91 protein-coding genes, 1 other RNA gene and 1 pseudogene (2 of these 93 cut by a window edge) are annotated in these 115,343 nt (G+C 65.7%); 38 read left to right on the top strand and 55 right to left on the bottom strand.

Annotated features, from left to right (window positions below; genetic code table 11):
* The 4 genes from rsmH to ACOOHB_RS04810 form a co-directional block, all read right to left on the bottom strand.
* Window positions 1-337: the beginning of a 16S rRNA (cytosine(1402)-N(4))-methyltransferase RsmH gene (rsmH, locus tag ACOOHB_RS04825; RefSeq protein ID WP_420443677.1), read on the bottom strand. Its footprint begins 620 nt before the window's first position; 337 of the gene's 957 nt are visible here — the first part of the coding sequence; its start codon is at window positions 335-337; its stop codon lies beyond the left edge, outside the window.
* Window positions 334-780 (bottom strand): division/cell wall cluster transcriptional repressor MraZ, encoded by a 447-nt coding sequence (locus ACOOHB_RS04820; RefSeq protein WP_420443676.1) that lies wholly within the window; start codon window positions 778-780, stop codon window positions 334-336. Before ACOOHB_RS04820 ends, rsmH begins: the two co-directional genes overlap by 4 nt.
* Window positions 781-991: 211 nt before the next feature.
* Window positions 992-1,645, bottom strand: coding sequence for a lipoyl protein ligase domain-containing protein (locus ACOOHB_RS04815; protein WP_420443675.1), 654 nt, complete (start codon window positions 1,643-1,645; stop codon window positions 992-994).
* Between the two features lie 111 nt (window positions 1,646-1,756).
* The gene (locus ACOOHB_RS04810) at window positions 1,757-2,392 is read right to left on the bottom strand and encodes an HNH endonuclease (protein ID WP_420443674.1); all 636 of its coding nucleotides are present in this window, start codon (window positions 2,390-2,392) and stop codon (window positions 1,757-1,759) included.
* Window positions 2,393-2,783: 391 nt separating this feature from the next.
* On the opposite strand from ACOOHB_RS04810, the gene ACOOHB_RS04805 reads away from it, so the two are divergent.
* The 3 genes from ACOOHB_RS04805 (at window position 2,784) to ACOOHB_RS04795 (ending at window position 7,346) form a co-directional block, all read left to right on the top strand.
* Entirely contained in the window at window positions 2,784-3,764 is a 981-nt protein-coding gene (locus ACOOHB_RS04805) for an AAA family ATPase (protein ID WP_420443673.1), read from the top strand.
* 130 nt (window positions 3,765-3,894) lie between these two features.
* Complete coding sequence (locus ACOOHB_RS04800; RefSeq protein WP_420443672.1) at window positions 3,895-5,073, top strand: DUF58 domain-containing protein; 1,179 nt, start codon at window positions 3,895-3,897, stop codon at window positions 5,071-5,073.
* A complete protein-coding gene (locus ACOOHB_RS04795; RefSeq protein ID WP_420443671.1) occupies window positions 5,070-7,346 on the top strand; it encodes a transglutaminase TgpA family protein in 2,277 nt (758 codons plus the stop codon). Before ACOOHB_RS04800 ends, ACOOHB_RS04795 begins: the two co-directional genes overlap by 4 nt.
* Window positions 7,347-7,389: 43 nt before the next feature.
* On the opposite strand, the gene ACOOHB_RS04790 is transcribed toward ACOOHB_RS04795, so the two are convergent.
* From ACOOHB_RS04790 to ACOOHB_RS04780, 3 genes are all read right to left on the bottom strand, one after another.
* Window positions 7,390-7,767 (bottom strand): DUF3040 domain-containing protein, encoded by a 378-nt coding sequence (locus tag ACOOHB_RS04790; RefSeq protein WP_420443670.1) that lies wholly within the window; start codon window positions 7,765-7,767, stop codon window positions 7,390-7,392.
* 117 nt (window positions 7,768-7,884) lie between these two features.
* Window positions 7,885-9,264, bottom strand: a complete 1,380-nt coding sequence (gene dinB, locus ACOOHB_RS04785; protein WP_420443669.1) for a DNA polymerase IV — start codon at window positions 9,262-9,264, stop codon at window positions 7,885-7,887.
* Window positions 9,265-9,335: 71 nt separating this feature from the next.
* Complete coding sequence (locus tag ACOOHB_RS04780; RefSeq protein ID WP_420443668.1) at window positions 9,336-9,842, bottom strand: NUDIX hydrolase; 507 nt, start codon at window positions 9,840-9,842, stop codon at window positions 9,336-9,338.
* A gap of 127 nt (window positions 9,843-9,969) precedes the next feature.
* Here ACOOHB_RS04780 and ACOOHB_RS04775 point away from each other — a divergent pair, with 127 nt between their 5' ends.
* The 4 genes from ACOOHB_RS04775 to ACOOHB_RS04760 are packed head-to-tail and all read left to right on the top strand — an operon-like array spanning window position 9,970 to window position 13,153.
* Entirely contained in the window at window positions 9,970-10,374 is a 405-nt protein-coding gene (locus ACOOHB_RS04775; protein ID WP_420443667.1) for a hypothetical protein, read from the top strand.
* Complete coding sequence (locus tag ACOOHB_RS04770; RefSeq protein WP_420443666.1) at window positions 10,371-11,051, top strand: response regulator; 681 nt, start codon at window positions 10,371-10,373, stop codon at window positions 11,049-11,051. Before ACOOHB_RS04775 ends, ACOOHB_RS04770 begins: the two co-directional genes overlap by 4 nt.
* The gene (locus ACOOHB_RS04765; RefSeq protein WP_420443665.1) at window positions 11,052-12,512 is read left to right on the top strand and encodes a sensor histidine kinase; all 1,461 of its coding nucleotides are present in this window, start codon (window positions 11,052-11,054) and stop codon (window positions 12,510-12,512) included.
* Entirely contained in the window at window positions 12,509-13,153 is a 645-nt protein-coding gene (locus ACOOHB_RS04760) for a GerMN domain-containing protein (protein WP_420443664.1), read from the top strand. Before ACOOHB_RS04765 ends, ACOOHB_RS04760 begins: the two co-directional genes overlap by 4 nt.
* 9 nt (window positions 13,154-13,162) lie before the next feature.
* Here the strand turns inward: ACOOHB_RS04760 and ACOOHB_RS04755 are convergent, their stop codons facing one another.
* The 3 genes from ACOOHB_RS04755 to trkA are packed head-to-tail and all read right to left on the bottom strand — an operon-like array spanning window position 13,163 to window position 17,678.
* Entirely contained in the window at window positions 13,163-14,710 is a 1,548-nt protein-coding gene (locus ACOOHB_RS04755) for a TrkH family potassium uptake protein (protein ID WP_420443663.1), read from the bottom strand.
* The gene (locus ACOOHB_RS04750; RefSeq protein WP_420443662.1) at window positions 14,707-16,338 is read right to left on the bottom strand and encodes a TrkH family potassium uptake protein; all 1,632 of its coding nucleotides are present in this window, start codon (window positions 16,336-16,338) and stop codon (window positions 14,707-14,709) included. The genes ACOOHB_RS04755 and ACOOHB_RS04750 overlap by 4 nt, the downstream gene beginning before the upstream one ends.
* A complete protein-coding gene (trkA, locus tag ACOOHB_RS04745; RefSeq protein ID WP_420443661.1) occupies window positions 16,335-17,678 on the bottom strand; it encodes a Trk system potassium transporter TrkA in 1,344 nt (447 codons plus the stop codon). The genes ACOOHB_RS04750 and trkA overlap by 4 nt, the downstream gene beginning before the upstream one ends.
* 74 nt (window positions 17,679-17,752) lie before the next feature.
* On the opposite strand from trkA, the gene ACOOHB_RS04740 reads away from it, so the two are divergent.
* The gene (locus ACOOHB_RS04740) at window positions 17,753-19,258 is read left to right on the top strand and encodes an FGGY family carbohydrate kinase (protein WP_420443660.1); all 1,506 of its coding nucleotides are present in this window, start codon (window positions 17,753-17,755) and stop codon (window positions 19,256-19,258) included.
* Window positions 19,259-19,315: 57 nt separating this feature from the next.
* Here ACOOHB_RS04740 and ACOOHB_RS04735 read toward each other — a convergent pair whose 3' ends face one another.
* The 4 genes from ACOOHB_RS04735 to queG all read right to left on the bottom strand — a co-directional run bounded on the left by ACOOHB_RS04735 (window position 19,316) and on the right by queG (window position 23,388).
* Window positions 19,316-20,500 (bottom strand): aminotransferase class I/II-fold pyridoxal phosphate-dependent enzyme, encoded by a 1,185-nt coding sequence (locus ACOOHB_RS04735; protein WP_420443659.1) that lies wholly within the window; start codon window positions 20,498-20,500, stop codon window positions 19,316-19,318.
* Window positions 20,501-20,525: 25 nt separating this feature from the next.
* Window positions 20,526-20,978 (bottom strand): SRPBCC family protein, encoded by a 453-nt coding sequence (locus ACOOHB_RS04730; RefSeq protein ID WP_420443658.1) that lies wholly within the window; start codon window positions 20,976-20,978, stop codon window positions 20,526-20,528.
* Between the two features lie 110 nt (window positions 20,979-21,088).
* Window positions 21,089-22,201 (bottom strand): glycosyltransferase family 4 protein, encoded by a 1,113-nt coding sequence (locus ACOOHB_RS04725; RefSeq protein ID WP_420443657.1) that lies wholly within the window; start codon window positions 22,199-22,201, stop codon window positions 21,089-21,091.
* Window positions 22,201-23,388: a tRNA epoxyqueuosine(34) reductase QueG gene (gene queG, locus ACOOHB_RS04720; RefSeq protein ID WP_420443656.1), complete on the bottom strand. Its 1,188-nt coding sequence runs from the start codon at window positions 23,386-23,388 to the stop codon at window positions 22,201-22,203. Before queG ends, ACOOHB_RS04725 begins: the two co-directional genes overlap by 1 nt.
* Window positions 23,389-23,497: 109 nt before the next feature.
* Between queG and ACOOHB_RS04715 the strand changes: the two genes are divergently transcribed.
* Complete coding sequence (locus ACOOHB_RS04715) at window positions 23,498-24,388, top strand: serine/threonine-protein kinase (protein ID WP_420443655.1); 891 nt, start codon at window positions 23,498-23,500, stop codon at window positions 24,386-24,388.
* A 113-nt stretch (window positions 24,389-24,501) separates the two neighbouring features.
* Here ACOOHB_RS04715 and ACOOHB_RS04710 read toward each other — a convergent pair whose 3' ends face one another.
* The 3 genes from ACOOHB_RS04710 to ACOOHB_RS04700 form a co-directional block, all read right to left on the bottom strand.
* Window positions 24,502-24,690 (bottom strand): hypothetical protein, encoded by a 189-nt coding sequence (locus ACOOHB_RS04710; protein WP_420443654.1) that lies wholly within the window; start codon window positions 24,688-24,690, stop codon window positions 24,502-24,504.
* A 49-nt stretch (window positions 24,691-24,739) separates the two neighbouring features.
* Entirely contained in the window at window positions 24,740-25,864 is a 1,125-nt protein-coding gene (gene trpD / locus ACOOHB_RS04705; RefSeq protein WP_420443653.1) for an anthranilate phosphoribosyltransferase, read from the bottom strand.
* 87 nt (window positions 25,865-25,951) lie between these two features.
* Complete coding sequence (locus tag ACOOHB_RS04700; protein WP_420443652.1) at window positions 25,952-26,266, bottom strand: WhiB family transcriptional regulator; 315 nt, start codon at window positions 26,264-26,266, stop codon at window positions 25,952-25,954.
* A gap of 254 nt (window positions 26,267-26,520) precedes the next feature.
* Here ACOOHB_RS04700 and ACOOHB_RS04695 point away from each other — a divergent pair, with 254 nt between their 5' ends.
* Together ACOOHB_RS04695 and rnpB are read left to right on the top strand one after the other, a co-directional pair.
* Window positions 26,521-26,964, top strand: a complete 444-nt coding sequence (locus tag ACOOHB_RS04695; RefSeq protein ID WP_420443651.1) for a hypothetical protein — start codon at window positions 26,521-26,523, stop codon at window positions 26,962-26,964.
* A gap of 83 nt (window positions 26,965-27,047) precedes the next feature.
* An RNA gene (gene rnpB / locus ACOOHB_RS04690) (RNase P RNA component class A) lies at window positions 27,048-27,414 on the top strand.
* A 29-nt stretch (window positions 27,415-27,443) separates the two neighbouring features.
* Here rnpB and ACOOHB_RS04685 read toward each other — a convergent pair.
* The 4 genes from ACOOHB_RS04685 to ACOOHB_RS04670 are packed head-to-tail and all read right to left on the bottom strand — an operon-like array spanning window position 27,444 to window position 31,717.
* Window positions 27,444-28,061: a histidine phosphatase family protein gene (locus ACOOHB_RS04685; RefSeq protein ID WP_420443650.1), complete on the bottom strand. Its 618-nt coding sequence runs from the start codon at window positions 28,059-28,061 to the stop codon at window positions 27,444-27,446.
* A gap of 22 nt (window positions 28,062-28,083) precedes the next feature.
* Window positions 28,084-28,602 (bottom strand): hypothetical protein, encoded by a 519-nt coding sequence (locus ACOOHB_RS04680; RefSeq protein ID WP_420443649.1) that lies wholly within the window; start codon window positions 28,600-28,602, stop codon window positions 28,084-28,086.
* Between the two features lie 42 nt (window positions 28,603-28,644).
* Entirely contained in the window at window positions 28,645-29,415 is a 771-nt protein-coding gene (locus ACOOHB_RS04675) for a zinc ribbon domain-containing protein (protein ID WP_420443648.1), read from the bottom strand.
* A gap of 34 nt (window positions 29,416-29,449) precedes the next feature.
* Window positions 29,450-31,717, bottom strand: coding sequence for a transglycosylase domain-containing protein (locus ACOOHB_RS04670; RefSeq protein ID WP_420443647.1), 2,268 nt, complete (start codon window positions 31,715-31,717; stop codon window positions 29,450-29,452).
* A 77-nt stretch (window positions 31,718-31,794) separates the two neighbouring features.
* Between ACOOHB_RS04670 and ACOOHB_RS04665 the strand changes: the two genes are divergently transcribed.
* Both ACOOHB_RS04665 and ACOOHB_RS04660 read left to right on the top strand, forming a co-directional pair.
* Window positions 31,795-32,499 carry a thiamine diphosphokinase gene (locus tag ACOOHB_RS04665; RefSeq protein WP_420443646.1) on the top strand — a complete coding sequence of 235 codons (705 nt, stop codon included), beginning with the start codon at window positions 31,795-31,797 and terminating at the stop codon, window positions 32,497-32,499.
* Complete coding sequence (locus tag ACOOHB_RS04660) at window positions 32,480-33,730, top strand: hypothetical protein (RefSeq protein WP_420443645.1); 1,251 nt, start codon at window positions 32,480-32,482, stop codon at window positions 33,728-33,730. Before ACOOHB_RS04665 ends, ACOOHB_RS04660 begins: the two co-directional genes overlap by 20 nt.
* A 19-nt stretch (window positions 33,731-33,749) precedes the next feature.
* Here ACOOHB_RS04660 and ACOOHB_RS04655 read toward each other — a convergent pair whose 3' ends face one another.
* The 12 genes and pseudogenes from ACOOHB_RS04655 to ACOOHB_RS04600 all read right to left on the bottom strand — a co-directional run bounded on the left by ACOOHB_RS04655 (window position 33,750) and on the right by ACOOHB_RS04600 (window position 58,980).
* A complete protein-coding gene (locus tag ACOOHB_RS04655; RefSeq protein ID WP_420443644.1) occupies window positions 33,750-41,153 on the bottom strand; it encodes a cadherin domain-containing protein in 7,404 nt (2,467 codons plus the stop codon).
* Window positions 41,154-41,173: 20 nt separating this feature from the next.
* Window positions 41,174-41,716, bottom strand: a complete 543-nt coding sequence (locus tag ACOOHB_RS04650; RefSeq protein WP_420443643.1) for a hypothetical protein — start codon at window positions 41,714-41,716, stop codon at window positions 41,174-41,176.
* 543 nt (window positions 41,717-42,259) lie between these two features.
* The gene (locus tag ACOOHB_RS04645; RefSeq protein ID WP_420444659.1) at window positions 42,260-43,555 is read right to left on the bottom strand and encodes a cell wall-binding repeat-containing protein; all 1,296 of its coding nucleotides are present in this window, start codon (window positions 43,553-43,555) and stop codon (window positions 42,260-42,262) included.
* Entirely contained in the window at window positions 43,504-43,719 is a 216-nt protein-coding gene (locus ACOOHB_RS04640) for a leucine-rich repeat domain-containing protein (protein WP_420443642.1), read from the bottom strand. The genes ACOOHB_RS04645 and ACOOHB_RS04640 overlap by 52 nt, the downstream gene beginning before the upstream one ends.
* A 41-nt stretch (window positions 43,720-43,760) precedes the next feature.
* A pseudogene (locus ACOOHB_RS04635) lies at window positions 43,761-44,135 on the bottom strand (hypothetical protein); the annotation flags it as partial.
* A gap of 433 nt (window positions 44,136-44,568) precedes the next feature.
* Window positions 44,569-52,095, bottom strand: a complete 7,527-nt coding sequence (locus ACOOHB_RS04630; RefSeq protein ID WP_420443641.1) for a S8 family serine peptidase — start codon at window positions 52,093-52,095, stop codon at window positions 44,569-44,571.
* The gene (locus tag ACOOHB_RS04625) at window positions 52,092-52,976 is read right to left on the bottom strand and encodes a hypothetical protein (protein ID WP_420443640.1); all 885 of its coding nucleotides are present in this window, start codon (window positions 52,974-52,976) and stop codon (window positions 52,092-52,094) included. The genes ACOOHB_RS04630 and ACOOHB_RS04625 overlap by 4 nt, the downstream gene beginning before the upstream one ends.
* Before the next feature lie 64 nt (window positions 52,977-53,040).
* On the bottom strand, window positions 53,041-54,558 hold the full coding sequence (locus ACOOHB_RS04620) for a glycoside hydrolase family 3 protein (protein ID WP_420443639.1): 1,518 nt from the start codon (window positions 54,556-54,558) through the stop codon (window positions 53,041-53,043).
* Between the two features lie 68 nt (window positions 54,559-54,626).
* Window positions 54,627-56,840, bottom strand: coding sequence for a thioredoxin-like domain-containing protein (locus ACOOHB_RS04615; RefSeq protein ID WP_420443638.1), 2,214 nt, complete (start codon window positions 56,838-56,840; stop codon window positions 54,627-54,629).
* Window positions 56,841-56,857: 17 nt separating this feature from the next.
* Window positions 56,858-57,367, bottom strand: a complete 510-nt coding sequence (locus ACOOHB_RS04610) for a CoA-binding protein (protein WP_420443637.1) — start codon at window positions 57,365-57,367, stop codon at window positions 56,858-56,860.
* Window positions 57,364-58,653 (bottom strand): O-acetylhomoserine aminocarboxypropyltransferase/cysteine synthase family protein, encoded by a 1,290-nt coding sequence (locus tag ACOOHB_RS04605; protein ID WP_420443636.1) that lies wholly within the window; start codon window positions 58,651-58,653, stop codon window positions 57,364-57,366. The genes ACOOHB_RS04610 and ACOOHB_RS04605 overlap by 4 nt, the downstream gene beginning before the upstream one ends.
* 72 nt (window positions 58,654-58,725) lie before the next feature.
* Window positions 58,726-58,980, bottom strand: coding sequence for a DUF6457 domain-containing protein (locus ACOOHB_RS04600; protein WP_420443635.1), 255 nt, complete (start codon window positions 58,978-58,980; stop codon window positions 58,726-58,728).
* Window positions 58,981-59,158: 178 nt separating this feature from the next.
* Between ACOOHB_RS04600 and ACOOHB_RS04595 the strand changes: the two genes are divergently transcribed.
* Window positions 59,159-59,848: a TIGR02453 family protein gene (locus ACOOHB_RS04595; RefSeq protein WP_420443634.1), complete on the top strand. Its 690-nt coding sequence runs from the start codon at window positions 59,159-59,161 to the stop codon at window positions 59,846-59,848.
* 66 nt (window positions 59,849-59,914) lie between these two features.
* Here ACOOHB_RS04595 and ACOOHB_RS04590 read toward each other — a convergent pair whose 3' ends face one another.
* The 8 genes from ACOOHB_RS04590 to ACOOHB_RS04555 all read right to left on the bottom strand — a co-directional run bounded on the left by ACOOHB_RS04590 (window position 59,915) and on the right by ACOOHB_RS04555 (window position 71,028).
* A complete protein-coding gene (locus tag ACOOHB_RS04590; protein WP_420443633.1) occupies window positions 59,915-62,302 on the bottom strand; it encodes a molybdopterin-dependent oxidoreductase in 2,388 nt (795 codons plus the stop codon).
* Entirely contained in the window at window positions 62,299-63,435 is a 1,137-nt protein-coding gene (locus tag ACOOHB_RS04585) for an LLM class flavin-dependent oxidoreductase (RefSeq protein WP_420443632.1), read from the bottom strand. Before ACOOHB_RS04585 ends, ACOOHB_RS04590 begins: the two co-directional genes overlap by 4 nt.
* 212 nt (window positions 63,436-63,647) lie before the next feature.
* Window positions 63,648-64,328, bottom strand: coding sequence for an HNH endonuclease signature motif containing protein (locus ACOOHB_RS04580; RefSeq protein WP_420443631.1), 681 nt, complete (start codon window positions 64,326-64,328; stop codon window positions 63,648-63,650).
* Window positions 64,258-65,244: a hypothetical protein gene (locus ACOOHB_RS04575; protein WP_420443630.1), complete on the bottom strand. Its 987-nt coding sequence runs from the start codon at window positions 65,242-65,244 to the stop codon at window positions 64,258-64,260. The genes ACOOHB_RS04580 and ACOOHB_RS04575 overlap by 71 nt, the downstream gene beginning before the upstream one ends.
* A 1,072-nt stretch (window positions 65,245-66,316) precedes the next feature.
* A complete protein-coding gene (locus ACOOHB_RS04570; RefSeq protein ID WP_420443629.1) occupies window positions 66,317-67,660 on the bottom strand; it encodes a hypothetical protein in 1,344 nt (447 codons plus the stop codon).
* A 222-nt stretch (window positions 67,661-67,882) separates the two neighbouring features.
* Entirely contained in the window at window positions 67,883-70,498 is a 2,616-nt protein-coding gene (locus ACOOHB_RS04565; protein WP_420443628.1) for a CoA transferase, read from the bottom strand.
* Between the two features lie 88 nt (window positions 70,499-70,586).
* On the bottom strand, window positions 70,587-70,805 hold the full coding sequence (locus ACOOHB_RS04560) for a type II toxin-antitoxin system HicA family toxin (protein ID WP_420444658.1): 219 nt from the start codon (window positions 70,803-70,805) through the stop codon (window positions 70,587-70,589).
* A gap of 1 nt (window position 70,806) precedes the next feature.
* A complete protein-coding gene (locus ACOOHB_RS04555; RefSeq protein ID WP_420443627.1) occupies window positions 70,807-71,028 on the bottom strand; it encodes a type II toxin-antitoxin system HicB family antitoxin in 222 nt (73 codons plus the stop codon).
* Between the two features lie 80 nt (window positions 71,029-71,108).
* Between ACOOHB_RS04555 and ACOOHB_RS04550 the strand changes: the two genes are divergently transcribed.
* On the top strand, window positions 71,109-72,275 hold the full coding sequence (locus tag ACOOHB_RS04550) for a hypothetical protein (protein WP_420443626.1): 1,167 nt from the start codon (window positions 71,109-71,111) through the stop codon (window positions 72,273-72,275).
* A 90-nt stretch (window positions 72,276-72,365) separates the two neighbouring features.
* Here ACOOHB_RS04550 and ACOOHB_RS04545 read toward each other — a convergent pair whose 3' ends face one another.
* Window positions 72,366-73,802, bottom strand: a complete 1,437-nt coding sequence (locus ACOOHB_RS04545) for a HipA domain-containing protein (RefSeq protein ID WP_420443625.1) — start codon at window positions 73,800-73,802, stop codon at window positions 72,366-72,368.
* Window positions 73,799-74,029 carry a helix-turn-helix transcriptional regulator gene (locus ACOOHB_RS04540; RefSeq protein ID WP_420443624.1) on the bottom strand — a complete coding sequence of 77 codons (231 nt, stop codon included), beginning with the start codon at window positions 74,027-74,029 and terminating at the stop codon, window positions 73,799-73,801. The genes ACOOHB_RS04545 and ACOOHB_RS04540 overlap by 4 nt, the downstream gene beginning before the upstream one ends.
* A 476-nt stretch (window positions 74,030-74,505) precedes the next feature.
* On the opposite strand from ACOOHB_RS04540, the gene ACOOHB_RS04535 reads away from it, so the two are divergent.
* From ACOOHB_RS04535 to ACOOHB_RS04525, 3 genes are read left to right on the top strand one after another with little or no spacing between them, the layout of a single operon-like run.
* On the top strand, window positions 74,506-74,874 hold the full coding sequence (locus ACOOHB_RS04535; RefSeq protein ID WP_420443623.1) for a PIN domain-containing protein: 369 nt from the start codon (window positions 74,506-74,508) through the stop codon (window positions 74,872-74,874).
* 23 nt (window positions 74,875-74,897) lie between these two features.
* The gene (locus ACOOHB_RS04530) at window positions 74,898-76,520 is read left to right on the top strand and encodes a carboxyl transferase domain-containing protein (protein ID WP_420443622.1); all 1,623 of its coding nucleotides are present in this window, start codon (window positions 74,898-74,900) and stop codon (window positions 76,518-76,520) included.
* 33 nt (window positions 76,521-76,553) lie between these two features.
* On the top strand, window positions 76,554-78,440 hold the full coding sequence (locus ACOOHB_RS04525) for an acetyl/propionyl/methylcrotonyl-CoA carboxylase subunit alpha (protein WP_420443621.1): 1,887 nt from the start codon (window positions 76,554-76,556) through the stop codon (window positions 78,438-78,440).
* On the opposite strand, the gene ACOOHB_RS04520 is transcribed toward ACOOHB_RS04525, so the two are convergent.
* The gene (locus tag ACOOHB_RS04520; protein WP_420443620.1) at window positions 78,431-79,159 is read right to left on the bottom strand and encodes an aminopeptidase P family N-terminal domain-containing protein; all 729 of its coding nucleotides are present in this window, start codon (window positions 79,157-79,159) and stop codon (window positions 78,431-78,433) included. The genes ACOOHB_RS04525 and ACOOHB_RS04520 overlap by 10 nt on opposite strands.
* A 67-nt stretch (window positions 79,160-79,226) precedes the next feature.
* On the opposite strand from ACOOHB_RS04520, the gene ACOOHB_RS04515 reads away from it, so the two are divergent.
* The 5 genes from ACOOHB_RS04515 (at window position 79,227) to ACOOHB_RS04495 (ending at window position 81,811) form a co-directional block, all read left to right on the top strand.
* Entirely contained in the window at window positions 79,227-80,138 is a 912-nt protein-coding gene (locus ACOOHB_RS04515) for an MOSC domain-containing protein (RefSeq protein WP_420443619.1), read from the top strand.
* A 99-nt stretch (window positions 80,139-80,237) separates the two neighbouring features.
* The gene (locus tag ACOOHB_RS04510; RefSeq protein WP_420443618.1) at window positions 80,238-80,495 is read left to right on the top strand and encodes a hypothetical protein; all 258 of its coding nucleotides are present in this window, start codon (window positions 80,238-80,240) and stop codon (window positions 80,493-80,495) included.
* Between the two features lie 111 nt (window positions 80,496-80,606).
* The gene (locus ACOOHB_RS04505; RefSeq protein WP_420443617.1) at window positions 80,607-80,903 is read left to right on the top strand and encodes a hypothetical protein; all 297 of its coding nucleotides are present in this window, start codon (window positions 80,607-80,609) and stop codon (window positions 80,901-80,903) included.
* Window positions 80,904-81,164: 261 nt separating this feature from the next.
* Window positions 81,165-81,392: a ribbon-helix-helix protein, CopG family gene (locus ACOOHB_RS04500; protein WP_420443616.1), complete on the top strand. Its 228-nt coding sequence runs from the start codon at window positions 81,165-81,167 to the stop codon at window positions 81,390-81,392.
* A complete protein-coding gene (locus ACOOHB_RS04495) occupies window positions 81,389-81,811 on the top strand; it encodes a type II toxin-antitoxin system VapC family toxin (protein WP_420443615.1) in 423 nt (140 codons plus the stop codon). Before ACOOHB_RS04500 ends, ACOOHB_RS04495 begins: the two co-directional genes overlap by 4 nt.
* A gap of 28 nt (window positions 81,812-81,839) precedes the next feature.
* Here the strand turns inward: ACOOHB_RS04495 and ACOOHB_RS04490 are convergent, their stop codons facing one another.
* Both ACOOHB_RS04490 and ACOOHB_RS04485 read right to left on the bottom strand, forming a co-directional pair.
* Window positions 81,840-83,105: a CaiB/BaiF CoA transferase family protein gene (locus ACOOHB_RS04490; RefSeq protein WP_420443614.1), complete on the bottom strand. Its 1,266-nt coding sequence runs from the start codon at window positions 83,103-83,105 to the stop codon at window positions 81,840-81,842.
* An 18-nt stretch (window positions 83,106-83,123) separates the two neighbouring features.
* Window positions 83,124-83,876: an enoyl-CoA hydratase/isomerase family protein gene (locus ACOOHB_RS04485; RefSeq protein WP_420443613.1), complete on the bottom strand. Its 753-nt coding sequence runs from the start codon at window positions 83,874-83,876 to the stop codon at window positions 83,124-83,126.
* A gap of 615 nt (window positions 83,877-84,491) precedes the next feature.
* On the opposite strand from ACOOHB_RS04485, the gene ACOOHB_RS04480 reads away from it, so the two are divergent.
* Window positions 84,492-86,456 carry an HNH endonuclease gene (locus ACOOHB_RS04480; protein ID WP_420443612.1) on the top strand — a complete coding sequence of 655 codons (1,965 nt, stop codon included), beginning with the start codon at window positions 84,492-84,494 and terminating at the stop codon, window positions 86,454-86,456.
* A gap of 250 nt (window positions 86,457-86,706) precedes the next feature.
* Window positions 86,707-87,030 (top strand): hypothetical protein, encoded by a 324-nt coding sequence (locus tag ACOOHB_RS04475; RefSeq protein ID WP_420443611.1) that lies wholly within the window; start codon window positions 86,707-86,709, stop codon window positions 87,028-87,030.
* On the opposite strand, the gene ACOOHB_RS04470 is transcribed toward ACOOHB_RS04475, so the two are convergent.
* Window positions 86,958-87,527 (bottom strand): hypothetical protein, encoded by a 570-nt coding sequence (locus tag ACOOHB_RS04470; protein WP_420443610.1) that lies wholly within the window; start codon window positions 87,525-87,527, stop codon window positions 86,958-86,960. The two genes, ACOOHB_RS04475 and ACOOHB_RS04470, sit on opposite strands and share 73 nt — an antisense overlap.
* Between ACOOHB_RS04470 and ACOOHB_RS04465 the strand changes: the two genes are divergently transcribed.
* Window positions 87,517-88,089 carry an integrase core domain-containing protein gene (locus tag ACOOHB_RS04465; protein WP_420443609.1) on the top strand — a complete coding sequence of 191 codons (573 nt, stop codon included), beginning with the start codon at window positions 87,517-87,519 and terminating at the stop codon, window positions 88,087-88,089. The two genes, ACOOHB_RS04470 and ACOOHB_RS04465, sit on opposite strands and share 11 nt — an antisense overlap.
* Before the next feature lie 133 nt (window positions 88,090-88,222).
* Here ACOOHB_RS04465 and ACOOHB_RS04460 read toward each other — a convergent pair whose 3' ends face one another.
* Window positions 88,223-89,461 (bottom strand): CaiB/BaiF CoA transferase family protein, encoded by a 1,239-nt coding sequence (locus ACOOHB_RS04460; RefSeq protein WP_420443608.1) that lies wholly within the window; start codon window positions 89,459-89,461, stop codon window positions 88,223-88,225.
* Window positions 89,458-90,885: a CaiB/BaiF CoA transferase family protein gene (locus tag ACOOHB_RS04455; protein ID WP_420443607.1), complete on the bottom strand. Its 1,428-nt coding sequence runs from the start codon at window positions 90,883-90,885 to the stop codon at window positions 89,458-89,460. Before ACOOHB_RS04455 ends, ACOOHB_RS04460 begins: the two co-directional genes overlap by 4 nt.
* Window positions 90,886-91,048: 163 nt before the next feature.
* Between ACOOHB_RS04455 and ACOOHB_RS04450 the strand changes: the two genes are divergently transcribed.
* The 3 genes from ACOOHB_RS04450 (at window position 91,049) to ACOOHB_RS04440 (ending at window position 94,174) form a co-directional block, all read left to right on the top strand.
* Window positions 91,049-91,441: a limonene-1,2-epoxide hydrolase family protein gene (locus ACOOHB_RS04450; protein ID WP_420443606.1), complete on the top strand. Its 393-nt coding sequence runs from the start codon at window positions 91,049-91,051 to the stop codon at window positions 91,439-91,441.
* Between the two features lie 7 nt (window positions 91,442-91,448).
* Entirely contained in the window at window positions 91,449-92,228 is a 780-nt protein-coding gene (locus tag ACOOHB_RS04445; protein WP_420443605.1) for an SDR family NAD(P)-dependent oxidoreductase, read from the top strand.
* Between the two features lie 197 nt (window positions 92,229-92,425).
* Window positions 92,426-94,174, top strand: coding sequence for an N-acyl-D-amino-acid deacylase family protein (locus tag ACOOHB_RS04440; protein ID WP_420443604.1), 1,749 nt, complete (start codon window positions 92,426-92,428; stop codon window positions 94,172-94,174).
* 162 nt (window positions 94,175-94,336) lie between these two features.
* Here ACOOHB_RS04440 and ACOOHB_RS04435 read toward each other — a convergent pair whose 3' ends face one another.
* Entirely contained in the window at window positions 94,337-95,551 is a 1,215-nt protein-coding gene (locus tag ACOOHB_RS04435; protein WP_420443603.1) for a PLP-dependent aminotransferase family protein, read from the bottom strand.
* A 56-nt stretch (window positions 95,552-95,607) separates the two neighbouring features.
* Window positions 95,608-96,030 (bottom strand): nuclear transport factor 2 family protein, encoded by a 423-nt coding sequence (locus ACOOHB_RS04430; protein WP_420443602.1) that lies wholly within the window; start codon window positions 96,028-96,030, stop codon window positions 95,608-95,610.
* A 174-nt stretch (window positions 96,031-96,204) separates the two neighbouring features.
* On the opposite strand from ACOOHB_RS04430, the gene ACOOHB_RS04425 reads away from it, so the two are divergent.
* On the top strand, window positions 96,205-97,530 hold the full coding sequence (locus tag ACOOHB_RS04425) for an ABC transporter ATP-binding protein (RefSeq protein ID WP_420443601.1): 1,326 nt from the start codon (window positions 96,205-96,207) through the stop codon (window positions 97,528-97,530).
* Between the two features lie 45 nt (window positions 97,531-97,575).
* Here the strand turns inward: ACOOHB_RS04425 and ACOOHB_RS04420 are convergent, their stop codons facing one another.
* Window positions 97,576-98,490, bottom strand: coding sequence for an LLM class flavin-dependent oxidoreductase (locus ACOOHB_RS04420; protein ID WP_420443600.1), 915 nt, complete (start codon window positions 98,488-98,490; stop codon window positions 97,576-97,578).
* Window positions 98,491-98,596: 106 nt separating this feature from the next.
* A complete protein-coding gene (locus ACOOHB_RS04415; RefSeq protein ID WP_420443599.1) occupies window positions 98,597-99,325 on the bottom strand; it encodes a M48 family metallopeptidase in 729 nt (242 codons plus the stop codon).
* A gap of 161 nt (window positions 99,326-99,486) precedes the next feature.
* On the opposite strand from ACOOHB_RS04415, the gene ACOOHB_RS04410 reads away from it, so the two are divergent.
* Entirely contained in the window at window positions 99,487-99,681 is a 195-nt protein-coding gene (locus tag ACOOHB_RS04410) for a type II toxin-antitoxin system VapB family antitoxin (RefSeq protein ID WP_420443598.1), read from the top strand.
* Entirely contained in the window at window positions 99,678-100,067 is a 390-nt protein-coding gene (gene vapC, locus ACOOHB_RS04405) for a type II toxin-antitoxin system VapC family toxin (protein ID WP_420443597.1), read from the top strand. The genes ACOOHB_RS04410 and vapC overlap by 4 nt, the downstream gene beginning before the upstream one ends.
* A gap of 104 nt (window positions 100,068-100,171) precedes the next feature.
* On the opposite strand, the gene ACOOHB_RS04400 is transcribed toward vapC, so the two are convergent.
* Both ACOOHB_RS04400 and ACOOHB_RS04395 read right to left on the bottom strand, forming a co-directional pair.
* The gene (locus ACOOHB_RS04400) at window positions 100,172-101,776 is read right to left on the bottom strand and encodes an acyl-CoA carboxylase subunit beta (RefSeq protein WP_420443596.1); all 1,605 of its coding nucleotides are present in this window, start codon (window positions 101,774-101,776) and stop codon (window positions 100,172-100,174) included.
* 268 nt (window positions 101,777-102,044) lie between these two features.
* On the bottom strand, window positions 102,045-108,410 hold the full coding sequence (locus ACOOHB_RS04395; protein ID WP_420443595.1) for a cadherin domain-containing protein: 6,366 nt from the start codon (window positions 108,408-108,410) through the stop codon (window positions 102,045-102,047).
* 265 nt (window positions 108,411-108,675) lie between these two features.
* On the opposite strand from ACOOHB_RS04395, the gene ACOOHB_RS04390 reads away from it, so the two are divergent.
* The 6 genes from ACOOHB_RS04390 to ACOOHB_RS04365 all read left to right on the top strand — a co-directional run.
* Window positions 108,676-109,776 (top strand): LLM class flavin-dependent oxidoreductase, encoded by a 1,101-nt coding sequence (locus ACOOHB_RS04390; protein WP_420443594.1) that lies wholly within the window; start codon window positions 108,676-108,678, stop codon window positions 109,774-109,776.
* A gap of 7 nt (window positions 109,777-109,783) precedes the next feature.
* Window positions 109,784-110,956 carry a Rieske 2Fe-2S domain-containing protein gene (locus ACOOHB_RS04385; RefSeq protein ID WP_420443593.1) on the top strand — a complete coding sequence of 391 codons (1,173 nt, stop codon included), beginning with the start codon at window positions 109,784-109,786 and terminating at the stop codon, window positions 110,954-110,956.
* A 134-nt stretch (window positions 110,957-111,090) separates the two neighbouring features.
* On the top strand, window positions 111,091-111,549 hold the full coding sequence (locus ACOOHB_RS04380) for a cupin domain-containing protein (protein WP_420444657.1): 459 nt from the start codon (window positions 111,091-111,093) through the stop codon (window positions 111,547-111,549).
* Window positions 111,550-111,573: 24 nt separating this feature from the next.
* Complete coding sequence (locus ACOOHB_RS04375; protein WP_420443592.1) at window positions 111,574-112,323, top strand: 3-oxoacyl-ACP reductase family protein; 750 nt, start codon at window positions 111,574-111,576, stop codon at window positions 112,321-112,323.
* 28 nt (window positions 112,324-112,351) lie between these two features.
* Window positions 112,352-114,082 carry a thiamine pyrophosphate-binding protein gene (locus ACOOHB_RS04370; RefSeq protein ID WP_420443591.1) on the top strand — a complete coding sequence of 577 codons (1,731 nt, stop codon included), beginning with the start codon at window positions 112,352-112,354 and terminating at the stop codon, window positions 114,080-114,082.
* A gap of 25 nt (window positions 114,083-114,107) precedes the next feature.
* A protein-coding gene (locus ACOOHB_RS04365) for a 2Fe-2S iron-sulfur cluster-binding protein (protein ID WP_420443590.1) crosses the window boundary here: on the top strand, window positions 114,108-115,343 show its 5' portion. Its footprint extends 225 nt past the window's final position; the window shows 1,236 of its 1,461 coding nt (coding positions 1-1,236); the start codon lies at window positions 114,108-114,110; its stop codon lies beyond the right edge, outside the window.

Here is a 115,343-nt window from a genome sequence, read left to right as displayed (position 1 = left end):
GGTGGCTGCTGACGCCGAAGTCGAACAATGCGCCGACGAGAGGACCTTCCTTGCTGGCATCGACCAGCTCGCCGAGGCGATCGAAGGGCTCGCAGCAGTAGGTGACGCGATCACCGAAGGGCTCGAGCCGTTGCCGTGCGGCCGAGATCGCCGCGGGATCGCGATCGATGCCGAGCAGTCGCCGTTCGGGGTGCTGCGCCAGAAGTATCTCCGCGTGGCCGCCGCCGCCCAGGGTCGCGTCGACGAACAACCCGCCGCCAAGCGGCGCGAACACCTCGGCGATCTCGGAGACCATGACCGGTTGGTGAAACGACCTGGTGCCCTCCGCAGCGCTCACGACTGCTCCGATGCTGTGCCGCCGCTCTCGGGCGCAGCCAGGAGCGATTCGCCTTGGGCGTTCATCTCCTGCCAGTGACCGGCATCCCAAATCTCGACCTCGTCGATGGCGCCGATCACCACGCATTCGCGCTGCAGGCCTGCAAAACGTCGGAGTTCCTCGGGAATGGCGATCCGACCCTGCTTGTCAGGCAGGACCCGCGCCGCCCCCGCGCCGAATGATCGCTTGGCGGCACGTCCATAGGGCCCGCCTGAATGTGAACGCTCGGACATCTGTGCTGCGATCTCGCCGAATCGGTCTGGTGTCATCAGTGCGAGACAGCCTTCGCTGTGCTTGATGAGGAAGCCCGATGGCTCGAACGCGCCGCGGAAACCCGCCGGGAGCACGATGCGGCCCTTGGCATCGAGCGAGTGCTCATGCTGGCCGACGAAAAGACTGTCCACCGCAGGGCCTCCGCAGCGTCCGATTGGGAACCTGGATTGTATGGGCATTTGTGCCCCTGCAAACCACTTCGCACCACTTTATGGGTAAAGCACCCACAATGTCCACCCCGTGTGTGTCAGATCACCCAAGCCGGCTGCTAGCACCGTCCCGGAAACCAGGTCCCGGCACAGATCCCGGCATCGGGGTTGTCGGGCAGGCCCGGTGAAGTGCTCAGGCGTCGTGCGCGGTAATGAAGCTCACGACCAGCTCGGCCATCCCCGACGGCGTGACGTCGACGCCGAGGTCTGCCCAGCCAACGGCCCGGCCGCGGACCCGTGCGGCACCGTCTGCGTCCAGCAGATGCGCCAACGGCCCAAGATCGAACCGTTGGTAGGCGGCGCACTGGAAACGGCTGCCCTCGCGGGTACGGCGCTGGGAGATGCCGACCAGTTTCCGGCCGTCCACTGCCACTTCGCCTGGGCCAAGCGAGGCGAAGCACACCAGGCCGCCCGACGGGCCAGCCTCGTAGGGGCCACGATGCACGCTGGCCGCCACGCCGACCGAGGAGAACGCCGCAGCCAATCGGCGGCCCAGCCAATCGAAGGCCTCGCCGACGTCTGCACGCCAGAGCGGATCATCGGCCGGTACGAACACATCCACCCATGTGCACTCATCGGGATCCAGCCACACGAGTCCCCCACCGCTGCGACGCCGCACGACATCGGTGCGCGTGCCGCTGAAGGGGTCAACAGTCGCAGATCCCAGGATCAGTGCTGGCTTCGTCGGGCGCAGCCATGAGACGCGCCGTCGGCGGTCCTGCGGCATTGGGCGGGCGTGCAGCAGTTCGGCGCTCGCCTGCCATTTCTCGCGTATCCACTCGCTCACCGGTCCACGATGGCAGACCGCCGCCGACGTTGGTCACCAGTGACCGGGCGCGGGGCTGATCAGACGGACTGGTCAGACGATCCCCTCAGACGATCCCCTCAGACGATCCCCTCAGACGAGCTGAGGACGCAATACGGGCAGGTAGTCGGTCCACTCCGTTGGAGCGTCGACTCGCATGGCGGCCACGACGGCGAGCGGCTCGGGAGCGTACGGCGTCCGGTGCAGCCGGTATCGGCCTTCCGACAGGAGCGAGTCTCCCTTGCCCACGTTGCAGGACCGGCAGCAAGCCACCACGTTTTCCCACGTGTGTTCCCCGCCACGGCTTCGCGGGTGGATATGGTCGATGCACTCCGCCCGGCTCCCGCAGTACTGGCACCGGTATGCATCGCGTGCAAAGACTGCTCGCCGGTGAAGCGGAGCTCGGCGGCGGTACGGAGCCCGGGCGTGGTACCTCAGCCGGACGATCGAGGGCACCGACATCGACATACGCGGTGAGCGAATGCTCCCGGGCCGGGTGTGGATGACGTCTGCCTTGCCCGCCAGCACCAGCAGAAGAGCTCGTCGCACGGTCGTGATGGACAACGGCTGGTAGGTGACGTTGAGCACCAGCGTCCGTTCGGACAGTACCGAGCGGGTCCGCGAGACCTTGCCGTGGGGACGAACCGGGTGGCCGTTGACGCCAGCGCGGCCGTTCACCGGATCGGCGACAGATCGCGGCGCATGCGCGACGGCTCCTGGGGAGGTCATGTCACCGTGATGCCGCTGCGGCGGCCGGCCAGCGTCGGCACCATTCCAGCCATTGGATCAGATCTTCGGGTTCAGCGGACGCACTTGTGTCGTCACCGAGGGCAGTCAACAGTCGGAATCGCACGTAGTCGCGGTGAGGAACCGGCAGGAACGGCGGCCGGGTCCACCAGCGCATTGGCACCAGCCGCCTCATGGCGCCGGCAGTCGCAACCCACAGACGCGGGCGCGCCGCCACCCCAGACAGGACCCCAAGCAAGCGGAGGCGGCGCAGTGTCCGATGTCGGCGCACCGGGCCACTCTAGAAGCGAACGTGCCTCCCGACGGTGACGGCCGACAGACGCTGAGTAGCCTCACAGCGTTCGGGAGGCTGGGATACCGGAGAGTTGACGCTGTGCGCAATCACACACCCCCACAAACGCACCCGGCCGATGCTGAGACGTTCCGCCGCACATTCGAACGCATCACTGCGAACGTGGAGCGTGTCATTCGCGGCAAATCCGACGCCGTCGGCCTCTCACTGCTGTGCTTGCTGTGCGATGGGCACCTGCTGATCGAGGACGTGCCAGGCGTCGGCAAGACGAGCCTCGCGAAATCGTTGGCGTCTTCGATTGATGCACCGTTCGGCCGTATCCAGTTCACCCCTGACGTGCTGCCGTCCGACGTCATCGGCGTGAATGTGTGGGACGAGCGCGAGCGCACATTCGACTTCCGGCCCGGTGCACTCTTCGCAAGCATCGTGCTGATCGACGAGATCAACCGGGCTTCGCCCAAGACGCAAGCGGCGCTGCTCGAGGCGATGCAGGAACGGCAGGTCACCACTGACCGCACCACGCGCCCGCTCGGCCAGCCGTTCATGGTCATTGCTACGCAGAACCCAATCGAGCACGAGGGCACCTACCCGTTGCCTGAGTCGCAACTCGACCGTTTTCTCATGCGCATCAGCATCGGCTACCCCGATGCCGACTCGGCAGTCGAGGTGCTCGACCTCCACGACGGCACAACGGAGATCACGCTCGAAGCGGTCGCGACGGCCGGCGAAGTGCTGGCAATGGCACGCACTGTCACCGAGGTACACGTCGCACCGGTATTGCGCCGTTACATCGTGTCGGTGGCCGATGCATCACGGCGGCGCGGCACGATCACGTTAGGTATCAGTCCGCGAGCCACGCTCGATCTGCAGCGCGTGGCACAGGCGCGTGCGCTCGCCGCCGGTCGGAACTACGTGGTGCCCGACGATGTGAAGGCTGTGGCCGAACCGGTACTCGGCCACAGAATCCGACTGAGTCCCGACGCGCAACTGCAGGGACTGACCCCGCAATCAGCGCTGCGCGACGTCTTCGAGGCCGTCGCGGTCCCCACCGCTACCGGTTGAGAGGCGAAGCCGTGGCCCGAGCGGCCCGTGAGCGCAGCGAACAAGAGCGGGAGATAACAAGTGTTGCGCGAGAAGGCTCACCAATCCGCCTAGGCACTAGGACCCTCGCTGCGATGCCCCGAGGGTCCGCATGCTGACTCGGCGGGGCTGGACCGTCGGGATCGGTTCATTCGTCGCCGCTGGCGCCGGACGCCTTTTCGGCATCGGGGAACTCTTCGTGCTTGCAGTTGCGGGGATCGCGTTGGTGTCGGGGGCCACCATCTGGACCCGAACGCGAAGGATCCGCCTCAGGATCCAGCGTTCGGTCCAGCCTGTACGCGTTCACGCCGGCGGGCAAGCGCGGGTGGAGCTCGCTGTCACCAACCTCGGCGGACCGGCCCCGGTACTTCAGCTCACCGACCCCGTCACCGGCACGCTCGGCGCGCGCTTGGGAGTGGGCCCGCTGATTGGGGCTGAGCGCGTGAATGCCGCGTACTTGCTGCCCACCGAGCGCCGGGGTCGGCTGACTATCGGTCCCGCTGACGTCGCTGTCGTCGATCCGCTGGGCCTGTCGCGCACGCACATCGGTTCCGGGCCGCTGACGACGCTCGTCGTCTATCCCGCCACGCAGACACTCGTGCCGCCTCGACTGGCCCGTGGTCCCGAACCGCTGGGAATTGCGGCTGACGTTCACACGTTGCAGCGCATTGGCGAGGATTTCTACGCCCTGCGCGACTACGCGGCTGGCGACGACGTCCGCCGGATCCACTGGCCGTCGACGGCGCGCCTGGGTCGTCCCATGGTGCGAGAAGACGAGGTTCCCCGCCGGAGCCGGGTGACGGTGGTTCTCGACACTCGCAGCACAGCATTCGATACAGAGCGCTTCGAGCTCGCGGTGTCCGCTGCCGCCAGCGTCGTCCTCGCCAGCGTCTCACGACATGATCCGCTGCGGCTGTTGACGGTGGCCGGAGCAGACACCGGTTTCGTTACCTCTGGGGAAGGCCTGGCGCAACTGTTCGATCACCTCGCCGAGGTGTCCACGTCAGGCACGGGCTCGCTGCGTGGCGTGGTGGCAGCGGCGACAGCCTCCGTGGTGGGTGCAGTGGTCGTGGTACTCGGGGGCACAGCTCTTGACGCACCTCGGGACATCGAAACGATTACGGCGGCGGGTTCGCGCAGCTCGTCGCTGACGGTCATCCGAGTGTGCGGAACCGGCGATGCGCTCCCATCGGCCGGTTCGAGATGTGTCGACATCACTACTGCGGCCGAGCTGGCGCCCAAGTGGGCTGCGGCCCAGACGGCCCAAGAGTCGGGGGTGATGCGCGCATGACGCGGCGAAGCCTGTGGCAGGTCGAGATCTCGCTGTGGCTGCTCACGCTGCTGGCCGTGCTGATGGCTCGTCGCCTGTTCGACTCGTGGGACTACGCGCCCTTGTGGCTCATCTTGGCCATGGGAGGTCATGCAACAGCGACGGTGACGAGACGGCAGCGCTGGCCGCTGACAGTTGCCGCTACGGCATCCGTCGTGCTGCTGATCGTCGTCGAGGGGCTGGCGCTGTACTCCGACACGTTGTGGCTGCGGCTGCTTCCCAGCACCGAGACACTGCGGCAAGCGTCGACCGATGTGGCTGCCGCATGGGAGGCGTTCGGCATCGTGGAAGCGCCGACGCCTGCCACTGCAGGCTTTCTGCTGGTCGGCGGCGCGGCAATCTGGCTCACGGCCTTCATCGCAGACGCAGCGGCGTTGCGTGCGAAAGCGATCGGCGAAGCGCTGCTTCCAGCCTTGGTCGTGCTGGCCTTCATCGGGGCATTGGGCACCGATGCATGGCGTGTCCGAAGTGCTGCGGCGATGGTCGTGTGCGCGGTGGCGTTCGTGGCCGCGCACGGCATCCACCACACCGGGAACCGGATGCCGGTCGGCGCGTCGGAGCGGCGTCGGGCAACCGTGCCCATGCGTACCGCACTGCGGTTGGGAATTGCTGCCGCCGTGGGCGCGGCGCTGCTCGTACCGTTGCTGCCCGGCAGCGACGCCCGGGCGATCGTCTCGTGGAAGGACCTCGACGGAACCGCGCCCGCATCGAGGGTGACGATCAGCCCGCTCGTCAATGCTCAAGGCCGTCTAGTGGGCACTTCGGGTGCCGAGTTGTTCCGTGTCAGAGCGGACGCCCCCGCGTACTGGCGAGTCTCGGGTCTCGGGGAGTTCGACGGAACCTTCTGGGGATCCGAGCGGCTGTATGGCGATGCGTCTGAACACTTGGACGGGCGCTCGTCCTCAGAGCTGCTCACCCAACACTTCACGATCGGGGCGCTCGACAGCATCTGGCTGCCCGCTGCATACGAGCCGGTCACCTTTGACGGTCCCGATGCGCTCTACGACCCCGAGTCCGGCACCTTGGTCACCGAGCACAGCAGCGTGCTCGAGCCGGGGTTGACCTACACCGTCAGCTCGAACGTCGACATTCCATCAGTTGCAGGGCTCGTGGCTGCAACCGGCGACGTTCCGCCCGACATTGCAGAGAAGTATCTGGCCCTGCCGGAGGGATTCAACCAACGTGTGGCAGACCTCGCTGCTGAGGTCACGGCGGATGCCACGGGCCCCTACGCAAAGGCCCTGGTTCTGCAGAATTTCTTCCTCAAGAACTTCGTATACGCGTTGAGGGTGCCAAGCGGGCATGACACCGATCGCATGGAGCAATTCCTGTTCTCCGAGCGGCGCGGCTATTGCGAGCAGTTCTCAGGCACCTATGCAGCGATGGCCCGGGCGATCGGGTTGCCTTCGCGTGTTGCCGTGGGCTTCACCCCAGGGGAATTGGTCGAAGGCGAATACGTGGTCAGGGGCGAGCATTACCACGCGTGGCCTGAGATCTGGATGAGCGGCCGCTGGGTGTACTTCGAGCCGACGCCAGGGCGGGGTGCCCCTGGGGCCGTCGTCTACACAGGAGTGCTTGCCCAGCAAGTCGTGCCCGGAGATCCGACCGCAGCGGGCGACGAAGGCTCAGGCTTCATCGGCGCGCTGGGTCTCGAAGATCTCGAGGGACTGTCGGGCGACCTCGAAGGCTTCGTGGACGTGCTCGACTTCGAAGGCTCGACAGCGCCCACCGGGAGTTGGTCGGAGTGGCTCGTCGTCCCCTTCTATGCGGTGCTGGCGGTCGGCATGCTGTGGCTTATCACGGTGCCGTCGGCTGTACGAATCCGCCGAGCGTTGCACCATCGCCGCGCACGTCACGATGCGCGCTCTGCGGTCGGCGCTGCCTGGGACGACGTTGCAGAGACACTCTTCAACCTCGGCATCGACCAGCGAGCCACCGAGACGCATACCGAATTCGCCGGTCGTGTCGACCGCCGGCTGCGGATCGATTCAGGGGAGCTGCACTCACTGGCCACTGCTACCCAGGAGGCCGCCTACGCGCCGCAGCCTCCGTCACCGCAGACTGTCGTGGGGGCGAGGCTGAACGCTCAGCACCTTGAAATGCGCATCCGGGCTGCGCGCAGCAGGTGGGATCGCATCGGCACCGCATGTCGTCCTGCTGCCCTGGTGGCAGGACCTCGCTCGCGCCGCCGCAACGGGGCAGACCGCAATGGCGCGGAGGCGGTCAGCCGCTGACGGCACGCGCTGGCTCAGCGCGGCAGCGTCGGTCGAAGGTGGTCTAGCTCGAGTCGTCGCGGAAGCGGCGCCGCATGCGATCGCCGAACGAGTCGGCGCTGTTCGGTCGAGAGCGCTTCGCGATGGAATCCGAGACTTTCTCGAGACCCAGCTTGCCCATCTTGCGAACATTGCGCTCGATCACGACGGCGCTCGCGAAGACCACCAGAAACGCAACAAACGACAACGCGAAATGGATTTGCAGACCCAAGCCGATGCCGACCAAGCCCAAGACTCCGCCGAGCACTGCCCATCGGATGTTGCGCAGGGCATGTCGAGTCAGCGTCGTCTCCGAGACCTCCCGCGCGAATTGCGGGTCAGTATCGTAGAAGTCCTTCTCGATCTCGAGGAGGATGCGTTGTTCGTCGTCCGAAAGCGGCACGCACAGGCTCCAAACTCTGTATTGCCGATGTTGCTGCCAGTGTAGGACCGCGCTCGGTACGAGTTCTACGCACCCCTGATGCATTGCGCCTCCAGCGCGCTTCGGGGCGCGGTGTGGTCAGCGGCCCCAGCGGCGTTCGCCTGGCGCACTGTCACGCAGGGCCGCCGAGCCATGAGCGATCACAGCTCGGCCGAAGCGGCCGCGAATGGTGTCGAGAGCTTCGGCCAGCTTGCGGTCGAGTTCGGAATCACCAGTCGGGCCATGGTGCGTGTCGCCGCCGGGCTCACTCCCACCCTCAGGCGGCAGACCCAAATCGAAGGCAAGCTGGAGCGGCCCTGGCGACTCAGCCAAGTTCTCCCCCCGAAGCCCCGCCCCGGCCGCCGAATCAGCAGATGCCGTCTCGGACAGATTCGACACTGCGACCCCCAGCAGACGAATCCCCCTGCTGGTGTCCAACGTGCCGACCAGCCGGTGCGCCACGTGGGCGAGCGCCCGGCCAGTCTGGAACGGCTCTGGGAGCGTGTGCGCCCGCGTTCTCATCGCAAAATTGGGGTGCCTGATCTTGACCGTCACCGTCCGCCCGGACAGCCCGTTGGCCCGGAGTCGAGATGCGACGGCATCGGCGAGGCGAACCGTTTCGCCCCGTATGAGATCGGGATCGTCGAGGTCGGTCTCGAATGTTTCCTCGTGACTGACTGAACGCGGGATCCCGCCTGGGTGCACAGGCCGGTCGTCGATTCCCTGTGACAGCGCGGCGAGGTGCGCGCCGTGCGCAGCGCCCACGGCCGCGACGAGCTGTTCCACCGGCTTGTCCGCCAAGTCGCCGACCGTGAACACGTCGATCTCGTTGAGCCGACGGAGCGACACTGGGCCCACGCCCCAGAGCGCCTCCACACGGTGAGCCCACAGGAAATCCAGCTGGTCGGAAACACCGACCACACGAACGCCGAGTCCCGGCTTCGGTCCGGTCGATCGCACGGTCGGTTTCGCCGCAACCGAGGCAAGCTTCGCCAAGGTCTTGTTCGACGCGACGCCGACAGAGCAGTCGAGTCCCACGGCTTCGCGCACCGCATCGCGGAGAAGCCACGCAATCTCCGGAGATGTGCCGAACAGCCGGTGAGCTCCGGAGACATCCAGAAAGGCCTCGTCCAGCGCGATTGGTTCCACGTGGGGTGTGACCGATTCGAAGACCTCTGCGATGGCCGACGAGGCCTCGATGTAGCCGGAGAAGTCAGAAGTGACTATGACGGCGGTGGGGCACAGACGGCGCGCCTGGGCGGTCGGCATAGCGGCGTGCACGCCCGACGCGCGCGCTTCATAGCTGGCCGAGGCCACGACGCCGCGCCTGCCGGATCCTCCGACGATCACCGGGCGTCGGTTCAGCGACGGGTCACGCTTGCGTTCGACCTCCACGTAGAACGCGTCCATATCGACATGCAGGATCGGAAGCTCGTCAGAATCCGAATCGCCGGTGAGATCATGGCGTGGTCGGCTCATGGACTGCGCAATCGGATTGATCTGGGCGAGTCCGCCTTCGGAGACCGATATCCAAGTCGCATCGGCCGCTCTCAGGGCGTCTTGGGCGTTACCACCAGACCGCTCCGGTGGTCGCCAGTCACGGTGTACCGGAACTCATGGCCTCGTGGAGCACCTCCGCCCAGGTAGGCCAGCAGCGGCTCAGCCATCCACGCGTACTGACCGGTGAGCAGGTCTTCGATTTCACCGACTTGTACCCATCGGGCATCGAACACGATGCCGTCGGGATCTGCGAGATCCAGTTCGCCGCTCCACTGCTGAGCCTCGTGAACCTCCACCTTCAGCAACCAACCAGGTCCATCTTGACCATCAGCTTCGACGGTGTACAGCGGGCCATCCCAGGCCGAGACCTGCAAGCCAGTTTCTTCTACGACCTCACGCGTCAGCGCTCCGAGCACCGTCTCACCTGGATCCACCACCCCGCCCGGCGTGCTCCAGTCAGTGCTGCCATTGCGCCGCCGGTTGTTGACCATGAGCACCGCGCCATCGCGCGCGAGGATCCCCCCGGCAACTGCCCATCGGTGCACATCGGTCGGCACTCAGGAAGTCTGCCACGGAGGTGTTGACTCCTGGGTGGTCTGGGAGCCATCTGGCGGTCCGTCGTCTTGGGGCAGGCAGTCTCGGGGGTTGACAGCCCGTCACCTGTGCGGCCGTACCATGGCGCGCGTGAGCACGCAGGGCGACGACGAGCGGCACAGTCGTGCGAGTACGCCAGTCACCGCTCTGGGTGCCGACGATGCTCTGCTCACCGCGGCGCCGACCGCTCTGCCGTCGGTACTGGCCCGCGCTGTCGCCTTCGGTGCGACCGTCATTGCCGCAGTGTGCGGAGGCTTTGCGGGCTATGCGACGGGCATCATTGAATGCAGTGGAGCCTGTGGTGACTTGGCGCTCGGCGCTGCCGCCATCGGTGCTCTGGCTGCTGGGGCAGGCGTCGCTGCTCTCGCGGCCTTGGTGCTGCGCTCGATGAGCGAGTGGGCTGACCAAGCCTCGGTGAGGATCCGCCGGCACGATTCGCGAACGCGGCGGGGTCCGAGCGACTCGCAGTCCGACGACAAGGCGGTACGGCATTGACGACCAACGTTCTCGCAGTCGAAGACGACGAGCGGATCCGAACGGCGCTGCGCCTTGCGCTGGAGGACGAGGGCTGGCGAGTCAGCGAGGCGGAGTCCTGCGAGGAGGCCTTGGAGCGCTTTACGCCCGACGGCACTGATGTCGTGCTTGTCGACATCATGCTGCCCGGTCTCGACGGGTTCGAGCTGTGCCGGGCCATCCGGCGGATCAGTCATGTGCCGATCATCATGGTCACCGCCCGTGATGACACCCATGACGTCGTGGCTGGGCTCGAGGCGGGCGCGGACGACTATCTCACGAAGCCTTTCGCTCCCAAAGAGCTGTCCGCGCGCATCAGAGCCCTGTTGCGGCGGAGCCGGACCGTCGACGGCAGCGGACTGCCCCGAACTGTCGGGGACCTTGAGATCTATCCAGACGAGGGCGTCGTCCGCAAGGGCGGTGAAGAGTTGCACCTGACCAAGACCGAGTTCCACCTGCTCTGCGAGCTGTCGGAAAATCCCGGCAAGGTGATGAGCCGCGAGCAGCTGCTCGAGCGAGTCTGGGGGTACGACTACTTCGGGGACGGCCGTCTCGTCGATGTGCACGTGCGCAGGCTGCGCCTCAAGATCGAGGATGACCCGGCCAACCCCCGTTACGTAGCGACAGCACGCGGCATGGGCTACAAGCTGCGAGCCTGAATGAGGCCTCGCTGGCCGCGCCCGCTGCGCCGTCTGCCGCTTCGCGCCCGAGTTGTCGGTGCTTTCACGCTCGGTGCGATGCTGGCGGCGTTTCTGCTCGTCGTGATGACGTACAGCCTGTCCCGGGGTTCGATGCTGGGTCTGCGTCAGGATTCCTCTGAGGCGCAGTTCTTCGCGAACGCGACGCAGGTGCAGAGTTCGCTGCGTGCGGAGAGTCCCGACTTCGCCGTGTCGCTCGAGTCGCTGCCAAGCCTCAGCGGCAGCCGTTCCATCGTCCGCACCGGACCGGACACCTGGCGATCCCCGTCGCTCGTTCCCAGCGATCTTCCCGATGAGCTGGTGGCTGCGGTGGAGCGATCCGACCAGGCCCACGCGATGCGGTACCGGCTCGACGGCGTCCCACAGCTCGCGCTCGGTCTGCGGTTGCGTCCCTCAACGGTTTCCCAGCTCAGCGAGACGCTGTATTTCGAAGTTGTCCCGCTCTCGGAGATCGAGGCCACCCTCGCAAGCCTGCGCCTGATCCTGGGTGTCGGAGCAGCGCTGGTAGTTCTGATCGGCGTGGCAGTTGGGGCATGGGCTGGCGGGCGGCTGCTGCGACCGCTGGCGACCGTCTCCGATGCTGCGAATTCGATCGCTCACGGCCGTTTCGACACACGCGTCGAACGCAGCGACGATCCCGACCTCGCCGTGATCGTGGAGTCGTTCAACGACATGGCCGATGCCATGGAGCGCCGCATTGCTCGTGATGCCCGATTCGCATCCGATGTGAGCCACGAACTGAGATCACCCTTGCAGACGCTGCGAAGTTCGATCGACTATCTGAGCGGACATCGCGACGAGTTGTCGGCGCAGGGGGCCACGGCGCTGGATCTGCTCGCTTCAGAAGTTGACAGGTTCCAGCAGCTGGTGCAGGACCTCTTGGAGATCTCCCGGCCCGATGCCGAAGGGTCGGTCTTCGAGCGAGGGCTCGTCAACGTCACCGAATTGGTGCAGCTTCGTGTCGGCGAGCACCGCTCCGGCGAGCACCGCTCCGGCGAGCACCGCTCCGGCGAGCTGGGCCCGGAGGTGGAGCTCGCCATCAGCCCTGCCGCGACAGATGCAGTCGTGATCGGCGACAAGCGAGGTCTCGCACAGGTCTTCGACAACTTGCTGCGCAATGCCGAGAAGCACGGTGGCGGTGTCACCCGGGTGGAAATCTCCCGGCCGGGCTTTTTCGTGCGGGTTGCCGTGGAGGACGACGGTCCGGGTGTCGCACCTTCGGAGCGCGAGTTGGTCTTTGAACGCTTCACTCGCGGCGCCGCGGCGCGCAAGCGAGGCGCCGGTTCCGGCGCGGGTCTCGGGCTGGCGCTGGTGTACGAGCACACCCGGCGCCATGGGGGCTCGGTGCACGTCGAATCCCGCATCGACGGCCAGCGTGGTGCACGTTTCGTCGTCGAGCTGCCGATTGCGGGGCACCGGTGAGGTTTCTGACCGGCGCGCTGGGGTGCCTGGGTGTGTCACTGGTATGGGCCATCGCGCTGGCGGGTTGCGGCCTGCCGACCGACGAGACCCCGAGGGGGGTCGAAGTGCCAGCGGGTGTCTTCCCCGTACGTGACCTCCAGCCGGTCGTGGGTGCGGCAGCCGACACACCCACGACATCGCTGCATGCCGTGTATTTCCTGCGAGACGGTCTTCTGGTGGAGCTGCAGCGGCCGCTCGCCGCACCGGTCTTCCTCGATGCGCCGCTCAACAATCTGCTGGCCGGCCCGTCGCCGACTGAAGCCGAGAACGGCCTTGAATCCGCAATCCCGGCAGGCACCGAAGTGGTGGACGTGCAGCTGCTGCGCAACAACGTCCTGTCGATCCACCTCAACGAGGTGTTCTTCGAGGTGGAGGGCGCACAGCGAGTCCGTGCCGTGGCACAGCTTGTGCTCACCGCTTCTGCGCTGGCACGTGACAGTCAGGGCGTGCTGTTCTACCTCGACGGCGTGCCACAGTCACTGCCCGACGGAGCGGGGACCATCGCCCAGGAACGACCTGGTCAGTTGCCGGGTGTGCTGCAGGTCGAGGACTTCAGCGAATTGATGCCGCTCACTCCGTTACGCGCAATATCGCGGGCGTGACTCGGCCGTTCAACCGAGGCGCCGATGCATGCGCCGGGATCCGCGATGGGCGGCCAGCCTCCCGTAGCGCGAGCGGGTTCCCGCTCGCATCAGCGCCACGAACATCAGCATCGTCGGGAACACCTCGAGCCTGCCGAAGAGCATGAGTGCCATCAGCACGGGCCGCGAGTGGCGCTCGAACTCCAGTGCCGTATCAGTCGGACCTGCTGCGCCCATGGCAGGGCCGACGTTGCCGATAGCCGACAGTGCGCCGGAGAACCCCGTTTCGAGGTCATTGCCCAACGCCGTCATCGTCATCCCGCCGACCACGGCGAGCCCCAGATACAGCAGCACGAAGCCCAGCGCCCGAGCCGCCACCTCCTCGGCCACGAACGTGTCGCCGATGCGCATCGGCAGCACCGCTCGGGGGTGGCGCGCCCGGATCACCTCACGCACGGCGTAGCGGGTCACGATCTGGAGGCGGAGCACCTTCATCCCGCCTGCGGTCGAACCGCTCATACCCCCGACCACCATCAGCACCAGCAGCACGACCTGCGCTGACGGCGCCCAGATGGCCTCGCTGGTGTAGTCGCCGGCGGCGTATCCCGTATTCGACCCCAGCGACACCGCGTAGAAGACCGAATCGCGCACGTTGGCCCCAAATCCATTCCGCGTGATGTTGAGCGCGGTCAGCACGACAGCGGACCCGACGATCAGACCCAGGTACCAACGCAGCTCCGAATAGCCCCGCAGCATCGATCTGCTTCGCATGATCGTGTGCCAGTGCAACGAGAAGCTCGCTCCGCCGATGATCATCGCCGCGAAGAGCACAAGCTCGACCGAGATCGAGTCGAAGTACGCAATCGAGGCCGAATGTGTGGAGTAGCCGCCTGTCGCGACAGAGGTGAAGGCGTGAGCGACGGCATCGAACAGGCTCATCCCGGCGATCACGAGCGCCACTGCAACGGCAAGTGTGAGCCCCCCATAGAGCATCCACAACCGCCGGGCGGTGGCTGCGATGCGGGGCGTGAACCGATCCGCCGTCGGGCCAGGGGCCTCGTTGGCGATCAGCTCCAGACCGCCGATCTTCAGCGCGGGCAGCACCCCTACCGCCAGCACGATGAGGCCCATGCCGCCGAACCACTGGGTCATGGAACGGAAGAACAGAATCCCGTGGGTGACGCCGTCGATGTCGGCGAAGATGGTGGCGCCGGTGCAGGTGAAGCCCGAGATCGACTCGAACAGCGCATTATCGGCCTCACTCCACGGGATCACCCCGCTGAGCAAGTACGGCAGCGCTCCCGCCACCGACATCGCGAGCCACGCCCACGCCACCGAAGCGAAGGCAAGCGGTGAATCCGCTCGCGACGATTCGGTGGCGCTGCCCATCATCGCGCCGCCCACGCCGGTGGTGACCGCTGCGGAGACCAGCAGCGCCATCGCGCCGCCGCCCCCGTCGATGAATGCGACGCCTGCCGAGATCACCATGCCGATGGCGACGAAGATCAGCGCGGCTCCGCTCACCCGCACTGGGGTGGACTCGATGCGTCTCCCCAACCCGCCGACGGCGCTGCTCATCGCATCGGGGCCCGCAAGGGGTGACGCCGCACCCAGTAGCCGTGACGCACGGCTGCAGTCACCGGGTAGGCGGCGACGCTAAGTGCCACGAGCGCCGCTGTGACCGACATTCTCCCCAGCAGCATGAGCAGGCCAGCGGTGAGGTGGCCGAGCCAGCCCAGGGCGGCGAGGTGACCCACTGAGCCGACGTCCCCCGCAGCGGGGCCGACGTTCGACAGCGCAGATACGGCGTACGTCAGTGCATCGACGAGGTCCAGGCCGCTGGCGCTGAGTGCGACCGCGGCGGGGATCACCACGAGGGCGGCGAGCAGCGTCTCTCCCACGATGCGACTCATGGTGGTCTCCGAGATGGAAGAGCGGCCCAGGTGCAGTCGCCGGACGAGCGACGGCTGGGTCGCGCGGCGCAGCTCGCGGCCGATGTAGGACGCAAGGGTCAGTACGCGCACCATCTTGAAACCGCCCGCCATCGAGGCGCTCATGCCGCCCACCACCATGAGCATCAACAGCATCGACTGGCTGCCAGCCGACAGCTCGACCATCGGGACCACTTCGAAGCCCGTCGTGGAGATCGACGAAGTGACGGAGAACAGCGACCTGCGCAGGTGATCGGGACCGAAGTCGCCGCCGCTCCACAGCGCGACCGCAACTGCTGCGAAGACGATCAAGGTGACGTACAGGCGGAACTCGTAGCTGCGCAGGAATCGAGCCGGGTCACGACGCCGGAGTGCCACAAACATCAGCGGCAGGCTCACGCCTCCCGCAGCCATGCCGAAGATCGCCACCCACTCGACGGCGCCAGAATCGTAGATCCCGAGCGAATCGGCGTGCGTGGAGAAGCCTCCGGTCGAGGCGGTGGTCAGTGCATGCAGGCCACTGTCCAGCAGTGGCATACCGGCAGCGGCGTACCCGATCGCAATTGCCGCCGTGAGCGCCGCGTACAGCAGCAGCAGTCGGCCCACGGTGCCCGCGCTTCGGGGCGCCAGACGTCGAGCGGCGCGAGTTGCCACTCCCCCGTCGGCGTCGAGTCCGCCGACGCCCAAATGCGGAAGCACGTGCACCAGCACGACGATGAAGGCGGCGCCGCCGAGCCATTGCACTGCCATTCGCAACGCGAGCATCCCGCCGCCCAGCTCGTCGGGGACGATCGAGGTGCTGTTGGTCCCGGTCACCGCAGCTGCTGCCTCGGCAAATGCGGTGGCCAGCGCGGTGGGTTCGACAGCGCCCGTTGCTATGTGAGCCACTGCGACGACCCCAACCGCGGCGAACGACGCCAGTACCAGCGCTGTGAGGGTCTGGCGCTCGGTGATGCGTCGCTCAATGCGGCACAGCCGCAGCAGTCCCACAGCGATAACAGCGATGATGCAGCCAGCGATCAGCAGTGCCAGCGCGTCTGAGCCTGACTTCCCGCTGCCCGCGACCCGCCCGCCGACCAACCAGTCGAACACTGCACACGCCGCGAAGACGGGCAAAGCAGAGGCCAAGACCACCAAGGCCGTCACAGCAAGCGTCGATTCGTAGGGACCCCTCGCCCACGAGTGCAGCGCGCTTTGCGCTGCCCGCACCGCGCGCACCGCGAGACGGCGAATTCGCTGGCGCTGCGGGGCCCGGCGAGCCGGACGCGGTGTCACCGAAAGGCCTGCTTGACCTCGTCCACGCAATCGGGTGTCACGAAGGCGACCACGTGGTCCCGCGCCCTGAGCTCGCTGTGGCCGCGGGCAATGCGAGCCTTGCCGTCGCGCAGGATGGCCGCCAGCAGCATCTGGCCAGGAAGATGAAGATCGCGCACCAGCGAGCCATCGGCCCGCGAGCCCGCACTCACTTCGAACTCCAGTATCTCCACGTTGCCCTCAAGGAAAGTGGCGACCGCGGTCACGCCGCCGCGGACCATGCGCAGCACCATGTTGGCGCTGGCGGTACGGGGCGACAGCGCCGCGTCGATGCCGACCTGTTTCAGCAACGGCAGCAGCGACAGGCGATGCACTACGGCGATGGTCTCGGCGGCGCCCTCGGACGTGGCGTAGAGGCAGGCCAGCACATTGGCATCGTCCTCTCCGGTGGCTGCGACGACGGCGTCAAAGCTGCCGATGTCCTGACGAGCCAGGACGTCGATGTCTGTGATGTCGCCGTGCAGCACCAGCGCACCGGCATAGCGCTCGCTCAATTCCAAGCATCGATCATGGAGGATCTCGATGATGACCACATCGATGTGCCGCTCGAGCAACCGACCGGCCAGCAGCCCGGCGGTGCGACCGCCGCCCAGGATCATGACCCGGCGCAGGTCGGAGTGGCTCAGTCCCATGATCTGCACGAGTTCGCGGCGACCCTGGCGGCGGCAGACAACCCGCACGAGGTCGTTCGGCTGCAGCGTGGTCTCTCGTCGCATCACAGTGACCTCACCGTCACGTGCCAGAGCGCCGAAGATGAAGTCCCATTCCGGCTCGTAATAGGCGCCGATCTCGGCCATGGTCTTGCCGACCAGGGGGGCATCGGGGGCCAGGCGAGCACCGACCACCAGCACCTCGCCGTTCGCGAGCTCATTGATGTCGGACGCTCCGTGAAAGACGAGCAAATCCATGATCGCGTCCGCCGTCTGCTCGTCGGGATCGAGCACCAGGTCGACGCCGATGGCGTCTCGCAGCTCGCGGCCCGGAGCGCCGCGTAGATCGCTGTCCTGCAGGCGCGCCACGGTGGCAGGCACGCCCTGCTGCTTCGCCTGCATGCACGCGAGCAGATTGACCTCATCGGAATCGGTGACCGCCACCACCACGTCGGCTCTGTCCAGCCCGGCCTCGGCGAGCACCTTGGGGTTCGTGCCGCTCCCGTTCACCGTGAACAGGTCGAACTCCGATGCGAGCGCATCGAGCCGACCTGAATCCTGGTCGACGACGACGACGTCATTTCCCTCTCGACTCAGGCGCTCCGCGATGTAGCTCCCGACCTCGCCGGCCCCCACCACGAGAATCCTCACAATTGGCGACCCTACTTCGGGGCATGCTGAGGGGCGTTCATCTCGGGCAGGGACATCACGGGCAGGAGAACTACATGGCACTCGTGGTAGCGATCGATGCCGGCACGACCGGTGTGCGCTCCATGGCAGTAGGTGAATCCGGAGACCAAGTGGCCTACGCCTACCGGTCGTTCCCGCAGCATTATCCCGGGCCGGGTCTGGTCGAGCACGACCCGAATGAGATCTGGGAAGCCACGGTTGCCACTCTCGATGAGCTGTGCACGCGGCTTCGAGCGCTTGGTGAAGGGCAGATGCCCGCAGTTGCCACTATCGGCATCGCCAACCAGCGTGAGACAGTCGTTGCATGGGATCGTCGAACCTCCGAACCGCTTGCCCGTGCCCTCGTCTGGCAGGACGTCCGCACAGCGGCGCGCTGCGCTGAGCTGGAGGCTGCTGGGCACCTCGCCGAGGTCCGGCGCCGCACTGGTCTCGTGCTCAGCCCGTATTTCAGCGGCACCAAGATCGAATGGCTGCTGCGCCACGGCGGCGTATCGGCAAGCGGTGACCTTGCCATCGGAACTGTGGACAGCTGGCTGATATGGAAGCTGAGCGGCGGAACTGAGTTCACGACAGACGTCACGAATGCCTCGCGCACCCTGCTGTACGACATCGCCGCCAACGGATGGTCACCTCCGATGTGCGATCTGCTGTCCGTTCCCATTGCCGCTCTGGCGCAGGTGCGCCCATCGGTAGGTCGGTTCTGCCGGACTGCGGACACCACTCCGCTCGGCCCGGGCATTCCGGTGAGCGGCGTCGCCGGCGACCAGCAGTCGGCACTCTTCGGCCAAGGCTGCCATGAGGTCGGTATGGCCAAGAACACCTACGGCACAGGATCGTTCGTGCTGATGAACATCGGCGACGCGTGCCCGGAACCGATCGAGGGGATCCTGACCACCGTGGCCTGGGACCTCGGCGCGGGTCCCACGTATGCACTGGAAGGCTCGATCTTCGCCACCGGAGCCGCGGTGGGCTGGCTCACCGAGATCCTCGCCGGAGCGGTCGATCCGGCGGGGGCCGAATTGCTGGCCCGCAGCGTGCCCGACAGTGCTGGCGTCGTGGTAGTGCCAGCCTTCACCGGCCTCGGCAGTCCTTGGTGGGATCCGACCGCACGAGGAGCGATCATGGGCCTCACCTTCGCAGCCAAACCGGCTCACATCGCACGCGCCACGATTGAGTCCATGGCGTTGCAGACCCGAGATGTCATCGAAGCCATGAGCGCGGGTGCCGGCCGGGAAATCGCCGAGCTGAGAATCGACGGCGGGGCAGCTATCAACGATCTTCTGTGCAGTGTCCAAGCCGATCAGCTCGGCGTCCCCGTCAGCCGACCAGTGGTGACCGAGACCACCGCCTTGGGGGCGGCAATGCTGGCCGGGCTGGCAGAAGGGGTCTGGTCCTCGCCCGATGAGGCTGCATCGTTGTGGCGACTCGACCAACGCTTCGAGCCTTCGGGCGACCGGGTGGCCGCCGACAGACTTCATGGGTTGTGGCGCCAGGCACTCCAACGATCACTGCTCTGGTCGCCCGGCGAGGAATCCTCATAAGCGGCACGGTAGGTGGCGGAGGCCGCAACGTCCCCGGAGGTACTCAGCCGGCGGGAGTCAACTGGCGGGAGTCAGCTTGTCCAAGGCGACGCGTAGCTGGCTGGTTGCCTGCCGAATGCGGTGCTCATTCTCAACGAGTGCGAACCGTACGTGGCCCTCGCCCCCCGGTCCGAAGCCCACACCCGGCGACAGAGCGACGTTGGCTTCCGACACCAGCAGCTTGCAGAAATCGACCGACCCGAGATGGCGATACGGCTCAGGAATCTTGGCCCAGGCGAACATTGTTCCCTTTGGCGGTGCAATGTCCCAGCCGATGCGGCCGAGGCCGCGCACGAGAACGTCTCGCCGTTCGCGGTACGTCTCGCGCACCTGTGAGGGAAAGTCCTGCTCCTCGTTCATGACGACCGTGGCGGCAATCTGGATCGGCTGGAAGGTGCCGTAGTCGAGATAGCTCTTGAGCTTGGCGAGCGCAGCGATCATGTCGGCGTTTCCCAGGCAGAACGCCACTCGCCAGCCGGCCATCGAGAACGACTTCGTCAAGCTGTAGAACTCGACTGCGACCTCCTTCGCGCCTTGCGCCTGCAGGATCGAGGGTGGCTCGTAGCCATCGAAGCCCAATTCGGCGTATGCGAAATCGTGCACGAGCAGCACCTCGCGCTCACGAGCGAAATCCACGATCCGCTGCATGAACTCGAGATCGACGCACGCCGTTGTGGGATTGTGCGGAAACGACAGCACGATCACCCGTGGCCGAGGCCATGAGTACTCGAAGCGCTCCACCAGGCGTTCGAAAAAGGTCTCGCCGACGTCGAGTGGGACCTCCCGCACGTTGGCCCCGGTGAAGAGCGGCCCGAAGATGTGAATCGGGTACGAGGGTGCTGGTACCAGGCAGGCGTCGCCAGGCGCCAGCAGTGTCCACATGAGGTGAGAGAAACCCTCCTTGGCACCGATCGTGTTGATGACCTCGGTGTCAGGGTCGAGTTCGACTCCCCACTTGCGCTGGTACATGTCGGCAGCCGCAGCGCGCAGCTTGGGAATGCCGCGGCTGGCCGAGTAGCGGTGGTTGCGTGCATTGAGCGCGGCCTCCGCCAGCTTCTTCACGGCGCGCTCTGGTGACGGCAGATCAGGGTTGCCGAAGCCCAGGTCGATGACATCGGCACCTGCGCGCCGACGCTCGACCTTCAGCGTGTCGATGATCGTAAAGACGTACGGCGGCAGGCCACCGATGCGGCGAAACTCCATGGTGCGTGTGACGACCTTCGGCCCTTTAGGCCCCGGGGCCGGTCTCGAGCCGCGCCGCGAAGTCAGCCAGCGCGGTGTGGGCGATACGGCGCTCCGCACGTCGCTTGACGAAGCCGGGCAGGGGAACCGCCAGTTCCAGGGCGAGTTGGTACAGCACCTCGGTACGACCGGGTTCGGTCATGGAGTTGAACTCGTACCTGCCGTCGAGCTGCTTGACGACATCGCCGTCGACGAGCTTCCACGAGATCTGGTGGGGAGCCCCGCCGTGGTCGTAGGCCAGCGTGTACCTGGCCGTCCGCCCCAGCGCCTCGACGCGGAACGCGGCTTGCGCGACTCGGCCGGCCGGATCGCTCTCGATGACGGTCGCGGAAGAAATGTCGGTAGCCCACTCGGGGTAGCGCTCGATGTCGGTGATCAGCGCGTAGCAGGCTTCGGGGGATGCGGCCACAACCGTGGTCATTGTCATCTCATCGATCATCTGTGCGTCCCTGGTCTCGCGCGCTGTCGGGGGCCATTGTTTCAGGGTCCAACCCGACCGTGGCTCATTCTCGCAGGATGACGTGGCCGCTGACACTCGCAGCACGGCACTCACCGCAGGGTCGCCTCGAGTTCTGCTGCCAAACGTTCATAGGAGAATCGCTGTTCGGCCTCCGCACGCGCGGCGGTGCCCATTTCTGCTCTGCGAGCCGGAGACGACAGCAACTCGTCGATAGCGGCGGTCACCTCGTCGATGTTCGCAGGCCGATCAACGACGAGTCCCGTCCGGCCGTGAGCGACCGCCTCGTGGCTGCCACCCGAACGACCGGCGACGGCTGCCACGCCGCACGCGGCCGCCTCGACGAACACGATGCCGAACCCTTCCTGCTCCAGTCCCGCCCACCTGCTGCGGCACGGTGCAGCAAAGACGTCTCCCATCGCCATGAACTGCGGCACGGCATCGGCGCTGATGCGACCCAGGAACGTGACCGGAGCTGCGAGGCGGTGCCCGAGCCGTTCCAGCCGCGGTCGATCTCGCCCCGCGCCCGCAATCGCCAACTGGAGTCCGGGATGCTTCGAGCCCAAGCGTGACACCGCTTCGATGACTGCATCGAAGCCCTTGCGCGGCACCAGCCTGCTCAGACCCACCACGAGTGGCCCCGAGCCCAGACCGAAGCTGCGGCGAGCGGCCCGGTGCTCATCGGGCCCGAGCGGCACGAACCGATTCGTATCGACTCCGGGGGGAATCTCGGTAACGGGCAGTTCTCGAGACGCGCACCGCTGTGCCTCCGCTGCTGCATATCCGCCGGCTGAAATCACCATCGAGGCCGATCGCAGCACGCGGGCCAGCACGCCAGACAGGCCGGGCAGTCGTGCCGGCACTGTGACCTCGGCACCATGGAGCACCACGCCATAGGGCATGCCGAGACGCGGGCCCAGCGCGCCGAGGGGCAAGGCGGGGTCAAGCAGCACGATCTCGGCGCCGACCTCTTCGGCCAAGGCGCGGATCCGCTTCCCAAGGCCCGGATGCGGAAGCAGGACAGGATCGGGGGTACGCACGATCCGCATGGGCTGGGCAGCATCAAATGGGGCCGCGTTGCGGTGGGGTGTCGTGAGCACCGTCGTGGCGTCCGCCGGAAGGCGGCGCCACAGCTCCCACAGGTAGTTCTGTATCCCTCCGATCTTGGGCGGAAAATCGTTCGTGACCAGCAGATGAGGTCGCATCAGCCGCCAACGCGCCGTGGCTGCACCACCGAGGCAAGCTCCCCAGCCACCAGCCCGTCTGGATCATGCTCGCCGAGGCCCTCAGCTCGTGCACGGTCGACGAGATCTTCCCGCCCGAGCCGGCGGGCAGCCCACACTGCATGGCCGGCGACGACAGCCGACGGTGACGCCAGAGATCGGCACAACACCTCTTGGGTGGCCGCCGAGTCTGGATCGCCCACGTTTCCGAGTACCAGCAGCGCATTGCGACGCAGGTACTCGGGACGCCGGCGCGGTATATACCAGTGCCCGAACTCTGCCATCAGGGCATCGTCAGTCATCCGGAGTACTTCGACGACATCGACGTAGCTGCTGCGCGCCGTCCGGGCGCTTCCGAGCGACACCGACTGGGGCCGTGACTGCGATGTACCCGTCGCCGGATCGTTGAACGGGCAGACAACCTGGCAGTCATCGCAGCCGTACAGGCGGTCCCCCAGGGCAACGCGGAACTCAGTCGGGAACGCACCGGGGGCCTGGATCAGCCATGCCAGGCAGCGGTTCGCATCGAGCACCCCGGCAGTGTCAAGCGCACCGGTGGGGCACGCCACCTGACAGCGACGGCAGGCACCACAGCCGTCGGGCTCGACTTCACGCGGGGTTTCGAACTCGGCAGTCGTGACCACCGAGCCGAGCACGGTCCACGAGCCGAGCTCGCGCGATAGCAGCATCGTGTTGCGGCCCAGCCATCCCAAACCCGCGCGGGCTGCCGCAGCTCTATCCACCAAGCGGTTGTCGTCGTAGACCACAACCGCCTCGAATCCACTGCTCTGCAGGACTTCGCTCACCCGCTCAAGACCTTCACGCAGCGCGCCGTAGGCATCGGTCGCCACGTAAGCAGCCACCGATCCGCGGCCGCCCGCCGAGGGTGCGTCATCTGGCGCGACGCGCTCGTCGGGTGGCCTGTAGGAGCGTGCGCACACGACCACACTGCGTGCACCCGCCAAGATGGCCGCCGGCGTGGTGGAACGCTCGGGGCGTCCGTAGGTGAACCACATGCCTGCATGCAGGCCGGCCGCCTTGCGCTCGGAGATTGCATGCCGCTCCTCGACGAACGGCGACACATCGGTCACGCCGAGTGCATCGAGGCCGGCGTCGGCAGCAGCCCTTTGAAGCTGCGCCAGCAAGGTTCGGTCGGCGGCTGCAGCCATCTCTCAAGTGTGCCGTGAGCTTCACGCCGTACGCCGCCGGTCAGGGTCGCGGCTCGGCTCAGACCGGTTCTCTTATGCTGGAAGCGGCGCTCAAGCCGCGGCCGGTGCGATGTACGAAGACCAAATTGACGTCTGGGTTGGCCGCCAGTACGGCCCATACAAGATCACCGGGTTGCTGGGTCGCGGCACTGTGGCGCACTGCTACCGGGCTACGACGCTGCGAGGAGACGAGGTCGGTCTCAAGGTGTTGACGCCCTTTGCTGAGGCCCGGGCGGAAATTCGATCGCTGTTCGAGCAGGAATACGAGCTGATGGCCCGTTTGGACCATCCGCACGTACTCGCCGTCCATGGTGCCGGGGTGATCGGCGGCGCTCACTTCATGGAAATGGAGATTGTGGACGGCGAGACCCTCCAGGACCGCTGCGGCAGCCGCCACCCGCCGACCTTGACCGAGAGCATCGCCGTGATCCAGCAGATCTGCGCGGCCCTCGACCACGTCCACGAACACCGGATCGTTCATCGCGATGTCAAGCCGTCGAACATCATGCTCGAGACCCGGCCCGAGGGCAGCGACCGTGCAGTGCTTTTCGACTTCGGGCTGGCGCACGACCTTGACGGGCCTCCGTCGCCACCGGGCCGGGTGTATGGCTCGCCGATGTACCTCTCCCCCGAGCAGGCGTTGGCACAGCCTGTGGATGCTCGCACTGACATCTACGGCCTCGGGTCGACGCTGTATGTCCTGGCTGTGGGATCGGCGCCGTTCTACGGCGAACGGAACGACCTTCTGCACGCACACGTGCGCACACCGCCGCCCGATCCCGCCGAACGCGGCGTGTCAGCCGCGCTCTCGGAGATCATCCTGGCCGCCATGGCGAAGTCGCCCGAGGATCGCTTCGCGAGCGGCGCCGACCTCGCCGCTGCGCTGGCAGCGGTAGAAATCCCCGAGCCCGAAGGCGAGCGCCGCCGGGGGCTCTTGCGCCGGCTGACAAGCCGGGCATGAGACACAGCGCCGGCTGACAAGCCGGGCATGAGACACAGCGCCGGCTGACAAGCCGGGCATGAGACACAGCGCCGGCTGACAAGCCGGGCATGAGACACAGCGAGACGCTGTTTTCAGCTGACCCCGTGGCGGTAGCGCTCGACGAGTTCCGCCTCGTCGACGCCGTACACCAAGACCGTCTGCGGCGGTCCGCCGTCGAATGCGACGATCGCCATCACCCGACGGTCCCCCGGTCGTACACCGACCACGGTGCCGGTCCATCCGACCATGCAGGCACGGCGCTCGTCGGATGTCTCCGCCAAGCGAACAACGTCACCGACGCCGAACGGGAGCGAGAGGCCGACAACCACGCTAGGTGCCCTCTGCTGCCAGTCGCGTCGTGAGCTCGATCGCCGCTTCGAGCTTCGCGGCTGCACGCCCGTCAGCCACAGCGTTGCAGGCCAACTCGAAACCTTCCGCGAAATCATCAACTAGCCCCGCGACGACCAATCCCGCACCGGCGTTGAGCGCCACGATCTGAGCTCTGGGTCCGGTCTCTTCACCTGCAACGATCGCACGCAGGATGTCTGCGTTCTGCTGCGGGGTGCCGCCCCATAGTGCGGCTCGATTGACGCGTTCGAGGCCGATCGACGTCGGATCGAATTGGAACTCGTCGGTGATCTCTCCCTCACGCACCTCGTAAATGCGCGTGAGGTCCGTCAACGTGATCTCATCGAGGCGGTCTGCGCCATGGACAATCAGCGCCAGTTCCGCACCCCGGGCTGCGAGCACCCCGGCGACGCGTGGCGCCATGACCGGATCGCTGACCCCGAGCACCTGACGTTTCACGCGGGCGGGGTTTGCCAGCGGTCCGAGGAAGTTGAACGTGGTGGGCACACCGAGCTCGGTGCGCACCGGCCCTGCGAAGCGCATTGCCGGATGAAATTTCTTGGCGAACGCGAATCCCAATCCGATCTCCGAGATGCATCGCTCGACAGCCGGTCCGTCCAGATCGATCGCAAGGCCCAGTGCTTCGAGGGTGTCGAACGAACCCGACGACGACGTGGCTGCCACCGAGCCGTGCTTGCAGATCACCGCGCCGGCGGCCGCCGCAACGAACGCCGCCATGGTGGACACGCTGAGCGCGTGTTGCTGCCGTACCGGGGCTCCGCCACTGCCGACGATGTCGATCGCGCCGTCGGGAGCCGTCAGCGGGACCGCCGCATCGTGCATGGCGTCCACGAGACCTGTGAGCTCGGGGACCGAACCGCCCTTCATTCCCAAAGCGATGATGAAGCCGGCCAGCTGGGCGTCGGTGGCGTTCTCGCTCAGGATGCTGCCGAGCGCTGCGCGCGCCACTTCCGGGCTCAGGTCTATACCTGCCACCAGATCTGTGAGGACGGCCTTCCAGCCGCCGAAGTGTGCCAGTGGATGTGTAGGGACCCCGTCGGGACCATCGATGTCCGAGGCGCCAGTCTCTGTGGTGACAGTGTTCACGAATCGGAGACTAGCGATGTGCCCAAAAGCGCCCGGTCGCACCTCTCTCCGGGCGCTGTGCGGGAGCGGCGGTCTGGATCAAGCCGTTCAGTTCGAGCTGGCAGCCGCCTGCGCATTGCGAGCGCGCGCTGCGGCGCGGCGCCTTCGGCGAATGATGCGTACACGCTCGGCGGCCGTCTGCCCGCCCCAGACGCCCTCCTTCTCCCGAACCGCAAGCGCGTACTCGAGGCACTCGCCCGATACCGCGCACGCCGCGCAGACCGCTTTCGCCTCGAAGGCGCCCTCTTCGTCGCCCGTCCCGTCGCTGTCAGAGGGGTAGAAGATCTCGGCTTCGAGGCCTCGACAGGCAGCGTGATGCTGCCATGCGAGCAAATCGGTGACGAGGTCTCCGTGCTGATCCACGACGACCCGGATGGGGTCCGTGCTCGCGGGTTGTGATCTCGCGGTCCGTGGGCTGACGTGAGCTGTTGCTGTGACAGTAGGCATCTGACGCGCAATCTTGTCGATGCGTCGCGTCTTGTCAAGGGCTTATTGAGCGTTCAGTAGCCATCAAGGATCCTGATGCATGAGGCTTGCGCTGAGGGCGCAGACTGATCCTCAACGCCCTTGCCCCTTCGACAACCCGATATCTCACGCCGCAGGCGGAAAGCCACACCATGCGCAGTTTCTTGCAAGTCTTCGGTCAAAACGTCGAGCGCCGAGCGATCGTGCCTGGCGCGCTCGTTTCCGCTGGTAGCGCGCTTGTGGTGGGCGTCGCCCTCGGGAGCCTGGTGCCGGAGCGGACTGCTGCGGCGTACGCCGTCAACGGCCTGTTGTTCGTCGGACTGATCGCCGGGGGCGCTGTCGCTGCAGCCAAGGCTCGAGAAAATCACCTGCTGTCGGCAATTCTGACCTCGGGTCCCGTGATGATCCTGGCAGTGGTCGTACAACTGATCCGTCGCTTCGGTTCCGGCGAAGCGGTTGCGCCCCTCGGTCTCCCGCTCGTGATGCTGCTGGCGGCATCGCTGGCGACCTTGGGCGGCGTGCTCGCCGGCATCGTGCGACAGCGTCGACGTTCGTTGCTGGATCCTGAGGAGCCACGCCGCTCACGCAAGCGCTGACCGGCCCCAAGGTGCTCCGTTGCCCGCTTTCGTTCGCTGCGCTCACGGGCCGCTCGGGTCCTGACTACCCTTGTGGGCTGCGGTGAGTCGGCCGGGTGGCCGCGGTCCGGCATCGCGTCATTGACCCGAAGCTGGCCCGAGGAAGGTCGGGACTCCACAGGGCAGGGAGCTGGCTCGCAACCAGGCGCCGCGAGGCGACGGAAAGTGCAACAGAGAGCAGACCGCCGATGGACTGGACAACCCGTCTGGTCACAGGCAAGGGTGAAACGGTGCGGTAAGAGCGCACCATCGCCGGGGGCGACTCCGGCGGATCGGCAAACCCCTCCCGGAGCAAGGCCAAGCAGGAATCGGACGGCCCGTCCCATGATTCCGGGTAGGCCGCTCAGATGGATGGCCACCCCGACGGCATCAGCCGACGGACAGAATCCCGCCTACAGGCCGGCTCACCGCCCCTACTGGCCAGCGGAGTGTTACGACGCTCAGCTGCTGGTCCGAGGCCTGCCGGGTTCCAAGTGCGACGTGTCGTTGAACGTACTGAGCACTGGCGCACCTGACCGGAAGCCGATCCGAGTGATCTGGGCCTGGGCGACATGCATGCGCCAGCCGATCTCTTCGGCGGTGCCGAGGGCCCATCGAACCGCCGATTTGATCGGTGAGACGTGCGTGAAGACCGCGATGTGCCGCGATGCCGCCTCTCGTGCCAAGTCGTCGCAGGCTGCGCCGACGCGATCATTGAGTGCCACCAAGGATTCACCGCCGGGCAGGGTGAATTCCGGGTCGGCACGCCATTGCCCCCACATCTCGGCTCGCACCTCCGAGATTGGGATCCCGTCCCACTCGCCGTAGTCCAGCTCTGACCAACGCTCGTCAATGGACATCTCGATCCCCAGCAGCTCACTGGTGGCCTCCGCGGTCTGACGCGCGCGCAGCAGTGGCGAGGACACGATCCTGACGGGCCGGTGATCGCCCCGTGACAGCGCAGCAGCGATCTGGGTCGCCTGCTGGACGCCGACCTCGTCGAGCTCGTTGTCGACTCGCCCCTGCAGCAATCCGGCCGCGTTGGCACTCGTGCGCCCGTGGCGTACGAGGATCAGCATGGGCGCCCGTGGCGTACGAGGATCAGCATGGGCCACCTCCACCTCTCCGGTACTGCGGCCCCGCACGGTAGGTCAAACGACCAGATCGCCAGAAGTCAGCCCGGGCCGTCGAGCTGTGCGCCAAGCCGGCGGCGCGCCAGATCCACCAGCAGCCGGCGAGCCCCACGAGTTCCATGATGCCGATCAGCCAGACGCTCCGAGCGGCCAGCGGCAGCGTTGCGCCTGCCGTGTCGCCTCCCACGGGCCACCAGAACAGTGCGGGCTGGATCCACGCTCCTTCGAACACCTGGTGCCAGAAGACACCGATCGGCAGCGCCAGCCAGCGGCGACGCGCCCGCCGACGCCCGACGGTCGCCAGCATCACCGCCACGAGTCCGCCGACCGGCAGCGCCAATGAGTGAATGAATGGCGCTCCGCCAGTTGCAGCGTGCATGACGGCGGGCAGCAGCGCTCCCGCCACGATGAGGCGATGGTCGATAACAGGGTCGCCGAAGAACCAGCGCATTGCCGCCAGCGATGTCGCCACGAACCACAGCAACATCAGTCCGTTCCCCTGCGTGGCTGGATCGGTTGATCCACCGGCTCAGCGCACGAGCAGTGCCCCACATTGGGGACACTCGACTAACTCGTCGGGTTCGAGGTGCATGATGCGCTCGAAGTCGACCGAGGAGACCTCGAGGTGGCACGCGCTGCAGGTGGTGCCGACGAGCCGGCCGACGACAGGAGCGCCCCGGGCAATCGCCCGGCGCTCCTCATATATCGACACCAGGGCGGGATCGGCTGAGCCGACGAGCGCTTCGCGCTCGGCGATCGCGTCGTTGTGCTGAGTGCTTGCCTCGCTCTCTGCGTCGGCGATTGCAGCGTCCACTGCTGCCATGTGTTCGGTCGCCGCTGCGTGACGTCCCTCCAGATCGGCTCGGGCGCTGCTGAGCGGCTCAAGCTGCTCCATCAATTCGAGGATCTGGTCCTCGATCTCCATCTGACGCCGTTTGAGTGACACTGCTTCGGCCGTGAGCGCTTCTGCCTCCTTCGGCGACGTCAGGTGGCTCTCGTACAGTCGCTCGGAGTTGTGCGCGCGCTTGGCCTCGATGCGTGCGACTTCATCTTCCTGTTTGCGCTGTTGGCGCTCCAGGTCCCCGATCTGAGCGGCAAGCATCCTTGTCTCAGCTGCCAGCTTGGCAAGCTCGGCCGCGATACCGGTGCGGGTCTCGCGCTCAGGCAGGTGCTCGACGTGATGATCGATCTGTTCCAGCCGAACGTCGAGGTCCGCGAGCTGGCCGAGTGCTGCCAGCCCGCTCGACTGGGAGCCGGGCTCACCGGTGGGAGCACCTGGCTCGGAAGCGTCTGGCGTCATCGGTGTCCAGTGGTCGAGTGAACGTGCATCGGGCTCAGGCCTGGTCGTCTTCAGTTCCGTCCCCGCCGAGATCTGCACCAGTTTGATCTGTGCTGTCCTGCGGGCTGGATTCGTCAGTATCGCCCACGGGTTCGGTCGTTCGCGCCGCGAGCTCGGCTGCGATCTGGGTGCAGCGGATCCACTCGAACCTCGTCTCGCCATCGGTTGCTGGTACAGCAACCTTGCAGAGCGCATCAGGCAGAGGCTCGAATTCGTTGTTCTCGGTTGGGCGAACCATGCTGCATGGCAGGTCGAATTCGAGTGGAGGCTCCGACTGGGCCACCGCTACGGCGATCGAGCAAGTATCCCCGGACAGGAACAGGTACTGGCTGGCTCGAGGCGGAGGTGGCGCCGGCGGGAACCCTCGCAGTCGCGTGCCCTCCAGAGCCCTCTCCATGTAGGCGGACCAGATGCGCGCCGGGATCCAGCCCCCGGTGGCCCGCCGACCCTGGATTTCGCCCATCGGGATCTGCTCGTCGGGGTGGCCCATCCACACCGCGGTCGACATGTGCGGCGTGAAACCCACGAACCAGGCGTCATGAAATGACTGCGTCGTGCCAGTCTTGCCCGCAGCAATCTGCCCGCTTGCTAGCTGGGCCCGCGTCCCGGTACCAGATCTCACATTTTCCTGGAGAACCGATGTCACCCAGTCAGCAGTCGCAGACGACACCACTCGCCGACCGTGCGGCGCATGCTCGTAGAGCACCTCGCCGAAATTGTTCTCTATGCGGGTCACATAGAACGGCTCCATCCGAACTCCGCCGTTGACGAACGTGCCGAACGCCACGGACTGCTCCAGCGGCGTGACCTCCTGCGCGCCCAGCGAGATCGACGGATACGGCAGGAAGCTGTCCTCGCCCGACCGACCGACGAGGCGATTCGCCATCGCGACGACCTCATCTAGGCCGGTGACCAGGCCCAGTCGGACGAACGCGCAGTTCGAGCTGGCGGTTGTCTGCTGCTCCAGTGTGGCCACCCGGCCTGGGCTGCTGGCGAAGTTGCTCACCTCGTAGTCGTCGAGCGGCGGGTTGGGAAAGACACATGGTCCCTGCCCGCTGATCGTGTCGAACGGATAGAGGCCGGCGCGCTCGATCGCGGACGCAATGACGTAGGGCTTGAACGACGATCCGGGTTGGCGCCGGCCTTGGGTGGCGAGGTTGAACTCCGAATCGCTGAAGGCTGGGCCGCCGATGAACGCGAGCACCGCTCCGGTCGACGGATCGACGCTGACGATGGACACCTCGAATTCGCCCGTGCCCTCCGGCAGGACCTCCGCCACGGAGGTGCGCATGTTCCTCTGCAGCTCGGGACGCAGCGTCGTCCACACTCTCAGACCACCGCCGAATACCTGGCTGAAGCGGGCCTGGTAGGTGTCTCCGAGAGCTGGGTTGGCGAGCAGGGCCCGCCGCACTTCGACCAAGAAGTAATCGCGCCGAAGAGCCACGTCGGTGCGACGTGGCGACAGGTTGCGACTTGGCAGCGGCCGCCGTTCGAATGCGTCCCGCTGGGCCTCAGTGATGATCTGCGCATCGACGGCTTGCTGCAGCGACCTGCTGCGGCGCCGGGCCATCGTGGAGATGTTCTGATCGAATCCGTCGAACAGGCCGGGGCTGCGAATGAGACTTGCGAGGAATGCTGCATCGCCCACGTCGAGCGCCGAGACGTCCTTGCCGAAGTAGGTCTCGGCCCCGGCTTGCAGTCCGTACGCACCGTTTCCGAGATACACCTCGTTGACGTAGAACTCGAGGATCTGTTCCTTGGAGAATTCTTCCTCGAGCCGCGCCGCAATCACCGCCTCACGGATCTTGCGGTTGAAGCTGCGCTCGCTGCCCACCACACGGAGCTTGACGATCTGCTGGGTGATTGTGGAGCCGCCCGACGCAATCCCGCCAGCGGACACGTTCGACACCAGTGCTCGTGCAGTCGCCCGCAGATCCACGCCGTTGTGGAGCCAGAACTTGCTGTCCTCCACCGCCACGATCGTGGCGACAACTTCGTCGGGCACTTGGTCCAGCGTGATGATCTCGCGGTCGATGTCGTTCACCAGGATGCCGATCGGACCGCCGTCAGAGTCAAATACCTGGGTCCGCTGAGCCCCGGGCCGCAAGTCGATCGTGATGTGATCGCGGTCGCGTTCGACGGCGTCGAAGGTGCGTTCGACATGGGGCGCGGAGGCGCGGGCGCCGATCGTGACGACGGCTGCGCAGACCGCGATCATCACGGCGAGCAGGGGCAGCCGGGCGAGCCGGCGGGCGACATCCACGTTGAACTGCAAGGTACCGGGCCGACATCGCGCACCCTGCGCGCCACAAACCGGCCGCTGGGCATCACACTGGTGCCATGAGTCCGGCTGCATCTGGCGAGTGGTCCCTCGACGGGGCACACCTCGATGCCCGCTGCGTCTGGATTATCGACGGCGGCCCCAGCGCGCCTCGCCGACTCCCGCCCGGCGAGCCCACCTGCGTCATTGCCGTGGATCGTGGCTTGGCCCACACGCTGCGGCTGGGCTTGCGACCCCACGTTGCCGTCGGAGACTTCGACTCGGTCGATGCCGGAATGCTGGCGCGGACGCGTGACGAGTGGCCTGACCTCCTCATCCAGCGACACCATCGGCACAAGGCGCACAGCGATCTGGACTTGGCCCTGAGCTTCGCGTGGGGGCTGGATCCCGCCGAGATCGCACTGGCGAGCGGTGCCGGCGGCAGGCTCGACCACATGATGATCTCGGTGACGATGCTCGCACGGCCTCGCTATGCCGCGCTGCCGCTCGTGGCCTACGTCGGCGCAAGTGTCGTACGCGCTGCAACCACCGGCATGACCATTGCATTGCCATCGGACGACGGGAATCTGCTGACACTGCTTGCCGTGGGCGGAGCCGCCCGTGTGAGTACGACTGGGCTGCGATGGAACCTGACTGGATCGACGCGGCTCCCCAGTGCGGCGTCGCTCGGACTGAGCAATGAACTCACTGCACCCTCGGCCCGCCTCGGAGTACACGCAGGCACCGTTCTTGCGATACAGACACATGGCAAGCCGCTTCCGTGAGCGACTCGCCGGGCGTGGGGCCCGGCGAGTTCGGATCTTCGCCGCCTTCACGTGCGCAGCGGTCGTCCTTGCCGCTGGCTGCGCGGACACGGACCGGGGATCCGCCGCGGTGCGCGTCCTGACGTATCGCGATTTCCACCTGCCCGCCGACGCCCTCGAAGCGTTCACCGCCGAGACGGGCATCGAGATCGTGGTGTTCCGGGAGGACACGCCCGCCGATGTCATCGAGTTGCTGGAGCGCAGCCGTGCCCATCCCGTGGCCGACGTTGTGGTGGGCATTGACACGCTTGACCTGCAGTACGTCATCGACAGCGGCCTCACCGTGCCCTATGCGCCACTGGCGCCAGGTCCGCTGGTGGAGGACCTCGCTGTCGAGGCCCACGCACTGACGCCGATCAGCTACCTCGATGCCTGCCTGAACTATCTGCCGTCGTTCTACGTCACGCCCGAGCGTCGCATTGACGAATTGCCCGACGCTGAATTCGGGCCGCCTCCGGTGCCGCGCGGCCTCGAAGCCCTCCACGATCCGGCACATGCCGGAACGGCAGTGATCCCGGACGCGGCGACGAGCCGCATGGGCATATATCTGCTGGTTGCACTCGAGCGGCTGTATCCCGAGCGCGGCGGTGACGAGGTGACACCGTGGCCTCAGATTCTTGACCAGATGCTGCGTTGGGGAGTTGAGCTCGCACCGACCTGGGAGATCGCGACCTTCGAGCGCTTTGCCGGTGGGGAGCCTCCGCTGCTGCGGCCGATCAGCCAGGATGATCCCGATCCTGTGACGTTGGAGTCGCTGCGGGGTCGCCTGCCGATGACATGGGGCACCACTGGACTGCCGTCGGTCTATGCCCAGTACCAACCCGGTTTGCCCGAAGCGCTCGACATTGCGGTGGTGACCGACGACTGCGTTCGCATCGGGTTCTATGCCGGAGTCGTCGCTGGAGCGCAGAACCAGTCCCTCGGAGGGCGCCTGATCGACGCCATGGGGGAACCACTCTTCCAATTCGGCGTGAGCGATCGGTTCGGTTCGCGCCCAGCGCGCAGCGACATCCTGAGTACACCGGAATGGCAGGAATTCGGGGTGAGAGTGCACCCGTATCGGCCCGATCCTGCCTATGTGGGCGCCAACTGGAAGGTATGGCAGCTCACCTGGAGCCAGGTCGTGCGGAACTTCCAGACCGGTCCTCCCCCACCCGAGCCCGAGGTGACTGTGACACTGCCCGGAAACTAGAGCGTCCCGGGGCGGCCTATCAGAGATTGGCGAGGATGCGCCGGGCGGCGCGGGCGGCCGTATCGGTGCGCGTGCTGCCGGTGATCCGCCGGACATCGGTGCTGCTGGATACGGTTTCGGTGATTGCTGACCGCACGTCGTTGGCGACTGCTGCGCGGCCGCCCACGATGATGACCTGAGTGGGCCGGTAGTCCCGGATCAGCGCTGCGGTCGCTTCGGGCAGTGTTCCCTGATTGGTGTAGGCAACGGCCGCATTTTCGGTAGCCGCCGCCAGGGCTGCCGCCACGCCGACATCGGGCGCGGACCAACCGTTGGCGATCACCAGGGTGACGCCGTCGGGTGCGGCGGCGGGATTGCCCAGCACCCGCCGTGCCGTCTGTGCGGCGGTGTCGATGCGATCAGCGCCGGTCAGACGAGAGACGCTGGCATCGCCCGCCGCCGTGACGATCGCGTCGTGCACCTCGACGCTGATCGCCGCGGTGCCCCCGATGAGGATCACCCGCGCAACCCCGTAGTCGCCAAGCACCGCCGCTGAGGCATCGGGCAGCCGGTCCCGTTGGGTGTAGAGCACCGCCGAGCGGCCGCTGCGCGCAGCCAGTGCCGCCGCTGCGCCGATATCAGGAGGCGACCAGCCATTCGCCACGATCACCGTGACCCGGCCCGCCCCTGAGGGCCCACCCAAGATCCGGCGAGCCGTGCCCGCCGCCGTGTCGGCACGATCCGCGCCCGACACACGAGAGATCCCAGATTCAGACGATGCAGCCCGGATCTGAGTGCGCACATCACGAGACACCGCAGCATTGCCACCCACAATGATCACCTCAGCGGGCAAGGCTTCTCTCAACAGCTCTCTGGTCTCCTCCGACAACTCGTCGCCTGCGGTGTACACCACCACCGCACCGGAGCTACGCGCCGCCAACACCGACGCAACACCCACATCAGCCGCACTCCACCCGTTGGCTACCACGAACGTCGCCACACCGACATCAAAATCACCGCCGCCGCCGCCACCACCACCACCGCCGGGACCGCTGGGACCAGTCGGACCAGTGGGACCAATCGGACCGACCGGGCGTGTCGGACCGGCTTTCACCTGCACTGAGTTGACCGATTCGGCAAAGAGAATCTGGGAGTCGAAGGCGTCGATGTACTTGACACGGACTCTCAGCCAGTTGCCCAGATCGTCAGCGACAGGCCGGTAACTCGACGACATGGCGCTGTGGATCAGCTCCCAGCTGCTCGGGTCGTTGCGGTCATCGGAACGCCACCACATCCACTCGTGATCGGTCACCGGGACATCGGGCTCAGTCAGGGCCGCTCGTAGCGTCGAGCCCACCCCAGGCAACGTCGCCGAGAGCTCCAACATCCCGAGCTCGTCTTCGTTCTCGACCGTCACCGTCACCGGAAGCGTGCCGTAGTGGGTGCCGTCGAAGGCACGCACGGTGATTTCGTAGTCATTGCGGCGGTTCGAATCGGCGGGTTGCTCGTAATCGGGCGGCTGGGCGAACTTCAACTCGCCGGAGTCGTCGATCTCGAAATCGCCACGGTCGGCTCCCGCGAGCGACCACGTCGCAGTCACACCTTCGGGGTCGCTCGCCGAGTAGAGGTCGATAGTCGCCTCTCGGTTCTCGGGCCACGAGATATCCGTCTGGCCGCTCACCGCGGGCGGCTCGTTCACATCAGTGACTTGAACTGTTACATCCAGCGTCCCGTGCTGCGGCTGGGTTCCGTCATCGGCACGGATGGTGATGTCGTACACGTTGTCGGACGCAATGTCGTAGTCGGGCTGGTTCACGAAGCTCAGGACGCCAGAGTCCTCGTCGATATCGAAGTCATTGCTGTCGGGTCCGCTCAGCGACCACGTGACGTCCTCGCCTTCGGGGTCGTCGGCGGTGTATCGCCCGACGGCATCGAGGCGGTTCTCGGCGTAGGCGGGCGTCGCAGGACCCGAGACGACCGGCGGCTCGTCCACGTCGTCAACTGTGATCGTCACGAGCTGTGTCGCTGTAGAGCCTGACGGGTCACGCGCAGTCACCAAAACGCGGTAACTCGACTTGCGCTCGTGGTCCAGCGGGGCCTTGGTGCGCAACTGACCGGTCCGGGCATTGATGCTCAAGGAGGATCTGTCTGTGCCGCCGAGCGAGTAGGTCAGGTCGCCTTGATCGTCAACATCGTCATCGTCGGCCTCCACCGGATCACCGATGAGCGTCCCCTCTGCTGAGTCTTCTGCGATGTTGCGTTCACCCGTCTCGCTCGCCGGGAACGTGGGCGCGTGATTGTCCCGGTCGTTGAGACGTACCGGATTGGCCGACTCCGCCTGCGCCGTTCGATCCTCGGATGGCCCCAGTCCTCTGCTCTCGCGATCCGTGTACGTCGCCGTCGCCCGCAGGTAGTCGCCGATGTCGCTGGTTGAAGGTGTGTACGACGAGGTCGTCGTGCCATTTGTCGCGCCGCTCACCGAGGTCCAGTTCGACTGATCCGAAGATCGCTCCCAAGACCAAGTCGTGCTAGCGATTCCTCCATCGGGATCGCTCAGCGTTGCCGTGAGCTGAGCGCCGTCCTGCGGCTGGCTCGACGACAACGACGCCGCCCCGCTCTCGTCCACGTTGGTGACCGTCACCGTGAGCCTCTGAGTTGCCTTCTTGTTCCCGTCAGAGGCCTCCACCGTCACGATGTAGGAGTTGTTCCGCCCACTGTCAACCGGCGCTTCAAAGTCCGGTGCAGCGGCGAATTCGACGATGCCGTCATCGTGTCCGATCGCGAGGTCATCCCGATCAGTGCCCAGCAGCGTCCAAATGATGTCTTCGCCTTCCGGGTCGCTGGCCTCAAACCTGGCCACTTCGCCCGTGTGCTTCTCACCCAAGCTGGCGCCCGTGGGGCCCGAGGTGATGGTCGGCGCCTCGTCCACGTCGGTGACCGTCACCGTGACGTCGTGCGTGTCGTCGATATCGGAGTCCCCTACGAGCACCGCGTCGCCGTTCGCGTCCTTCCGGTCAGACGCCTGGACCGTCACCTGGTAGCTCGTTCCCCGGGTCGCCTCATGGTCCGGCGGGTCCATGAAACGCAGCACCCCGTTGCGGTCGATCTCGAAGAAGCCTGCGTCGGATCCCGCCAGCGACCACGTCACTCGTTCCCGTTCCTCAGGATCGTTCGCCCGGTACTCCGCGACAGTTCCGGTGGAGTTCTCGGGGTAGTTCCTGGTCTGGGGACCACTGATGTCCGAAGACTCGTTGACGTCCTCCACCTCCACCTCGACAGAGATGGCGTCGGCGTTGTCGCCGTCAGAGGCCTCCACGTCAACCTGGTACTTGTTGTCGCGGTCGTGGTCGGCGGGCATCTCGAAATCCGGCTGGTCCTTGAACGTCAGCGAACCTCCGGCGATCTCGAAGTCGAGCCGGTCCTCACCAGACAAGGTCCAGGTGATGCTGTCGTTCTCAGGATCGTCGGCGCTGAAGAACAACCCCGTCGAGGTGCTGTTCTCGTCGACCGCAGCCATGCCGTCGCCGGTCAGCGTCGGCTTCTCGTTCTGGTCGGTGACTGTCACCTCAATCTTGAGTTCGACGGTCGTCGTGCCGTCGGACACCTGGAGCGTCAGGTCGTAGACATTGTCGCCACCGACATCCAAGGGATCCTCGAAATCTGGCCTGACGTGGCCAAAATCATGGAGGAATCCGAGCACGCCAGTACCGCTGATATAGAACTGGTCTGCGTCGGCCCCGTCCAGAACGATCCGGACCAGTTCGGTGTCCGGGTCGTCGAAGTCGTAATCGAAGACTGCCTCGAAGCTGCCTTCGGGAAAGTCGATCTCGTGCGGGCTGGTGATCTCGGTGCAGTCGCCGGTATCGGTGCACTCCACCACGCTGGGTGGCTCGGCGGCATCGACGACCTCGATGTCCACGGTGATGGTGTCATCGACGGCTGTGTCGGCTGTGCCGTCGTCGGCCTTGCTGTCGGTGACCGACACCGTGACGGTGTAGGAGGAGCGGACCTCGTAGTCGGGGTCGAATGTGGTTGTGATCTGACCTGATGAGTCGATCCCGAACAGCGCAGCGTCGGAGCCGCCCAACGAATACGTCAACGTTTCGCTGGAGGTCACGCTCTCAAAGTCCTGTGCCGTGACGGCCGAACCGACATCGGCACCCGAACCTGTGTGCTCGCCGATCGAGCGTGTAGTGCGCTCCCCGTCGACGAAGAACGGCTCGCTGTCGGTTGCGCCCGGCGTTCCCCGTGCCTTCGCAGACCAGCCGCCCTTCCGATCGGCGACGGCGGTCACCGCTCGTACCTGCACGTCGTAGCTGACGCTGTCGGTCAGTCCCGAGATCGTTGCGATGCACGTTGCGGAAGTGCAGGTACTCGATGTCTCATCCCACTTGTCGTCGGACTTGTCCGCAGCATCGCTGCGGATGTGTCGAACCTCGTAACCGGTGATCGCCGAGACGCCTGTGATGTCGGGCTCGTCCCACGCAACCGTGAGCTCGCCCGAACCTGGTTGGACATAGCTCAGGGAAACTGCATCGGGCGACTGCCGGTGGCCGTACACCTTCAGGTTCCACGAGTTCACGGTGTTGCGGGATCCGCCGCGCACCTTGTCGGTGACACGCAACGTCCAGGTGCCGCGGGGGTCCTCGCCGAGGTGCCGTGCCGAACCGAATCTGAACACGCCGGTGAGCGGGCACGGATAGCCAGAGGCGCAGTCGGCTGAGTTCGGGACCGTCAGCACTGAAGTAGCGCCTTGCGGGGATTCCAGCTCGATCTCCAGGTTGCGAAAGCGCGGCGCGTCGAAGTCGACGTTGACCTCGACGAACTCGGTGAAGTCCACCTCGCCCTCGAGGCTGACCGTGCTGGAGACCGCGCCGCCGGTGTCAGGGATGCTGCGCGCGGTGTCGTACGACGCAATCGCCGTACGCATCGCGGGCGCCTTGGCCCAGCTCCCGGCAAGGCCGACTGCTGCCGATGCATCCACCACCCCGAAGCCGTACTGATGGTTGAAGCTGTAGGTGCCTGTCGTTCCGTACTTTGATGCGCCTGTCTCCCAGCCCGTGTCGGTGTCGTCGTTCGTGCGGGCCGATGCCGCCAGGATCAGCTTGACGTCGCGCCACGACAGCGTGGAATCGACATCTCGGACAAGCGCAGCGACGCCGGACACCATGGGAGCAGCGGAGCTCGTGCCGCCGAAGCGGTCGGTGTAGCGGCTGTAGCGCCAGGTGGTCGCGATGTCGGGATACACCTTGTCTGTGCTGTCTGAGGGCGCACAGACCCACAGGTTCGGTCCTTGTTCGGAGTAGTTCGAGCGCTTGCCGTCGTTGTCCACGGCGCAGACCGCGGTGACGCCGTAGTAGTTGGCGACCTCGTCCAACGAGGCCCAGTCGCCGTCGTCGTCGCCATTGCCGGCGGACCAGACGTAGACGACGCCGCTCCCGCTGTTTCCCTCGGTCACCCCAGAGTCGATCGCGCGTTCCCACAGTCGGCTCGCTCGGGAGGCTCCGGGGCCCTCGGAGGGTCCCCAACTGTTGTTGGAGACCGATGTCGTGACGCGGCCCCGCGAAGCGGCGTCGGCAGTGTTGAACGTGCTGTATGCGCTGAGCAAGTCGTATGCATAGATCGTGGCTCGCGGTGCCACGCCACGCATGCCGAGGCTGTTGTCGCGAGCTGCGATCAGGCCCGCCACTGCGGTGCCATGGCTTGACCGCTCGCCAAAGACATCATCGACGCGGCGATAGCTGTGGTTCTTGGACTCATCCACGTTCTGTTCCAAGTCTTCGTGCAAGTAGTCGAGTCCCTGGTCCACCACGACAACGTTGACGTTCGTGCCGTTGTAGGTGTTCCACACGTTGCCGAGGTTGATGTCCTCGCCGGCAGTGCCGCCGAACTGCCCATCGTTGTCGAGATGCCATTGGCACCCGAAGAGGGGATCGTTGACGCCAATAGGGGTACTGGTACGTGCCGCCGGGCAGGCCTCTGCCAATCGTTCGTAGGTGCTGTCGGGTCGCAGGAGCACGAGATAGGTGCCTGTGTCGCTCGCCTGGTCGGCCTGCACCCCCAGGTAATAGGTGCCAGCCGTCAGCGTGTCGTAGATGACGAAGGTGTCGATTGACCCGATCGAGATGTTGTAGCTATTCACGTTGAGAGCGGTGCCGACAGAGTTCTGCAGCGTGACCTCGATATCCAAGTCACGGCTGGACCCGACCAGCGCCACGCGGGTGGATTCGTCGAGCGTGAACTTGAAATAGTCGGTGTCGCCGGCAGGGCTGATATCGCCACCGGCGGTCTGGCTGATGTCGATTTCGTGTGCTGTCGCCCGAGAGCTGCCCGGTTCCGGCGATTCGTAGACGAACAGGTAGTACAGGCCGGAGTCGTCGCCGAAGAACGGCTCGGCCCTGATGTAGTAGGTGCCTGCGGCGAGCGTCGCACGCAGGGCGAACTGAAAGCGAGTCGGCTCCAAATAGGAATCATCGTTTATAGCAACGGACTCGCCGTCCGCGTCCAAGATGGTGCCGTACGTGTCGGCGACGAAACCGCTGGCACGCACGGAAATCGTCGTATCGGCTGCCAGTTCGAGCTTGAAGTAGTCGACATCGCCAGCCTGGAACAGCGATGTCGCACCAGTGTCATGGAAGACAGCCCTGGTGACGCTGTCGAGCCCGATCGGTGTCGCACTGGTGAGGCTCGTCGAGTCAGCGGACGTCTCCAGGTGCAGCGTGTAGGGGCCAGTGGCGCCGCCGTAGCCCGTGACCTCGATGTAGTACGTGCCGCTCGTCAACCTTCCGTCGAGCTTGAAGTTCTGTGGCCCGCTGGAGAGGTTCGCATCGTCGTTGCTGCCGATGAGGCTGCCACTGCTCCGGTAGAGCTTGCCGTAGGTGTCCGTGCTGCCCGCGGTCAGGGTGAAGAACTCGCGAGTGCCGCTGACGGTGAACCGGAAGTAGTCGATATCGCTGTCGGAGTCGAGCACGCCCCGCACGGGCAGCTCGTTCACCATCGCCGTCGCAGTGCTGCGAGTCGATCCCGGTTCACGCGGCGTCCCCGTCGATGTCGCCGACCAGTTCCCGTCGCTTGAGGTCACCGCCCGTGCCTGCACGTCGTAGGAGGTGCCATTGGTGAGAGGGCTCACGATGACCCGCAGGCTGCCTTCGCTCCACGCGTCGCTGATCTGGGTCCACTTGGTGTCATCGGCCTTGTCGGCGGCACTCGCACTCGACTCGATGTACCGCATGTCGTAGGCGACGATGTCGGCAACGGTGACACCAACCGGATGGTTCCAGGCCACCGTCAAGGCTTGGTCGCCGGAAGCCACCGCGGAGATGACGGGTGCTGCCGGTGTCTGCGCCCGGGCGTCAGTGCTCGACAGCACTGGCAACACCAGTGTTCCCATCAGCAGGAACACCACCAGCAGCGGCCGCCGCAACCGGGCCACTGCCGACAACATTCCGGAACTCGCTGCCGTGCTCACTTGGTCACGCGCTCGATCCACCAATTGGGGCTCGACAGCTCGACTCCGTCCTGGGAGGCGAGCGAATTGGCCAAGTTCAGCGACCCGAAGCCCGGCTCGGTCTCAATGAAGTAGCCGTTGTCGACGAAGTCCAACTCGGTCAGGAGGCTGTTGCTGATGCCGTTGCGCTTGAAGAACGCGTCAATGGCCGCCTGGTCCCAGCTCGAGTCCAAGATCAGGACGGCACCGCCGGGCAGCGCCATCAATTCGCCCGATTCAGACCAGAACACGGGCTCGTCCTTGGAGGGCAGCTGTTCGGTGGCATCACCACGCGCCACGATGTCGTCACCGGCGCTCTCGACAATGTCGTCTCGGGAAATGCCGTCACCGTCGGGCTGCACGGTGAGGTTGGGGTCGAGCCGTACCTCCAGGGTGCGATCGCCGTCCTCCCACGTATACATCTGGCCCAACGTCGGCTGTTGTGGCTCCAGCGGCGGCTCCTTGGATTCCCCACCAGCCGATTCGACATCTGCCGGCCCGACCTCGTCGCTGCTCGACACCGCCGATGTTCCCGAGTCCGTCTCGACAATGGAGCGCGAGTCCCGAAGGGACTCGCTGCTCGGACGCCACCGCGGGGGCCTTTTGGACGGACGCGGGCGCGCCGCAGGCTCGAGCGACGGCATTTCAGCTGAGAAAGCTTGCGCTGGCCCCGAGGACAGGCCTGTTGCGGATGCCTGAGGAGTGTCGACTCCAGGTGGCGCACCCGCGCTCACGACAACGCCAGCCGCAGCGTCGGCTGAGGAGGAGACCTGCGATCGCCAGTACAGAACGGCGGCGACCGCGAGCACGACCACGACAACGGACGCCATTCGCATCACGGTTGCGCGCGCCCGACTCGACCTCATTAGCCGGAAGAATATGTCGCGATTCGGAGCTGATCGGTCATATAACAGCGCGTATATCGCCAGCCGTCGACAGTCAGCGGCCGACGAGCGTCGGATCGTACAGCACCGGCCAGCCAAGACCGTCGCGGCCGACCAAAGTGCGCCCGAATCGGCCCGGTCCTGTCTATGCGGGAGTCAACTGGAAGCAGCGGCGGATTGTCAGAGGTTGGCGAGGATGCGTCGTGCGGCGCGGGCGGCCGTGTCGGTGCGCGTGCGGCCGGTGATGCGCCGCACGTCGGCGCTGTCGGGTGCGGTTTCGGTGATGGCGGCGCGCACGTCATTGCTGACTGCTGCGCTGCCGCCCACGATGATGACCCCGCTGGGCCGGTAGTCGCGTATCAGCGCCGCTGTGGCCTCGGCCAATGCTCCTTGTGCGGTGTAGGCGACCGCAGAGTTCTGCGTCGCTGCTGCCAACGCGGCCGCAACGCCGACATCAGGAGCGGACCAGCCGTTCGCGATCACCAAAGTGACGCCGTCGGGAGCCGCAGCGGGGTTGCCCAGCACCCGTCGAGCTGCCTGCGCAGCGGTGTCGATGCGATCAGCGCCCGTCAGGCGAGAGACGCTGGCATCGCCCGCCGCCGCGGCAATCGCGTCGTGCACCTCATCGCTGATCGCGACAGTGCCCCCGATGAGGATCACTCGCGCGACCTGGTAGTCGCGCAGCACAGCCGCCGACGCTTCGGGCAGCCTGGCGGCCTCGGTGTAGATCACCGCCGAGCGGCCGCTGCGCGCCGCCAGCGCCGCAGCCGCGCCGATGTCTGGCGGGGACCAGCCATTGGCCACGACCAGCGTGACCCGGCCCGCTGCTGCGGGTGCGCCCAGGATGCGTCGAGCCGTGCCCGCCGCTGTGTCGGCGCGGTCCTCGCCCGACACACGCGAGATCCCCGACTCTGACGACGCGGCGCGGATCTGGGTGCGGACATCGCGCGACACCGCCGCGTTGCCGCCCACGATGACTACCTCAGCAGGCAACGCCTCGCGCAACAGCACCCGCGTCTCCTCGGACAGCTCGTCACCAGCGGTGTAGACCACCACCGCACCAGAGGTACGCGCCGCAAGCACCGACGCCACCCCCACATCAGCCGCACTCCACCCATTCGCCACCACAAACGTCGCGATACCGACATCAAAATCGCCGCCACCACCGCCACCGCCACCACCGCTGCTGCCGCCAGAGGCACTGCCACCACCTCCCGGGCCGGAACCACCACCCTCGCCGCCATTGGTGCCGCCGCCTGGATCGATCACCGGGACCGACGTGTCGTCGCACGCGCTCAGACCCAGATCCTGCCCATCCAGCAGATCCGTCAACGAGAGTGGAATGCAGCCGGACAACTGATTGCTGTGCAGGTCGAGGATCGTGAGGCTGGTGAGATTGCCGAGCTCAGTCGGGATCGAACCCGTCAACTCGTTGCTGTGCAGGTCGAGGATCGTGAGGTTGGTGAGGTTGTCCAGCTCGGTCGGGATCGAGTCAACTGATTGCTGTGCAGGTCGAGGATCGTGAGGTTGGTGAGGTTGCCGAGCTCGGTCGGGATCGAACCCGACAACTGATTGCTGTGCAGGTCGAGGATCGTGAGGCTGGCGAGGCCGCCGAGCCCCGACGGGATCGAACCCGACAACTGATTGCTGTCCAGGTAGAGCTCGTGAGGCTGGCGAGACCGCCGAGCCCCGACGGGATCGGACCCGACAACTCGTTGCTGTCCAGGTACAGCTGCGTGAGGCTGGCGAGATCGCCGAGCCCCGACGGGATCGGACCCGACAACTCGTTGCTGTCCAGGTACAGCTGCGTGAGGCTGGCGAGGTTGCCGAGCCCCGACGGGATCGAATCCGTCAACTGATTGCTGTGCAGGTCGAGGATCGTGAGGCTGGCGAGGCCGCCGAGCCCGGACGGGATCGGACCCGACAACTGATTGCTGTCCAGATAGAGCTGCGTGAGGCTGGTGAGGTTGCCGAGCTCGGTCGGAATCTCACCTTGCAGGCCATAGCCCCCGAGCCGCAGCGCAGCGACGCGGGTAGAGCTGTCGTTCAGCCCCACGCCGTGCCAGGCTGCCAAGGACAGTGAAGTGCTCCAATTCAGCTCGGTTGAGCTGCCGCCCAAGAGGATCGGCTTCGCAGCGAGCAGGCTGGTGAGGCAGCTCAGTTCTCACCTTGCAGGCCGCGGTCCCCGATCGGCAGCCCCATGAGTCCGGTGTGCGTTCAGTGGTGGTGTGCGAGCGAGCAGCGGCGGAGCCTGAGCAGCCCCTGTGGACTGCGCGGAAGCGACTGTTGCCAATCCCAATCACCGCAGCGGCGGTGAACGCGAGCGTCAGTGCCGAGACACCGACCATGAGCAGCCGTCTGCGCTGCACGGCATTGCGTGCCCTGTGGATGACCGCGGCGTGGGTGTTGCCGGCAGACGTGTTGTGAGTCATCAGCTAGGAGTCCTCGGCAGGAAATGGTTGAACATGGTCAGCGCAGTAGTCCGGGACTCAGCGGTTGGCGAGGATACGTCGTGCGGCGCGGACGGCCGTGTCGGTGCGGGTGCTGCCCGTGATACGCCGCACGTCGGCACCGTCGGGCGCCGTTTGGGTGATGGCTGTTCGTACGTCGTTGGCGATTGCTGCGCGGCCGCCCACGATGAGGATCTGGGTGGGCCGGTAATCGCGGATCAATGCTGCGGTCGCGTCGGACAGCGCTCCCCGTTCGGTGTACGCAACCGCTGCATTCTCAGTCGCGGCTGCCAACGCCGCAGCAACCCCGACATCGGGCGCGGACCAGCCGTTCGCGATCACCAAGGTCACGTCATCAGGCGCTGCAGCAGGGTTGCCCAGCACCCGCCGTGCCGCCTGCGCAGCAGTGTCGATGCGGTCATCGCCGGTCAGACGCGAGATGCTGGCGCCGCTCACTGTCGCAGCAATCGCGTCGTGCACGCTCGATGCAATTGCGGCAGTTCCGCCGACCAAGATCACTCGCGCGACTTGGTAGTCGCGCAGCACAGCCGCCGACGCTTCGGGCAGCCTGCCCGCCTCGGTGTAGATCACCGCAGAACGGCCACTGCGCGCAGCCAGCGCCGCAGCCACGCCGATGTCAGGCGGAGACCAGCCATTGGCCACGACGAGCGTGACCCGACCCGCCCCCGCTGGACCGCCCAAAATGCGCCGCGCCGTGCCCGCCGCGGTGTCGGCACGATCCTCGCCGGACACACGCGATATCCCCGACTCCGACGACGCAGCCCGGACCTGAGTACGAACGTCACGCGACACCGCAGCATTGCCGCCCACAATGACCACCTCAGCAGGCAAAGCCTCCCTCAGCAGCACCCTCGTCTCTTCGGACAACTCGTCGCCTGCGGTGTACACCACCACTGCACCCGAGGTACGCGCTGCGAGCACCGACGCCACCCCCACATCAGCCGCACTCCACCCATTCGCCACCACAAACGTCGCAACACCAACATCAAAATCACCGCCGCCCCGCCACCACCGCCGCCGCTGCTGCCGCCAGAGGCACCTGCCACCTCCCGAGCCGGAACCACCGCCGCTGCCACTCGAACCGGCGGGACCACCCGAGCCTGCGCGGCTTGGCACCGACTGCACTGAGTTGATCGATACCGCCTCTCGCTCCTTGTCAGGAGCCTGATTAGGGTCTTGGGGGCTGTGGACGTCCTTGTACGCGACACGCACCCGCAGCCAGTGACCCGCATCGGCGGCGACAGGCCAGTACGTCGATGTCGTCGCATCGGGGATGAGCTCCCAGCCGCTCGCACCGTGCCGGTCCCCAGAACGCCACCACATCCACTCGTGAGCAGTCAACGGGCGATCGGGATCAGCCAGGGTCGCCACCAGCGGCTCGCCCACCTCAGGCGGTTCGGGCGGCAGCTTCAGCGTCCCGGGCTCATCGCGGTCGGTGACCGTCACCGTCACCGTCAGGGTGCCGTGACTGTTGCCGTCGAACGCACGCACGATCACCACATAGTCGTTGCGGCGATTCGAATCGGCGGGCTGCTCGTAGTCCGGCGGCGCGACAAACTGGAGGCTGCCGCCGAGGTCGTCAATCTCAAAATCCCCGTGGTCCAGTCCCGTAAGCGACCACGTGACCGTCACGCGCTCCTCAGGCTCAGGGTCGACCCCCAAGAAATCACCAACAACCCCGCCGCGCCCCTCCTGCCACAAGATGCCTGTCAGGCCGCTTTGGCCGTCCAAAGTGCACTGACCGCTCTGACAACTGACCACCGGTGCCTCGTCCACCGGCGTCACTCGCACCGTCACCGGATACTCGCCGGCCAACTGTCGGTCGTCCTCGGCCACGACGACGACCTCATAGTCATTGTCCCGGTCGGCGTCACCCGGAATGTCATGGTCCGGCTGACTGCCGGGCCTGAAACTCAGCACCCCGGAACCGTCGATCCGAAGCCGTCCCGCGTCGGCACCCTTCAGGCGCCACGTGACAGCTTCGCCCTCAGGGTCCGCCGCCTTGTAAGGAGAAACAGCATTGGCACGGTCCTCCGCATAGGTCGGCATGTCGAGTCCCCTGATCTCGGGCGCCTCGTTCACGTCTTCGACTGTGATTGTCACCGAGATCGTTGCCGCTTCCCGCGAGGGATCGCGAGCTGTCACGATGACCCGGTAGTGGTCGCTGGGGGTACGCTCGTGATCTAATGCCGCCCTGGTTCTGAGCTGACCGGTGCCGGGGTCGATGTTGAACAGAGCGGCATCTCGCCCGCTCAACGTGTAGGTCAGTTCATCGCTGTCGAGATCGACCGCCGCAACCGGCGCGCCGATGCCACGACCGGCTGCCGTGTTCATCTCAGTGTCCTCGTCGACAGACCGCTCGCCCATCTCCGTGGTCGGGAACTCCGGCGGTTCATTGGTGACCGGTGCTGCGAGTACCGGCCCGAGAGACGAGGAGTGGACCTCCTTGTTGGGGCCCTGGCGGTCCCGGTACGACACCGTGACCCGGAGATAGCGACCCACATCACTCACGTCAACGTCATCGCCGCCGACGGGCTCATACGAGCGCGAGTTCGCGCCGCCGATCGTGTCCCATCCCGACTGCGAGTTGACCTGCGAGCGCTCCCACGTCCAGATGGTCCCGCTCACGCCGCCGTCTGGGTCGGTCAGCACAGCCGTCAATGCCGTACCGGCTTGCGGCTGCGAGAACGGCTCGAACTCGCCAGATTCCTCCGCATTGGTGACCGACACGGTCAGGCCGCGCGTGTCCTCCAACGACCCGGCAGTCGCAACCACGGTCACCGCATAGGAGTTGTTCCGTCCAGCATCAGTCGGCGCCTCAAAGTCCGGCGCCGGGTCGAACTCGACGACTCCGAAGTCGTCGATCTTCAACGCCGCCGAATCGGGGTCCCTCAGCGTCCAGTCGATGGGGTCGCCTTCTGGGTCCTCAGCCACGAAAGCGAACGAGCCTGTGTTGCCCTCCGAGATAGATCCGCCGACCGGGCCTGAGGTGATCTCCGGCGGTTCGTCGACATTTGTGACCGTCACCGTCACATCGACCCAGTCATCGACCGACGTGTCAGCGTTGCCCTGTTCGTTCTTGCCGTCTGATGCTTCGACCGTGACCCGATACGTGTACCCCCGCGCCGCTTCGCGATCAGGCGGACTCTCCGATTGCTTGAACCGCAGTATCCCGTTTGAGCTGATCTCGAAGAAGCCCCGATCGGTGCCCGACAGCGACCACGTCACCTGCTCGCGCTCCTCTGGATCGTTCGCGCTGTAACCGGCGACGATGCCAGTGCTGTTCTCGGGGTAGTTCCAGACAGACGGCCCGGTGATCTCGGGAGGCTCGTTGACGTTTCGCACTACCACTTCAACCGGGAGCGATTCCAAGTTGGCGCCGTCGGAAGCCTCGACGTTGACGTTGTAGGTGTTGTTGCGGCCTTGGTCGGTCGGCATCTCGAAATCCGGCGGGTGCTTGAACGTCAGCACGCCGCCGATGATGTCGAATTCGAACCGATCCGCGCCCGACAAGGTCCATTCGATACTGTCGTTCTCCGGGTCGTCAACGCTGAAAGACAGGCCTGTTGCGGTGCTGTTCTCGTCCACGGTGGCTGTGTCGGAGATGCCGGTCGGGAACGTCGGTTTCTCGTTCTCGTCGGTGACGGTCACCGTTATATCAAGGGTGGCCCTGTTGACGCCGTCGGAGGCCGCGATCCGGATCTCGTAAACGTTGTCGCCATTCGCATCGAGAGGGTCCTCAAAGTCGGGCCTGATGTGGTCAGGATCCTGCAGGAAGCCGATCGGCGCGCGGTCGTTGAGGTAGAACGTCGCTCCGCTGAGAAACAACACCGCTTCGTCGGGCCCTTCGAAGCCCAATCTGACATCCTGACCCTCGGGGTCAGTCACCGTGTAGGTGCCGATGTTTGTTTGCGTGCCCTCGACAACCTCGATGGCGGCGGGACCCTCGATGACGGGCTGCTCGTTGGTATCGAGGACATCGACCGTCACCGTGACGGTGTCGTCGGTGGCGTAGGTGTCGTCGATTCCGTCGTCGTCGAAGCTGTCGGTGACCGAGACCGTGAAGGTGTAGGTCTCGCGACTCTCGAAGTCCGGGTCGAATTTCGTCGTGAGCTGCCCTGTCGAGGCGTCGAGCTCGAAGAAGTCCGCGTCGGTGCCGTCCTTTGCGTAGGTCAACGGGACGTCTTCGGCATCCGACGCCGCTATCGCCGAACCGACTTCAGCACCCGAGCCGACGTTCTCGGCAACCGTGCGCGTCGTACTCTCACCATCGACGAAGAACGGCTCGCTGTTGGTAGTGCCTGGCGTCCCACGCGCCGTAGCGGACCACGCACCGGCACGACTGCCGACCGCCCGAACCTGCACATCCCGCTGGACGCCGTCCATCAAGCTCTCGATCGTGTAGCTGCGACTGCTGGGTGTGCCGGCGCCGGTGACGACAGTCCACATCGCGTCCGACTTGTCGGCGGCGTCGCTGCGGATATGACGAACGTCGTATGAGGTGATGGACGAAGTGCCGGCATAGCCGGGTTCGTCCCAGACGACCCTCAGAGAACCCGACCCAGGCTGCACAGACTGCAACGGCACCGGATCGGGCGACTGGCGATGGCCGTACACCTTCAAGTCCCACGAACGCACGACGTTGACCGAACCGCCGGCGACCCTGTCGGACACTCGCAGCGTCCACGTCCCCCGAGGATCCTCGCCAAGATGACGAGCCGAGCCGAATCTGAACACGCCGGTCAGCGGGCAACTCGCTGAGCCTCGGCAATCGGCCGAATTCGGCACTGTCAGCACCGATGTCGCGCCCGACGGCGACACCAGATCGATGTTCAGGTCACGGAAGCGAGGTGCATTGAAATCGACATTGATCTCGACAAACTCCACGAAATCCACGTCGCCACCGAGATTGACCGTGCTGGTGATATTGCTGTTCGTGCTGGGAATCGTCTGGGACGTTCCGTAGGCAGCGGTCGCGGTGCGCATATCGGGCACGTTCGTCCAGTTCTGAGCGAGCGCGACAGCTGCCGAGGCATCTACCACTCCAAAGCCGTACTGGTGGTTGAAGCCGTAGCAGTCACTCGCTGTGCTGCAGTCCGACGCTGTCGAGCCGTACTTGCGGCCGCCGGTCTCCCAACCGGAATCGGTCGCGTCGTTCTTGCGGGCTGACGCTGCGAGGATCAGCTTCACGTCGCGCCACGTCAGCGTCCGGTCAACCGCTCGGACGAGAGCGACCACACCCGACACGATCGGCGCTGCGGCACTGGTGCCGCTGAACGTGTCCCTGTAACGGTTGTAGCGCTGCGTGGTCGTTATGCCCAGTTGGCGCTTACGGATGCTGCCCCCGGGCGCGCACACCCACAGATTCGGACCCTGCTCGGAGTAATACGACCGTTCGCCCTTGTGATCAACGGCACACGCTGCAACGACGCCGTAGTAGTTGGCGACCTCGTCCAGCGAGGCCCAGTCGCCGTCGTCGTCGCCGTTGCCAGCGGCCCACACGTAGACGACGCCCTTGCCGTCGTCCCCCTCGGTCACGCCTGTATCGATCGCCATCTCCCGGAGCTGGCTGGTCCGGGCTGCACCGGGGCTGTCCTTTAGCCCGTAGCTGTTGTTGGATACCGAGGTGGTGCGGCGGGCACGTGTCACCGCATCGGCGGCGTTGAATCCGCTGTAACTGCTCAGCAGGTCATACGCGTAGATCGTTACGCGCGGCGCGACGCCACGTATGCCGGCGCTGTTGTCACGCGCTGCGATCAGTCCGGCCACCGCTGTGCCGTGACTCGTCCCCTCGCCAAAGACATCACCGTTGGCGCGGTAGCTGTGGTTCTTGTCGTTGTCGACGTTGTCTTTCAGATCCTCGTGGAGGTAGTCGAGGCCCTGATCAACCACCACGACGTTGACACCGGAACCCATGGTGGTGTTCCAGACGCTGCCGAGAGTGGCGTCGTCGATGTTGATGTCCTCGTCAGGAGTGCTGCCGAACTGACCTGTGTTGTTCAGGTGCCACTGGCACCCATAGAACGTGTCGTTGATGCCCGCGGGTGCTGATGGGCAGATCTGCTCCAGATACGCGTATCGGCTGTCCGGTCGCAGGAGCACGAGGTATTTGCCAGTGTCACCGAATTGGTTTGCGTCGACTCTGAGGTAATAGGTGCCGGCCGCCAGCGTGTCGAAGATCGCAAAGGTGTGGACGCCCCCTGAGAAGTTCACCTCGTAGTTGCTGACATCCAGCGCTAAGCCGGTCGAGTCCTGCACCGTGGCTTTGATGTCCACCTCGCGGCTCGAGCCCACGAGTGCAACCCGGGTCGACTCGTCGAGCGTGAACGTGAAGTAGTCGCCTGCCGCATCAGTTGTCCCGCCCGCGGTCTGGCTGATGTCGATTGCGGCCGCCGATGCCTTGGAGCTGCCGGGTTCGTCGGACTCGTAGACAAACAGGTAGTACAGGCCGTAGTCGTCAAGGTCGTACGGCTCGATACGGATGTAGTACGTGCCCATTGGGAGTGTCTCTCGCAGGGCGAATTGGTAGCGGGTCGGTTCCAGGTACGAGTCATCGTTGTCCGCAATGACCGCACCGGTGGAGTCCAGGATCGCTCCGAGGGTGTCGGCGACGAATCCGCTGGCACGTGCAGTGATCGTTGTCTCAGCGGTCAATTCGAGCTTGAAGTAGTCCACGTCGCCGTCAAACGAAGAAGTCGACGTGGTGTCGTGAATTACAGCTCCTGTGATGCTGTCGAGTTCGATGTTCGTCGCATTGCTCAGACCGGTCGAGTCGGCGGAGGTCTGCAGGTGCAATGTGTACGGGCCGGTTGCGTCGCCGTAGCCGGTGACCTTGATGTAGTAGGTGCCGCTGGTCAGCTCGCCGTCGAGTTTGAAGTTCCGCGGGCCGCTCGAGAGATTCGAGTCGTCGTTGCTGGCGATGGCGTTGCTGTTGCCGCTGTAGAGGCTTCCATACGTGTCGGTGTCACCCGTGGTCAAGATGAAGTACTCGCGCGTACCGCTCACCTGGAACCGGTAGTAATCGATATCGCTGCTTGAATCGACCACACCCCGTACCGGCAGCTCGTTGACGATGACCGTGGCCGACGTTCGTGACGAACTCGGTTCGGCGGGCGTTCCCGTCATCGTCGTCGACCAATTCCCGTCACTTGAGGTCACCGCTCGTACCTGCAGGTCGTAGCTGGTGCCGTTCGTGAGCGGGCTCACGATGACCCGCAAGCTCCCCTCTTCCCACGCAGGGTCCAAGACGGTCCACTTGGTGTCGTCGGCCTTGTCAACGGCACTCGCGCTCGTTGCGATGTAGCGCACGTCGTAGGCCGTGATGTCGGCGGCGTTGACCCCGTCAGGGGCATTCCACCCCACCGTCAAGGCCTGGTCGCCCGAGGCCACCCCGGAGATGATGGGAGCAGCCGGCGTCTGCGCATGCGCTTCATTGCTCGCCAACACCGGCAATACGAGCATTCCCGCGAGCAGGCACACCACCAGCCCCGAGCGCTTGAGCCGGGACACGGCCGAACGAGTCGAGAGACGTTCTGAGGGATTCACTTAGTAACGATCTCGGTCCACCAATTCGGGCTCGCCAGCACGACACCGTCTTGGCCAGCCAGCGAATTTGCGAGATCGAGTGAGGGAATGCCAGGCTCGGTGTCGATGAAGAAGCCGTTGGCGACGAAGTCCAGCTCGGTGAGACGGCTGGCATCGATCCCGTTGCGTTCGAGGAAATCGTCGACGGCTGCGACGTCCCAGCTCGCATCGAGCACGAGGACTGCACCACCGGGCAACGCCATCAACTCGCCCGAGGACGACCAGAACACGGGATCACCCTTCGCACGAAGGGATTCCGTGGCATCGCCTCGCACCACGACGCCGTCGCCCGCGCTGGCGCTGATGTCCTCCCGCGAGATGCCGTCGCCGTCGGATTGGACAACCAGATTCGGATCGAGCCACACCTCCAAAGTGCGATCGCCGTCCTCCCACGTGTACATCTGGCCCAACGTCGGCTGGTGTGGCTCCAGCGGCGGCTCCTTGGATTCCCCGCCAGCCGATTCGACATCTGCCGGCCCGACCTCGTCGCTGCTCGATACCGCCGATGTTCCCGAGTCCGTCTCCGCAGCGGCACGCAAGTCCGCAGATGGTTGATGACCAGGCGCTACCGCTGGAGCTTTGGGGACCAGCGGGACCGCCGCGGGCTCGAGCGATGGCAGTTCTGCTGGCAATGCCACCGCCGGCTGTGCAACAGAGTCACCCGAAGCCGCTTGAGAGCCGCTGGCCTCCGCAGGCGCGCCGGCTCGAACGATGGCGTCGCGCTCATGGCTGCCCATGAACCCCGTGGCCTGCAGGCCCCAGTAGGCAAGCCCGACGAACACACCGATGAGAGCGAAGATGGTCGCTGCTCGGGCCGCCGTGTTCGCGCCAACTGCATGCATCTAGCTCATGTTATGTATGCATGAGGCGGGATCAGCGAATTATGGGACCTGCTTGGTCGACAAACTACCGACCGACGAGCGTCGGGTCGTACAGCACCGGCCTGCCAAGACCGTCGCGGCCGACCAGAGTGCACGCGAAAACACCCTTCGCACGCAGCACGTTGGTGGCTGCATCATCGAGACGCTCAATGCTGAGTCGGCCCTCGGCGACCGCCGCCTCGATCTCGGAAAATGCGGCCGCAGCATCTTCAAGACCGCCGACGAGCGCGAGATCTGCGCCGGCCGTAATGGCCAGCAGTGCAGCTTCGCTCACCGACCATTGGCTGCGGATGGCGCCCATGACCAGCGAGTCGGTCACGATCAGTCCGCTGTGGCCCAGCTCGTCGCGCAGCAGGCCGTTGATCGCCGCCGGCGACAGAGACGCTGGCATCCCGCCAGTCAGTCCGGGGACGTTGAGATGTCCCACCATGACGGCCGCGTCTGTCGCCCCGACGACGGCTGCGAAGGGGAGTAGGTCGCGCTGGCGCAGCTCAGAAAGCGGAGCGGTGGATGCGAGTTCCTCGTGAGTGTCCGCAGAGGCCCCGCCGTGACCTGGGAAGTGCTTCACCACGGGAACCACTCCCCCAGCGCTGAGTCCCTCCACGGTCGCCATGCCGTAGTCGGTGACCGTGGCGGGATCGTTGCCGAATGATCGGTCCCCGATGCCTTCCCCGCCACCGACATCGATGACCGGGGCAAAATTCATGGTGAACCCCAGCGCTGCCATCTTGCGAGCGTGATTCGCTGCCTGTTCAGTCACCTCAGCCGGGGACTTGGCGGTTTGCGCCGCCGCTGAAGGCAACCGACCAACTACGCCGGCGAGTCGTTGCACCCGACCGCCCTCCTCGTCGACGGCAAAGATCAGCGGGATTCGGTCAGCGAAGTCCTGCAGCTCGGCAATGCGGCGCCAGACATGCTCGGTGACAGGGCCCTGCAGCAGGATTCCGCCGATGCGGCGGTCACGTGCTTCCTCGACGGCGAAACCAAGCGAGCGCTCACCCAGCGCAGTCATGATCGTCTGTCCGATCCGGACCGGCAGCGACAGCTCAGCTGTGCACCATTGATCGATATCGGTCCACCACGCCCCCGAGAGCAGCTGGCGGACCCCGACGCCCGAGAGCCAGCCCAACGGTCGTTCCTCGCCGGTGAGCACGGTCGGTCCCGGATCGCCAATCGCCACCTCGCTGTTGTCAGCGAGCTGCAACCACACTCCAAGTGCCCCGGGCGCACCGAGGCGCGCACCGACGACATTGGTATGGATCGGGGGCTGATCTCCGACGATCGGCAGGATGGTGGTGCCGATGGCCTCGATCGAGCCGTCGGCGCCGATCAGCCAGTAGCCCACGCCGGCCGGTCCGCGCAGCACTGCCACGATCCGGGGCGCCGCAGGCTCCCCATCCGACCCAGGGGACTCCGCTTCGGGCGCCACCGTGACCAGCGGCGGCGAATCGGACTCGCCACTGGACTGCGCTCCCGCACCTGGAGACGCAGCCAGCCAGCCCGCTGCGCTGAGCAGCACTGCGAGGCAAAGCGCTGCCCGCACCGAACGTGATGGCGGTTGCCGCCGAGTCGCGGGCGCCGGTTGCTCCGGCGCGCTGGCGCCACAACGCATCATTGCGACGACAGGCGTTGATCCAGCTCCTCGGCGGACAGCAGTTGATGCGGCAACTCGACCCTGCTGGCGCCGTCGGGATCTACCTCGATCGGTGCGGTGAAGTTCACATCGCGAATAAGGCAGAACGTCTCGTCCACGGCCGGGCAGTAGAACACGACAGCGGTGGCGCTGAGCACGGCTGTGCCCGAGTCTGCGTCGACGGTGGCGGCCAGACGCACCGGCATCTCCGGACCCCGAGCCTCGTAGCGAACGCTCCCTTGCGGGCGTACCAACGCGGTGTCATCTGATGACCATTCAAACTCGAACAGTCCCTCGACATTGAACTTGTAGCCCTCGGGCACCTCGAGTTCGAGCACGATCTCGATGGGTCCCGGCGCGACTTGCTGTGGCAACAGCACGACCTCGTCGTCGATCACGCCGGTGGCCGTCACCGTCGCAATCTCCAGGTTCGACAGCTTCAAGGTGGACAACTCGCCCGTCGCGAGATTGAGCGTCCGTATGCGGTGGTTGTTGGTATCGGCCACGTACAGCGTCGTCGAGGTGGCGCTGAGTCCGCTCGGCTCGGCAAGTTGGGCCTCTGTGCCGAAGCCGTCTCGCAGTCCCGCTGTTCCGTCGCCGGCAACCCCCGTCGATGTCATCGTGTCGAGGTCCAGCGCCTTGATGCGATGGTTGTACGTGTCTGCGATATAGAGCAGGCCCTGCCCGGGAGCGTCGCCGACGTACTCGATGCCGATGGCGTGCTGCAGGAGCGTCTCTTCGAAGCTCCCGATCTCATCCCCCCACACAAAGAGATGCCGGCCAACAAGCGTGTCCAACTGGCCGTCGGGGCCGAATGAGACCTGCCTCACCGCGCTTGCCTCGGGATCGGTGAAGTAGAGCGAGGCCTCGTCCGAAGCCAGCCCTGACGGCTGCGACAGGGTGGCCGCCAGCCGGTGACCGTCGTCGAGACCTTCAGCTCCGGTGCCGGCGAAAAAGTCGAGCGCGCCCCGCGTCAAGTTGAGCAACCAGAGCTGGTGCCGCCCTGCACCTGCGATGTAGAGAAGATCGCCTCGCAGATGCAGGTCCCATGGCGACGCTATGGCCGTCTCGGTCGCGGGGCCGGGCCCAAAGGCGGTGACGGGTTCACCGGTCCCGGCCACCGTGGTCACCTGGCGAGTACGCAAGTCGGCAGCCCGGATGAGATGGTTCTCGCGATCCGCGATGTAGAGCGTTCTGCCGTCGGCATCCAGTGCCATGCCCTGCGGCCTTCGGAACGTGGCCGCGGCGAACCCGCCGTCGGCTCGGCCTTCTCCCCCTGTGCCGATCACATCGATGAGCTCGCCGTCAAGCTTCGCTACGAGGATCCTGTGGCGTCCCGTGTCGGCAATGAAGAGCCGGTCACCCGCTTCATCGGCAAGCACCTTGCCAGGGAAGCTGAGCACTGTCGGCAACGCGGGAGTGATGTTGAGCAGTTCGCCGAGCGGAGTGGGGTCGATCAGCCCGTTGTGGCCATACTCGGCGGCCATCGTGGCGATGACCGGTTTCAGACGGTCGTAGACCCCTTCGCCGGCGACCGTGCCGACCACCTTGCCCGTAGGGTCGACGACTGCCACGGTCGGCCAGGCGTTGACGCCGTAGGCAGTCCGCAACAGCTCCAAGTTGTCGTTCACGATGGGGTGCTGGCGGCCGTACCGGATCGATGCCTCGCGCACAGCCTCGGACGTGCGCTCGGTGTCGAACTTCGCCCAGTGCACGGCGACAACGACGATCTCGTCGGGGTGCTCGCGCTCAAGTCGATGGAGGTCGGGGATGATGTGGATGCAGTTGATGCAGCCCTGAGTCCAGAAATCGAGGATGACGATCTTGCCACGCAAATCGCCGCTCATCGACAGCGGCCTGCTGACGTTGAACCAGTCGTAACCGGCCGGGAATTCCGGCGCAGCAACGTTTCCCTCGAACGTCAGCGGCACTGGCTCGGCCTCGGTGGTTGCCGTCGCTGCGGTTGCTGAATCCGCCCCGTCTTCGGAGATGCCTGTTGCCGGTTGAGATGTGCCCGTGCTGCGCTCGGCAACCTCGGTCGTGGCGGTCGTCGGTTCACCGGCCTCTTGGGAGGCACAGGCACCCGCGAGCAGCAGCACTGTGGCAACAGCGACAAGAAAGCGTCGCGCCGGCTTGCATCGGGCCCAGCAGTGTCGGGGCGAGCTGCGGGGCCTGCGAGTGACGCCTCTCATGGCGTCTCGCATCTCCTTCAGGCCCTGCGAACAGTGCGGCGCGAGTCCACAACGCCGGTGTCGAACCCGGCGCGGTGCAGGCCGCCGTGGAACCTGGCGTGCTCGATCTTGAGACAGCGGTCCATGACGACGTCGAGGCCGGCGTCGTGGGCCAGCTTGGCGGCATCGGAGCTCCACAGGCCGAGCTGCACCCAGAAGGCTTTGGTGCCGATCGCAATCGCCTCCGAAGCCACGCCAGGCAGGTCGGCCGGTCGGCGAAACACATCCACGAGATCGGGCACCACCGGCAGGTCCGCAAGGCTCGGGTAGCACCGCTGGCCGAGGATCTCATCAGCTACCGGGTTCACGAAGTACAGCTCGAAGTCGGTGCTTGAGCTGAGCAGGTAGGTCGCCACGAAGTTGGACGGCCGTGCCGGATTCGCCGAGACGCCCACAATCGCCACAGTGCCCGTGCGCCCGATGAGCGCTAACCGCTCGGCGGCGCCGGGCTCGGTCCAGCCATCGACCGGCTCATGGACAATCGTCATGCGGGCACCGCCTTCGCGAGAGCTTGGTCCAGATCCCAACAGATGTCGTCGAGATCTTCGAGGCCGACCGACAGCCGGATCATGTCGGCGCTGACGCCTCCGGCTGCCAGTGCTTCTTCGGACAGCTGCTGATGTGTGGTGGAGGCTGGATGGATGACCAGCGTGCGTGCATCACCGACGTTCGCCAGGTGGCTGACCATTTGCAGCGCCTCGATGAAATCGGCGCCCGCTTGGCGCCCGCCCTTCACGCCGAAGGTGAAGATGGCGCCGGGTCCCTGGGGCATGTACTTACGGGCAAGTTCCCGGTAGGGAGAGGACGCCAGACCGGAGTAACTGATCCAGCTCACTGCGGGGTGGGCTTCGAGGTGCTCGGCGACGGCCTGCGCGTTGGCGACGTGCTCGTCCATGCGCTGGGGCAGCGTCTCGAGACCCTGCAGCAACAGGAATGCATTCATCGGTGACAAAGCAGCGCCGATGTCACGCAGCTGCTCGACTCGCAGCTTCGTGCAGAAGGCGTACTCGCCGAAGTTCTCCCAGAAGCGCAGATCGTTGTAGCTCGCCACCGGTTCGGTCATGTTGGGGAACCGCCCGCTGCCCCAGTCAAAGCGACCTGATTCGCTCACCACCCCGCCGATCGAGTTGCCGTGCCCGCCGATGAACTTCGTCGCCGAATGCAGCACGATGTCGGCGCCGTGCTCCATGGGCCTGCACAGGTACGGCGTGGCGAACGTGGAGTCGACCACCAGGGGAAGGCCGTGGGCGTGGGCAACCTCGGCGATCGCAGCCAGATCGGGAATGGATCCCGACGGGTTGCCGACGATCTCCGTGTAGCAGAACTTGGTGCGGTCGTCGATGGCGGCGGCATAGGCGTCGACGCTGTCGCCGTCGACGAATCGAGCCTCGATGCCGAAGCGTCCCAGCGTCACGTCGAACATCGTGTGGGTGCCGCCGTAGAGCGCCGACGAGGTGACCAGGTTGTCCCCGGATTCGCACAGCGCAGCTGCGGTGAGAAACTCCGCCGACATTCCCGAAGCGGTGGCGACGGCGCCGATGGCGCCTTCGAGGCTCGCGATCCGTTCTTCGAACGCATTGACGGTGGGGTTGGAGATGCGGGTGTAGATCGTCCCGTACTTCTGCAGGGCAAACAGATCCGCAGCGTCGGCGGTGTCCTCGAACACAAAGCTTGTGGACTGGTAGATGGGAACCGCGCGAGCTCCTGTGGCTGCATCGGGACGGCCGCCCGCGTGCAGGGCGCGCGTGCGGAACCCGAACTGGTGATCGCTCATCGAACGCAGCCTACGACGGGCTCGGAGCCCAGTGAGTTCGCCCGATCCACGGTTTGGCTGAGCGAGGCCAGCTCAGCGAGGTCGGCCAGCGGCATACAGCCGGGCACGTTCGAGCGCTTCGGCGGGCTCGACACCAGCCACACCCGCCATCCAGCAGGCAATCGGTGCAGCGATCCGCTGGGAATCGTGCGCTGCGACACCCGCGAGGTTCAGGAGTGCTTCGGTGACTTCGAGGCCGGGCGCAGGTGCTCCGATCGCCTCGGCAAAGCCCGCCAGCCACTGCTGTGCTGTCGTACCCGGCTCTTCAGAACCCGTCTCGTCGCTCATGGTCCCAGCGTACGTTTGGCAAGTCGAGACGCTCCAGCGACCACGCCAAACACACCAGGCCGACCACACCGGGCGATCACACCATGCCAGCCACACCAAGCCGGCCGCATCGGGTCTGTGGCATGGGCTCGCTACGGTGCACCTCGACCGGGCGGCACAGTGGGCAGAAGGGACAGCCATGAGCGACGACATGGGCATCTTCGGACCGGAGCTGTACGAGTTCTTGGAAGAACTCGAGGCCAACAACAACCGGGAGTGGTTCAACGAGAACCGCGAGCGTTACGAGGAGGAGGTTCGCGAACCCGCCTTCGACCTCATCCGTGCAGTGCGGCCGCTCCTCGCCGAGATCGCTCCGCATATGACCGCTCGCGACACCAAGGTGGGCGGCTCGCTCATGCGCGTGTTCCGTGACACGCGCTTCTCGGCCGACAAGACGCCCTACAAAACCAATGTGGGCATCCAGTTCCGGCACCTGCGTGCCAACGACGTCCACGCTCCCGGCTTCTACGTGCACCTGTCCACCGAGAGCTGCTTCTTCGGCGCCGGCAGCTGGATGCCGGACCGAGATGCGTTGGCTGCCTACCGGGTCGCCATCGACGAGCGCACTGAGGCATGGATCGCTGCCCGGGACACCTGCCAGTCCGATGGCTGGCGGATGGAGGGCGATCGGCTCAAGCGCTCACCGCGGGACTGGTCCGCCGACCACCCCATGATCTCCGATCTCAAGCGCAAGAGCTTCATTGCTGTGCGTGATTTCGATCACGACATCGCACTCAAACCCGAGTTTTCCTCTCAGATCACCGCATGGTGCTCCGAGACACGTCCGCTCATGGCGTTCCTCTGCGGCGCGGTCGGCCTCAAGTTCTAGACCAACCGATCCCGACTGCCCGCAGCCAAGGGCACCCAAATCACCGGCACTTCGGGATCGTGTGGCTCAGCGATCGTCGAGTTGGACGATCTCGGGTGGTTGGTAGGACTCCACGGGCGGCGGCTGACCCTCGTATCGCTCCACTTCGACAAGGCAGGTATGCGCAGAGGGCCCCTGGGCCAACCGGCTCGTGCCGACGTCTGCAGTGAGGGTGTTGGGGTTGCCCGCACGGCAGGTGCCGTCAGGCGCAGGGTCGTACCAAGCGCCGGTGGAGAGCTGAACCGCTTCAGGAATCACGGCGCCATCGAGCACGGCACCTGCCAGGCAGGCGCCTCGATCGTTGTACAGCCGCACCACATCGCCGTCCGAGATGCCCCGGGCAGCCGCTGTCTTGGGGTGGATGCGCATCGGCTCGCGGCCCGCCACCTTGGTGGCCTGGCTGGGCGCCGCGTGATCGAACTGACTGTGCAGACGCGCCACAGGCTGGTTGGACACCAGGTGGAGTGGCCAGTGGTCACTGCCGGCTCCGCCGAGGCGCTCGAAGGGCTCCATCCACGCCGGATGGGGCGGGCAGTCGTCGTAGCCGTATTCAGCGATCTTGTCATTCCACAGCTGGATTCGACCGCTCGGCGTGCGCAGCGGCTTGCCGATGGGATCTGCGCGGAACGCTCCGAGAAAGATCTGTTCCGGATCGCCCATTAAGGCCATGCCGGGCGCCATGACGTAGCCCTCGCGCCGGAACTCCTCATACGACGGCGCCTCTGGATCGATAGCGCGGTGAATTTTGTAGATGACCTCTACCCACTCGTCCGCCGTGCGGCCCTCAGTGAACTTCTCGCCGAAGCCAAGGCGTTCAGCGAGGCGGGCGAAGATCCAGTAGTCGTCCCGCGACTCCCCCACCGGCTCGGCCACTGCGGCCATGGCGATCAGCATCGTCTCGGCGCCGCCGATGTCGTTGCGTTCGAGCGGCGTCGTCGCCGGCAGCACGATGTCAGCCCTGCGTGCGATGGGCGACCAGAACGGCTCCTGGACAACGATCGTGTCGGGTCGCTGCCACGCTCGCATCAGTCGATTGAGGTCCTGGTGATGGTGGAACGGGTTGCCGCCCGACCAGTAGACGAGCCGGACATCGGGAAAACGCCCCGTGCGTCCGTTGAAATCGAACGGTTCGAGCGGTCCCTCCAGCATCTCGGTGATGCGTGACACTGCGATCGTCGGGGGCCCGGGCTGGCGCATGGGCACCGGGAGCCCGGGGATGCGAGCGCGTGTCTGCCCGGCACCGGTATTGCCCTGAGTGCCAAAGCTGAAGACGTATCCCCCGCCGGGCAGGCCGACCTGGCCGAGGGCGCACGCCAGTGCCAGCGCCATCCAGTACGGCTGCTCGCCATGGTGGGCCCGCTGGGTGGACAGGCTCAGATTCACGAGGGTTCGCTTGCGGGCCATCTCGTGCGCCAGCTCGACGATGTCACCAGCGTCGACGCCCGTCACATCCGCCGCCCACTGCGCCGTCTTCGGCGTGTCGTAGTCGACCGCATCAGCCCATGGCGTGGGGCCGCGCCAGTCGCCGCAGGCTGCTGCGAGGCCTTCGCCGAAGATATGTGCCCGCAGTCGATCCCACCCCTCGCAGTAAGTCGTCAGGAACTCCTCGTGGGCGAGGCCGTCGGTCGCGAGCGTGTGAATGATCCCCGCCATAAGGGCCACATCTGTGCCGGGCCGTATCGGGAGCCAACGGGCATCCGCCGTCTTGTCGAAATCGTCGCGCAGCGGCCCGATGTTGACGAACTCCACGCCCGCTTTGGTTGCTCGGGCAACCCAGTCGTTGTGATGATGCGGGCCCTGACCGCCGTAGGTCACGTGGTTGTTGGTCGCGCGCATGCCGCCGAAACACACGAACAGCTCGGTGTGCTTGCAGATGACCGACCACGACGTCTGCCGACCGATCCCGGCGTGGTAGCCCATGCCGAGCATGTAGGGAAAAATCGCTTCGGCTGCTGCGGACGAGTACGTGCCCTTCTGGTCGGTACAGCCGCCGAAGAAGCGCATGAAGCGGTGCTGCTGGCTCGACGCCAGCCCGAAGCGGCCTGCCGATCCCCACCCGTAGGACCCGCCGAAGACCGAGGCGTTGCCATAGTCGTCACGCACTCGGGACAGCTCCGCCGCCACGACATCGAGCGCCGTATCCCAGTCCACTTCGACGAACGGCTCGCTGCCCCGCATCTGCGTCGCCGACCCCGGCCCATCTCGCAGCCACGACTGCCGAATTGCGGGACGCATCACACGGTTCTCGCCGAAGTGCCGCAGCGACTCGCCGAGGTGCGACGGCTCCGGATCGGTCGGATGGCCCCGCACCGCCAGCACTTCGCCGTCACGCGAGTCGATGAGAAACGAGCCGAAATGCGTTCCCATGGCTGTCGTACGCACGTCAGCCCCAGAGGTGTCGCTTCCCGCGCTCATACCGATGCAGCCGAAGTGTCGGCTTGGGAGGTCGCATCTCGCGCGTCCCTTCGCTGCTGCCTCTCGTCGGTTTGGTGGGTGTCGGCCCCGCCATCCGCTCGCTGCTGCCATTCATCGGCCAAGAGCTCAAGGCTGCTGATGCGTTCAGGGAGTCCGAATGTGGACGTGTGAATCATCAACTCGCCCGCTCCGGTGGCGTCAGCGAGCTCGGCCAGACTCGCCGCAGCCTCGTGGGGATCCCCGACAATGGCATTGGTCGGCATGGTGGCTGCACGTTCCCATTCCGGATGCGACATTGCCTCGTCTGGCGGCAGCAACGGCCAGAACCGGCCCGTCCGGATCCCCCACCGCCGCAGCAGCGACGGCGCAGCGTGGTACTGGGCAGTGGCAGCGTCTGCCGCCGTGACCAGGCCGACGCTCACAATCACGAACGGCTCGTCGAGCACTGGCGAGGGCTGGAACCGCTGGCGGTAGAGATCCACGGCTCCACCCACGCCACCGCCGTCGAAGTGATGGGCGAATGCGAACGGCAGACCCAGGTAGCCGGCCAGTTGGGCCGAATAGCCGCTCGAACCCAGCAGGAGCACCGGTGGTGCCGAGGTGGCCTTCGGCGTTGCCCGAAAGTCGGACCAAGGCCCTTCGCTGGTGCGCACATCGCCGAGGTACGCCATGAGATCGATGAGATGGCTCGGGAAGTCGTCCACTTGCCAGGGGTCGGGCACTGCGCCGTCTTCGGTGGGACCTCGCACAGCGGCGGCGGTGATGCGATCGCTGCCAGGTGCTCGCCCGACACCCAGGTCGATGCGGCCCGGATGCAGCGCTTCGAGCATCGCGAACTGCTCGGCCACCACGGCGGGGCTGTGGTTCGGCAGCATCACGCCGCCGGAGCCCAGCTTGATCCGCTCGGTGTGTGCGGCCAGGTGCGCAATGAGCACGGCCGGCGACGTGCTCGCCACGGTGTCGATGTTGTGATGCTCGGCCACCCAGAATCGCTCGTAGCCCAGCCGATCGGCCGAACGCGCCAGCTCCGTGGTCTCGTCGAGCGCCTGCGCGCTGGTGCCACCCTCTGAAACGGTGGCCAAGTCCAGCACCGACAGCGGCAGTGCCTGCACAGAGTCGCCCGCAGAACTCACAGCGTCAGGCTAAGAGGCCGCTCGAAGAGGTGTGCGCTGTGGAGGCGGCAGCGGCAGTCTGATTCATGCAGGGCCGGTATCGACTTGAGTGGGGCCATGGGCTGCTGGCCGCGGCTGGTGCTGTTGGCGCTCGGGCGGACGGCCCGGTGCCTTGGGGTGCAAGTCCCAGCAACCAAGGTCGCCCACCGTGGGGTGTGCGTCCGGAGGTGTGGCTATGGGCTGCGGGAGGCGACGGGTGCTCGGGCGGGCGGTCCGGTGCCTTCGGGTTCGGGTGGTTGCAGGCGGGGTCGCCCGTCGGGCGGGGTCTCGATCTGGCGGCCGTGCTGGTGGAGATCGCTGTGGCAGTCAAAGCACAGCGATGCCAGATTGGGTGTGTCGGTGGGGCCGCCGTTCTCGAAGTAGTCGATGTGGTGGGCCTCGGTGTGCTCTGGGGTGAGGTCGCAGCCGATGCAGCCCTGGTCGCGCATTGCGAGGATGAGCCGCTGGGCGTCGTTGGCGTTGCGTGTGCGGCCCAGAGCCAGTTCGGACCAGTCTGATTTGAACAGCGCGGGCAGCACGCTGGCGTCGACGGCGTGATCGGCGAGCATCTTGGCCGAGATAGGCGTGCCGTCATCAAGGCGAGGGTTGACGAGCCGGTCGTTGACGATGTCGTAGTCCGCGACGATCACCAGGCTCGTCTTGGCGCGGCGGACGTTGGAGGTGCCCGCGATGAGGTCGCCGATCGCGTCCGCGGTGAGCTGCGCACGCGTCGGCACAACCCCAACACCGCCGGCATCGGTTTCGCTGTTCGCGTCGAGCTGGCCAGCAAGGGAGCCGCTGCCGTTAGCGCTGGTGTTGTGGGCGCCATCGCCGTCGTCGTTGTTCTCGGCGCGGCGCCGCAGCGATCGCACCATCGCCTGCAAAGCGATGTTGACCTGGCGTCCCGCAAGGAAGTCGAACTTGCCGTTGAGATGCCACATGCCGTCGTCGCCCAGCTTCATCGACCCCCAACGCTGCGCACGCTGCAGAGCAAGCTCGGCGTCGATCGGACTGACATCGTTGGCGACGGCTTCGGCGGCGGAACACCTGCTGGCTCTGGTAGGCGAGCAGATGGCGGGCCACGGTGTCCGAGGGATAGGCTCGGCACAGCTCGAGGAACTCCGCTTCGCTGCGACGGTGCTTCTTGGGCGCCTCCTGGGCGATCACCTTCGCATGAGACATCCCGATCTCGCCGGCCTGCAACGCGTCGAGCGTCGCTGTCATGCCTCCGACGACCAGGCTCTCGGCCAGACGGGCCTCGGTACGTGCCTGCGACGCGTTCAGACGCGTCTGGTCACACAAGATGTACGCGGCCGATTGCGCCCCGTTACGCGATGCGAGTTCTCCCACCGCCGTCAGATAACGGCCTTCGACACGTGCTCGCTCGGCGGCGAGCTCGACCACGAGATCCTTCAGATCGCCGTAACCCAACGACGCCAAGCCTTCGCTTCCATCAACGCCGAACCCAGCCGAAGCGGTATCGGCGCAGCTAACTGGGGGCTCGGGCTCGGCCACGGCACCCCGGCCGCCGCTGCGCAGCGAACCGTCTCGCTGCGAACCGTTCTGCGCTGCCACAGAACCCGCCATGGCGCCCGCATCGTCCGGTGACCCGGCCGTATCGGCTACATCGGCGGTATCGGCGCTGCCGTAGTGCGAGTCGGGGTACGAGCCGTCGAAGCGCCAAACGGTCGCCGGATCAGGCCACACCGACACCCAGCCAGCAGCCTCGGGGATGGTCTCGGCCGGTTCGGAACCGTCAGTGTCGGACCGGTACAACAGGTCGGCGAACATGACAATAGCATACATACGTACCACGTCAATCACACGCCAAATCAGGAGCACGTTCCAAAGAATCTTCACCGGGCAGAGCAGGAGAATCAGGTCCCCTATTGTCTCTGCCGGCTGTCGCCTCGATACGCAGACATCGAAGTGTGTTACCGGGCCCGAATGCAACCAAGCCGGCCTAGCCCGTCAAGGTCGCGTACACCGGTCGTCTCGTTGGGTTACAGGAAGAATCAAACTAGGCACCAGTTGCTCGGCACCAGAAGTCCTTGCTCTGCGCCCGTTTTGTATGCTGAATACCGTCAACAGATTGGGCACTGTCAAATTGCAAGAATCGTTACGGAAGACTCAAGCGGCGACCAGGCGTCCAGGATTGATTGATGTCAGCGTTGTCTCGAGCTGTGCGAGAAGTCGCGAGCGAGACAATTAGTTCACAATGCTGCGCCTACCACGGATCGTGCACGGCCGAAATGCGGAATCTGCAAAAAAGCGCTCACCTGCCGATAAGGTGACCGGGGTTGATCGATGCCGACGTCATCGCCATATGCGCGAAAGCTCGCGACCAAGATGATCAGATCTCAGCGTCTTGCCCAGAATGACAGACGTCTCCTGCAATCGTTCCTCCCGGCCGAACCTCAGAAACGGCCGCCCCAAAGAGCGTCCCAACATCAGCATTCTGAGTGCTCGCAAACACCAAACCACAGGTCAGGCGTCCGCAATTGACCCATGTCCGTGTCGCCGCAAGATGTGTGAGAACTCGCGACCGAGATGATCGGGTCTAGACTTTTTGCAATGGCGAAGATTGCATGATTTGGATTGCAGACTCAGGATCTGGAAACACGTCTGCCCCGTCGGCCACGGTCTCTGTTCGAAAGCGGGCCACTGCAGTTTCGAAGCTGATTCCCCGGACGCGGAACCTGTGCCACAGTCTCCTTATGTAGATTTCCCACCGAGATCTTGCTCCACCGCTTCCTCAATTGCAGTCTCTTTCTCGGAGCCGTCCTCCTCGGGGTCGTAAGTAGGCAGGGTGGTGCGAGCTATCGCTGCCGAATATGCAGATTAGCTGTGATGCCGCAAGAATTCACCCGTGGCCATCCCAATAGTCGGCGGGCACTCCTTGCGAGTTGGCCTCGCTAGGCGGGTGATATGCATAGGGGCTGTAATAGAGGTCATGATTTGGATGATAGCATCTCAGATTGCTTGCCATAGCCCAGCCTCGTGGGCATGCTCTTAGACTATTCAAGGCCCACGACTCCCGTGGTGACAAGTTAGAACAACCGTACCCTAGTTCGAAATTCCCGCATTCATCGCCGTGATAATCTTCTATCATTTGTATGAGAGTTTGCGTATCCTCAGGGTCATCACACTCATATTGTTCTTCGTAGTCAAGCCCGCATGCCGCAGCAAAATCTTCAATTGCTTGATATTCTGCCATCCACGTCGGGTTAGCTTCAATCTCCAAGACGAACCCCATAGATTCTTCCTCCTCGGTCACGGTCTCCGTTTCGGAGCCGATTTCCTCAGATTCGACGATGGACGGCTCGATTGAAGTGCTGGTGCCAGCGATGGTGTCGCCGCTGGCACGCCGACCGACGAGCTGCGCTGTTTCCCAGCGGCTCGCGCCACCGAGACGCGTCATGTCACGGCCGGCGATCTTCGCGGTGGGAACCGCGGCGATGCCGCCGAGTACGAACCCGCCACCGGCCGCGGCGTCAAGACGTGTCTGCTGACTGGCGGGCATCGGGCTGTCGCGTGGCCCCGCGAGGACCACACAGTCGGTGCCCAGCACACCAGCGAGGGTGACGGCGCTGTAGATGTCGGACTGCGCCGCTGCGTCAGAACCGACCACGATCGGCACATCGCCAGCGCAATCAGCAGCGAACCAAGGCTCCGCACCGTCGAGAAACACCCCAGGCTCGGACACATCAGCCGGAACAGTCAGCGCCGTCTCGGACATCGTCGGCGAGTCGGGCCGAGTGCCGTCGGCGAGGTAGCTGGCCTCGTTGCCGATGATCTGCGCAGTGGCCCACCGGTCAGCGCCGCCCAAGCGCGTCATGACACGCCCCGTGAGCTTCGCGTCAGGAACCGCAGCGGTGCCGCCCACCACGTAGCCGCCTGCCGCAGCCGCATCAAGACGCGCCCGCTGAGCAGCGGGCATCGCCGCGCCGCGTGGCCCCGCCAGGATCACACAGTCAGTGCCCACCACCCCAGCCAGCGTCACCGCGCTGTAGATGTCGGACTGCGCCGCCGCGTCAGAGCCGACCACGATCGGCACCTCACCAGCGCAGTCCGACTCGGTCCACGGCTCCGCACCATCGAGGTACGCGCCCCCGCTTTGGGCGCCGGCCGCGGCGGGCAGCACCAACGGCACCGCGAGCACCACCGCACACAGCACCGAAACCCAACGCCAGCCTTGAACGCGCATCGACACACTCCCCACTGGGCCGCCCGACGACACTACCCGGCACCATCGACACCAGCCGCTCATGTAGCCACCCAGCCAGACCACGCCGCCGCATCGCAGAATCCGCCGCAGCACTGTTGGCCGTGACGTTCCGCTGACCGACTGCTGACAGGCCGCTCGAATAGGTGTGCCCACTGTGCCTCACCGCTGACGTTCCACAGCCGCAGTTCCGACGGCGAGCCGTCAGCCCAGCGCGCCCGCGGCGGCGATGCCGGCGATCTGTTCGTCGGTGAGGCCGAGTTGTTCGCTGAGCACATCGAAGGTGTGCTGACCGAGCATCGGAGCCGCGAAGCGGGGACCGTGGTCGTAGCCGGCGATCTGGTACTGGTGTCCGGAATAGGGAACGGTCCCCATCCGGGGGTGCTCCAACCACCGGTGGAAGCCGCGGTGCGCATACTGCGGATCCGCCAGCAGGTCGCTGCTGCGCTGCGCCATGCCCGCCGCGATCCCAGCGCCCGCAAGCAGGCGTTCCAATTTCACGGCCTCCTGGGTGACCGTCCAAGCGGAGATCTCGTCGTCGATCGCATCGTGGGCAGCAAGCCGGCCTTCCAGCGACGACAGCTCGGGAGCCTGCGCCCACTGCGGTGCCCCCATCAGCTCCACCAGCGTCTTCCATTGCGCATCGTCGGCAATCGTGATGGCGCACCACCGATCGTCGCCCTTGCACGGGTACACGCCTTGGGGTGCCACATCGGGGTTCCGGTTGCCGTTGCGGCTCGCCACCGTCCCGCTGTCGGCATAGTCAGCCAGTTCTGGAGCCAGGAACTGCAGGCCGCATTCGAGCTGTGCCGCCTCGATGACGCAGCCCTTGCCCGTGCGACGACGGCGATCCAGTGCTGCGAGCAGCGTGGCAGTGATGATGCGCGGCGAGATGGTGTCGGTGTAGGCGAGGTACGGGCCGTCCGGCGGCAGATCCGGCCATCCCACGACGGGATAGAAGCCGGCGATGGCAGCAGCGTGATAACCGAAGCCACCCATCTTGGACAGCGGGCCGCCGCTGGCCAGCAGCGACGTATGCACCACGATCGCATTCGGGTTCAGCTCGGCGATGAGCTCGTCGTCGGCGATATTGCGGGCGAAAGTGCCCGGCGTCCACGACTCCACGACCACATCGGCCCACGCGATCATCCGGCGAGCGATGTCGACGCCGCCAGGCGTCTTGAGATCGATGTCGATGCTGAGCTTCGACGTGTTGAACGTCCCGAAGAAGTGCGCCATGTCGACGTCGATCACGTCGTCCTTGAACGGCGGATTCGCACGCAGACCGTCGATGCGACCGGCCGATTCGATCCGCACGACGGTCGCGCCGTGATCCGCGAGGGATTTTGCCGTGATCGGGCCGACCCCGATCCAGCTGAAGTCCGCGACCCGCAGCCTGGCGAAGGGCAGCTCGGCGTTCCCGACACTCCACGCGGTCGGTTTCCCCGCGGATTCCGGCGGCTCGACGACCCAGTCAGGCTCGGGCACTCCGTCAGGCTCGACTGCCCGGTCAGAGCCGGCCACTCCGTCAGGCTCGCCTGGCTCGCCAGCACGGGCAGCTTCTGCCCGGATCTCTGCGCCGTGCTCGTCGAGCAGCGGCGGCCGTCGCCGCATGCCGATGCGAACGCCGTCGATCGTCGCCGGTCCGCCGGGAAGCTCCACCCCCGGGGTGCCCGCAAACTCCGACGTGCCCTCAAGCTCCGAGATGCCCCCAAGCTCCACCGGACGCCAGAAGTCCCGAACGCGCAGGTGTTCGAATTCGACCAGATCCGCCACGGTGTGCACCGGGGCGATGGTCTCGCCCAGCTCCACCGACCGCTGCAAGAGGTCGGCATTGGTGTGCTGCCCGCACAGCCCCACCAACGCTTCGTAGAGCTCCTCGAACGTGCGGCTGACCGGCTCTCCCTTCGAGGCTCGCAGGTCGTAGGTGTCCCAGTCCTCGGCACGCCAGCTCTCGTCGGCTAGTCCCTCCTCGATGTACCAATCCAGCAGCCGACCGGTCGCCACGCCTCGGGCAACGCCGATAGCCCACCCGTCCTGGGTGCGATAGCGCATCTGGAGCGGCGCTGCGAGATTCACCATCGTGCCCGAGCGCTGGAAATCTCGGCCGCAGATGGCATGGGTCTCCATGGCGTTGAGCAGTGTCCACGTCATGGTGGCCTGCGCCGAAACGGCAACGTGCTGCGCGGCGCCGTCAACGCGCATCCGTGCGTGCGCCATCAGGCCCGCCGCGGCCGCCTCAGCACCGGCGTGACGCCATGCCTGTGCGATTGACGCCTTGACCGGCGCCCGCTCGAAGACGCCCTGCATGTTGGCAGAACCCCCGAGCGCGGCCAGCGACACCTCCGAGGCAGGGTCCGCGCTGCGAGGGCCGTCCAGCCCGAACGGCGTGACCTGGACGTGGATGATTCGTGCGTTCAGTGAGCGAAGATCATCATGGCGGTAGCCGGCTTCGGCAAGCGTGCCGGGCACGCCTGATTCGTAGACAAAATCGGCGCGACTCACGAGACGCTCGAATACCTGCCTGTCGCCAGGGTCTTCGAGGTCGAGTACGACGGAGCGCTTGTTCGAGTTGTAGGCGCAGAACTGCCAGCTGCGCAGATCCGGTGACACGACCTCGAACGCTGCCCCATCGGGAATTCGCAATGGCATCGCCGCACGAGCCGGCGTCCCGCCAGGCGGCTCGATCTTGATCACGTCGGCACCGAGCTCTGAAAGCATCCACGGCCCGAACTCACCGCGGTGATCGGTCAGATCCAGCACGGTCACGCCCGCTAGAGGCGTCGTCGCCTGGTCGACAGGGGCGTCAGTACTGCTCATGCGCATTCCCGTTCGCATTGCCATCGCCATCTTGTGGCAGCACGCTCCCCGTTAGGAGGAGCAGACTGAGGCCGCCATTGGGTCAGCCTCACGACTGCTGTTCGAATACTTGCCGAGACAATCCCGATTGCCGAACAATCGACAGCAAGGTGCCGATGCGCAGCTCCTGGTGCATGGGCACGGGAACCGTAACGGTGCTGTCGTCTTCGATCTTCTGCATTGCCACATGGCTTCCGCGGCGCCGGACTTCGACATAACCGTGCCGGGCGAGTATTCGGCAGACTTCTCGGCCGGATAAGACGCGCAACCTAGCCAATCACTACATCGATCTGCGTGACATAGATTTCGCCTCGCAGCCTTGCGTCGATCTCATCGGGCGACGCACTGGCGAAGAACAATGTGACAGCTTCGGCCAAATTGTCGCGGGCTTCCGACACGCTCCGCCCTTGGCTGGCAACATCCACCTCTGGACAGACCGCGACATAGCCGTCGCCCTCGCGCTCGACAATCGCCGTCATATTGTGGCGCATACGACATCTCCGGGACTCAGCTTCCTTATGCGATGAAGCTAGCCCGGCAGGTGTGGTCCGGCTGCGGTTAGCTTGCCCGGATGGCCCACTCTGAGTCTCCGCAGCGGACGGCGGGACCTCCTGAACTGAATGACGAATTGCTCGCCCGTGTCCGGGTCGGCGGCCCCGACAGCGACGCTGGCCGAAATCCCGACCGGGACATCCTCGTCGAGATGGGACGTCGAGGACTGATGCGGATTCTCGTGCCCGAGGAGCTCGGCGGCCTGGGCCGCCACCCTGGCGAATTCATCGAGTTCACCCATCGTGTGTCCTACGAGCACCCATCCACCGGATGGGTCGCTATGACCTGCAATGAGGAAGCCGAGATCTTCGCGGCGCATCTCGAACCCGAGACCGTTTCGGGCTTCTATGCCTTGCACCCGGACGTGGTCATTGCCGGTTCAGGCGTACCTCGCGGCATCGCGAGGCCGGTCGACGACGGTTGGAGAGTCAACGGGCGCTGGACGTTCGTGAGCGGCTGCACCGGCGCCGACTGGTGGGTAGTCGCCAACGTTGTCGACGGCACTGTGCCCAAGCAGGTCTGCCACGTCTTGGTACCGGCCGACCATGCGTGCGTCGAAGACACCTGGCACACCGTGGGTCTGCGCGGCACCGGCAGCCACGATGTAGTGCTCGCCGACGTGTTCGTGCCCGCCGACCGGGCGGCAGTCGTCGAGAACTACTCGTTGCCCAAGCCCAACGAGCATCCCTTCTACCGGCTGCCGTCGGGACTCCGCTTCCCATTCCCCAAGACCGGCGTTGCGTCAGGAATCGCCGGACGCGCCATCGACGAGTTCGCCGCCCTGGCCGACACAAAAACGCCGCTGTTCGCCCGCTCGGAACTGGTGACACGGCCAGACGCGCACGCCGCGATGGGGCGCGCCGAGGCGCTGCTGGGCGCGGGCCGAGCTTTCGTGGCCGATCAGCTCGACCGGCTGTGGGAGACGGCCTCGGCTGGAGGCGAAGTCACCGCGCAGCAGCACGCTCGGGCGCGCTTGGCGTGTTCGTGGAGCGTGCAGAACTGCATCGAAGCCGTCGAGACGCTTGTAACAGCATCTGGCAGTACCGCGAATTTCACCGCCTCGCCGCTCGGTGCGCTGCTCAACGACGTGCGAGCAGTGGCCGGACACTTCATGGTCGGCAGCTACCAGATGGACACCGCCGGTCGGGTGCTGCTGGGCCAGGACTCAGGCGACTGCAACTTCTGACAGCGGCCCAGCCCTTGGACCTCGACCGGGGACCCCGGATTGTCTGAGCGACCACGATGCTTGCTTCGCCAGGTCAAGGGTGCTGATGTCTCAACGGCTTCTGCACCAACCCTTGTGCCCTGATGGCAGCAGACATGGCAGGTTCGTGGATTTGACCCGTTTGGGACATGCTGACAGCGCGGGAGGTGTGGCCAGTGGTTGAGACGCTCTGCCGGTCCCTGGGGAGCGACCGATGATCTTCCGTGTGGCCATGATCGTCTTCTTGCACGCTGCTGAGCGTCGTTCGATCCGATCCAGAAACGCCTGAGTCGGCTCCGGTCGCTGCAGGTCGTCAGGCAGCCGGTTGATTTCTTCCCTGATGGCCGCGGGCAGCCTTTCGGCCAGATCCTCTGCCCGCGTGACCAGTTCGGCTGCCGACACACGAAGCCTCGCTGCCATCGAGCGCAGCATGTCTTGGGAACCTGCTTGGTACACCGTGAAGCCATTGTCGTATCGCATCGCCATCTCTCGCTCGCCGATCTTGGTGTGGTCGAACATCAGAGATGAGTTCACGTCATACAGCGGGGCTAGGCGTGTCTCGCCGTGAATCATGTGGATCAGGCTGTAGTTGCGCGCGTGAGCGTCCCTGTTCACGACCAGCCATGCATACAGCAGCCCGTCTGCGAATCTCTTGATGTCGTCGTCGGGCGCTGCGGAATGGTCCCAGATGAGATCAGCGATCTGCGACATGCCGGGTCCGCCATCTTTTTCGTACTTGCGTGCACCGGGAAGTCCCATGGCTTGGCACATGTCCTCCTGGTGCACGCGCTGCCACTGATCGCCGACGAGCGAACGGTCGTAACGGACAATCACGGCGGCTACGTCAGTCCCGTAGCTCGCGATCCACGATTCTGCGGCGTGAATGCCGAGTCGGCGAGCCGCCCCGAGGCACAGGTGCTCTCCGATGGCAACCGTTTCCGCTGCCTCGGCACGGGGTTTCAAGATGTGCGTGGTCGGCGTATTGCCGAACGGTCGAGCCCATCCATCCTCAGTGCGATGCCAAGCCACTTTCGATTGAAAGCCACCGAGGCTGAAATACGGCTCCACATCGTCTGGCGTCCACACATCCGGGTTGCTCGTAATCTGCGCTATCTCTCCGCGGACTTCTGCGTCGCTGAGCAGTCGAAGACCGCTTGCTCTCTCCGAGAGTTCGTCTTCGTAGCCCGACCGACAGAATTGAACAGCGCCAGCGCAGTCGTGACCTGCGCTCGTCGACAGGAGTCCGAACGGAGTGTGTTCCTGAACTTGCTGACGGCCGTACCACCGTGCTAGCACGCGCGAGTCGTCTGGGAGCAGCGACGTAATCCAACGGTCAGGCTCCCCACGGACGTACGGGCGATGAGAGAACCCCAACGACAATGACAGAGGGGGAGCATCCGAGTGCATGTAGTCATCGTCATAGCGAAGTTCGAGCCCATTGCCGCCGTGGTGGATCACCGCAGCGCAGACCCCATTCATCATCACGACGAGTGCGTCTGATCCGTTCATTGCGGATCCTCGATGGGGACGAGCGCCACGCCCATGTCGAGTGCGCGCACGACACTCATGACGTTGGCGATCTCAGCTCCCCGATGCCCACGTTCCAAGCGACCGACCCAGCGTCGAGATACGCCTGCCATGTCGGCGAGCGCTTCTTGAGAAAGCTCGGCTTCGTGCCTCAGGCGGCGTACTTCCATCCCAAGTTGGCCAAGTGTCCTGATGATTCGGGGACGCATGGGAAAATCATAGCAAATATGGCACAGAGCTGTATCGCACCAGTCTCAGGTATAGAACTGTACCTAGACTGTTTATGTTACAGCACAGTTCCTTGCTGTGCGAAAAGGATGCAGCCGGGCAGTTCATGGTCGGCAGCCCGTACGACCTCCGCTTGATGACGGCGATGGGCTCATGGGCGGTGCCAGCCCCGAAGTGAGATCCCACCCGTGCCATCAAATTGGTACAGTTGAACTATGAGTGGGACATTCAATATTGTGATGGGAGACCGCGGTCGGCTCGTCGTTCCTGCCGAAGTACGGAGTCGGTCAGGCCTGGCGCCCGGAACGCCGCTCGTTCTCATCGATTCTTCGGAGGGGATGGTCCTTATGACTCGGGAGCAACTGAGTGCTCGTGTGCGGCAGGATCTTCGAGGTACGGACCTTCTAGGCGAGTTGCTGAGGGACCGTCGGGTTGAGTCCGCGCGAGAAGACGCTGGGTGACCACAGTCTTGGATGCTTCTGCGCTGCTCGCCCGGCTGAAGGGCGAGACCGGTGCCGGCATGGTCGAGGAGGCCCTCCTCAGCGGTGCCCGATGCGGTGCTGCAAACTGGAGCGAGGCAGCGCAGAAGATGGTGGCGGCCGGTCGCAGATGGAACGAAGCCCGCGCCCTGCTCATGAGCTACCAATTGCGGATTGAGCCGGTCACCTTGGCTGACGCTGAGTGGGCAGCCCACCGCTGGAGGCCCCAAGAAGGCTTGTCGCTGGCGGACCGCCTGTGTCTCGCGCTCGGCGAGCGGCTCGATGCGGTGATACTCACTGCAGACCGATCTCGGGGCACAGGCGCCCGCCTCATCCAGATTCGCTAAGTCCATCAGGAGCCTGCCGGCACATGAGACAGTTCGCGAGCCGAATCGATCCTCGCAGCGACGACTTTGGAAAGAACGCTGCCGCCTACGCCGACCTGCTCACGACGTTGCGAGAACGTCAGCAATTCGCGATCTCTGGCGGCGCCGGCCGCGAGCGCTCCATCGAGCGGCACCATGCTCGGGGCAAGATCCTGCCGCGGGACCGAATCGACCTCGTGTGCGATGCCGACACGCCCTTCCTGGAGCTGTCCACGCTGGCCGGCTGGGAGCTCTACGACAACAGCGCCCCCGGCGCCGGGATCGTCACAGGCATCGGCGTGGTGTGCGGCGTGCCGTGGATGTTCATCGCCAACGACGCCACCGTCAAAGGCGGCTCGCTGCTGCCGGTCAGCATCAAGAAGCACGTACGGGCCCAGGACATCGCCGCAGAAAACGGCCTCGGTGTCATCTACCTGGTGGACTCCGGCGGCGCCTTCCTGCCCCTGCAAGACGACATCTTCCCCGACAAGGACCATTTCGGCGGCAGCTTCTACCGGCAGGCCCGGCTCTCTGCGATGGGACTGCCGCAGATCTCTGTGGTGCTGGGCGGGTGCACCGCCGGCGGTGCCTACGTGCCGGCGCTGAGCGACGAAGTCATCATGGTCGCCGGCATCGGGCGGATCTATCTGGGCGGCCCGCCCATCGTCAAAGCAGCACTCGGCGAGATCATCGAGCCCGACGACCTTGGGGGAGCTGCTCTGCACACTCGCATCTCGGGCGTCTCGGACTACATGACCCCAGACGAGCGCTCCGCCTACGGCAAGCTGCGCGAGCTGTGCGCGGCAGTGAACCAGCGCCCGGTTGACCATCGGGAGGGATGGCTGTCGTGGACCGAGCCGGAGCCGCCTCGCTACGACGGGGCCGAGATCTCTGGCGTCATCTCCGCGGATGACCGCATCGGCTTCGACGCCCGCGAGATCATCGCCCGGCTCGTCGACGGCTCTCGCTATGGCGAGTTCAAGCCGGAGTGGGGCACCGACATCACCTGCGGCTTCGCCCGCATCTGGGGTCACCAGGTCGGCATCATCGCCAACAACGGGATCATCTTCTCCTCCGACGCTCTCAAGGCCACGCACTTCATCGAGCTCTGCGAGCAGCGCCGGGTGCCGTTGCTGTTCCTGCAGAACACGACCGGCTACATGGTCGGCAGCGATTCTGAGGCAGCCGGCATCGCAAAGCACGGGGCGAAGATGGTGTCTGCGGTGGCAAACGCCACTGTGCCGCGCTACACGGTGCTCATTGGCGGCTCCTACGGGGCGGGCAACTACGGCATGTGCGGGCGGGGCTTCAATCCCAGGTTCCTGTTCGCCTGGCCCAACAGCCGCATCGCCACCATGTCTGCCGAGACAGCCCAGACCGTGCTCGTCGACATCAGGCTGGCCGGAATGCGAGGCACTGAGACCACCGACGAAGAGATCGCGGCAATGCGGGCAGAGGTGGCCGACCAGTACGAACGCCAGAGCGACCCGTACTACGCCACGGCGCGCCTCTGGGACGACGGTCTCATCGACCCGGTCGACACGCGCGATGCCCTCGGGCTGTGTCTTGCGTTGGCTGCTCGCCAGGACGCCCCTGCCCTCGGCGGCGGCCTCGTCTACCGGATGTAGCTGGAGGCCGTCCCCTTTTATGAGCCTGATGTCATGAAGCTGCTGGTCGCCAACCGGGGAGAGATCGCGAGCCGGGTCTTCGCGACCGCGCAGCGCTTGGGATGGCGCACCGTCGCGGTGTGGGCCGAGCCCGACAGGGATGCGCCGTTCGTCCGTGAGGCGGACGAATCACGGTGCATCGGCCCTGCGGCGCTCGACCAGTCGTACCTGGACGTCAACGCCCTCCTGACCGCAGCAGCCGAGACTGGCGCCGATGCCGTCCACCCTGGGTACGGCTTCCTGTCGGAGAACGCGGGATTTGCGCAGGCCGTCGTGGACGCCGGGCTGACCTGGGTGGGCCCGAACCCTGATGCCATCGCCCAGATGGGCGCCAAGGTGGAAGCGCGAGCAATCGCAGAATCCGCAGGTGTCCCGATCATTCCCGGCGCCGCAGCCGGAGACCTGAGTGCCGCTGCCTTGCAGATCGGCTATCCGATGCTGGTCAAGGCATCGGCCGGCGGCGGTGGCAAGGGCATCCGCATCGTTCGTTCCCCGGACCAGTTCGACGCTGCACTGACAGCAGCTCGTACAGAGGCACAGCGCTCCTTCGGTGACGATCGGCTCATCGTCGAGCGGTACATCAAACGTCCTCGCCACATTGAGGTACAGGTGGTCGGCGATCAGCACGGCAACGTCATTCACCTCGGCACTCGCGACTGCTCCTCGCAGCGCCGCTACCAGAAGCTGCTCGAAGAGGCGCCCGCACCGAACCTGCCCGAGGCCACCCGCGATGGCCTGCACGAAGCGGCCGTGGCCCTCGCCCGCCACATCTCCTACGACAACGCCGGGACCGTTGAGTTCATCGTCGATGCCGGCACAGGCGAGTTCTTCTTCCTGGAGATGAATACCCGCCTGCAGGTCGAGCATCCGGTGACCGAGGCGATCACCGGACTCGATCTCGTGGAACTGCAGCTGCGCGCCGCTAGCGGCGCATCATTGGGCATCAGCCAATCCGAGGTGACGTTCGCAGGCCACAGCATCGAAGCCCGCATCAACGCTGAGGACCCTGCCGATGGCTTCAGCCCCCGGGCGGGTCCGGTTCGCCACCTGAGCGTGCCCTCCGGTGTGCGCTGGGATTCGGCGGTGGAACCCGGCAGCGAGATCACGCCCTACTACGACCCACTCATCGCCAAGCTCGTGGTCAATCGTTCCGAGCGTGCAGCGACGTTCGACGCAATGCGCGACGCCCTCGACGAGCTCGTGCTGGGGCCAGTGCCGACCAACGCCGGTTTCTTGCGCTGGCTGGTGGACACGCCCCTGCTGCGCGGTGGGGAGATGACCACCAACGTGATCGACTCCCTCGCCTCGAGCGAGATGCCCGTACCCCCGTCCAGCAGCGACGCCGCTGGGGTTGCCGCTGCGGCTTGGCTGGCCTCCCAGCAACGAGAGCGAATCTCACTCGACAGCGGACCCTGGGCGGCTCTTGGGCCGTTCCGGCTGACCGATCACCGAACACTGGCAGCAGTGCTGCTCAGTGACGCTGGGGGCGATCTCCACGAAGTCCCGGCGGCGTCGATCAACGGCGCTGACGCGAACGCCATGGTTGCCAGCAGCACGGATCACAACTCAGTGGCGGTCAATCTGGACGGCCACACGGTCACGTTCGACGTCCCCGATCGCTCCGACGCCTGGGCGCCGACGGCAACCGACGACACCGGCTCGGCTGACTCCGTCGCTGCGCCCTTCCCCGCAGTCGTCGTCGAGGTGGCTGTCGTGCCCGGCGACGTCGTCGCCACCGGCGACACGGTCGTGGTGGTGGAAGCCATGAAGATGCTCCACTCGCTCAGCGCTCACGGGGCCGGCACCGTCGGCGAGGTGCGTTGCGCCCCGGGCGATGCCGTCGAGGCAAACCAGGTGCTGGTCAGCTTCGTTCAGAGCTGATCCGCTTCCGGGGCCCCCTGGCCAACCGCCGGGTACTCGTCGCACAGCCCGACCCCGTGCGAAATCGACGTGTAGTGGCGGTACTGGTCCGGGTCGGGGTACCACGCCTTGTCGGTGATCTCCCGTAGCGTCATACCGGCTTGGTGCAGCTCGATGTTGCGCTCGATCTGCTCGGCTGCCAGTGCCCAGTGTCGTGCTGGGCTGCAGTTGGCCGGCCGTCCCTGCACAACCACGTACGGGACATGTCCACGCAGATGCCGTACGCGCCGACCAGGTCGGTGTCGAAGCCCATCAGCTCGCCGGCCTGCACCCGCCGACTGCTGGCCTCCTGGTATCAGGGGTTCGTCCTTGGTCCCGACGACAGCAGCCTCGTCTCGATCCACTCGCCGTAACGCCGCAAGCTGCCCGACCACAACGCGGCCCACAGGTCCAGCTCGCTGACGCCGGGACATGTTGGTCGTGTCGGTGGCGTAGCGGATATTGACCGGGTCGTACAGCAATGCTGCGTCGCAGTCCGCATTGCGCAGCTGCTCACGGACCCGTTCCAGCCGGTATCGGCGCAACGCGAGCCCAGCGGCCTGCCACTCCGCTTCCAGCTCCGCTCCGGGACCCAGCGCGTGCATGTTGAGATCGGCGTGGTCTGTCAACCACTCGGGCGGCTCAGCCCGAGCCACACCGATCTTGAGCCGGTGGCGCCGCTGAGACCCCGAATGCTCCATAGTTGACAGCACTCGGTTCGGTCCGCCTACCCCAGCCTTCGGCCTCCGGCGAGCCTAGGGTCTGGCAATGGCTTCATCGGAGCAAGCAGCGGCGGGACACGACGGTGGAACGCTCACCGGGATCACCATCCATCCCATCAAGGGCTGCCGACGCATCGAACTGGACTCGGTGACGGTGTCGGCAACCGGGCTCGAGGGCGACCGGGAGTGGCAGGTGGTGACCGCACCCGATGAGGTCGGTACCATCGGCGAGGCAGTCACTCAGCGTCAGCGTGCGGTGCTCGCCACGGTCGTCCCCGAACCGATCAACGGTGGCTTGACGATCAGCGCACCAGACGTCGGGGTCATCGACGTCAAGCGTCCTGATGCCAACGACATCACCGTGCACGCGCTGATCGGTGACGAAGTCGCCTGTGCAGACGCAGGAGACGAGGCCGCCGCGTTCTTCAGCGAGGTGCTGGGAATGCCGGCGAGGCTCGCCGCGCTCACACCCGAATCGTCCCGCCCGGTCCGGCTGTTCCGGGGACGACTTGCCACTTTCGCCGACGCCGCCCCGGTGCTCGTCGCCAACATGGCATCGCTCGACGATCTCGTGGCCCGCGCCATCGAGCCGTTCGGCATTGAGCGTTTCCGGGCGAACCTCATCGTCATCAACGACCAGCCTTGGTCCGAGGACACCTGGGCGGAGTTCTCGATCGGCGATGCAGATCTCGTCGCCCGGATTGCATGGCCACGCTGCGCAGTCCCCCAGATCGACCAGGACACCGGTGAGCGACACCGCGAACCCGCACTGGTGATGCGCAAGCACCGCTGGTGTACTACCGCCGAAGGCCACTCCCCCGGGATGCGCAAGGTCCTCGAAGGCAACGCCATCTTCGGCATCGCCTGCACCATCGACCCCGAAGGCACCATGGTGAGCGTCGGCGATCCCGTGACGGTCGCCCAGACCGCCGCTCCCCTGCTCACACCTCCCAACTAGCCGCCTGTCGATAGGTAGGACTGGGCCGTGGAGCAGACTCTCAGGTTATTTCAATAATTCTGAAGGGTCGGCTGGATATGGAGTGCTACCGTTCGGGACATGGAGCTGAGCGCACTTGCGCAAGTTGGCACGATGGTGCTGGCGGCACTGGCGATCGTGTGGCATCAGCAAAAATCCAACGACAGACTCCGCGACGACCTGCGTGGCGAACTCGGCACACTGCGATTGATTGTCACCGAGAACGGCCAGCGTCTCGCACGTATTGAGGGTTACCTGGGCATTGGCATGCCGTCAGAGGCTGCGACTGCCGCGGCCGGTGCCGAAGCGCCCCGCACAACGCAAGGCCCCAACGGGTAGGGACCCGGACTGGGCTCTTCAGCTGCAGCGGACGGGCACCAGCTACGACATCGAGCGGGTGCCCGGCACCCGCACCTTGAAAAAGGCATCTACGACGATGCCGGCAATCCGGTGCGTACGGCCTCGTTCGACGAAATCGTGCCGCTGACACAGTTCCTGTACCGGGTCATCGCCGTGCACGGCACCGACCGCAGCAACCCCTCCGCAGAGGCGTCGACCGACTCCGAGCGCCAACTCCCCGCAGCAGGCCTCGTGACCGTCACCGACAAATGGCGCACCGGCGCCACCGTGCGCGTCAACATGACCGGCACCGACGCGGACAGCAATCAACTCTCCGACGCCGACACCGCAACACCCCCAACAAATCGCAGACGCACGCCAGGCAATCGACGATTGGCTCGACGCTGACCCCGATCGACGGCTCGCCGACTACCAAGAGTCCGGTCCAGTCAAGGCGGACAATCCCCAGTACAACATCTACGGCTCCGCCTGGGACGGCGGCTTCTACGCCGGAGAAATCTGGGCACCCAAACACGTCGTCGGCTCGGTCACCTTCACCACCAACTCATAAGAGAAGAGCACTCCGACCTTTCCGATTCCGTCGCTCGTGCGAAAGCCGCCACCTATTCGCTTGCTTGCCCGTCTGCAATACATGGCACAATATGTTGCATGAAGCAGACGACGGTCTACCTGCCTGACGACCTCAAACAACGACTGGAGCAGGCCGCACACGAAGACGGACGATCCGAAGCCTCGATCGTGCGCGAGGCATTGGAAGAGACACTCGGCCGTCGTGACGTTCGACCGACCGTGCCCTTGTTCGACGACGATTGGGGCGACCCGACCCTCGCCGAACGGGTCGACGAGATACTGGCGGAAACCGGCTTCGGTTCGTGATCGTCGATACCAGCGTGCTGCTGGCGGCGTTCATACGCGGCCAGCGAATGCACGAGCGTTGCAAGCAACTGCTCCTGTCACGTCAGCAATTGGTGATCTCGCCTCTTGTGCTAGCCGAAGTCGACTACTTGGCAGCGCAGCTCGCCGGAGCCGACGCCGAATTGGCCGTCCTGTCAGAATTGGCGTCAGGTGCATACGAGTTGGCTTCATTCGATCGCATCGACCTCGTCCGAGCCCGGGCAGTGGTTGAGCGATATCGGGACTTGCGCCTCGGCCTGACCGACGCCTCGCTCGTTGTCCTCGCGCACCGCTATGAGACCGACGGAATCGCCACGCTGGACGAGCGGCATTTTCGCGTGGTCCGGTCGCTCGCTGGACGACCGTTTGAAGTTTTACCAGCCGATCGACAAGGAAATTAGGCCAACCGCATGGGACGAGTAATCGAATTCAATCGTTCGAGCGGAGGACACCGCGCTCGGCGAGGTCGGCGATCTCCTCGTCGGTGGCGCCAAGCTCTGCCATGACCTCGGCGTTGTGGGCACCTTGCGCAGCAGCCAACCGCAGCGGCGCCGTGGAGAGGCCGTCGAAACGCCACGGGCCTCGCATGAGCCGTAGCTCCCGGCCGTCGACGTCGATGGTGTAGTAGGGCCGGGTCGCCTCGGCCCATTCGGTATCCAGAGCCTCGCCCGAAGTCCGGATACGACCGACGGCGAGCCCGCCCGCACCCGAGACCTGATGCTCCAGATCCTCGATGCTGCCGAAGGTGCGAATCCACGCTGCGACCTCAGCGACCAGCTCGTCGTAGTGCTCTCGGCGCAACTCCGGCGTCTTGTACCGGGCGTCGGCCTTGAGGTCGTTGCGGCCCATCATCGTGCAGTAGCGCCCAAAAGCCGGGCTCCACACCGGTGACGCAGCGATCGTGATCAGTGAACCGTCCGCCAGCTCGAAGATCGGCGATTCGGGCGCACTCAGCGCCGGCGGCTCACCCAACGGGTCGAGATCATTGGCTTCGGCGTGCAGCCGCTCGTTGACCGACAGCATCGTGGCCATCATCGACACATCGGCGTGGGTGCCACGGCCGGTCATGCTGCGCTGGTAGAGCCCGGTGATGGCGGCAAGGGCACCCTGCACGCCGGTGTAGAGGTCTGCCTGGCTGGTCGAGTCGGTCGTCGGGCGGACGAGCAGGTCGCCGAAATGCGCGAGATGTGTGGCCGTGGAACCGCTCTCTGCCTGAACGGTCGGTGCGAACGCCGGCCGTGAAGACCACGGATTGTCCTGCCCGTAGCCCGACATCGACACGTACACGACCCGCGGGTTGACGGCGCTGACCGACCGATAGTCGAGGCCGAAGGTGGCCATCGTGCCCGGCCGGTAGTTCTCCACGATCACGTCTGCCCGGCTGCACAGCTCGAAGACCGCCTCTCGCCCCTCGGGATAGTTGAGGTCGATGCTGAGGTTGCGCTTGCCCCCGTTGAGCTGCAGGTAGTAGCCGGAGGTGGGGCCCGCCGAGGGCGATGCGGCTCGGGCGATGTCGGCAGCCGGCGGCTCAACTTTGGTCACCGAGGCACCCATCTCGACGAGAATCCGTGTTGCCGTCGGCCCTGCGAGCACCCGGGTGAAGTCCACCACCGTGATGCCCGCCAGCGGTGCCGCGTGGGCTGCTGCGTCGGACGGGGCCGCGTCGTCGGTCCTGTCGGGTGCTTCGTCAGTCACGTCGTTGCCTCCCGCCGCTCAATTGCCCTCGAAGACCGCTGTACCGGGCCCGCCGGTGAACATGGCCTCGGTGCCGCGCCGGACGTCATTCGAAGCCCACATAGCTGCAAGTTCGTCGCTCAGCGCTTCGTCCGCGGCACGAGTGCCTTCGTTCACAGCGATGTTGACGACCCGCTTGATGACTCCCAGCGCAACCGTCGGTCCGGCGGCCAGCTGGCGTGCGAGCGACAGCGAGGCGTCCTCCAGCTCGTCGTCGTTCACCACCAGGTTCACCACGCCAAGACGCTCCAGCTCGGCTGGCCGGTAGCGGCGGCCCAGCATCGTGATCTCGCGTGCCCGCGCCGGGCCGGCTCGGGCGACCAGCCGCTGAATGGCGCCCAGCAGCGGAACCAGCCCAAGCGTGACCTCCACGGCGCCCACTTGGGCCGATTCGGCGGCGACGATCATGTCGCAGGCCAGCGCCAGCTCGAAGCCGCCACCTAGCACCGCGCCGTGGACCGCCGCCACGGTCGGCACCGGGATTGATTCCAGCCGGTCGAGCACCGCAGCCGGATCGCTGGCAGTGCCATCGTCGGGACCCAACGCCTTGACATCTGCTCCAGCACAGAAATGACGCAGGTCGCTGCGCACCAGGATCGCCCGGGCGCCGGCAGCGACGGCGTCCTCCTGTGCCGTGCAATACCGGTCAATGAAGTCGGCGCCGATCAGGTTGTGCGGCGGGTGTGACAGCGTCACCACTCCCACTGCGCCGTCATGGGAAAGTCGGATCATTATCGGCTCCTGCTGACTGGATATTGCGCGGGCCCCGGTAGCGAACGAATCTGCGCCAATTTCGTACTGGCATCGTCCGTCGCTTTGGCGCTTGGCGCTTGCGTGATAGTAGACACTCGCGCATCGCGTCGGGCAACCGGTCACGAGCCAGCTAGCGCTGTGTCGGCAAACCTACGCGCGGGTTCGCGATACGCCGTAGCCCTTGGTTTCCGGCGTCAGGGCGGATTTCGACCCGACGAACGTTTGCACTGTCGCCGGCGAACTGGGGGCCGGGTGCTGGCGTCCCGCAGTTCTCACAAGCTGCGTCAGCAGGGCCCGAAGGTGTTTGCGCCCACACAGCGAGATCGGTGGCGCCATGCGACCTGCTGATCCGGCGACGGTGATCGGGCAGCGCACACGCCCGCAACGAGTGCATGGCGTAGCGGTGTTTGGAGTCGCGCTGGTGTCGGCTCGGATGCGGTGGGGTCGCGCTGGTGTCGGCTCGGATGCGGTGGGGTCGCCCTGGTGTCGGCTCGGGTGCGGTGGTGCCGTTGGGGGGTCGTTGCGGGTGCGGTGGTGCCGTCGGGGTGTCGCTTTGAGGCTTTCGTATAACACCCCTCATTTACAGTCATTGTCATGAAGCGCTCAGACGTTCGCAGCGATTCGGCGGCGGGAATGCCGACTGGCTCCGTGCCGCCGAACGACGCGGCTGTGACCGTGCCGCCCGCGCTGTCGTCGCCGGCTGAGCCGGTGTCGCTTCTGGTCGGGCCGGCTGGGCCGGTGTCGTCTCCGGTCGAAGCAGTGTCACCTTCAGCCGAGCCGGTGTTGCCTTCAGCGGGGTCGGTTGGGCCGGCTGGGCCGCTGACGTCCCCGGTCAAAGCAGTGTCACCTTCAGCCGAACCGGTTGGGCCGGCTGGGCCGCTGACGTCCCCGGTCAAAGCAGTGTCACCTTCAGCCGAGCCGGTGTTGCCTTCAGCCGAACCGGTTGGGCCGGCTGGGCCGGTGTCGTCTCCGGTCGAAGCAGTGTCACCTTCAGCTGAGCCGGTGTTGCCTTCAGCGGGGTCGGTTGGGCCGGTGTTGGCGGTTGAGGGTGTGCTGGGGGTGCTGTGCGGTGCGCGTGAGGTGGTCACCAGAGCGTCGCGGGTGCCGCTGGGCGACGCCGGCTGCGACACGCTCGCCGATGTCATCGCCGCCGCGGCACGGTTGCGCTCAGCAACAGACGCAGTGCTGCTCGCAGCGACCGCCGCACTCGAAGCCGCCCGCCCAGGGTCGGGCCGCTCGACCTTGCGTGAGCGGGCGCGGCTGAGCAAGCGCGACGCGAGGCGCACCGTGGAGGTCGGCGAGCAGGTCGCTCTGATGCCCAATGTTGCTCGGGGCCTGGCGGTGGGCGAGCTGAACGTCGAGCACGCGGCTGTGCTCGCCGACGCTGCGCGGCGCACCAGCCCTGACGCGGTCGACACCGCTGCCGAGCTGCTCGAAGCCGCCGCGGTGGTGTCGCCTGAGACGCTGCGCGACCAGGCCAAGAAGTTCACGGCCCGTCACGACCCTGCCGCCGCGCAGACCGAGCTGAGCCGTCAGCGCCGCGATCGGTGTGCTTCGTTGTTTGTCGATGAGTCCACCGGGATGGGTGTGCTGCACGCCAGCTTCGACCCGATCAGCTTCGCGTTGGTGCGCCAGGCACTCGAGAACTACAACGACGCCCTGTGGCGTCTCGACGGCGGACGCGACGCCACACCCAACCAGATCCGCGACAACCGCCAACGCCTCGCCGACAGCCTTTTTGAGATCGTCACCGACCGCAACGCCCTGGCCACCATCGACCACCCCGCCGCACACGGCCACAACACCAGGCGCCGCCCACAACCTGATGACAGGCACGGCGGGTGCAGCGATGACGACCCGGGCCGCAACAGCAATGCCGAGCACCGCGGACACAGCCGCGACGCTGACGGCTACACCGAGAACCCTCGGGACGGCGGCGGCAGCGCCGACCGGGGCCGCAACAGCGATGCCGAACCCCACCGACACGGCGGGGACAGCGATGCCACGCTGAGCGGAGACGGCGATGTCGCCTCCGAAGGCCCGTCGGGCCGCTCGATCGATCGCTGGCGGCCCGCCCAAGCACCCAACCAGCTCGTGATCATCGCCGAGATCGGCGTCATCGACGGCACCCGGCCCGACGGAACATGCGAACTCCTCGGCGCCGGACCCGTCCCGCCGTCAATCCTCGACGACCTCTCGCCCGACACGCGCATCGCAGGCGCTCTGTTCGACACCAACGCAGAGATCCTGTGGCTCGGACGCAGCCGTCGACACGCCAGCGTCGCCCAGCAGCTCGCCGTCGCCATACGCGACCGCGGCTGCGTGCTGTGCCGCTCACCCATGCACCGCTGCGACTACCACCACATCGACGAATGGGCAGCCGACAACGGCCTTACGGACGTGCCCAACCTCGCAGCCCTGTGCGGCGACTGCCACCACAAGCTCCACAACAACAACCAGCGACTCCAGCGGCGCCCCGCCCCCACCAGATGGAACACCACACCCCGCACCCACACCACCAGCGAGACCAACGGCACAACAGCGACAGGACCCCCATGACCCCACCCCTCGCGGCCCGCGACACCAACGCCAACGACACCAGCCACACCCGGCGACACACCCACCAACGCCAACGCCACCAGCCACACGGCCACACCCGGCGACACACCTACCAACGCCAACGACACCAGCCACACGACCACACCCGGCGACACACCCACCTGTTGTGCGTCTGAGTTTGCCGCGGAGGGTCCACCGTGGAATGAACCAAGTCTGATCGTGTTCTCGCTGACGCGTGAAGGAGCATCAGATGACTGTCAGCGAGGGTCGGCGTCGACCGAAGAAGCTGTCCGCGGAGACGAAGTGGGAGATCTACTTGCAGGTCACGGGCGGAGAGATCACCCAGGCCGACGCGGCCCGGAAGTGGGGGGTCGATGTGTCGACGATCATCTCCATCCGCCGGACGGTGAAGGACGCGGCGCTGGCTGCGCTGGCCCGCAAGCCGGGTCGCCCGGCCACCGAACGGAACTGGGAGCTCGAAGCGGCCCGGGCAGAGATCGGTCAGCTCACCGAGGCGATCAAGGTCCAAGCGATCGAGTTGGCCATCGTCCGGGGAAAATCCGGCTGGGACTGAACGGACCGGTCCCGGCGAGAGTCCCCGCCGAGGCCAAAGAGCTGGTCCTCAACACCGTCGACGACGCCGTTGCCGCCGGGTTCTGGCACACATGGGCCACCGGTGTGTGGCAGGTCTCCGACGACCGGGTGCACCGCTGGCGGGCCCGCCGACGCGAGCTGGGCACGCTCAGCGACCTCGCCCCGGGCGGCGCGCCGGTGCATGCCTTGCTGGCCGACGAAGTCGCGGAGGTCCTCGCTGTCGCTGAAGAGTGGGGACCGGTCGACCGGTCGCACCGCAAGCTCGCCCACCGCGGTTCCTATGTGGGCCGGGTGTGGGTGGCCCCCTCGACGTTCCGGCGCGTTCTGGCTGCCCACGGGCTTGTGCTGCCCGAACAGCCGCCGACACCACGGCGGCCCCGCACGCCGTGGCCGCACTGGCTGGTCTACCGAACCGAACAGGATCTGGATCTGGGACGTCACCCACTTCGGGCAGGCCCGGCGCTGCGTGTTCGCCATCGTCGACATGGTCTCGCGCTACTGGATCACCAGCCTGGTCTCGACCGAGGAGACCTCCACCCAAGTGCGTGTCATCTTCGACCAGGCGTTGCTAGCCCAAGATCTCGACGAGCTGCTCACCGACGACCGCCTCGATCTCGACATCGACGACCCCGACCGGCCGATCCTGCTCGCCGTGTCCGACAACGGCCCGGCCATGACCAGCCACGACACCCGCGCCTACATGGCGATGATGGCCATCGCCCAACACCACGGCCGACCCCGCACCCCCACCGACCAAGCCTGGATCGAGAGCTTCTTCGGGCACATCAAGCACGAATGGCCCCACCTCGACGAGATCACCGACCCGGCGTTGCTCGACACAGAGCTGGCACGCATCCGGATCGACTACAACGAAGTCCGGCTGCACGAAGCGATCGGCTACGTCACCCCCGACGACGAACACCACCAACGAGGAGAACCGATCCGCGAGGCCCGCCGGCAAGGCCTCCAACGAGCCCGCACACGACGGCTCGACCACAACCGCCGGACCACCACCAACAACCCCGAGAACACAGCATGACTTGGTTCATTTCTCAGCCGATCTCCGCGGAAGACTCAGACACACCTCACACCAACGCCAACGCCACCAGCCACACGGCGACACACCCACCAACGCCAACGCCGGCTACGGGCGAACGTTTGCGATCACAGCACTAGCTCAGCGACCCCAGCACCTCATCGGTGTGCTCGCCCAGCATCGGGGCACGCTGCCAGGCCCACCAGTCTCCGTCGGTGGTGAACGGCGAGCCGGGCACGGTATAGGTGCCGAGCACCGGGTGCTCCTCGGTGCGCCACCAGCCGACCGCTTCGAGATGCGGGTCGTGACGCAGGTCGCCGACGGTGTTGACCGGCGTGATGGGAATACGCCGCCGCTGACCCTCGACGAACAATTCCTGCTTGGTGAACTGGGTCGTCAGCTCCTCGACCCACGCGTCCACGGCTTCCAGCGCTTCGCGTCGCACCACGATGTCCACGAAGATCTCGTCGAGAATGCCTTCGTTGCCGGTGAGCTCGTGAACCCACTGCGCCACGGCGTTCCAGTGGGTCGGCTGGATGGCGATGATCGCCACGTAGCCGTCAGATGCCGGGTACATGCCCATCGGGCTGGTGACCGGCCGGCGATTGCCGGCTCGCGGTCGAGGCACCTGGTCATCGAGATAGAGCGGGACACCAGTCTCGGGCGACAGCCACAGGCCGACTTCTTGCAGCGAGAGATCGATGGTCTGACCCAGCGCTGGCTCACCGGATGCCCCAGCTTGGTTACGGGTACGCACCGACAGCATCGAGCCGATCAGCGCATGCAGCGAAGCACCGTGCATGAGCACGCCGATCTCCCCTGCAGGTGTCAGCGGCGGACCGTGGGGGAAGCCCACGGTGGACGCCAACCCGCACGAAGCCCAGCCGATGAGGTTCGACGAACGCCATTCGCGTCGCGGTCCCGTCATGCCGAACGGAGTGATCGACACCCACGTCAGATGCGGGAACTTCTCGACGATTCCGGCAACGCCCAGACCGCCCTCACCTTGGGCCGCCAACCAGGGGTACGTCTCCTGGGTGGCTGGCGGAGCATCGTCGAGCACCACGTCGGCGGAACCGATCAGATTCACCAGCGCCGCTGCGTCACCAGCGTTGGTCGGATCGAGCACCACGCTGCGCTTAGTGGCGCCGTAGTAGGCCCACCACAGGCTGGCCTCGGGGCCGGAATGGCCTGGAGCGAGCGGCGGCATCTGCCGGATGGGACTGCCCACGGGCGGTTCCACGCAGATGACATCCGCGCCGAGCGCCGCCCACACGCGGGTCCCGTATGCGCCCGACAGCCCAGTCAGGTCAAGCACCCGGACGCCGGTCCACGGGCCGTGTCGTTGCTGTGGTTGTTGCTGTGCGGCGCTCATTGCCTGCCGCCTATGGCCCCGCCGCCGATGACACGGCCCTCTGCGTCGTAGAACTCCGCGATCCCCACCGACTCGTACCACCGGTCAAAGGGGCGCTCGAGGACCAACTCAGGTCTCGAATCGGTGAACACCGCTCCGTCGGCGACCATCTGCTCCACTTCGTTGCCGGAGTACCCGATCTCGGTGAGCACGTCGACCGTGTCGCCCCCCATGTTCGGGCCTGCCCGTGTGACATACGGCGGTGTCCGGCTCATGCGCAGCGGATTGCGCACAAACAGGTCCCGTCCCAGCCTCGGGCTCGCCACTACCGAGTAAGGGCGGCGGTCGTGCACCTGCGGGTCGGCCAGCACGCCACGGTGATCCAGCACCTCGTAGGCCGCTACGCCCAAGGCCTGCAGCTCAGCAGCAGCCTGCTGCGCGCTTCGGCGGGAGGTCCAGGCAGACAGCTCCGCATCGAGGGCGTCATGGTTGGCGATGCGTTCGGCCAGCGTCTCGTGGGCATAGGTCGCCAGGGCCGCTTGCCCGCTGCCGTCGTGCGCTTCGATGCCCGACCATTCAGCCAGCGCAGCAAACGACTGCCATGCCTCGTCGCTTTGCACTTCGACGGCCACCCACCGGTCGTTACCGGCGCAGGGATAGATGCCGGCTGGCGCAGCCCAGGAGACCCGGTTGCCGTTGCGGTACGGCTCAGGCACACCCATGTCGTGGCCCATCAGGTACGGCCCCAGGAACGACACCGTGGTCTCCAGCTGGCTGATGTCGATGAAGCGGCCTTGACCGGTTTGGTCGCGTTCGACTAGGGCGCTCAAGATCGCCACCGTCGTATGCAGACCGCCCATGTAGTCAGGCGGAGCGATCGAGGGGATGCCTGCAGGCTCCTCGTGTGGAAAGCCGGTGAGCGCGTCCCACCCCACAAGCGGCGCCTGATTCGGTCCGAAGGCACGGAACGGGTAGTACGGCATCTCGGGGTCCACTCCGAAGCCGGTCATGCCCGCGTAGATGATGTCCGGCCGTACCTCGGTCACCGACTCGTAGTCGAGCCCGAGTTCGGCGATGCCGGGTGCTGCGAAATTCGTCAGGAACACGTCGCAGGTGGCCAACAGGCGCCGTGCTGCCCCGAGTCCCTCGGGCTGCTTCAGCTCGAAGCCGACAGACCGCTTGCCCGATGACATCTCCGGAACGTACGGGCTGGTGTCACAGAACACGTCGGCGAGCTCGGGGTCACGGGCCCACGCCGAGCCGAATGCTCGGGCTACATCGGGGTAGCTGCGGGCCTCCACCTTGAAGATCTCAGCCCCGTGATGTGCCAAGACTTGGCCACAGCACGGTGCCGCCACGGCAATGCTGATCTCGAATACCCGGATGCCGGCCAAAGGTCGGGCATCTGCCCCCGTGCCGATCTCGCTGCCCTGCTCGTCTGCCACCTGCGCCTCCCCCATATTGGCGGGACACTAGTCCTCGCTGCCGAGCACCCTTGCAGCGGCGACTTCCGGCCGCGGCCAGGCGCCAGGCGTGATACACCACTGTCGTTCGAACACCTATGTCGGCGTGTCCCCTCGGATACCGCCGCGCACCCAGGAGGAACCGATGTCAGAAAGCCAAGGCACTTCGCCGACTGAAGTGGTCGACCACTTCATCGCCGATATTTGTCGCAAGGACCTCGATGCCGCGATGAGCCATGTCGCTGAGGACTGCTACTACGACAACGTCCCGATCGGCGACATGAACACCCGCGACGAGATGCGCGATTTTCTCAACCCGATGCTGGCCGGCGACGGTCCCGTCGAGTTCGAGGTCCTGCGCCAGACTGTCACCGGCAACACGGTGATGAACGAGCGTGTCGACCGGTTCCACACCGGCTCGGGCCGCCAGATCGAGCTGCCCGTGATGGGCATCTTCGAAGTCAACGACGGCCTCATCACGTTCTGGCGCGACTACTTCGACCAGAGCACCTTCATGCGCCAGATCAAGGGCAGCTGAGCCGGCCGTGGCCAACAACTACGACGGCTTTGACCTGACCGGCAAGGTAGCGGTCATCACCGGGGGCAACAGCGGCATCGGGCTGGGCTACGCCCGCGCCGTCGCCGCGGCCGGTGCCGACGTCAGCATCTGGGGCACCAACCCCGACAAGAACGCTGCGGCCGAGGCCGAGCTGCAGGCGCTCAATCCGTCGGCGTCGGCCCTGCAGTGCGATGTCTCCGACGAGCAGCAGGTCGAAGAATCCATGGCGGCGGTCATCGAGCGCTACGGCCGCGTCGACGGATGCTTTCCGAACGCCGGCATCGGCACTCAGAACCGAGTCGGCTTCCACGAGCACTCGAACGAGGACTGGTTCAGCGTCATCGACGTGAACCTGCACGGCGTCTTCTACACGCTGCGTGCGGCCACCCGCCAGATGATCGCCCAGGGCGAAGGGGGATCGCTGGTGCTGACCTCCAGCGGCACCGCCATACAGGGCGCAGCGCGGGGTCAGGCCTATGCGGCCACCAAGGGCGCCATGTTGGCGATGATGATGGGGCTGTCGGTCGAGATGGCTCGCTACAAGATCAACGCGAACGCCATCATCCCGGGCTGGGTCGAAACCGCGATGACCGAGCGCGCTTTCAGCTGGGACAAGTTCGCCAGCGCCGTCATGTCCCGCATCCCGATGCGGCGCTGGGGCACGCCGGAGGACTTCGGAGCGATCGCCGTGTACCTGATGAGCGATGTCGCTCGCTGGCACACCGGCGACGTCATCAAGATCGACGGTGGTTTCAGCATCTTCTGATTCGCCGGAAGGCGACAACACGCGGGCATCAGCAGCGCCCTACTTGCACTGTCACACGATTCAGCACCACTTGACCCGGCGCGCCTAACATTCGTCCCAGCGGCGACGCGCGGCGCCCGGGGTGCGCGTCGGCACTCGCTGGAACTTCACGGCACGAACGATCTCGTTGCGCGCCGATCACTGGCCGAGGGGGAACAGTGCAGGAATACGACATTCACATCAAGGACGGCACCATCGTCGACGGGACTCGGGTGCCGAGCTACCGGGGAGACCTGTGGATCTCCGACGGCCGCATCGCCCAGATCGGCGGCCGCCCGGACAAGCCGTCCAAAGAGGTCATCGACGCCGGCGGGTGCATCGTGGCCCCGGGCAGCATCGACCTGCACACCCACTACGACGCGCAAATCCGCTGGGATCCGTACTGCTCGATTTCGAGCTGGCACGGGGTGACGTCGGTGGTGCTCGGCAACTGCGGTTTCGGCTTCGCCCCGTGCAAGCCCGAATTCCGCGAGCGGTCGATGCTGACGATGGTCCGAACCGAGGCGATCCCGCTCGCGGCGATGCAAGAAGGAATGCTGCCGAAGTGGGACTGGGAGACCATCCCGGAGTACCTGGATTCGCTGGACGCGGCGCCCAAGGGCGTCAACGTCCTGCAGTACATGCCAACCGCGTCGCTGATGATCTACGTGATGGGCCTGGAAGCCGCGAAGTCGCGGCCGGCCAACATGGCCGAGCGCAAGGAGATGCAGCGCCTGCTGCACGAGGGCATGGATGCCGGGCTCTGCGGCTTCTCCATCCAGCGCCTCGGCCCAAATTCCACCCAGTCCGACTTCGACGGCACGCCGATGGTCACCGACACCATGATCGACGACGACATCTTCGTGCTGGCTGAGGTCCTGCGCGAACGCGACGAGGGCTTCATCCAGCTGACGCAGGCCACGAGCGCCAACGTCAACAATCCCGAGGACCTCTCCTTCAAGCGTCGGCTGGCCGAGGTCAGCGGCCGTCCGATCATCGACAACGTGGTGCCGGTCAGTCAGCGCAACCCACGGGTGCACGAGGAGCGGCTCGAATGGCTTGAGCAGGCGCACAACGACGGGCTGCGCATTTTCGGCCAGGGTGCCTCGATCCGCACGGGATTCGCCTTCTCGCTCGACGAATGGAACCTGTACGACTCAAGTCCGGCGTGGCGCGAGGCCACCACGGGCTCGCTGGAGGACAAGATTCGCAAGATGTCCGATCCGGCCATCCGCGAGCGGCTGCGTGCCGAGACCGACGAGGCGGCGACGCTGTTCGCCAACACGCAAGGCGCCGTCGGCGGGCCTCCCCGCAAGCTGGTCGTACAGGGCGTGACCCGGCGCGAAGACCTGCAGAAATACGTGGGCAGGTCGCTCGGCGAGATTGCCGAAGCGGAAGGCAAGCACTACATCGACGTGATGCTGGACCTCTCGCTCGAGACCGATCTCCGGACCGAGTTCCTGGGCCAGGGTCCCGAGTTCAACGTGGACCACATGTCCGCCGTTTATACCGACTCGCCGTACACGATCCCTGGCGTGTCCGACGGCGGGGCGCACACCAAGTTCTTCTCCGGCGGTGCGTGGACGACCGATTTCCTGGCCTGGATCGTCCGGGACGAGAAGCGCGTCTCCGTCGAGGAAGCGCACTACCGGATGTCGGCGCTGGCAGCCCATGCCGCCGGCTTCAAGGACCGTGGCGTGCTCAAAGAAGGCGCCCCGGCCGACGTGCTCGTGTATGACATGGATGAGCTGGCCATCGATCCCGAATGGATCGGCGAGGCGGTCTACGACCTGCCAGGCGGCGAGTGGCGGCGCGTCCAGCGTGCACACGGTTACCGGCACATCCTGGTGAACGGCGTAGAGACCTTCCAAGACGGCGAGTGCACCGGGGCCACCCCCGGCAAGCTCCTGCGCCACGGCCGCGGCTAGGAGCGCTAGCGAATAGGCGGCTATGTCTGGCAGCACCGACTGGCTCAAATCTGTGCAGAAATACCCGTACAGCGGGCAAATTTGCACAGAAAAGGTGTTCCAGCAGCTTTCGAGCCGCCACCTATCCGCGCTGCCTCCAACGGCCGCGACAACACAGCGCGGCTAATTGGCGGCGATCACCTCGGCGAGGGCAGCAACGCCGTCGCGGATGTCATCGTGGGTCAGGCTGCCGAAGCACAGGCGCATTCGTCGCGCTCCCCACTGCGGGTCGACTGACCAGGCCGCGCCCTCGTTGAACTGGATTCCCCGCTCAGCGGCGGGAGCCAGGTATCGAGCGGTGTCGGTGCCCGATGGGAACGTCAGCCATACGAAGATGCCGCCCTTGGGATCGGTCACCTGGACCGGCCCGCCGAGCTTGATCGCCACTTGCGACAACGCGCCGAAGTGCGTGGCCACGGCGTGGCGCATGACGCGGCATTTCTCGCGCAGCGTGGCCCGCAGCTCTCGCACGTGGTCGATGAAGTGCGCCCCCGAATACTCCGCCAGAATCAGCTGCTCGACAGCTCCCGTGCCGGCATCGTCCTTGAGCGCCACGAGCTGTCGCATCACCGGTGCTTCCGCAGCGATGAAGCCCACACGCAGCGCCGGCGCGATGGACTTCGAGAACGACCCGCAATACACGACGCGGCCGACATCGCCGCCGTCGCGCGCCAGCGCAGCGATGGCGGGCGGGCGCTCGCCATCCCACTGCAGATCGGCGTAGCAGTCGTCTTCGAAAACCACGACGTCCCACCGCCGGGCAACCTCCAGCACCTGGTGCCGTCGTTCGGTCGGCATGACCGAGCCGGTCGGGTTCTGAACGGTCGGGATCGTGTAGATGAGCTTGGGAAGGCGGTCTTTCGAAGCGAGCTCACCGAGCAGCTCATCGAGCGCTTCGGGCACGATGCCGTCATCGTCGAGTCGGGCCGGTTCGCAGAGCGCTCCCGCCCGGGTGAGCTTGGAGATGATCCCGCCGTAGGTGGCTTCTTCTGCAACCACGACATCGCCCGGTTCGACGAAGGCTGCAATCACCAGGTCAAGTGCTTGCAGCGAACCGGAGACCACGAGCACGTCGTCGGCGCTGATGGGCAATGCAGCTTCGGCTGCCAGATTTGCCGCGATGAACTCTCGCAGCGCCTCGTAGCCCTGCGGGTTGCCGCCGAGGTTGTAGGTGGCGAGTGCTGAGCCGTGCCTGTTGATGGCGTTGACGGCCGCTTCGGCCAATCCGCCCACCGGCACACTTGACGAATCGTTGTTTCCGCCGACGAAGCTGTAGCGCGGGATCGGCGTCCAGGTGGGCGAGGAAGGGGGCAGGCCCGCCGCCAATTTTGATCGCACGTCGAAGGACGCGTGAGTTGGTTCTGTGTGCGACATCGTGTCCGGGCGTCCAGCGATCAGGCGTCTGAGACGACGATCCGCTGTGCGAACAGCCACTGACCGTCGACCTTGCGCACGATGTCGTCGTAGTGCCCCACCAGCAGGATTCGCCCGCCGTCGGGAAGCGGCTTGACCATCTGGAGGTGGCTGAACACGGTGGCTTGCGCGCCATCGGCATCGGCATCGGCATCGGCATCGGCAACGATGTTGGTCACCCAGTGCTGCGCTGAGGCGAATTCTGCGTACTGCTCCTCGATGGCGTAGGCGGCGGCAAAGGCCCGCAGCTCGTCGCGGCCGTTGAACGTGCCAACGATCCCGATGAACTCGCCGTCGGGCGTGAAGGTATTGGCGTAGCCGTCGGCATCGCCGGTGTCGATCGCCTTGTTGTAGCGAGAGATCAGATCCCGGATCTCGACCCGGTCGTCATTTGTCAGCGCCACAGCTCTCCCCCAGTGCTTTGCCAGCGTGTCGGCGTCAACCTACTTCGACACCGGTCGGGCTAGCTTCGCCCACCGGATTCGTTAGCCATGCTTACCGAAATCCAGCAGGCAAAGCCATCACCGAGCATTCACCTTTCTGGATACCTGCCGACGCCCTTGCTTATACTGCGTTCGGTGCGCACCGTCCGGGCATTTCGGTCGAAGCGAGATCGGCGACTCGCTGGCTCTGCTGCGTTGGGTGGACCTGCCCATCAGGCCCACGAACGGCATTGGCCAACGGCGCGCTCGATCACACTCGAGAGCGTCACTCACTCCTACGGCCAAGCTCAGGCGCGACGCCCGCTCGACAGTGAATCGCCCAACCATGGCGGCTACTCAGTTCGCGACCTGTCACTGCATGTCGACCCCGGTGAATCGGTGGCCTTGCTGGGACCCAGCGGGTGCGGCAAGACCACCCTGCTGCGCCTGATCGCGGGGCTCGAACGCCCGCTCGCAGGCACCGTCTGTCTGGGTGACCGGTTCGTTTCGGGCCCGCCTGGGCGGGGCGGTACCTGGGTGGCGCCCGAGTTGCGCCGCGTCGGGATGGTGTTCCAGGACTGGGCGCTATTCCCGCACCTCACCGTGGGTCGCAACGTCGGCTACGGACTCGAGCGGACCAAGCGAACGCCCCACCGAATCGCCGAAGCGCTCGATTTGGTGGGTCTTGCCGGTTTCGAGGAGCGCCTGCCATCGACCCTTTCGGGCGGTCAGCAGCAGCGCGTCGCGTTGGCACGGGCTCTGGCGCCACGGCCCGGAGTACTGCTGTTGGACGAGCCCTTTTCGAATCTGGACGCCTCGCTGCGTGAGGAGGTCCGCAGCGAGGTCCGCCGGCTGTTGATCGAACTCGGCATCACCGCCGTGTTCGTCACCCATGACCAGGACGAAGCCTTCGTCGTCGGGGACCGTGTCGGCGTGTTACGCGAAGGCCAGCTCGCCCAAGTGGACACCCCGGACGGCCTCTACCGCCGACCTGCCGATCCGTTCGTGGCGGACTTCGTGGGCACAGCGTCGTGGCTGCGCTGTGCGGCATCTGCCGGCGTCGCACACACGGCGCTTGGCCGCCTGCCGCTCGGCGGTGCCGGTGCTCCCCGCAGCAATGGCGCCCATTCCGCAGATCCGGTGAAGGGCACGGTGGACGTCATGCTGCGCCCGGAGCAGCTCCGCCTCGCGCCGGGAGCGTCAGCCGAAGTCGAACTCGTGGAGTTCTACGGGCACGACTCGATGGTGGTGGCGAATCTCGATGGCACGCAATTGCGAGTGCGCTGCGGGCCCGATCCACATGTCAGCCGCGGCGATGCCGTGGCAGTCGAGTTCATCGGCACCGACGTCGTGGCGTTCGTACGCCATGGCCAGTCCGCTCACAGCCTGTACGAGGAAACCTTGGAACGAGCCGAGTTGCGATCGCCGGCGGGGACCGAAGGCTCACCCACGCCCGCCGAACTGGAACTCTTCGCCGACTGAGCACCCGCTCGGGACCGGGCGGTTTGTGCGCCCGCAGGCAGACGCTTAGCTCATGGCGGCACGCAGCGGGGCGATGACCTGCTCTGCGAATCGATGGGCGGGCTCTGCGCTGTCCGGGTTGCCGAAGTCGAGCACAAAGTGCCGAATGCCGACCTCAATGAGCGAGGCGAGGAATTCGGCGTAGGAGGCTGACTCGCTGTCGGTGGTGGGCAGCGCTCGCTCGACGGTGGTGGACATCTCCAAATCAGCCGGGTCGCGCCCGAGACGCTCGAGCTCGTCCAGCACGATCCCGCACTTGCGACGCAGCGACTCCAGGTCGCGCCGCCACGGCGTGTTCCAGATGTCGGCATGCCGGGCCGCCACCTTGAGCCCGATCTGCTCGCCCGAGGCTCCGATGCAGATCGGCGGCGGAACATCAGGAAGTGGTGGCGCCGCCGCCCCGTCGATGCGGTAGTGCTCGCCCTCAAAGCTCGGGTCGTCGGTGGTCCACATCAGCCGGCAGATCGTGACGACCTCTTCGAGCTGGGCGAAGCGCACCTTCGGCGACGGGAATTCATAGCCGTACGCCTCGTATTCGTCACCTCGCCACCCGGCCCCGATGCCCAGGATGAAGCGATTGCCGGACAGGTACTGCAGCGTCGCCGCCATCTTGGCTGTCAGGGCCGGCGGTCGGTAGCCGTGCCCGAGTACGTGATGGCAGAGCTGCACTCCGTCGAGGCGCGCGGCGCACCAGGTGATGGTTGTCCAGGCTTCGAGAAACGGATCGGTCTTTGCGTCGAACCCGTAGAAATGGTCCGCGATCCACAGCGAGTCGAAGTGCCCGATCACTTCAGGCAGGAGCCATTCCACCTGGTCGGCCACGATCGGCCGGTGATCGCTCCACCGGTTGCCGATGCACGGCGAGAGCCATCCGAATCTCAACGCGCTTGACGCGCCTGATGCGTTCACAGTGTCGTTCACCGCGTCACGCTAATCGTGTCCCTCGCTGGCGCCCTGATCGCGTCCGTCTCGGCGTTCGACGGCCGGCTCGGGACAATGCTGGACCAGTCGCCTCCACGAGCGGAGGTCACAGCGGCAGCGTTCCTTCGATTGCTCGCAGTGCTGCTTTGCGCTCGGCCACGCCGGGGAGCACTGCATCCACGAGTGCCCAGAAATCGGGCCCGTGGTTGAGTTCGGTGAGATGGGCTAGCTCGTGGACGACGACGTAGTCAAGCAACCCCGGCTCGAGCATCACAAGCCTCCAGTTGAACCTCAACGGGCCTTCGGCAGCGCAGCTCCCCCATCGTTTGCGCTGGTCCCCGATGATCACTTCGGGTTTGGCGCCGCTGCCCATCACCGGCCACCATCGGTCGACGCCAACCGGAATGTGCTCGCAGGCACGAAGCCAATACCACTCGGAGACGGCGCTGCGAATGTGCGGTGCCGCACCGTCGGGATCCATTGATCGCGGTAATAACACCTGCAGTTCCCACGGTCTGAAGCGCACGTCGACATCGGCGATGTCGTCACGACCAGTGGACAAGCTCAGGCTGCGTCCGAGGTACGGCAGCGTGCCAGGCAACTGGGGTGGAGCGTCCTGGGAGGGCGGGCTCGCGAGACGGTCCAGGATCCATCGTGCTTTGCTCCGCACGAACGCCGCGATGTCTTCAGGGCGGGTCGCTGCCGGGACTGCAACGCGCACGCCCTTCGGTCCCGCCGTGATCTCCAGGGTCTTGTGCCGTCGCACGCTGCGCCGAATTTCATAGTCGATCACGGCATCGCCGAATCGAATCCAGTCGCGTTCTGAGGGATCCACACCGCGATTGTGCTCTCTGGCAGGAACAGAATTCATCTCAATTTCTGAGGCGTCTCGAATCGCGCGGTAATGTGTATGATTACCTGAAATATACACATCAAAGATATCGCATGCATCGACGAGCATGCGGGTACCGACAACCAGGTCTCGGGAGGTCAAAGATGCGCACCAACATCGAGATCGACGACGAACTCATGGCTGCGGCGATGCAAGAAGGCAGCTTTCGCACCAAGCGCGCAGCCGTCGAGGAAGGACTGCGACTGCTGGTTCAAACGAGGGCACAGGATCGCATCCGCAGTCTGCGAGGCAAGCTCCCGTGGGAGGGATCGCTCGACGAGATGCGCACTGACCGATGATCGTCGTCGATTCATCGGTGTGGATCGACTTCTTCAACGGCATCGACACTCGCCAGACCAACCTGCTGGACGAGCTACTGGGAGTGCAACCGATTCTCACCGGTGACCTAATTCTCACTGAGGTTCTGCAAGGGTTCCGAAGCGATGCTCACCTGCGCAGCGCCCAATCGACAATGGACACGTTGTTCTTCGAGCCGATGGTGGGACGGCACACCGCCATGGCCAGCGCGCTCAACCACCGGAAGCTGCGCGCCAGGGGCATCACACCCCGCAAGACCATCGACATGTTGATCGCCGCCTTCTGCATGGAATACGGGCATCAGCTGCTCCACGCAGACCGTGACTTCGAACCCATGTCTGTACACCTCGGACTGACTGTGCTCTAGCGGTCGGTCACTGCCACGACACAACCAGCGGTGCGATGCCGCACGGCTCAACTCAAGTGAGCACCGGGAATACCTAGGGCCTCAGAGCACCCGACCAGGCGAATTTACGGCCGAACGGCGCGCTTGCCTGTTCGCTGTGCCAGTTCGGCGAGGACCGGCTGGGCCAGCTTGACGAAGGTGCACGCCAGCCTGCGGGTCTCGCGGGGGTCGATGAGGTCGACGACGTCGCCAGCCATCGCGGCCTTGAACGGTGACCGCAGCTTCAGCAGGCGCTCCTCGAGCATCTCCCGGTGCGCTTCTGGGTCGGGCGCGGCTTCGATCTCACGCCGGTAAGCCGCAGCAACGCCTCCCTCGATAGGAATGCCGCCCCACTCCCCCGCCGGCCAGCCGAATCGCAGGTTGAGTCCGTGCGGCAGCCCGATGCTGTTGGGCCCATCGGCTGCGACGCCGTAGGACTTGCGGACGTTGAACTCCACCTTGGGCACGCTGGCTTCCGCCGAAGCGATCAACGCACGCACCCCGCGACGCATGGTGGCCTTGCGCTCGGCTACCGAGCCCAGCATGAACCCGGGCATGTCCAGGAAGATCACCATCGGCAGGTTGAAGGCGTCGCACAGGTCGACGAAGTGCGCGTACTTGTCGGCCCCGTCGCCGTCCATGGCCCCCGCCAGCCGCATGGGATCGCTGCCGACCACGCCGACGCTGTAGCCGTCGAGCCGAGCGAACCCGGTGATGATCGCCCCGGCATAGTGCTGGCGCATTTCGAAGAAGTCGCCGTTGTCGACGACATGGCGAATGAGGGCGCGGGCGTCGTAGCCCGCACGCCGGTTGGTCGGGATGATGTTGAGCAGCTCTTCGGGCCTGCGGTCTGGTGGATCGCCGGTGTCCACCCGTGGCGCCACCTGCGAAACGGTGTTCGGCAGGTACGACAGGAACTGCTTGATCTGGTCGAACGCGTCTTCCTCGCTCTCTGCCACGTTGTCGACCTGGCCGCTCTCGTACACATGCATGCGGTAGCCGCCGAGTTCTTCTTTGGAGAGCGTCTCCCCGATGGCGCGCTGCACCACCGGCGGGCCGGACGGGAAGATCTGCGACTGGCCTTTCACCATCACCGTGAAGTGCGACATCAGCGCTGCCGCCGCCGGCCAGCCCGCCACCGAGCCCATGATCCCCGACGCCACCGGGACCTTGGTCATCATCTCCACTGACTGCCACCACATGTCACCCGAGGGCAGGGCCATCTGGCCCGATTCCTCGTCAGATTTCGAGCTGTGGCCCACACCCTCGCGCAGCTGCACGTACGGGATGCCATACGTGATGGCCAGCGGCTGGGCGAACTGGTGCGGGATCTTGTGAACGTTGTGCGGACTGCCGCCCGAGAGTGTGAAATCGTCGCCGCCGATTGCCACCGGACGCCCGTCGAGCTCAGCGAGACCCATGACGTAGCCGCCCGGGGTGAACCCGATGATGTTGCCGTCGTCGTCGTACTCCGGACCGCCCATAAGCCCGCCCATCTCGACGAACGAGCCCGGATCGGCCATCTTCGCGATGCGCTCGCGCACCGTGTAACGCCCACCCTGATGCTGGCGGTCGATGCGTTCGGGCCCGCCCATCTCGGCGACCAGATCCTTGAGGTACGCGATCTCGTCAAGCGCGTCCTCCCAGGTCATCCCCGGCTTCCACGTCTCCCGATCTGGGTCAACAGGCATGCGAGCACTCCATTCAGCGGTTGGTCGGCGAGGGCAGCATGGGTATCGGACCGGCGGCAATGCCGACGCGGGCCCACGCTCGGGATCCTTCGAATGTACGAGCCAACTGCAACGTCTGCCCCGAAGACTGTGTGATCGCCGCTGCGGACCAAGAACATTCGCATCGGTCCTGGCGAATTCCTGATGCCCTTCTGCCACGCTGCCGAACTGGTCAGGATCTAGCTGCTGGATCACACCACCGAGCGCCGCTGTTCGGAGAGCCAAGCGCTCATGGGCGTCCCAAGATCCGGCGGGCGACCGCAGCTGCGGTCTGGGTTCGGGTAGAACCGCTCAAGCGGACGACGGTAGCGCCGGGCACGATGCTGCGGACCTGTTCGATGACCTCGCGGGTGATCGCTGCCGGTCCGCCGATGAAGATCACACGGGTTGGGCTGTAGTCGTGCAGAACCGGCTCCGCATCCAAGGTCAGTCGTACGGCCTCGATATAGAGCACAGCAGACCCCTCGGTGCGTGCCGACAATGCCGCGGCCACGCCGATGTCGGGTGAACTCCACCCGTTCGTTACAAGGATGGTGAGACTCTCAGTCACCGCCGCTGCTGGCGGGCCCAGCAGGTGCCGTGCCACGCCCGCTGCTGTCCCGGTGCGCGTCGGTCCGCTCACACGTTCGACACTGGCACCTGGTACGGCAGCACGGATCTGGGCTTCGACCTCTGGGTGCACCGCTGCGGTGCCGCCCACGATCACCACCCGCGCATGCGCCAGCTCGCCCAGCAGCCGGCTTGTCGCCTCGGGCAGCTGCGTCGCCCTCGTGTAGAGCACCACCGAGCGAGGTGTTCGCGCCGACATCGTCGCGGCCACACCGATGTCGGGCGGGCTCCAGCCATTGACCACGATGACCGTCACCGCGCCCCCCTCACCGGTTTCGAGGATGCGCCGGGCCACAGCCGCAGCCGTTTCTGCACGTGTCGAGCCGCTGATGCGCTCCAGCGAATCCGTTTCCGACGCGCGCCGCGCCGCAACGACCGCCGTCTGGGACACAGCGTCTTCGCCGCCCACCACGATCACCGTGCCGGGCAAGTAGTCGACGAGCAATTCGCGTGTCGCGACCGACAGCCGGTCGCCGTTGGTGTAGACGACTGCGGACTCGGGTGTGCGCGCGGCCAGCGCCGCGGCCACACCGATGTCAGGCGGGCTCCAGCCGTTGGCCACGATCACTACCGCAGTCGAAACTTCGCCGTCGCCGCCACCGCCGCCGCCACCACTGCCGCCGCCACCACTGCCGCCACCGCCCGGCGTGACGTCATTCGACGACGAGACCCGACCGGTGGTCACGTTGATCGCCACAATCACCAGCGCTGAATCGCCCCCGGAATCGCGCGCCTCGATGGTGACCTCGTACGTGCTTCGAATGCTGGCTTCGAATGTGGATCCTGCCCCGACGGTGACCTGCCCGCTGTGGGAGCCGACTTCGAACGAGGAAGCGTCAGCACCAGAGAGGGAATAGGTCAGCGAATCACCCTCATCGATGTCCGTGGCCGTCACGGGCGTGCCGACGCTGTCGCCTTCCTGGGCGTTCCGTGCCACCGTGCGAGTCACCGTTGCCTCGGCGAAGGCAGGTGCATCGTTCACCGGGTCGACTTGGACAGAGACGCTTGCGATGCTCGAGCGGGCCGGACTGCCCGTATCGCGTACCTCGTAGGTGAAGGTGTCCGAGCCGTTGTAGTTCGGATTCGGCGTGTACAAAATCGTACGGAAGTCACCTGGACCACCGGGATCGCGTACGGTCGCTCGCCCGTGGTGCGGAACAGTGACCACGCGCAATGTCAGCTCGCTCCGGTCGTCCTCGGAGTCACTGTCGTTGGCGAGAACCTCGATGACGATTTCGGTGTCCTCGTCCAGGCTTGCGGCGGCATCGGCCGCGGCCACCGGCGGCTCGTTCACGTCGGCAATGGAGATGTCGACGCCGACGCTGGCGCTCGCGTTCGAGCTATCGCTGGCGGTGACCATGACGACATGTGACCGCTTCGCCGGGTCGTCGTAATCGAGCGACCCCGCCGCCTTCACCCGGATCTGACCACTGCCTGTGTCAATCGTGAAGAGGTCCGACCCCGAGAGCGCGTAGCGCAGCGTGTCACCAGCATCCGAATCATCGGCAGTCACTGCAGCACCGACAGGAGCACCAGTTGAGGCATCTTCGGCAACTGTGCGGACGTACATCGACTCGCGGAAGTTCGGCGCGGCGTTGTCCCCTATGTGAGCGCGCACTGGGTTGGACGACGCCAAGCGAGCCGTCTTGGCTGACCCGTGCCCATCGGCATATGTGGCCGTCGCACGCAAGTAGTGGCCCAGGTCACCCACCGCAGGCGTGTATGTGCTCGTTGTGACTTCTGTGACAGCTCCGGTAACGACAGACCAGTTGACTCGATCAGTCGTTCGTTCCCACACCCATGTCGTCGATTGCACGCCGTCCGGATCGCTGAGCCCAATGGTGTAGTCGGCGTCCTCTTGTGGTTGGGTCGAGGAGAAGACAAGAATGCCGGCCTCGTCCTTGTTCGTGACAGCGACCTCGACCTCCAGCGTGGCGGTGTGGCCGCCGGCCGAGACACCCAGCGTCACCTCATATATGTTGTCTCGGCCGGAGTCCTGCGCATCCTCAAAATCTGGCACCGTCGCGAGGGCAAGCCGGCCGGTCGTGGTGTTGAACTCGAAATGGTCGCTGTCGTCGCCCGCGAGCGGCTGCCAGGCGAGCGTGGCGCGCTCAGGGTCGGTGGCCGTGTAGGTCCCCACGACGACGGTTCCACCTTCCTCGATGCTCGCAGTCTCGTGGCCTGCGACGGAGGGTGGCTCGTTGACTGGGGCCACGATGACATCGACATCGATGCTGCCTGTCATGCCGCTGCTGTCGGTGGCGTTGACGGTGATGCCGTAGACGTTGTTCCGGCCAGAGTCGACGGGCTCCTCGTAGTCAGGAGCTGTCCCGAACGCGAGCACGCCGCCGTCAATGGTGAAGTCGCGACGGTCCGTCCCGCTCAGCCACCAGTCGTAGGTGAGGGACTGGTCGTTCTCGGGGTCGTTGGCCGTGAGCGTCGCGACCGTGCCGACATGATTCTCCGCGACCGTCAGATCGCTGTTCATTGCCACGACGCCGATGCCCGAGGAGCCAAGTTCGATCTCCGGCGGCTCGTCCACATCGACGACGTCGACTCTCACCACGATTGTGTCGTCGACCTCGGTGTCGGATTCGCCGTTGCTGTCGAGCATGTCACTGACGCCCACGATGATGGTGTGGCTGGCCCCGTTCTCGTAATCGAGCGCCGCCTCGGTCCGCACCTGGCCCGTCTCGGTGTCGATATCGAAGAGGTCGTCTCCGCGCTCAAGGCTGTAGGTCAGCGCGTCGGACTCGGGATCGACCGCGATGACCGGGGCGCCAACCGGCTGGCCGGCGGGGGTGTTCTCTGCGACGTTTCGCGTGGCTGGCTCGACGGGGAATGCCGGTTCGGTGTTCTGGATCGCCGGCTGCCCGGCGCCCTTGTCGGACCAGCCGCCGGCGCCGATGACGTTCGTGGCCCGCACCTGTACGTCATAGGAGGTGCCATTGGCCAGGCCGCCGACGATGGCGCTCAGGCTGCCCCCCGCCATGCGGGTCCATACCGCTGGGTGCTCCGTCCAGTTCGCATCAATGGCCTTGTGCTCCTCTGTGGCGTCGGCACGTATGAGGCGCAGGTCGTAGCTCGTGATGAGTGCATTGCCAATCGCAGTGGGGGTCTCCCACGTCACTGCGAGTTCGCCGTCGCGTGCTGCGATGGATCTGATCGAAGGTCGCCCAGGCGGCATCTCCGCCGCGGCGAGTCGCTCCACCTGCTCGCGCGACAGCGTCTCGTCCCATATCTTCAGCTCGTCCAAGTACGCCCGCAGGCTGTTCGTCGACTGCGCGCTGACGGCACCCATGGGCAGCGGAATGACGGCGCACACCTCACTTTGGGCTGCCCCGTTCACATACAGCGTGATGTTCGCGCTGTCGGCCACAAGTGCGAGATGAGTCCATTGGTTCAGCGGCGTTGTGTAGCCGAAATCGCAGCCGGTGCCGTCGTAGTCGTCGACTCCTACCTCTGTGCCGCTTCGCTGCAGCCGGATGTATCGGTACTGACCACCGGGGCTGCGAGAGCTCAGGAGTGCTGCACCCGAGCGGTTCGCCGTCCGCTTCACCCAGACCGACACGGTCCACGGCGCCGGTATGTCCACACCGCCGATGCCGGCACCGTGGCCGTCAGCGTCGAACCGCCACGACGCGGCACCGGCCACCTTGTCCGCTGTGCTCACCGTCGGCGATATCAGGTTGTATGAGGTTGCGTGCAACGCACCCGCCTCGTCTCGCAAGAGATGTGTTCGGCCGGGGCGGAGATTCTTGAAATGGCTGGGCGGGTAGTCCTCCGTGTCGTCTTCGAATCCATAGTCGTGGCTGGGAACACCGTCGTCGACGCGGGTGCGCACAGAGAATCCCGCATATCCGGGCGGCTCGCCTATGGCGTCATAGCGGGCATAGAAATCGTCAACGGAATCGGGAGTGGAGCTGCCGTTCCAGGTGCGGTCGCCCATAATCGCCCGAGGACGTCGCAGCAGCAGTTCGGTGTATTGGTCGTGCGACCAGTACACGTAGTCGAGCCAGACGCCGATCGCCGCTCCCACGTAGGTCGAGACCGGCTCGACGACCCAGCGGTCATACAGCCTCGCTTCGTCGGGATAGAGCGCGTGAAAATTGTTAGAAGTCAGGTACTGGCCGTCTGCGTAGCGCATCTTGATGAATGGGTGTCTCGCATCGGTCGAGCCGGGCCGGCCTCCGTAGTAGCTGTAGCTCGAAGCGTCCCAGTCCATCACGGTGACAGTGGAGTCGAGGCGAGCGACATTTGTATTGGGACTCAGCTTTTCCACGCCGTTGTAGATGATCATCGACCGGCTTGTGTCTCTGACCAGCGTGTTCAGATCATTGAAGAACACGGTCAACATGTCGCCGAGGGACGTGACATCGGTGGTCCCCGCGATGTGGGTCTTGACCCGAGCGCAATTCGCCAGCTTGGAAGAAACCTCTTCGCCGCCGATGTGAACGTACGGTCCGGAGAACCACGGGATGAAGTGCTCCATGACGGCCTTCGCATGGGCGACCGCCCGGGAAGATGTCATGTCAAGCACGAATCCCGGCTTGACATTGCCGAACACATGATTCTCGCCGCACCGGTCGCTGCCGCCGTCAGAGAAACCGGTCTGGTACAGGTCGTTGATGACCGATGTGTGTCCGGGAAACTCGAAGCCGGGCATGATCATGATGTGGTGTTCCGCTGCCCAGCTCTCCAGCATTTCGATGTCGTCTCTGTCGTAGAACCACACCCTGTCGCCGCTGCGGTGCTGTTCCCTTGAATCTGCCAGCCCGGGAAAACCGGTGTCTGCCGACACGCGTAGCTGGTAGTTCGCGTCGTTGGTCAGCCCGCTGAAGGTGTGCGAGCGATCCTCCGCCGTCAGGTAGGCCGTACCCAGCCCGGGGCTGTCCGTGTAGTCCCCTGCTGACCACTCCAGACTCTGCTGGCGAATCTGCACCCTGTAACTGCGAACCACGCGATTGCTGGAGGTGTCGGGCGGTGCCCAATGAACCGTCAGTGCTCCATCACCGGGGACCGCTCTCACATTGGTCGGCGCGCCGAGCGGACCGGTGGCCGTCACATCGCTTCCCGTGCCCGAAGTGGGAGCGACCAAAACCGTTTCCGACCACCCGGGTGTCCCCGGATCGTGCAAACGCCACCCGTTCGCATCGGCAAAGTGGAGCTTGAACGCATTGAGCTTCACCCAGGACATCCGGCGAAGGGAATCCGCCAAGTAGTCCATCTCCCAGTACTTCCGGTTCGCATCCAGGTGAATCAGCCGATGTCCCAGCGATGGGTAGTCCCGCGCCGTTCCCTGTGACACCGTCAAATCCCCTGTCAGAGCGAGCATCTGCAGCAGGGTGCGCGACCCGTAGAACACACCCGAACTCGAATTGGCGCGAATGGTGACCTTGTCCCCGATCTCCAGCTCGTAACCCTCTGCTGCCAGCCCAGTATCGGAAGCATCCAGCACATCGATTACGACGTCACCGGCGCCCGGACTCACGGATTCAGATGCCGTCACCACCGTTATGGGCAGGCCCGTGGACGCGCCGAGGTCGCCGCGGATCTTCGCCGCTACCTGATCCAGCGTCCGGCGAGACGACGTGTGATACGCCGTCGCGTGCACTGAACCCGCCAGCGCCAGTCGTGCAGTCGCTTGCTGGTCATCGGTGAGCCCTGCCGTCTCGGGATCGCTCAGCCCGTTCAACACCACCGCAAAGAAGTCATCAGAAAAACGTTTCGAGCCGTCTCCGGCCGACACCACCACCCGAGACGTAGCAGACAGCGTGAAGTCGCCGACCCCGCCCGTCCAGGCCGCCAGACGCGGCACGATTTCGGGTTCGGGATTCGGATCGGCTATGTCTGACGGAGTCTCACGCGCCACCCTTTCGTCGGGGCCGACAGCGAAGGACGCCGTCTCCCGCACTGCGACGGTGAGAACCGCGACGATCAACACCGACACCATCACACCTGCCGCTGAAGGGCAGTGAAACCTCACCGGACCCCCTGCTGGTGCCATGTGCTCGGTTCAGATCATCAAACCATGAATGAACCGTATGCGGCGCCCGAGGGTAGCTGGCATCGCAATCGCCGCCGCAGCCACGCGGCGCAACCGTTCCGGCCGACACCCACGACACTTCCGCTCGCTGGAGGTCCACGGCTGCTCTCACGTGGGAACTGCCCTTCCACCGCAGCGGCCGCTGTAAGTTTCGGCACGTAGGCGCTGAGGTTCGTGGCGCCGCCGAGAGCGACAGGGGATCACCATGGAACTGGGACTGTTCACCATGCCGAGCCATCCTCCCGAGCGTGACCTGCGAGAGGGCTGGGAATGGGATCTGCAGGTCATCGAGTGGGCTGACGAGTTCGGTTTCGGCGAAGCGTGGATCGGCGAGCATCACGCTGCGAAGTGGGAACCGCACCCCGCTCCGGACCTGCTCACGCTCGAGGCGCTGCGCCGGACCAAGAACATCCGCATCGGCCCTGGTGGCTTCCTGCTGCCCTACTACCACCCCGCTGAGCTGGCGAACCGCATCTCGCTCTTGGATCACATCTCTGAGGGCCGCCTCAACTTCGGCGTCGCGGCCAGCGGGCTGCCCAGCGACTGGGAGATGTTCGGCGTGGACGGCATGGCCGGCGAGAACCGGGAAATGACTCAGGAGGCCGTCGAGTTCATCTTGAACATGTGGACTCAGGAGCCTGGCTGGACCCACGAGGGCAAGCACTGGAAGGGCTCAGTGCCCCACGGCATGCCCGACATGGAGCTCGTGCATCACCTGCGGCCGCTGCAGCAACCGCATCCGCCGATCGGCGTGGCAGGGCTGAACTCGCCGTCCCCGACGCTCGAGATGGCCGGGGAAAAGGGCTGGATCCCGATGAGCCTGAACCTCAACCCGCAGTACGTCAGCGGGCACTGGGACTCCTATGAAGCCGGGGCGCGTCGAGCTGGACGCGACGTCAGCCGCAGCGATTGGCGCATGGTGCGCGAGGTGTTCGTGGCCCCCACCGACGAGGAAGCCTGGGAGCTGTCCTACGGCGGGATGATGGGCCGGATGATGACCGACTACTTCATTCCGCTGCTCGGCGCGTTCGACTTCCACAAGTTCCTCATCGACGAACGCAACCCGCCCGCCGGCGGCGAGGTCACTGTGGAATATTGCGCCCGCAACAACTGGTTCGTGGGCTCGCCTGAGACGGTCGCAGCCTCAATCGAGAAGGTCTATGCGGATGTGGGCGGATTCGGCCACCTGCTGCTGTTCTGCTTCGACTATGCCGAGACGCCCGAGTCGGCGGACGCATGGCGGCGGTCCATGGACCTGCTGGCTAATGACGTCATGCCCCGCGTAGCGCACCTCACTGGGGACTGAGGTACCGGTGCCGGCCCGACCGACGTTGGAACAGACTGCTCAGGCGTTGGTCGGGCGCGCTCGGGCCGGCGTCTCGCAGTACACCGGCATCGGGACCCGGCAGATCGCCCGGCGCCCACCGCCCTGGCTGCCGTCGCCCGAGCTGTCCAAGGGCGACCCCAGGCTCGGGCTGCGGGATCGCTGGTACCTGCTCGGCACCTCGGATCTGGTGTCCGATGAACCCGTGGCGACACGTCTGCTCGGCGAAGACCTGGTGCTGTGGCGCGACGGCAGCGACACGCCACGCCTGATGGGCGATCTGTGCCCGCATCGAGGCGCCCGCCTCTCGATCGGCGATGTCGTGGGCGGGGAGCTGCGCTGCGGCTATCACCACTGGCGTTTCGACGGCGACGGACAGTGCACATCGGTGCCCTCACAGGGGGGTGCGTGCTCGCTGGCCGAACGGTCGCGGGTCAATGTGAGCTACCCAGTCGTCGAACAGGCCGGCTACATGTGGGCCTGGATCGGCGAAGCCGAGCCTGCTCCGCTCGACCTTCCGGCAGAGTTCACCGACGGCCGCTACTCGACATTTCCAGAGAACGTGGAGTGGAGTGCGAACTGGCTGTTGGCGCTCGAGAATCTCGTGGATCTCATGCATGCGCCATTCCTGCATGCACGCTCGATCACGCTGGGCGAGGGCATCACCGACGACCGGGTAGTTGTCGACGATCACGACGACGGCTTCGAGGTCCGCCGGCGCAACCAGGCGGGCACCAACTTCGACTGGATCGACATCCACACCGGAGCGCTCAGCTTCGTGCGTCTCGATATCCCGCTGCCGCCCAGTGCAGGGCCGGGTCCGCCGCTGCGGATCCTGGGATTCCTGACGCCGCGCGACAACGCTGCGACGCTCGTGCACTTCCCACGCTTCCGGGAGGTGGCCGGACGAGAGCGCCGCATCTGGCGCACGCTGTACCGGCTTCGCCTTCGTGGCACCCATCTCCATGTGCTCAACCAGGACAAGGAGATGCTCGAAAGCCTGCGCACCGTCGAGGAGGCACGGCGTGACGAGCATCTCGCTCAAGCCGACCGCCCCGTGGTGCACCTGCGTCGGGCGCTCGAACCAGCCTTCGAGGCACAACGGGAACGATTCGGGCTGGTATCCGAATCGACCCAGGCACCCGTAGCGCTCGCAGACTGACGCCGACCCGCATCTAGCCGCCAACCGTTGACGACCACAGGACACGAACGATGAGCCAGACCGCCGCCGACCGGATCGAAGCAACCGATACGTCACACCCCGAATCAAGGGGCATCGAGGCGCGCATCGACTCCATGTGCGCCATGCGCGACACCCGGCGCGAAGACTGGGACGCCTTGGCCTTCCAGACGAAGGCGGGTCCGCAGTACCGGCGCGCCCAGATCCGATACATCGGCTCGGGCGGCACCGGCAATCATGAGGGCGACGAGCGGGCGCTGGCCGCTGAGCACTTCACGTTCTCCAACATGCTGCTGCCGCGAGGAGCCGAAGGCCCCGAGCACACGCACCATGACGTGGAGGAGGCATTCTTCGTGCTCGAAGGCGAGCTCGAGATCACGATCCATGACGGAGACGAGTCCGCCAGCCGCCTGCTTGGGTACCGCGACCTGATGAAGATCCCTGCAGGCCAGGCCCGTTCTCTGCGCAATGTCGGCGAGACCGAAGCCCTGTTCGTGGTGATGCTCGGCGCCTCGAAGCCGCTGCTGCCCACGTACCCCCCGCACTCCCCCATGGCGGGGATCACGCGGGACTGAGCCCCCTACTCGACCGGCTCGACCATGAGCCTGCACGGTCGCCGTGTCGTCGTCACCGGCGCCGGGCGCGGGCTCGGCGAAGCGACGGCCCATGCGATCGCTTCGCAAGGCGGGTCGGTCATCGTGGCCGAGCTGTATCCCGAACGCGGCGAGCGCGTTGTCAGCGAGATCCGGGCCAGCGGTGGTGTCGCCGAGTTCGTCCCCACCGATGTGAGCGATGAAGCCTCGGTTGCAGCGCTGGCCGAACGTCTCGGCTCCAGCGGGCCCATCTGGGGCGTCGTGAACAATGCCGGGCTGGCCGACGCCGTCGGCGGCAAGACGTTCTGGGAGATCACGCCCGACGAATGGGACCGGATCCAGGCAACCAACGCCCGGGGGCCGTGGCTGGTAAGCCGGGCGCTGGCCCCGCAGCTGCTGGCTGCGGGCGCTGGCCGGATCGTCAACATTGCCTCGGATGCGGCGCTGTACGGCTCGCCGCGCCTGTCGCACTACATCGCCTCGAAGGGCGCGCTGATTGCCCTGACGCGGGCAATGGCACGCGAGCTGGGCGACCACGGCATCACCGTCAACGCTGTGGCGCCCGGTCTCGTCGAGGGGCCCTCGTCGGAGCAGATCCCCGTCGAGCGGCACGCTCTGTACGCAGAGAATCGAGCGATCAGCCGGCCACAGCAGCCCGGTGATGTGACCGGCACTGTGACATTCCTGCTCTCGGATGCTGCGGCCTACATCACCGGACAGACGATCGTTGTCGACGGCGGGTTCGTGATGCCATGAGCGCAGCCCAGCCAGAACCGGCGGCGACTTGCTCGTCGAGGTGCTGGGGTCGCTCGGCATCGATACTGCCTTCGGTGTGGTGAGCGTCCACAATCTCCCCCTCGTCGATGCGCTGGCGCACCGTCTGCGATGGGTGCCTACCCGCAGTGAGGCAGCCGCTGTGAACGCAGCCGACGGCTACGCCCGGGTCCGCGGCACGCCCGGCTGCGCGGTGACCTCGACGGGAACCGGCGCAGCGAATGCGGCCGGGGCATTGGTGGAGGCGCTCACGGCTGGGTCGCCGGTGCTGCACGTCACCGGTCAGATTCCCAGCGAGCATCTCGGCGCGGGACGCGGCGTCATTCACGAGACACGCAATCAGCTCGGAATGTTGCGATCGTGCTCGGTATGGGCGACGACGGTCGGGGTGACACCGTCGGCCGACTTCGCCCACGCAGCCCGACGGCTGGGCACCCATCCGCGTGGACCGGTCAGCCTGGAGTGGCCGATCGATCTGCAATACACCGAGCCAGCCCTCTGGAACCATCTCCCCGAAGACGCTCCCACGAGTCTTGGCTTGGACAACACCGGCGGTGGGCCCGAGCCCATCGAAGCAGCCGCACTTGTCAGCGGCTCCAGTGGCGCAGCTGCGCATCATGACTCGACGAGCCTTGGTGTCGCGCCCGAACCCGACGAAGCAGCGCTGGAGCGGGCTGCTGAGCTCATCGCCGCAGCGGAGCGACCCTTGGTGTGGGCAGGAGGCGGCGCCATCGATTGCAGCGGCCCGATCGACGAACTGCTGGACTGGGTGGGTGCTGGCCTGTTCACCTCCAATGCGGGGCGCGGCGTCGTGCCCGAGACCGACGACCGGGTCATCGGCAACTTCGCAGCGTCTTCAACAGGAGCCGAGCTGCTCGCCAACGCCGATCTGCTCATCTCGGTCGGTACGCACTTCCGCTCGAATGAGACCAGCAGCTACCGGCTCGCCTTGCCTTCGGCGCACATCCAGATCGACATCGACCCTGCAGCAATCGGTCGCGTCTACCCCGCAGAGGTCGGGATCGTGGGCGACGCATGCACCGTGGTCGCCTCGCTCGTGGACCGGCTTGCGGGTCGTCAGAGTGCTTGCCATCCCCAGTGGCACGGGAGGATTTCTGCCGCACGCGAGCAGTGCCGGGCCCAGCTGCGGCACGACATCGGGCCGTATGCGGCGATCTGCGACATCATGGCGGATGTGCTCGGCGACCGGTCGCCCCGCGTGCGCGACATCACGATTCCCAACAGCTCCTGGGGCAATCGCCTGCTGCCCGTGATCGACCCCTCCACGAACGTGGTTCCCCGGGGAGGGGGCATTGGACAGGCTGTGGGGATGTCGATCGGCGCCGCAGTGGCCCGTGCCGATGTGCCAACCATGGTGATGGTGGGCGACGGGGGTCTCGTCCCCCAACTCGGCGAGCTGGCCACACTGGCCCAAGAGCAGCTGCCCGTCACCGTCGTGGTCTTCGACGACGGCGGCTACGGGGTGCTGCGCAACACGCAGGACCGGCACCTCGGTCGCCGCTCCGGGGTGGACCTGTTCACCCCGGATCTGGCCGCGACAGCGGCTGCGTTCGACTTCGGTTACTTCAATGTGTCGACACCCGAGGAGTTCGCCAGCGCGTTCGAAACCGCGGCTGCTGCGAGATGCCCGCAGATGATCCGGGTGGACTGCGAGGCGCTCGGACCCATGCCCGTGCCATTCGTGCCACCCGTCGAGATGCCGCCGACAGCCGGGCCATGAGTCCAGACATGAGCGGCGTCCGGACATGAGCATCGAAACCGACCCCCCGCAGCTCGCGGCACCGGACGGGTTGATCTCGCGAAGCCACCTGGGCATCGAGCCGTTCGCGTTGTACCGACCTGGCTCGCTGGCGGACGCCGCTTCGATGATCGCCGCCGGTGCATGGGCGCACGCGGGCGGGATCGACGTTGCCCAGCGGCTTCGCAATGGCGAAGCGGCACCTGCCCTCGTTCCGCTGTGCAAGCCCGGGCGAGGTTCTCCCAGCGGGCTGGAGGTGCTCGACGAGATCTCACTGGACCAAGGTGTGCTGTTCATGGGCGCGGCCGTCACCCACGCCCGGATCGAAACTGATCCGCTCGTACGGACGGTGCGGCCGGACCTCGCTGATGCGTGGCGGACCATCGGCAACGTGCGCATCCGATCCACCGGCACGCTGGGGGGCAACCTCATGGCGTTCGACTCTGGCTACGACGCCGCACCGATCCTGGCTGCCGCGGGAGCCGAGTTGATCTTCATGGAGCCCGATGGCTCCGAGCGACGCTGTGCCGTCGCGGACCGGCCACGCGATCGCCTGCTCGTCGGCTGCGAGGTGCCGCTTGCCGGCCGTGTCGTGTATGACCGATCGCTGAAGCCGGTCGCCTCTGTGGCTGTCGGCGACGACCACATAGCGATCGGTTGCGCCTATCCCACCGTCGAGGTGCTCCCCGACGGCGCTGCGAACACCGCTGCCGCACGCGCTGCGCTTGGCGCGCTGCCCGACCCGACCGATGACGTCTTCGCTTCGGCTGCCTACCGGCGCCGTGTCATTGACGTGCTTGCCGGCCGTTGCCTGGAGCTCCATACAGCAGGTGCGGTGAATGGGGGCGGCCTTAGCAGCGACGGCGCGTACCCGCCCGATGCCTCGCGCAGCGAAGTCATCGCAGCAGCCGGGCAACCTGCAGAATCCCTGTCGGACGACTCAGTGGACATCGAGCTGCGGCTCAATGGGGATCCGTTCAGCGCGTCGACCCCGCCCTCGGAGATGCTGGTTGACACCATCCGGTCACGTGCTGGCTTGGGGGGCACTCGCGTCGGATGTGATCAGGCCGTCTGCGGTGCCTGCACCGTGCTCGTCGACGGCGAACCCACCGCCTCGTGTTCCACGTTCGCGTGGCAATCCGACGGCCGCGACGTGCTCACAATCGAATCGGGCCACATGGCAGCGGCTGGCGGCCTGTCGGCCGGTCCTGCGGCGGCCCTGCCTACGGTCCAGCAAGCATTT

Source organism: Candidatus Poriferisodalis sp. (assembly GCF_965215815.1).
In the GTDB taxonomy this organism is placed as follows: Bacteria; Actinomycetota; Acidimicrobiia; order Acidimicrobiales; family Poriferisodalaceae; genus Poriferisodalis.
Note: the sequence above shows the minus strand (reverse complement) of the source record. Positions and strands in the feature narration are given on the sequence as shown.

Coding starts and splice junctions, on each gene's coding strand:
- ACOOHB_RS04810 (WP_420443674.1), bottom strand. CDS start 2,392: ATGACCTCCCCAGGAGCCGTCGCGCATGCGCCGCGATCTGTCGCCGAT.
- ACOOHB_RS04800 (WP_420443672.1), top strand. CDS start 3,895: ATGCTGACTCGGCGGGGCTGGACCGTCGGGATCGGTTCATTCGTCGCC.
- ACOOHB_RS04795 (WP_420443671.1), top strand. CDS start 5,070: ATGACGCGGCGAAGCCTGTGGCAGGTCGAGATCTCGCTGTGGCTGCTC.
- dinB (WP_420443669.1), bottom strand. CDS start 9,264: ATGAGCCGACCACGCCATGATCTCACCGGCGATTCGGATTCTGACGAG.
- ACOOHB_RS04765 (WP_420443665.1), top strand. CDS start 11,052: ATGAGGCCTCGCTGGCCGCGCCCGCTGCGCCGTCTGCCGCTTCGCGCC.
- ACOOHB_RS04755 (WP_420443663.1), bottom strand. CDS start 14,710: ATGAGCAGCGCCGTCGGCGGGTTGGGGAGACGCATCGAGTCCACCCCA.
- ACOOHB_RS04740 (WP_420443660.1), top strand. CDS start 17,753: ATGGCACTCGTGGTAGCGATCGATGCCGGCACGACCGGTGTGCGCTCC.
- ACOOHB_RS04735 (WP_420443659.1), bottom strand. CDS start 20,500: ATGGAGTTTCGCCGCATCGGTGGCCTGCCGCCGTACGTCTTTACGATC.
- ACOOHB_RS04730 (WP_420443658.1), bottom strand. CDS start 20,978: ATGATCGATGAGATGACAATGACCACGGTTGTGGCCGCATCCCCCGAA.
- ACOOHB_RS04725 (WP_420443657.1), bottom strand. CDS start 22,201: ATGCGACCTCATCTGCTGGTCACGAACGATTTTCCGCCCAAGATCGGA.
- queG (WP_420443656.1), bottom strand. CDS start 23,388: ATGGCTGCAGCCGCCGACCGAACCTTGCTGGCGCAGCTTCAAAGGGCT.
- ACOOHB_RS04715 (WP_420443655.1), top strand. CDS start 23,498: ATGTACGAAGACCAAATTGACGTCTGGGTTGGCCGCCAGTACGGCCCA.
- ACOOHB_RS04695 (WP_420443651.1), top strand. CDS start 26,521: ATGCGCAGTTTCTTGCAAGTCTTCGGTCAAAACGTCGAGCGCCGAGCG.
- ACOOHB_RS04685 (WP_420443650.1), bottom strand. CDS start 28,061: ATGCTGATCCTCGTACGCCACGGGCGCACGAGTGCCAACGCGGCCGGA.
- ACOOHB_RS04680 (WP_420443649.1), bottom strand. CDS start 28,602: ATGTTGCTGTGGTTCGTGGCGACATCGCTGGCGGCAATGCGCTGGTTC.
- ACOOHB_RS04675 (WP_420443648.1), bottom strand. CDS start 29,415: ATGACGCCAGACGCTTCCGAGCCAGGTGCTCCCACCGGTGAGCCCGGC.
- ACOOHB_RS04665 (WP_420443646.1), top strand. CDS start 31,795: ATGAGTCCGGCTGCATCTGGCGAGTGGTCCCTCGACGGGGCACACCTC.
- ACOOHB_RS04660 (WP_420443645.1), top strand. CDS start 32,480: ATGGCAAGCCGCTTCCGTGAGCGACTCGCCGGGCGTGGGGCCCGGCGA.
- ACOOHB_RS04655 (WP_420443644.1), bottom strand. CDS start 41,153: ATGTTGTCGGCAGTGGCCCGGTTGCGGCGGCCGCTGCTGGTGGTGTTC.
- ACOOHB_RS04625 (WP_420443640.1), bottom strand. CDS start 52,976: ATGCATGCAGTTGGCGCGAACACGGCGGCCCGAGCAGCGACCATCTTC.
- ACOOHB_RS04615 (WP_420443638.1), bottom strand. CDS start 56,840: ATGAGAGGCGTCACTCGCAGGCCCCGCAGCTCGCCCCGACACTGCTGG.
- ACOOHB_RS04610 (WP_420443637.1), bottom strand. CDS start 57,367: ATGACGATTGTCCATGAGCCGGTCGATGGCTGGACCGAGCCCGGCGCC.
- ACOOHB_RS04605 (WP_420443636.1), bottom strand. CDS start 58,653: ATGAGCGATCACCAGTTCGGGTTCCGCACGCGCGCCCTGCACGCGGGC.
- ACOOHB_RS04600 (WP_420443635.1), bottom strand. CDS start 58,980: ATGAGCGACGAGACGGGTTCTGAAGAGCCGGGTACGACAGCACAGCAG.
- ACOOHB_RS04595 (WP_420443634.1), top strand. CDS start 59,159: ATGAGCGACGACATGGGCATCTTCGGACCGGAGCTGTACGAGTTCTTG.
- ACOOHB_RS04590 (WP_420443633.1), bottom strand. CDS start 62,302: ATGAGCGCGGGAAGCGACACCTCTGGGGCTGACGTGCGTACGACAGCC.
- ACOOHB_RS04580 (WP_420443631.1), bottom strand. CDS start 64,328: ATGGTGCGATCGCTGCGGCGCCGCGCCGAGAACAACGACGACGGCGAT.
- ACOOHB_RS04575 (WP_420443630.1), bottom strand. CDS start 65,244: ATGTTCGCCGACCTGTTGTACCGGTCCGACACTGACGGTTCCGAACCG.
- ACOOHB_RS04570 (WP_420443629.1), bottom strand. CDS start 67,660: ATGCGCGTTCAAGGCTGGCGTTGGGTTTCGGTGCTGTGTGCGGTGGTG.
- ACOOHB_RS04565 (WP_420443628.1), bottom strand. CDS start 70,498: ATGAGCAGTACTGACGCCCCTGTCGACCAGGCGACGACGCCTCTAGCG.
- ACOOHB_RS04555 (WP_420443627.1), bottom strand. CDS start 71,028: ATGCGCCACAATATGACGGCGATTGTCGAGCGCGAGGGCGACGGCTAT.
- ACOOHB_RS04550 (WP_420443626.1), top strand. CDS start 71,109: ATGGCCCACTCTGAGTCTCCGCAGCGGACGGCGGGACCTCCTGAACTG.
- ACOOHB_RS04545 (WP_420443625.1), bottom strand. CDS start 73,802: ATGAACGGATCAGACGCACTCGTCGTGATGATGAATGGGGTCTGCGCT.
- ACOOHB_RS04540 (WP_420443624.1), bottom strand. CDS start 74,029: ATGCGTCCCCGAATCATCAGGACACTTGGCCAACTTGGGATGGAAGTA.
- ACOOHB_RS04530 (WP_420443622.1), top strand. CDS start 74,898: ATGAGACAGTTCGCGAGCCGAATCGATCCTCGCAGCGACGACTTTGGA.
- ACOOHB_RS04525 (WP_420443621.1), top strand. CDS start 76,554: ATGAAGCTGCTGGTCGCCAACCGGGGAGAGATCGCGAGCCGGGTCTTC.
- ACOOHB_RS04520 (WP_420443620.1), bottom strand. CDS start 79,159: ATGGAGCATTCGGGGTCTCAGCGGCGCCACCGGCTCAAGATCGGTGTG.
- ACOOHB_RS04515 (WP_420443619.1), top strand. CDS start 79,227: ATGGCTTCATCGGAGCAAGCAGCGGCGGGACACGACGGTGGAACGCTC.
- ACOOHB_RS04510 (WP_420443618.1), top strand. CDS start 80,238: ATGGAGCTGAGCGCACTTGCGCAAGTTGGCACGATGGTGCTGGCGGCA.
- ACOOHB_RS04500 (WP_420443616.1), top strand. CDS start 81,165: ATGAAGCAGACGACGGTCTACCTGCCTGACGACCTCAAACAACGACTG.
- ACOOHB_RS04485 (WP_420443613.1), bottom strand. CDS start 83,876: ATGATCCGACTTTCCCATGACGGCGCAGTGGGAGTGGTGACGCTGTCA.
- ACOOHB_RS04480 (WP_420443612.1), top strand. CDS start 84,492: ATGAAGCGCTCAGACGTTCGCAGCGATTCGGCGGCGGGAATGCCGACT.
- ACOOHB_RS04475 (WP_420443611.1), top strand. CDS start 86,707: ATGACTGTCAGCGAGGGTCGGCGTCGACCGAAGAAGCTGTCCGCGGAG.
- ACOOHB_RS04470 (WP_420443610.1), bottom strand. CDS start 87,527: ATGGCGAACACGCAGCGCCGGGCCTGCCCGAAGTGGGTGACGTCCCAG.
- ACOOHB_RS04460 (WP_420443608.1), bottom strand. CDS start 89,461: ATGAGCGCCGCACAGCAACAACCACAGCAACGACACGGCCCGTGGACC.
- ACOOHB_RS04450 (WP_420443606.1), top strand. CDS start 91,049: ATGTCAGAAAGCCAAGGCACTTCGCCGACTGAAGTGGTCGACCACTTC.
- ACOOHB_RS04410 (WP_420443598.1), top strand. CDS start 99,487: ATGCGCACCAACATCGAGATCGACGACGAACTCATGGCTGCGGCGATG.
- vapC (WP_420443597.1), top strand. CDS start 99,678: ATGATCGTCGTCGATTCATCGGTGTGGATCGACTTCTTCAACGGCATC.
- ACOOHB_RS04400 (WP_420443596.1), bottom strand. CDS start 101,776: ATGCCTGTTGACCCAGATCGGGAGACGTGGAAGCCGGGGATGACCTGG.
- ACOOHB_RS04390 (WP_420443594.1), top strand. CDS start 108,676: ATGGAACTGGGACTGTTCACCATGCCGAGCCATCCTCCCGAGCGTGAC.
- ACOOHB_RS04380 (WP_420444657.1), top strand. CDS start 111,091: ATGTGCGCCATGCGCGACACCCGGCGCGAAGACTGGGACGCCTTGGCC.
- ACOOHB_RS04375 (WP_420443592.1), top strand. CDS start 111,574: ATGAGCCTGCACGGTCGCCGTGTCGTCGTCACCGGCGCCGGGCGCGGG.